Below are 94,329 nucleotides of genomic sequence, written 5' to 3' on the forward strand. Positions count from 1 at the left end.
ATGGGCCGGCCGTTGAAGTCGCGGCAGAGCCAGACGAGCCCGGTGCCCTCGGCGGCGATCGGCTTGCCGGCCGCGGCGTGGGCGGCGACCGCGGTGCGCAGCCGGCTGTTGAAGCCGAGCTCCTCCGCGTAGGACTCGGGGAGCGCCCCGCCGACGACCAGCCCGTCCACCCCGTCGGGCAGGAGCTCGTCGCGCAGCGGGTCGAACGGGACGACCTCGGCCCCGGCGGCGGTGAGCAGCTCGGCGGTCTCCGGGTAGGAGAAGGCGACCCCGATGATCGGGCGGCGGCCGATACGGGCGACGGCCGGCTCGGCCACGCGCGCGGCGGCGACCTCCTCCGCGGCGCTCCACGCGTCGGCGGTGAGCCTGGGCGCGGAACGCGCGAGGGCCATCGTCCGGTCGATGTCGACCGCGCCGGCGATCACCTCACCGAGCCGGCGGACCGCCCGGACGGCGTCGAGGTTGTGGTGCACGACCGGCGCGACCCCGTGGTGCCGCGACGGCAGCGGCGCGCCGGCGTCGCCGATGTCGGTGAGCGCGTGCCGGCGCAGCGCCCCGAGGACCGGCACGCCGATGTCGTCGAGCGCCTCGCGCAGCAGTTGCTCGTGCCGGGAGGAGGCGACCCGGTTGAGGATGACGCCACCGAGCCACAGCAGCTCGTCATAGGCCCGGAAGCCGTGCACGAGCGCGGCGACGGACTGCCCCATGGCGCCCACGTCGACGACCAGGACCACCGGCGCGCGCAGCAGCCCCGAGATCTGGGCGGTGGATTCGCTGTCGGTCCGCCCGGCGAGCCCGTCGAACAGTCCCATCGTCCCCTCGACGACGGCGATGTCCAGCGACCCCGCCCCGTGCGCGAACAACGGGCCGATCCGCTTCGCACCGACCATGCGCGGATCGAGGTTGCGCCCCGGCCGCCCGGCGGCCAGCCCGAGATACGCGGCGTCGACGTGGTCCGGACCGATCTTGAACCCGGCGGCCCGGTAACCCCGGGCCGACAGCGCGGACAACAGGCCTACGGAAACGGCAGTCTTGCCGTGACCGGAGGATGGCGCGCTGATCACCAGCCTCGGGATCGTGCTCATGATGCTCCTCTGGCGCTGGGGCAAACGTGTGTCCCGGACGATACCGGGTGGGCGCCACAGCGACTGTCCGGAACGCACCGGATACCGTGCTTGCTTGTGTACCGGTTTCTCGCCTCGCCCCGGTGGCTCGGCTACGCCGCGCTGACCCTCGCCGCGGCGACCGTGATGGTGCTCCTGGGCCTCTGGCAGCTGGACCGCTACCACCAGCGCGCGTCGATCAACGCCCGCATCACGGCGGGCACCTCGGCCACCCCCGTCCCCCTCACCGACGTCGCCCCCCGCCCGACCGGCGCCCCCGGCACCGTGGCCCCCGCCCCCGCCGACGACACCGACTGGCTCCGCGTCCAGGTCACCGGCCGGTTCGACCCCTCCCGCGAGATCCTCGTCCGCGGCCGTACCGTCGAGGGCCGCGTCGGCTTCGAGGTCCTGACCCCCCTGGTCCTCCCCGACGGCACCGCGGTCCTGGTCGACCGCGGCTGGGTCGCCCCCGCCGAGTCCGGCGCCCTCGCGATGCCCACGGTGCCCGCCGCCCCGCCCGGCGAGCAGACCATCCTCGGCCGCCTTCGCCCGTCGGAGAGCCGCGGCGGCCCCCCGGCCGCGGTCAACGGCCGCCTGGAGATCCGCCGCATCACCCCGTCAGCCATCGCCCCGGCCATGCCGTACGCGATCTATGACGCCTACGTCAGCACCGACCGACCCGCCCCGGGCCTGACCGCCGTCACCCCGGAGAAGCAGAACGCCCTCCAGAACGCCGGCTACGTCCTGCAGTGGTGGCTCCTGGCCGCCCTCACGCTCTACGGCTTCGCGTACCTGGCCCGCAAAGAGGCCCGCGGCCCCGAACCGGAAGACCTCCTCGACGAATTCCACGACACCCCCGCCTGACCCGCCCCGACCGCTCCCCGCCATGATCCGGAAGACTCTTCGTCGCCAGAGCAGCAAAAAGTCTTCCGGATCATTGGTGATGCGCTCTCGGCATGTTTTCCACGCGACGGCACAGAACGCGGACGAAACGCGCGACCCCCTGCCGGGGCACAAGGCCCCGCCGGGCACGAAGCCCCGCCGGGCACGAAGCGTCGTGCCAGCAGGCATGAAGCGCCATGCCGGCCGGCGCACGAAGCCACATCCGCACGAAGCCACATCAGCCGGGCACGACGCGTCATGCCAGTCGGCGCACGAAGCCACATCAGCCAGGCACGACGCGCCAAGCCGACCAGGCACGAGCGGCCGCGCGCGGCCGGGTGGACAGGAAGCCGGCCCCGGCGGGCGGAAAGTGGCGTGCGGCGGGGTGGAGGTGGCTCTGTCAGGCGTCGGGGGCCGGGGATGGGGTGTGGATGGCGCGGACGGCGTCGATCGTGTCGGCCTCCTCGGCGCGTTTGTCCTCGCGGTAGCGCAGGACGCGGGCGAAGCGCAGGGCCACTCCGCCCGGATAGCGGGGGGACTTCTGGACGCCGTCGAAGGCGATCTCCACCACCAGCTCGGGGCGGACCTTGACGACCCAGTCGGACTCCTCGACGGCGAGGGCTCGCAGGCGCTCGGTCTGCCAGCGGAGCATCTCGTCGGTCATGCCCTTGAAGGTCTTGCCGAGCATGACGAAGCCGCCGGTCTCCGGGTCGCGGGCGCCGAGGTGCAGGTTGGACAGGAAGCCCTTGCGGCGGCCGTGGCCCCACTCGACGGCGAGGACGACCAGGTCGAGGGTGTGGCGGGGCTTGACCTTGACCCAGGCGGAGCCGCGGCGGCCCACGTCATACGGCGCGGACGCGGACTTGATGACGAGCCCCTCGTGACCGGCGGCCACGGCGGCGGCGAAGACCCGCTCGGCCTGGGCAGGGGTGTCGAGCATGGTGCGCTCGACGCGCAGGCCGGCCGGCACGACGCGCTCCAGGGCCGCCCAGCGGGTCGACGCGGGCTCGTCGAGCAGGTCGGTGCCGTCGAGGTGCAGGATGTCGAAGAAGAACGGCTGGAGCACGGCGGTGCCGTCGCGGCGGGCGGCGCGGCTCGACGTCTCCTGGAAGGGCACGGCGCGGCCGGTGTCGTCGACGCCGGCGGCCTCGCCGTCCAGGACGATCGAGGTGACGTCGAGGGCGCGGACGGCCTCGACGACCACGGGGACGCGGGCGGTGAGGTCGTCGAGGCTGCGGCTGAACACCGAGATCCGGTCGGCGTCGCGGTGGACCTGGATGCGCACGCCGTCGATCTTCGTGTCGGCGGCGGCGGGGGTGCCGGTGTCGGCGAGGGCGTCGGTGGGGGTGGCGGCGCTCTGCGCGAGCATCGGGGCGAGCGGGCGGCCGACGGTGAGCGCATAGCCGCAGAGGGCGTCGGCGCCGCCGGAGAGGGCGTCGACGGCGACGAGCTTCAGGTCGCCGGCGAGCAGCAGCGCGCGGCGGATCTGGGCGATGGGGACGCCGGAGGCGCGGGCGACGGCGTCGACGAGGAGGCCGGCCTGGGCGCCCTGGCGCAGCTCGCCGCTGAGCAGGCCGATCAGGAAGTGGCGCTCGGCCTCGGTGGTGGCGGCGAAGAGGGTGGCGACCCGCTCCCGCCGGACGGCCTGGGAGCCCTTGCCGGACAGCTGGGACATGGCCGCGAAGGCCTCGTCGACGTCCGTCACCGACAGCGTGGGGGTCTCGGCGGGTGGGGGGAGGTCGCGCAGCGACGCATAGCCGACGCCGGTCTGGCGTTGGCGCAGCTCGCCGGACAGATACGAGGCGCCGGGCGAGCGTTCGGATGGCTCCAGCTTCCGCAGCGCCTCGGCGAGTAGGTCGATCTTGGCGTTGCGCCCCGAGGTCCGCGCGACTGCGGCGGAGACGGAGGCCAGCTCGACGAATCTCATACCCCGGATTCTCACCCAGAGGTACGACAAGAAAACCTCAGCCGGCGTACGCCAGCCGTACGGCGCCCAGGACCCAGCCCATCCGGTTGACGGCGGTGTCGGGGTGCTCGCCGAACTCGTGGGCGACCAGGGCAGCGCAGCCGCGCGGGCCGTGCCGCCGGACGCTGCGCATGACCGCGGTGCGGATGCGCTCTGGGCTCATCGGATCGGAGGACTGCACGTCGGAGACGAACAGCGCTTCGGCCCGGACGTGTTCCAGGAGCTGCGGTGTCATCTTGTACCCCCTTCGGCTACCTCCAATCACACGCTCCCGCGGGTGTACCGCCGTGTCCGCCGGGTTGCGGACAGGGTGACACCGCACAAACGGACAGGTCACGCGAACAGCGAGCCGGCGGGGACCGGCCGGGAGTACAGGTAGCCCTGCGCGTACTGGCACCCCAGAGACCGAAGAGCAGCGGCCTGCGCGGTCGTCTCGACCCCTTCGGCCACCGTCGCGAGCGACAGTCCCTCCGCCAGCTGCAGGATCACCCGCATCAGGGTGGAGTCCACGCCCGACGCCGTGAACGTCCGGTCGATCTTCAGAATGTCGACCGGGAGGTGCACGAGATACGCCAGCGACGAATATCCCGTGCCGAAGTCGTCGACGGCGATGCGGACGCCCCGCTCCCGTAGCCGGCCGAGACGGGCGGTGCGCTCGGCGTCGTCGACCAGCACCGATTCGGTGAGCTCCAGGACGAGGGCGGCGGGCGGCAGGCCGGTCTCCTCCAGCACGGCGAGGACCCGCTCCACGAAGTCCTGCTCGCGCAGCTGATGCCCGGACACGTTGACGGTGACGGCGACCCCGTCGCGCTCGAACCATTCCCGCGCGTCGGTGCAGGCCCGCCGCAGCACCCACCAGCCGAGCGGCACGATCAGGCCGGTGGCCTCGGCGACGGGGATGAAGGTGAGCGGCGGCACCCCGCCGGCCGGCCAGCGCAGCAGCGCCTCGACCGCGGTGACCCGCTCGTCGCCGAGGCGGACGACCGGCTGGTAGTGCAGCACGAACTCCGAGTCGGCGCAGACGAGGGCCCGGCGCAGGCCGGCGGCGAGCTCGTGGTGGCGGGCCGCGGCGGCGCGCAGGTCCGGCTCGAACCGCACGATCCTGTCCTTGCCGGCGGTTTTCGCCGCGTCGAGGGCCAGGTCGGCGTCGCGCAGCACGTCGGCGGAGCTGCGCTGGTCGCCGACCGCGACGAGCCCAGCACTGCCGGTGAGGTGCACCTGGCGCCCGGCGACCGGGTACGACGGCCGCAGGTGCGCGAAGACGTCCTCGAAGGAGTGGTCCGCGCCACGCCAGACGACCGCGAACTCGTCGTCGCCGAGCCTGGCGAGGACGTCGGCGTGCGGCAGCGCGGCCCGCAGCCGGTGCGACACCTGCTTGAGCAGTTCGTCGCCGGCGGCGTGGCCGAGCGTGTCGTTGACGTCCTTGAAGCCGTCGAGGTCGAGCAGCGCGACCGTCACGCCGGGCGGCGACGCGCCGGTGAGCACCGCGTCGAGGCGGGCGGTGAGCTGCCGCCGGTTGGCCAGCCCGGTCACCGGATCGCGGGTGGCGCGTTGCCGCAGCTCCCGCTCCAGCCCTTTGCTGCGCGCCGACGAGCTCGCGAGGGACTGCTCGAGCCGGCCGGACCGCTGCCTGACCAGCAGCACGGCGGCACCGGCGGCACCGAGCGCGACCAGCATCGCGAAGCCGGACAACGCCTGGTGCAGCATCGCCGGTACCGACGCGGAAAAGGCGATCAGGAAGACACCGGCGACGACGAGCAGCGTGGACGGCCGGCCCATCATGGGGGCGGGGCGTGGATATGGGCTCGGCTTGCGTCGCACGCCTCGATGCTAGCTATCACATATCCGAATTTTCGGCACCTAACGGACAACACGCGCGCAAGCAAAAGGCGGGCCCTCCCATAGGAGAACCCGCCTTCGGCGGAAGTCGTCAGCCGCGCCAGTCGAAGCCCGCCTCGACCACGATCTTGTCCGCCGTGGCGGCGATCCGGTCGGCGTACTTGTTGGTGTGGTGCCCGCAGAACGACAGGTCACCGGCGGCACCGAACGTCACGCGAGCCTTGGCGGCGGCACCGCAGCTGTCGCAGCGCTCCCCCGTCAGCTCGGGGACGACATGAACGGCCGGGCGCGAGATCAGCATCGGGGTCATCTCAGTCTCCTCGAGTCGAAACGGTCAGCTGCTGCTTGAAATGTGGCATTTCTGGGTGTTGCGCCTTACCTACCTAACAGTACGTTCGCCTGAATTGAGCGACTAGTTCGTAAGCGTTGGCATTTGGTCACAGGCAGGTTGCCGACTCTGTCCGTTCGTCCGATGCATCACCGATGGACGCCACATACCCCCTCCGCAACTTCTCGACACCAGCCCTCCGGCCAGCTGCCGTTGAGCGTGGTGCACGCTCCAAGTGTCCACTGTGGACGGATGCTTCGAAGGGGGCACACCCGAACGGCAACTTCCGGCGAACCAGGGGTGTAACCCGGGCCGCCCAATCTTGTGGAGGTCCGGATGACAACCGCCGGACGGCACAACCGCTGCACAGGATTCGTCATCCACGGAAGGACCCGCATAGATGATTCGCCGCCACACCCGCACATTGATGCCGCTCGCCGCCCTCACCATTGGTGCCGCCGCCAGCACCGTCTTCTTCGCCGGCAGCGCGGGCGCCGCGACCACCGACATCGTCCGGACCGGTGCGGGTGAGGACGGCTACAGCTCCAGCAGCCGCCCGTCGTTCAACTTCGGCGCCTCGGACACCCTCGTGGCCGGCCGTGCGGGCACCGACACGATGGTCACGTACCTGAAGTTCACGGTCGCGAACCCCGGCGCGGGTGTGACCGTCAAGAGCGCGGCGGTGACCCTGACCCACGCCGGCAAGACGCTGCCGAGCGCACTGTCGATCAGCAAGGTCGCCGACACGACGTGGACCGAGAAGGCGCTGTCGGCGAAGAACGACCCGGCGGTCGGCGCGGTCGTCAGCACCGTCAAGCCCAAGAGCACCGCGGCCGCCGTCACCTTCGACGTCAGCTCGGTCGTCAAGGGCGCCGGCACCTACACGTTCGCGGTGACCTCCCGGGTCGCGAACGTCCCGGCCCGCTTCAGGTCCGCCGAGGCCGCCACCGGCCGGCCCGCCCTGAACCTGACCGTTTCCCGCCCGGCCCCCGCGCCCACGAAGCCGGTCGCGACGCCCACGAAGCCGGTCGCCACCCCCACCAAGCCGGTCGCCACCCCCACGAAGCCCGCGCCGACCACCCCGGCGCCCGCGCCGGCCAAGGACTGCAAGGTCGACGCCAAGCTCGTCCCGTCGTGCGGCGTGCTGTGGGGCGCGGCCGCCGGCGGCTTCTCCGACGTGCCCCGCGACGAGGCGCTGAAGACCTTCGAGCAGAAGTCCGGCCGGACGTCGACGGTCTACCACACGTACCACAAGGGTGACGAGCTCTTCCCGACCAAGAACGAGATGGCCATGACCAGCGACCCGGCCAACCCGCGCACCCTGATGCTGAACTGGAAGGTCGCCTACGGCACCAAGTGGGCCAACGTCGCCGACGGCGAGCAGGACGCCCGCATCGACCGGCTCTCGACCTTCATCAAGACCAACTACGGCACCAGGAAGTTCTTCATGGTCCTGCACCACGAGCCGGAGAACGACGTCGTCGCCACCGCCGGCTCGGGCATGACCGCCAAGGACTACGCCGCGATGTTCCGCCACACCGTGCTGCGCATGAAGGCCAACGGGGTCACCAACGCCGTCTTCGTCGTCGCCTACATGAACTACGAGAAGTGGAACAACATGTCCTGGTGGGGCGACCTCTACCCCGGCGACGACGTCGTGGACTGGGTCGGCGTCGACACCTACAACAACGCGCAGCCCGGCGGCTTCCACACCGGCGACTTCAACTACATGATGAACCGCACCAACAACCCGGCGAAGTTCCCCGGCTGGTACACCTGGGCCACCACCAACCACCCGGCCAAGCCCATCATGGTCGCCGAGTGGGGCGTCTACGACTCGTCCCCGACGGTCGACGGCAGGAACAAGGCCGACGTGTACGCCACGGTGCTGCCGCAGCTGGCGAAGATGCCGCAGATCAAGGGCCTGGTCTACTTCGAGACCGCCAAGGACCAGAACGGGCACGACATCCGCATGGACGACACCCCGGAGGCCCTGGCCGGCTTCAAGAAGATCGCCGCCGACCCTCGCTTCAACGTCAAGCTCTGACCCGAACCGCTCGAAAGGCCCGCCCGGACCCCGTCCGGGCGGGCCTTTCCGCGTCTGCGGAAGCCGGCGTGACCAAGCAGTCAGCGGCCCTGAGCGCGGGTGTCGTGAGGACGCCCGGGAGGTCCGCCCGGGCGGGTGACGCGGGCCGGAGCAGGCAACTTCCCTGCTACTCGCGGGGTCCCGAGCGTGCCACCCACGGACCGCAATCTTATTTCTGCAAGGCGATGACCACTGAAACTTGAAAGCAAGGGATGTAGAAATATGCTGAACCGCCGCGTTCTCACCGCCCTGGCCATGACCGCCGCCGCTGCCGGCTCCTTCTCCTTCGCCTCCGCCGCCTCGGCGGCCCCCGCCCTCGGCACCGTCCGTGGCGCCGGCGCGGAAGGCGCGCTCCAGGACCGCTACATCGTGGTCCTGAAGGACGGCTCGACGACGACCTCCGACGCCCTCGCGGGCAAGGTCGGCGGCTCGGTGAACACGCGGTTCGACAGCACGGTCAAGGGCTTCTCCGGCAAGATGAGCGCGACCTCCGCGCGCCGCCTCGCCGCCGACCCGGCCGTCAAGTACGTCGAGCAGGACCGCGTCGTCAGCATCGAGGCGACCCAGACCTCCGCGACCTGGGGCCTGGACCGCATCGACCAGGCGGCGCTGCCGCTCAACGGCTCGTACACCTACGGCCCGGCGAGCAACGTCACCGCGTACATCATCGACACGGGCCTGCGGGCGACCCACACCGAGTTCGGCGGCCGCGCCCGCTCCGGCTACGACTTCGTCGACAAGGACTCGGACTCGACCGACTGCCAGGGCCACGGCACGCACGTCGCGGGCACCGTCGGCGGCGCGACCTACGGCGTCGCCAAGGACGTCAAGCTGGTCGGCGTCCGCGTGCTGGACTGCCAGGGCAGCGGCTCCTACTCGCAGATCATCGCCGGCGTCGACTGGGTGACCAAGAACGCCGTCAAGCCCGCCGTCGCGAACATGAGCCTCGGCGGCTCGGCCGGCAGCACCCTCGACGACGCGGTCAAGAAGTCGATCGCCTCGGGCGTCACCTACGTGGTCGCCGGCGGCAACGACTCGGCGAACGCCTGCACGAAGTCCCCCGCCCGCCTGCCGGAGGCGATCACCGTCGGCGCCACCGACAGCAAGGACGCCCGCGCCAGCTTCTCCAACTTCGGCTCCTGCCTCGACCTCTTCGCCCCGGGCGTGAGCATCCTGTCCAGCGCCAACAGCGGCAACAGCGGCACCACCAAGATGAGTGGCACCTCCATGGCCAGCCCGCACGTCGCCGGCGCGGCCGCGCTCTACCTGGCCGGTCACCCGACCGCCACGCCGGCGCAGGTCCGTGACGCGATCGTCAACGCCGCCGTCAGCAACGTCGTCACCGGCGCGGGCAGCGGCTCGCCGAACAAGCTGCTGAACGTCACCGGCCTGATCTCCGCCCCGGCCAACCCGACGACCCCGGCCACGCCGACCACGCCGACGACCCCGACCAACCCGACGACGCCGACCACGCCGACGACCCCGACCACCCCGGCCAACTGCGCCGCGGTCACCAACGGTGCCGACTACTTCATCGCCGACCGCGCCGTCGTCAACAGCAAGGTCACCGTCGCGAACTGCACCGGCACCGGCTCGAAGACCGCCACCGTCAAGGTCGCCGTCAAGCACACCGACCGTGGCGACCTGCGCCTGGACCTGATCGCGCCGGACGGCACCGCGTACAAGCTGAAGTCCTCCGTCTCCGGTGACGACGTGGCCAACCTGAACGCGACCTACACCGTCGACCTGTCCTCCGAGACCCGCAACGGCGTCTGGACCCTGCAGGTGCGCGACGTGTTCGCCGGCGACACCGGCATGCTGGACACCTGGACCCTGACCGTCTGAACCCACCTCCCCCGGTGACCGATGACCCCCGCACACATGCGGGGGTCATCGGCGTTTGCAGGACGCAAACCCACCAACGGGTGCTCTACGAGGCGCTGAGTCATCGGCGTTTCACCCGAAAAACCGCTGTCGTTGCAGAAACCGCGAATCCGTCTCAAGTAGGGCGTACCCGTCGGTACGGTGTTTGGCATCCGAGATCAAGGGGGACCGCCAATGAGCACCGCGCGAGAGTCCATCGAGGTGGCCGTCCCGGCCGGCGTCGCGTACGAGCAGCTCACCCACTTCGAGAACTACCCCCAGTTCATGTCCGGGGTGATGAGCATGGCGCCGATCGACTCCTCGACGGCCCACATGGTGCTGGACATCGGCGGCAACCGCGCGGAGTTCGACGCCCGGATCACCGAGACCAGGCCCGGCGAGTTCCTCTGCTGGGAGGCCATGGACGGTCCGCAGGTCAGCGAGGCGCTCCGGCTGGAGCCGATGGCGGACGGGATGACCAGGGTCATCGCCGAGCTGCAGATCGACGCCCGCGAGCTGATGCCGACCGAGCAGCACGCCGTCGAGGTCCTCAACCGGCGGCTCAAGGCAGACCTCAGGGGCTTCAAGCGCTTCTGCGAGGAGGCCGCGGCGAAGACCCCGGCCACCACCACCGTCCCCACGAACCGGCCGATCACCGCGACCCCGGCGACGATCGCCCGTGGCATCGCGTCCGCGTCCGGGACCACCCACGCCAGCAACGAGCGCCCCGCGCAGGGCCCGCCGGCGGCCGGGAACCTGGGACCGATGCAGCACATGCACGCCCGCGGGAAACAGACCCGGATCTGACCCGCACGACACGCAGGGCGCCGGCGGTTTGCCCGGCGCCCTGTTCGTTCCTCAGACATTCGCACTAAAAGCCACATATGATGAAATCTCACGGGTGAGAGGGGCGAGGCCCATGACCGCGATCCTGGTCGCCGACGACGACATGGACATCAGGGACCTCGTCGCCTTCAAGCTGGAGCAGGCGGGTTACGACGTCGTGGCGGTCGACAACGGGCTCGCCGCGCTGACCGAGGCGACCCAGAACCCTCCGGATCTCGTCGTGCTCGACGTCATGATGCCCGGCATGTCCGGCATCGACGTCTGCCGCCAGCTCCGGCAGGACGCCGGCACCAAGGCACTGCCGATCATCCTGCTGACCGCGCGCGCCCAGGAGGGCGACGTCGAGGTCGGCTTCGGCGCCGGTGCCGACGACTACATCGTCAAGCCCTTCAGCCCCCGGGAGCTGGTGAGCCGCGTCGAGGCCGTGCTGGCGCGGATGCGCACGTGACGCTCGCCGGCGCCGCCCTCGTGGCGCTGGCCGTCCTGCTCGTCGCGGCCCTGGTCTTCGGCGGCCTCATCGTCGGCGGCCGGACCGTGCGCCGCGCCCGCGAGGCCCGCCGCGCGAAGCTCGCCAAGCCCGCGCGCCAGTTGCTGCTCGCCATCGCCGCCGGGGACGACGACCCCGACCAGGTCGAGGCCCTCGTCCGGCTGTCCGACGAGGTCTGGCAGGCGGTGGAGCCCAACGCGATCGCCCTGCTGGGCAAGGTCCGCGGCGAGGCGCACACCACACTCGTCGACGTGTTCGAGCGCCGCGGCGCCGCCTGGCGCGCCCGCGCCCAGTTGCGCCGCCGCGACCCGGTGTCCCGCGCGCAGGCCGCCGAGGTGCTCGGCAACCTGGGCCGCAAGGACGCGCTGCTGCCCCTGTGCGACCTGCTCGGCGACCCCGACCCTGACGTCCGCGTCGTCGCCGCCCGCTCGCTCGGCCGTATCGGCGACTCCGGCGCGACCCAGCCGCTGCTGGCCACCCTCGCCAGCCGGCGCATGGTCCCGCAGCAGGTCGTGGCGACCGCGCTGACCCGGCTCGGCACCGCCGCGCAGGGCGCCCTGCTGTCCAGCCTCGACGATCCGCGGGCACCGATCCGGGCCACCGCCGCGGAGGTCCTGGGTCTCATCGGTGCCGCGGGTGCCACGGTACGGGTGGAGAGCGCCCTGCGGGCGGACCCGTCGATCGACGTGCGGGTCAGCGCGGCCAGGACACTCGGCCGGCTCGGCACCCGCACCGCGCTCGCGCCGCTGCTCGACTCGCTGGAGGCGGACCGGCCCGTGGTCCTGCGGGCGGAGGCCGCGAAGGCCCTCGGCGAGCTCGGCGCCGTCACCGCCGCGCCCGCGCTGACCGCGCTGCTGTCCGACATCGAATACGTCGTGGCGCACAACGCGGCCCGCTCGCTGCTGCGGCTCGGCAACGCCGGCCGGGCGGCCCTCACCGCGGCGGAGCACCGCGCCGAGACCGAGCCCGGCGACCAGCGCGTCCTGCTCGGCGCCGCGCACGCCCGCGAGGCCCTGGCCGCCGCCGAGCTCGACGACCACCGCAGGCAACTCGTGCCATGACCGGCCCGCAGCGAAGCGAGGAGCCGGTCATCAAGGGCGCAGCGGAGGTGGCGGCATGATCGCCGACTGGGTCCGGCAGCTGCTGACCGTCACGGACGTGTTCATCCTGACGTACTTCCTGCTGATCAACTCCAGCTACCTGGTGCTGATCGTGCTGGCCTCGGCCGAGTTCGTGCACCACATGCGGCGGGTGCCGTTCGCCGGGCACGAGGAGACCTACCGCAGCCCGCTCACCCAGCCGGTGTCGGTCCTGGTCCCCGCGCACAACGAGTCGGCCGGGATCGTGCAGTCGGTCATGGCGATGCTGGCCCTGCGGTACCCGGTCTTCGAGGTCATCGTCATCGACGACGGATCGACCGACGACACGTTCGAGCGCCTCCAGGAGGAGTTCGGCCTGGTCGAGGTGCCCCGTGTGGTGCCCGACGCGACACCCACCCGCGGGAGGATCCAGTCGGTGCACGTACCGAAGGACCGCCCCGACCCGCTCGTCGTGGTCCGCAAGCACAACGGCGGCAAGACCGACGCCGTCAACACGGGGATCAACGTCGCCCAGTACCCCCTGGTCTGCATGGTCGACGCCGACTCGGTGCTCGACCCGCAGGCGCTGCTGTCGGTGGCGAAACCCTTCACCGACGACCCCGTCCGCACCGTCGCGTCCGGTGGGGTCATCCGCGTCGCGAACGGCTGCACGGTCGTCGCCGGTCGTATCGTCGACGTGCGGATGCCCAAGGCCTGGCTGCCCAGGGTGCAGGTGGTGGAGTACCTGCGGGCGTTCCTGCTCGGCCGGACGGGCTGGTCGCGCATCGGCGGGCTGCTCATCATCTCCGGCGCGTTCGGCATCTTCCGCCGGGACCTGCTCATCGAGGTCGGCGGCCTGGACCACGACTGCATCGGTGAGGACGCCGAGCTGGTCGTCCGGCTGCACAGGCACCTGCGCCGGCAGAAGCGCGACTACCGGATCGTGTTCGTCGCCGAGCCGGTGTCGTGGAGCGAGGCACCCAGCTCGCTGAAGGTCCTCGGCAAGCAGCGCCGGCGATGGCACCGCGGCATCACCGAGATCCTCACCAAGCACCGGGGCATGATCCTGAACCCGAGGTACGGCCGGATCGGGATGGTCGCGATGCCGTACTACGTCCTGTTCGAGCTGCTGGCGCCGATCATCGAACTGGCCGGGGTGGTCCTCGTCCCGCTGGGCCTGTACGTGGGCGCGATCAACGCCAGGTTCGCGCTCGTGTTCGTCGCCGTCGCGTACGGCTACGCGCTGCTGCTCAACCTGATCGCGCTGACGGTCGAGGAGTACTCGTTCCACCGGTACCACCGCTGGACCGATCTCATCGCGTCGGTCCTCGCCTCCGTCCTGGAGAACTTCGGCTACCGGCAGCTGACCGCGATGTGGCGCACGATGGGCATGTGGGCCGCGATCAAGGGCGGCAAGCACGAGTGGGGGCAGATGACCCGCACCGGCTTCCAGACGGTGCTGACCCCTCCTTCGCCGGAGCCCGCCGGGGAGCCGGCCGGGCCCGCGGAGAAGAAGGTCACAGCCAAAGAGGACGTTCGCGTGGAATCCTGATCGTGAACGTGGTGCCGGCGCCGAGGACGCTCTGCACGGCGATCTCCCCGCCGTGCCCCTCGACGATCGTCTTCGTGATCGCCAGGCCGAGCCCGGCGCCCTGGACCGCCTCGCGGACGGCGAACGTGCCACGGTAGAAGCGGGTGAAGAGCTGCCCCTGCTCCGCCGGATCGATGCCGACGCCGGTGTCGCGGACCTTGATCACCACGTGGTCGTCGTCGAGGCTCGCGGTCATCTCGATGAGCCCGCCGTCAGGGGTGAAGTTGATCCCGTTGACCAGCAGGTTGACCAGGGCCCGTTCGAGCTGCTCGGGGTCGGCCTCCACGGCGCCGAGGTGCGGCGCGATGCGCAGCTCCAGGCGGTGGTCGCGGCGCCTGGCCCGCGGCTCGACGGCGGCGTGCGCGGCGACGAGCACGTCGGTGAGGTCCGTGACGCCCAGGTCCAGGTCGAACACCCCGGCCTCGATCCTGGAGATGGTGAGCAGGTCCTCGATGAGCGCCCGCAGCCGGTCGGAGTTGCGCCCGATGACGTTGAGCATCCGGGCCTGCGCCGGATTGAGCTCGCCGGCGTCGCCGGAGGTGAGGACCTCGAGATGGCCGATGACGTTGGTCAGCGGCGTGCGGAACTCGTGCGACACGGTCGCCACGAAGTCGCTCTTGACCACGTCGAGCTCGCGCAGCCGGGAGACCGCCTCGCGCTCGCGCTCGTAGGCGGCGCGCAGCGCCTCCTCGGCCCGCTTGCGGTTGGTGATGTCGTGCACGAACGCGTTGAAGCTCCAGCCCTGCATCGCGTCCTGCACGGCCCAGACGGCGAGCTCGACGGGGAACTCGTAGCCGTCGGCGTGCCAGGCGTCGATCTCGATGCGGTTGTCCAGCACGTGCCGCTCGCCGGTGGTGAGGAACCGGCCGACGCCGAGGTGGTGGGCCTCGCGGTGCCGCGGCGGCACGATCGTGTCGGCCAGCCGGCGGCCGACCGCCTCTTCCCGTGACAGGCCGAAGACCCGCTCGGCGGCGATGTTCCAGCCGGTGATCATGCCGCCCTCGTCCATCGCGACGAACGCCTCGATGCAGCTGTCGAGGATGCGCTCCATCCGCTCCGTGCCGAAGCGCAGCGCCTGGGTCGCGGCCATCCGGTCGGTGACCCGGCCGAGCTGCATGCCCACGTCGGACATGATCTCCATCAGCCGCGGGTCGGGATCCCCCGGCTCGCGCGTGAAGAACTCCAGCACCGCGGAGACCACGCCGCGGCCGGTGATCGGCAGGGCGATGGCGGCGCCGACGCCCGTGGTCGCGCCGGGGACGCGGGACCGGATGAAGGTCGCGTCCGTGGAGACGTCCGCGCTCCAGACGGGCCTGCCGGTGCGGGCCGCCATGCCGACGATGCCGCCGCCGTACGTGAAGCGGAACCCCTGGCTCGCGGCCCGCAGACCGTCGAACGATCCGGGGACGTCCTCGAACCAGATGTCGGTCGACACGAAGATCCGGCGGTCGCGCTCGTCCGGCAGGCACAGGTGGCCGGCGTTCCAGCCGGTGGCCGAGCAGACCGCCCTGATCACGGGCAGTCCGGCGTCGCCGATGTTGTCGACCTCGTTCGCGATCCTGGTCGCCTCCTGCAACAGGGAGACGAGGACGAGTTCGCGATCCTTCGACACATCTTCGATCCTAAAGTCGGACCCGCCGCGATCAGCCTGTTTCGGGCGGATAGCGGCGGGTCCGGGGCAGATCTTTGCCGGATGGAAACTGTTCAGGCCGCAGCCGGTGAGCGGTGCAATGCCGCGGCGATCTCGCGTACGTACCGGTAGTAGCCGACCTCACTGGCGCGGACGCCGTCGCTGACCGCGACCAGCCGCACGCCGCCCTCGGCGCAGGCCTGGGCGAAGCGCAGGCCGGGCAGCCGGTGCCGCTCGCTGATCTCGACGGCGGTGCCGTTGGCGCGGCACGCCTCGACCAGCTCGGCGATCGCCGAGTCCGGCACCGCGGCCTCGTCGATTCCGGCCCGCGCCAGGAAGTCCAGCGGCCGGGCGAGACGGGTCGGCGCGTAGCGGGAGACCCGTTCCACGGCGAGCCCGGTCACGGTGACGACCTGGTCGATCACGTCGAGGGCGCGCATCGTGCCGTTGTCGATGAGCCCGCGCACGGCGTCCGGGCTGAGCAGTCCGGCCGGCAGCGGCAGGCGGTTGAGCCCGACGGAGATGACCTCGAGACCGTTGAGGTCCGACGGGAACGCCAGCCAGCCGTCGATGCCGATCGCCTCGACCTCGACGCCGCGGCGCAGGACGATGTCGGTGCGCTGCTGGGCGCGCTGGATCGACGAGAGGTACGGCGGCAGCCAGCTCGTGTCGGGTCCCACCCGGTCGGCGAACGTCACCTCGGTCAGTCCCGCCTGCTCGGCGCTGGCGACGAGGACGCTGACGCTGTCCCGGCCGGACGAGAAGGCGGTGTGGACGTGGCCGTCGGCGGCAAGGTCGATCATGTGGGCTCTCTTCCCTGGGGCTGGCTGCTCTTTCCAGGTGTAAGACTGCCGGGCCCGGGTCCCCTGCCCCGGTCCCGGCCAGTTGCGCTTGGGTTATTCGCCCGCCCGGTCCAGCACGGGGCGCCGGTACCGGTACCCGAACCCGCGCACCGACTCGATCGGCGACGCGTCCGGGTCGGTCCAGCCGAGCTTGCGCCGCAGCCGGAGCACCGCGAACTTGACCCGCTCCGGGCCGATGCCGGTCGGGTCGTCCCACGCCTGCGCGAGCAGCTGGTTGGGCGACAGCACCGCGCCGGCGTGCCGGACGAGCACGTTGAGCAGCCGGAACTCGGTCGGCGTCAGGCGCACCTCGTCACCGGCGACGAACGTGCGCCGGGCCGCCGGGTCGATGCGCAGGACGCCGTCGTCGTACACCTCGTCGGCCCAGGACGCGGGCCCGGCACTGCGCCGCAGCAGCGCCTCGACCCTCGCCACGAGCTCGGCGTTGGTGAACGGCTTGGTCAGGTAGTCGTCGGCACCGCCGCGCAGTCCCCGCACCTTGTCCGACTCCTGCCCGTGCGCGGTCAGCAGCAGCACCGGGACGTCGCTGACGTCCCGCAACCGCTCCAGGACCTGCCATCCGTCCATGCCGGGCAGGCCGATGTCGAGGATGACGAGCTCCGGACGCTCCGTGTACGCGTCCCTGAGTCCGGTCCTGCCGTCCTTGGCGTGTGCGACCTGGTGTCCGGCCCGCGTCAGCAGCAGGCGCAGAGCCATGGCGATATCCGGATCGTCCTCGACGACGAGAAGTCGGCTCACGATCATCCCCCGTTTCGTGCTGGTCGCGAAGGCAACGACAGCGTGACCGTCGTGCCGACTCCTTCGGTGCTGGCGACGCTGATGCCGCCGCCGTGCAGTTCGACGATGGCCCGGCTCACCACGAGCCCGAGCCCGGTGCCGGGCATGACCTGCCGCCCGACCACCGCGGCCACATTGGAGCCGCGGAAGAATGCGCTGAAGAGCCGGGGCAGGTCGGCGGCGGGTATGCCGACACCCGAGTCCGCGACGGCGATCGTCCAGCCGTCATCACCGGGGCCGGCCCGGACGGTGACCCGCCCCCCGCTCGGCGTGAACTTGACCGCGTTGCTCACCAGGTTGTCCACGACCTGGTGGACCCGGGTGTCGTCGCAGATCATCTCGGGCCCTTCGGCGCACTCCAGGACGAGGTCGACCCCGGCCGCGAGCGCCGCCGGGGTCCGCTCGGCGACGGCGACCGCGAGCAGCTCGGACAGCCTGGTGGGCACCGGTTTCAGCTGGAGGGTGCGCGCCTCCAGCCTGGACAGCAGCAGGAGGTCCTCGATCAGCCGCAGCAGCCGGTTGGCGTTGCGGTCGATGACGTCGAGGTACGTGCGCTGGTCCTCCGACAGGTCGCCGATGGTGACGTCGCCGAGCAGATGGGCGAACGCGACGACCGACGACAGCGGGCCGCGCAGCTCGTGCGAGACGCTGGCGACGAACTCGTTGTTGAGCGCGGTCGCCTCGATCAGCGCCCGGTTGCGCTCTTCCAGCCCGCGGCTGCGCTCTTCCAGCCCGCGGCTGCGCTCTTCCAGCCCGCGGCTGCGCTCCTCGAGACCGCGGCGGACCGCGGCCCGGGCGGTGATGTCGCGGATGTGCACGAGCGTGCCGGAGTCGGACTCGCCGGGGCCGGCCACCGGGACCAGGTCGAGCTCCAGGACGCGCCCGTCGTCGAACGGGATCTCCTCGCCGACGATCGCGTGCCGCAAGCGCAGCGCCTCGCGCAGCCGCCCGACCCGGGTCGAGTCCGGGCCGAGCCGCTCGACCGTGCGGGTGATGACCCCGGCCCAGTCGAGCGGATCGTCACCGGTCAGCCGGCCGCGCACGGTGCCGGGGCCGGCCATGCCGGTGTCCAGGAGCCGGTGCGCGGCGAGGTTGGCCAGGCCGACCCGGCCCTGCTCGTCGAGCAGCAGGAGCCCGTCGTCCATCGTCTCCACGAGCCGGGCGAGGCGCTGCTGCTCGACGGCGACGGCCCGCTCGGTCTCGCGCTGGCGGGTGACGTCGATACCGAAGAAGACCACCGCGCCGACCTCGGCGTCGTCGACGAACGTGCGGGCGACGACCTCGACGGTGCGCCAGCGGCCGGTGGCGGTGCACAGCCGCAGGTCGACCGCGCCCGCCGGGTGCCGGCCGGTGCAGCAGGTGAGGAACATGGCGACGGCGGCCGGTCGGTCGTCGGGGTGGATCAGGTCGATGACGCGGTAGTCCGGGGGTCTGTGCCGGTCGTACCCGAGGACGGTGCCGAACGAGTCGGACAGCGCGCTCCACCCCCGGGCCGGGTCGACGGTCAGGATCATGGCCCGCGCGCCGGTGGTGATCGCCCAGGCGAGCGGCGAGCCGAGCATCGGCGGCGGCGGCACGGCACGGCACGGCTGGGCGAGGGCCCGGTCGGCGGCGGCGGCGATCTCCGCGGCGGCGGCGAGCAGCTCCGTGCGGGCGGGGGCGGCGCTGAACTCCACGCGCAGCTCCTGTCCCCACTGGGCGGGCCCGACCGGCAGCCGCTCGAGCAGGTCGAGCTCGCCGACGACGGGCGTCAGGGCGGAGACGATCTCGGCGCTGCGCACCCCCGAGAAGCCCCGCAACCGCGCGACGAGGCGCTGCGCGTCCACCACGGTGGTCGCGTTCGCGGCACGGACCGCCAGGTCGACCACGGCGCCCTCGATCAGGCCCGCGTCGACCAGACGGTCGGTCTCTCCACGCAAAGTTCTCCTCGGCCGGCAGCCCTTGCGACATTCGCCGCTTACTGTCGGTACACACATATACTACGCAATGTAATGACATGTCCTGTAACGTTTCCGGAGGACCGAGGGGGTGCGCATCGCTGAGGACACCGCCACTTCGCCCGACACCGCAGCGGCTGATGACGGCGCACGGGGCATGTCGGAGCTGCGGACCGAGTTCATCCGGGTGGCCGCCCACGAGCTGCGCACCCCATTGACGTCGATCATTACGTTCGCGAACATGCTCGACGCCGCCGAGGACATCCTCGAGCTCGATCCCAGCGACCGGCACTCGGCGCTCACCGCCATCCGGCGCAACGCGGAGCGCATGCAGCTCACCGTCGCCGACCTCATGCTCCTGGCCGAGCTGGAGGCCGCCGAGGCGCCGCTCGACGCGGTCCGGGTCGACCTGCGGCCGCTGCTCAACGAGGTCTCCGGCGGGCTCGCCGTCGCCCTGGACGTGCCGGACGCCGCGCACCTCTTCGGCGACGCGCCGCTGCTGCGTCAGCTGCTGCGCACCGCCGTCGACGTCGCCGGTGTGGTCAACGACGCCGACCGGCCGATCGCCGTCACCGTCACCCGCGACGCGGGCGTGTGGACGGTGCGGATCGCCGCCACCGTCGCCGGCCCGCTCAGCGCGGAACGCCTGCTGTCCATGCGGATCCCGCACCCGGACCACCCGGGCGAGCACCGCACCGGCGCACTCGCCCTCATGCTCGGCCGGGAGATCGCCGCCAGGCACCGTGGCGGCATGGTCACGTCCGTGGAGCAGCGCGGCGTCACCGTCACGATCACGCTTCCCCATTCCTGACGCGGATTGTCAGGTTCGTAGGACAGGCTTCCACGCATGGGAACCAAGGCAGCGGCACCGCCGAGATCGTGATCGCCGACGACGGCTCGCACACCCTGGTCCTGGAGTACGAACTGGGCTGACCAGCAACTTTCGCCGCATATCGTCGCCACCATGACCACCAAGACATTCCCGGTCCCGGCCGACGAGCAGGAACGGCTGCGGTCACTCGCGGACTACGGCATCCTCGACGCTCCCCCGCTGCCGGACCTGCCGTCGGTCGTCGAGCTCGCCGCGTACGTCTGCGGCGTGCCGAACGCGGTCGTCAACATCATCTCCTCGACCCACCAGCACCAGATGGCCGCCTACGGCTTCCAGGCCGGCGTCTGCGACCGCGAGGACTCGATGTGCGCGGTCAGCATCGTCGAGCCGGACACCGTCGTCGTCACCGACGCGACCCTCGACCCGCGCTTCGCCCGCAACCCGTTCGTCACCGGCGAGATCGACGACGTGCGCTTCTACGCCTCCGCTCAACTGCGCGACCGGGACGGCCACGTCCTGGGCAGCCTCTGCGTCTTCGACCAGCAGCCGCACGAGCTCACCCCGCAGCAGCGCGAGGGCCTGGACAAGCTGGCCCGCATGGTCATGGACGTGATGGACCTGCACCGGCACGGCCAGCTCCTCGAGCACGCCCTCGACAAGGTCCAGCGCACGACCCGCGAGCTGCAGCGCTCCAACGCCTCCCTGCAGCACTTCGCCGGCCAGGTCAGCCACGACCTGAAGAACCCGCTCACCGGCGTCCTCGGCTTCGTCGCCATGCTCGCCGACACCGACGCGGTCATGGCCGACCCCACCGCTAAACGCTGCATCGACCGGGCCCTGTCCTCCGCGACGCGCATGTGGCGCATGATCGAGGACGTCCTGTCGCACGCGTCGCTCGGCGGACGCCCGTCCTTCGCCCCGGTCGACCTCGGCGCCATCGTCCACCAGGTCGTCGACGACGTCGGCGCCGCGATCTCGGCCGTCGGGGCGACAGTGGACGTCGGTCCGCTGCCCATGGCGTACGGCGACGCCACCCAGCTCCGCGTCCTCGTGCAGAACATGGTCAGCAACTCGCTGAAGTTCCGCGACCGCGGGCGCGAGTGTCACATCGCCGTCACCGGCACGGAAACCCCCGACGGCTGGACGATCGCCATCACCGACAACGGCATCGGCATCGCCGCCGAGGACCGCCCGCGCGTGCTGGAGATGTTCACCAGGCTGCGCACCGACATCGAGGGCTCGGGCATCGGCCTCGCCACCTGCCAGCGCATCGTGGAGGCGCACGACGCGGGTCTCGTGATCGACGAGACCCCCGGGGGCGGCACCACCATGCGCATCACGCTGCCCCGTCCCGGCCTGCCCGCCCTGCCGCCTCCCTCACGCTGACCCCGGCCTTCGCCACGCGATGATTCCGGCCTCGGTCGCGCGTCGCCTCCGGCCTCGGTCGCGCGTCGCCTCCGGCCTCGGTCGCGCGTCGCCTCCGGCCTCGGCCACGTTGATTTCCGGCCGAAGAGCTGACGGTGTCCACCGGTGTCCGATTGTCCCGCGGTGCAGCACGGTTGCCGACGAGCGCAGGTCGATTGCAGCGTCTGGCCTCCCAACCATGCCGCCTGCGACGCTTACGAGGCAATGATCCACGCCGTAAACGTGCAGGCCACGGCACACTTTCCTTGAGGAGCCCAGATGACGATCCGACTGGTCGCCGTCGATGAACACGTCCTTCTCCGACTCGGCCTCAACCGTGTCGTGGCGACCGTCCCGGACATCACCCTGGTCGGCGAGGCCGGCAGCGCGGCGGAAGCCGAACGCGTCGTCGCCGAGACCCGCGCCAACGTCGTGACCATCGACGCCTCCCTCGCCGACAGCGACGGCATCGGCCTCGCCCGCCGCCTCCGCGCCGCCAGCCCCGACCTCGGCGTCGTGCTGCTCAGCGCGGTCAGCGACGACAACCTCCTCTACCGCGCCCTCGACGCCGGCCTGTCCGCCTACGTCACCAAGGCCGCCCCCATCCCGTCGGTCCTCGCCGCCATCCGCCACGCGGCCGTCGCCCCGCACTCCTTCACCGCGCCCGGCCTGTCCTCCGCCCTCTCCCGCCGCCGCGGCCAGACCGGCCTGCTCAGCCAGCGCGAGCAGGAGGTCCTCTCCCTCATGCGCGACGGCCTCAGCCTGCCGACCATCGCCCAGCGCCTCGCCGTCTCCGAAGCCACCGTCAAGACCTACGTGTCCCGCCTGTACAGCAAGCTCCGCGTCAACAACCGCTCCCAGGCCCTCATGGCCGCCGTCAACCAGGGCCTCCTCGTCTCCGCGGACGCCGCCTGACCCTGCTGCTCTCAAGAACGCGGACCGGCCCCTTCGGCCGGTCCGCGTTCTCGTCGTTCCCGCGCCGGTGCAAGGGTGTGGGGCATGTTCGCATTGGTTGTACGGTTCGACCTGAAGGACGCACCCAGCGCCGCGGCGTTCGACGCCCTCGTGGCCCTCACCGGCGAAGGCATCAGGACCACGGAACCCGGCACCCTTGTCTACGCGACCCACACCGTCCACGACGAGCCACTGGCGCGGGTCTTCTACGAGCTGTACCGCGACCGTGAGGCGTTCGAGGAACACGAACGCCGGCCCCACGTCAGACACTTCCTCGAGCAGCGCGACCAGTACGTCGCCTCCACCCGCGTCGAGTTCCTGAATCCCGCCCCCAGCAAGGGAATCGACTGACCGCCACTGCGTTCTGACGCCGCGTTGTCAACCGCCGGCGATGATGTCGCCGGATGCTGCGACCGCGGCGATGAAGCGGTGGAAGACGGGCCGCGGGATCGTCCACATGCCGTACATCGTGAGCGTGACCTGGTCGCTGCCGGCCGAATCCGGGATCCTGACGTCGACGTAGTCGATCGACCATGGCACCACGCCGCCCCCGGCCCGGACGAACGCGCGCTCCGCCGGCACCGGCGTGAACGGGCCGTCGGGAGTCGCGTCGGGAATGACGACCTCGAGCCACGGTCCGGTGCCGGGCGCCCCGCTCAGCCCCGTCACCTCGTACACCCACGCGTCGTCAGGGCCACTGTGCGTCGACACGACCTCGTACAACCTCCCGCCGAAATCCCAGACCGCCACCGCGTGATGATCGCAGCCGACGCAAAAGGCGGCGGTCATGTCCGGGGTGAGCCGGGCATGACCGCCGCGCGAATGCCGTATGAGATCTGTACCGGCGGAGTCGCCGGGTCGTTCCGCTGCCGGTCCGGAGGACCAACCTGTCACCAGGTGGAGGTGTCGCCGCCGATCAGGGTCGTGGCGGCGACCGCGGTGATGCCGACGAGGACGGCCACGAGGCCGACGTCGAGGGTGGCGGCGCCGCGGTCGTCGCGCACGAGACGGGCGTGCAGCCTGGCGATCAGGTTCGTCATCCTCAACTCCTTCTCGGCGGTTTCCGGTGATCCAATGATGACCGGGTGTCATGGTGCGGCGATGTTCTCCACGGGTGCGATGCGGGTGGGATGAACACCCGGCGAGGGATGCCCGGGTAGGTGTCGGCGGGCCGCCGCAGGGAATCCACCGGGCCATGTCGGCATCCTGTTTACGGAAAGTCACCCCTTCGGGGTGGCGCGCGGCTCAGAATGAGTTTGTGCCAAAGATCGACATTGGTCTGGCAAAGCTGCTCGCGCTGGTCCTCGTGGCCGGTTCGCTGACCGTTCCGACGGTGACGGTGAACGTGTCACGCTCCGCGGTCGCGCGTGGCTGGTTGCCGGTCATCCCGGGTCCACCCGTCGGCGAGCCCGCCGGGGCCGCTGACAGTGGCGGCAGGTGTGCGGACCCGGCCGGGACATGGCTCGGCATGCACTGGCGCAGCGAGTTGCGCTGGCGCGTCAACGAGCAGACGATTCCGGCGTACCTCGGCGACCGCGCGACCGTCGTCGCATCGTTGCGCAGCGCGGCGACCACCGTGGACACGGGGCGCAACGACTGCGGACTGCCGGCCAATCTCGGCATTCAGGAGTCGTACGCCGGCCGCACCGATCACAAGGCGGGCGTGACCGCCGCCGGTGGCTGCGGCGAGCGCGACGGCCACAACGCCGTCTCCTTCGGCCGGCTGGACCAGGGGCTGCTCGCGGTCACCTGCATCTGGTGGTTCGGCGGCAAGGAGAACGGGCGCAGCGTCGAGACGGACATCCTCATCGACGACACCGAGGGGCTGTTCTTCACCACCACGCCGGCGGACTGTTCCTCGCGGTGGGACCTGGAGGGCACGGTCACGCACGAGTTCGGGCACGCGTTCGGGCTCGGGCACGTGGCGTTCGCCGAGCACGGCGCGCTGACGATGACCGACGGCCTGCCCGACTGTTCCACGGCGTACCGGGGACTCGGCCTCGGCGACTATCTGACGCTCAAGCAGCAGTACGGCACGAACTGAAGCAACGTTCCGGCAACCCGGCACGTACCCGGGCGCACAACCTGATCTCGCGATCTTTGAGGGGACCACCCACCCCTCATGGGAGATCAATACATGCTGCGCAACCTCAAGAAGTTCGTCCTCGTCCCCGCGCTCACGCTCGCCGCCACGGCGACGACGCTCGTCGTGGCCACCGCCCCGGCCGACGCGGCCGTCATCTCCGTCCGCGTCAACGGCAGCCTTGCCGCCCGCAACGGCGCCGCCAACTGGTTCACCCAGACCCGGAAGATCAAGAACAAGGCGAAGGTCACGGTCACCTGCAAGGTCACCGGCCAGTACCTGCGCGGCAACGTCCGGCGCACCGCCCAGTGGGACCGCACCGCGATCGGTGACTTCATCTCCCACGCGTACGTCTCCGGCAACCCCAAGCTGCCGGCCTGCGTCGTCACCCCGCCCGCCCCGGCGCCGACCCCGGCCGTGGTCGCGACGCCCGTCGCGGCGGTCCCCATGGGCCCGACCGGCACGATGACGAACGCGGAGTTCCTGGCCGCGTCCATCCCCGCCGCTCAGCAGAGCCAGCGCGACACCCGCGTGCCGACCTCCGTCACCCTCGCCCAGGCGATCCTCGAGTCCGGCTGGGGCCGCAGCTCGCTGTCCGCGAACGACCGCAACTTCTTCGGCATGAAGTGCTTCAACAACGTGCCCGGCTCCTACGCTGCCGGCTGCCACTCGTACAGCACCCAGGAATGCACCGCCGCCGGCGTCTGCAGCACGACGGTCGCCACCTTCCGCACGTACGCCACGTCCGCGGCCTCCTTCACCGACCACGGCATGGCGATCAAGAACCTGGCCCGCTACGCGGCCGCCTTCAACTACACGAACGACCCGAACCAGTTCATCGCCGAGGTCCACAAGGGCGGCTACGCCACCGACCCGCTGTACACGACGAAGCTGGTCGCCCTGATGGCGAAGTACAACCTGTACCAGTACGACCTGGCCCTGTAGGTCCTCCAGACCAGCGGTACAGATCGGTGCGGTGGTCATGTCCGGGTCACTCCGGACGTGGCCACCTGCCGTCTTTCCAGGCCCGGACGACCGGGCTTCCGGCCCGTTGCGGGCGGGACTCACCATGGGCGGGTGGAAGCTGTCTTCGGCGTGATCGGTGCGTTCATCGGCGGGACGCTCGTCCTGCTGGCCGACGTGCTCCGGCGCCGGGCCGAGCGGCGGCAGGCGGCGGTGGACAGGATCGCCGAGGCCGCGACCGAGCTCGCCGTCCGGTACGGACGCTTCGTGGGGCAGCTGCGGGACGCGCACGAGCGAGGGCTTCCCGCCGGCGACGCGTTCGCCGTCCGGCCTGACCGGTACGAGGCCAACGCGCGGTTCTTCATGACGCCCGGTTCGGTGGAGCTCCGGCCGGCGGCGATCGAGCTCATCCAGGCCTATCAGGAGCTGGCGAGGGTTCCGTCGCGGCGGTCGCCGGCGGACGGGGCGTACGTCCGGTACCTCAACGCCGAGATCAAGCTGGCGAGCGCCGTGAACACCATCGTCGTCCGCGGCACCATTCGCAGGCACCAGGGTCCGCCGCCGGCGCTGCCGGACAGGGACCCTCCCGAGGGTGGCGGCTGAGCCGGGGCTCAGGAGGCGGAGCGGGCGGGGACCGGGGCGTCGTGGAGCGGGAGGAGGCAGGTGACGACCGTGCCCTGGTCCGGGGCGGGGTGGGCCCAGATGCGTCCGCCGTGGCGTTCGACGATGGTCTTGGTGATGGCGAGGCCGAGGCCCGTGCCCTGGCTCTGGCGTTCCTGGGAGCGGCTGGAGCGGAAGAACTGCTCGAAGATGTGGTCGATCTCGTCGGGTGGGATGCCCATCCCGGTGTCGGCGACGGTGAGGCGGATCTGCGCGCCGTCGACGTCGGCGGTGAGCCGGGCGTTGCCGCCGGGTGGGGTGAACTTCAGGGCGTTGTCGAGGATGTTGATGACGACGCGTTCGAGCTGTTCGCGGTCGCCGTGCACGACGACCGGGGCTTCGGGCAGCTCGACGCGGAGGTGGACGCCGCGCTGGAGGCGGACCGCCTGCAGGGCCTCCAGGGCGCCGGAGACGACGGTGCGCAGCTGGACCGGGGCGGCGTTGATCTTCACCTGGCCGGCCTCGATGCGCGACAGCATCAGCAGGTCCTCGATGAGGGCGAGGAGGCGGCGGGCGTTGCGTTCGACGGCGGACAGGAGCCGGGCCTGCGGGCGTTGCAAGGGGCCGGCGTCGCCGTCGACGATGACCTCCACGTTGCCGAGGATGCTGGTGAGCGGGGTCCGCAGCTCGTGGGAGACGGTGGCGACCAGGTCGGCGCGGACCTTGTCGAGCTCGCGGAGGCGGGCGGTGGCGGCGCGCTCGCGGTCCAGCGCGTAGCGCATCGCCTCGACGGTGCGGCGCTCGGTGTGGCGCTGCTCGGTGACGTCGAGGCCGGTGCCGATGACGTGGGTCAGCCTGCCGTGCTCGTCGGTGAGGGCGGTGTTGCTCCAGACGATGCGGTGGCGGGTGCCGTCGGCGGCGAGCCAGTCGTTTTCGAAGGTGTTGGGGAACGCGTCGGCGGTGAGGTGGGCGAAGGCGTCGTCGCCGCGGCCGGTGTCGTCGATGGACAGCCCGGCGCTCCAGAAGGGGTGACCGACGACGTCCTCGGCGGTGAAGCCGGTGACCTCCTCGCAGCGGCGGTTGAAGGCGGTGATCCGGCCGTCGGTGTCCAGCACCATGACGAGGAAGCCGGCGCTGTCCAGGATGGCGCGGTTGAAGTCCCGCTCCCGGCCGGCCTCGCGGGTCCGCGCGTCGAGCTCGGCGGCGCCGGCGCGGCTGCGGCGGACCCAGGCCTGCGCCACGGAGGCCATGAGTGCGCCGAGCGCGAAGACGAGCAGGCTGCGGCGCCATTCCTGGCGCAGGACGTCGTCGCTGCGCAGCATCGGCGCGATGGAGACGAGGGCCAGGGCGGCGACGCCGACGGCGGTGGCGAGGCGGCCGTGATACAGGGCGAGCCAGATGACGGGCAGCAGGACGAGGACGCCGTAACCGGCCGGCGCGTCACCGGTCTCGGGGATGTCGAGCAGCGCGACGACGCCGAAGAAGCCCAGCGGCCGCACGGCCTCGTAGATGACCGGCAGGCGGTCCCACGGCACGGTGACGGTCAGGGCGAGCAGCAGGACGAGCACGACGAGGGCCGAGAGGAGCGCGACCTGGTCGACCAGCGGCGGGAGCAGGGCCGTTGCGAAGGCGAGGACCGCCACGGTGAGGAACGGCGCGATACGCCGCCAACGGTCCGGGGCGCTCAGCGTCCGCAGGTCGGCGTCGCTGTGGAGCATGGATCAATTTTCGGCCGCGCGAAGCGGTGACGTCTGCTGATTCGTCAGAAACGGAAGCGGGCGACGAGGGCGTTCATGTCGTCGGCCATGCGAGCCAGCTGGCGGGCCGCGGTGAGCGACGTGTCGGCCTCGGCGGTGTTGCGGCCGGCCACGTCGGCGATGTCCGCGATCGTCGCCGCGATCTCGCCGGCCCGGGTGGCGACGTCGGTGACGGTGCGGCTGCTCTCCTGCGTGGAGGCCGTCTGCTCCTCCACGGCGCTCGCGATGGTGACCTGGAAGTCGTTGATGCGGGCGATGATCGACCCGATCTCGCTGATCGCCTCGATGGCCCGGTCGGCGTCGGCCTGGATCTGCTCGACGCGACGGCTGATGTCGTCGGTGGCGCGGGCGGTCTCCTGGGCGAGCTCCTTGACCTCCCCGGCGACGACGGCGAAGCCCTTGCCCGCGTCGCCGGCGCGGGCGGCCTCGATGGTGGCGTTGAGGGCCAGGAGGTTGGTCTGCCCGGCGATCGACGTGATCACCTTGACCACGTTGCCGATCTCCACCGAGGACGCGCCGAGGCGGGACATCATCGTGTTGGTCTGGTCGGCCATGGTGACCGCGTCGCGCGCGACGCGCAGGGCGTCGTTGGCGTTGCGGGAGATCTCGGCGATCGAGGCACCCATCTCCTCGCTGGCGGAGGCGAGGGTGTCGACGTTCAGCGAGACCGCGCCGGCGGCGAGGTTGGCGGCACCGGACCGCGCACCGGCGAGCTCGGCGGCGGAGTAGATCCGCTGCGACGAGCCGGACAGCTGGTCGGCGGACGTGGCGACGGTGCGCGCCGAGGTGGACAGCGACTGGACGGTGCCGCGGACGCTGCCGATGGCCCGGTTGAGGTCGAGGGCCATCCGGCCGACCTCGTCGGTGGAGTCGACCTTCGAGGTGTGCGTGAGGTCGCCCTCCGCCATGCCGTTGAGCACGACGGACACGTCGCGCAGCGGCACGATGATGCCGCGCATGACGAGCCAGCTGATCGCGACGATGACCAGCAGGCCGATGCCACCGGCGGTGGACAGCAGGTACACGGCCCTGTCGCGTTCGTCGCCGACGGACCGCGACGCGGCGGCGGCGACCCGTTCGAGGGCGTCGCTGACCGCCGGGAGCTTCTGCTCGACCTCGGAGAAGGCGGTCTGGAAGCCGGCGTAGGAGGCCGGGGCGCGCTCGCCGCCGATCGCGGCGGTGACGGTCTGCCCGGCGAGGTCGATGTAGTTCGCGATCGCCGGGGCGACGACCTGGGCGGGAGCACGGACGGAGGCGTCGATGCCGGCGGCGGTGAAGGTCGTCACGACGCCGCCGAGGATCGCGCTGTGGCCGGCGAGATCGGCCTTGACCTCGGCTGCCTCGGCGCTGACGTCGCCGCCGCGGGAGACCGCCAGGAGCATGCGCAGGACGTCGCCGCGGATCGCGTCGTGGGCCATGTCCGCCTCGAGGGTCTGCCTGGTCAGCTGGCCGATCCGCTCCAGCTGCCGGGCACGGTCCTCGCCGTCGGCGAGGGTCCGGACGCCGACGGCGACCAGCGCGACGACGGTGAGCAGGGACACGAAGAAGATCGCGCCCAGCTTGACGACGATCGGCCGGTTTCGTAGCCATCCGCGCAGTGCGGCCATGGACGTGCCCTTCTCGAGGCGTTACCCACCCGGCCTATCGGCATCGGCGGTGGCGTCCTGAGAAGTCGGGTTTCCCCCGGTTACTGCTGCTCGACGTCGGCGCGGAGCATGCGGCTCAGGGCGCGCACGGCGACGTCGCTGGGCGACGCGGCCTCGCGGTTGACCTTCTGGAGCTCGCGGTAGACCTCTTCGCGGTGCACCTGGATGCTGCGCGGCGCCTTGATGCCCAGTCGCACCACGTCGCCGCGCACGTCGAGCACGGTGACGACGACGTCGTCACCGACCATCACGCTTTCCCCGGGACGTCGGGTCAGGACGAGCACAAGCCGCTCCTTCGCTGGGCGATACGCGAACAGTACCCGATATGCCGGTTCTGCGGGCTGGAAGACCCGATCAGGCGACGGCCACGAGCCTCTGCCGGACCGACAGGCCGCTGCGGGTCAGGACCAGCTGCACCGCGCGGCGGCTCTGCTGGTCGAGCACGATCGGCGCCATCAGGTTGACGGTGGCGTCCTCGACCCCGTCGCCGGCGGTGACGACGAGCAGGACCAGCAGGCCCGCCCCGTCGCTGACGCCGAGCGCGGCGAGGGCGTCGTCGTCGACCTCCGGCGCGTAGTCGGGGAAGAACTGCGCCGGCGGCACCACGAGGAACCGTAGGCCCGCCGAGTCGACCGAGGTCAGCGCGTACAGCGCGCCGGTGTCCTCGAGACGGACGAGCACGAACCGGCGGTCGTCCGGGAAGCCCGGCATCGGCGCTACGAAGTCGATCACCGGCAAGGTGGTGGTCTCTGGGTGTCCCACAGTCGCGACGCTCATGGATTCCTCACGGTGTGTGCTTGCTGCGCGGCCTACCGCAGGAAGTCGACCAGCGACGGCTGGATCACCTTCGCGGTGGCGGCGAGCGCGGCCTGGTAGGCGGTCTGCTGCAGAGCGAGTTCGGTGATCGTCTTCGGCAGGTCGATGTCTTCGACGTCGGAGAGCTGCGCCCGGAGATCGAGCACCCTGTTCTGGGCGGTTTGTTGCATTTCGGACACTTGATTGTATCTGGAACCGACCCCGGAGAGGCCCGCCTGGATACGTTTCTGCGCCGTGTCGACCTCCGAGAGGTCGGCCTGCAGGCCCACCGGGTCGTTGCGCAGGTCGTCGGCGATCTTCCCCAGGAGGTGGAAGACGTTGGTGTTGCCGGAGCCGAAGACGTCCTCGGCGCCGGTGTCGACGCGGACGGTGGCGTTGCCGCTGATCGTGCGGTTGATCTTCCCGTCGTCGCCCTGGTAGACGCCGTTCTTGTCGAAGGCGATGGCGCCGGGTGTACTGCCGCCGAAGATCGGCCGGTCGAGATAGGTGGTGTTCGACAGGTTGATCATCGAGTCGCGGATGTTCTCGACCTCCAGGGCGATCGCCTCGCGGGCCTCCGGGCTGCCGGCCGAGCCGCTCGAAAGGCCGGAGAGCACCAGCTCACGGGCCCGGTTCAGCTGCGTCGAGGCGCTCGAGAGCGACGTGTCGGCCATGTTCAGCCAGCCGATGCCGTCGTCGGCGTTGCGCGAGTACTGGTTGAGCGTCGCCATGTCCGCGCGGTGCTGCATCGCGATCACCGCGCCGCCGGGCGAGTCCGACGCCTTGGTGATGAGCTTGCCGCTGGACAGCTGATTCTGCAGCTGCTGGTTGCGGGCCAGGTTGACCTGCAGGTTCGCCAGCGTGTTGCTGGCCATGGACCGTTCCGTGACGCGGAAGCCGGGCATCCGTACCCCTACCGTTTCATGTTGATCAGCGAGTCGAGGGTGCTGTCGACCACCGAGATGACCTTCGCCGCCGCCTCGTACGCCCGCTGGAACTGCAGCATGTTGGTCATCTCCTCATCCAGGCTGACCCCGGACTCGGCCTGCTCGGCCGCGGTCACGTCGTCGGCGATGACCTGCTGCGCGTCGGCGCGCCGGTTGACCGTCTGCGCCGAGATGCCGATGTCCACCACGAAGTTGCGGTACTGGACGTCGGCGCCCGCCGGGTCCTTCGCCAGGTTCGCCAGCAGGGTCGCGTTGTCGCCCTGGAACGGGTTGGTGGCCGTGCTGGACGCCGCGACCTTCGTCGGGTCGGCGATCGCCACGCCGATGTCGGCGGCGTCCGTGCCCGAGAAGAAGTCCCCGCCCTGCACCGGTGTCGGCGTCGTGGCCGGCGGGACGACGGTGATGTCCCAGCCCTGGGCGTGCTGGGCGTTCACGCTCGTGATGAGCTGGCCCGCGACGTCGTCGAGGCCCTGCACGGCGTCCGGGACGGTCGTGTTGAGTGCCTCCAGCCGCGACGCGATCCGGCCCGAGGCGATGGCGGCGACCCCGCCGCTGTCGGCGAACTGCACCTGCGGCGGCGCGATCGTGCGCCCGTCGACCGTGGTCGAGCCGACCGCCTGCAGCGCGCGCACCGTGTCGCCCTGCACCAGCACGGCACCGGCGAGCAGCACGTCGGTGCTGCCGTCCTTCTTGGGCCGGGCGGTCGCGCCGGTCAGCTCCGACAGCCGCAGGATCAGCGTGTCGCGCTTGTCGGACAGCTCGTTGGTCGGCATGTCGGCGACCTTCGCCAGGGCGATGCGGGTGTTGAGGTCGGCGATGCCCGCGGTGGTCTGGTTGACCACGTCGACATCGGCGGTCAGCTGCTCGCGGGTCGCGGTGTACAGCTCACCGAGGTTGGCCCGGGTGGTGCGCATCGTCCCGGCGACCGTGTTGGCCCGGGAGAGCAGCTGCGTGCGGGCCGAGGCGTCGCCGGGCCGGTTCGCGACGTCCGACCAGGCGTTCCAGTAGTCCGAAAACTGCGCCTGCAGGCCGTTGTCGCTGGGCTCGGCGAGCGCCTGCTCGACGTTGGCGTACACGGTCTTCTGCGCCTGCAGGTATTCGTTGAGCCCGTGCTCGGAGCGGGTGCGGTTGGTCATGAACTCGTTGTGCAGCCGCGTGACGCCGGTGATCCTGACGCCGTCGCCGACGCCGGCGCTCAGCGAGTACCGCGCGGGCTCGGTCACGTTCTCGACCGGGGACAGCTCGACCCGCTGCCGCGAATAGCCCTCGGTGTTGACATTGGCGATGTTCTGGCCGGTGACGTCCAGCGCCCGGCGCTGCGCGTAGAGCGCGGACAGTGCGGTGTTCAGGCCGGAGAAGGTGCTCATCTACATCGCCTCGTCAACTAGCCGGTTGCGGGGGGCGGACCCGACGGTCTGCCCCCGCCGCCCGTAGGTCTCCACCGATCCCGCGACGGCCAGCATCGTCTCGCGGGCGGCCCGCGCACCGGTGGTGAGGATGTCGCGGTTGGCCTCGGCGAGCGCGCTGACCTCGGCCGTCAGCGTCAGGAACGCCATGCGGTGCTGGTTGAGCAGGTCCGACCACGGCGCAGGGGACGCCTCGGCGAGCTGGGTGAGGCTCGGGTTGGGCCCGAGCCCGAGGGAGGCGCCGATCGCCTCGACCTCGGCGGCGCGGACGACCTCGGTGCGCCGGATCTCCTCCAGCACGACCTCGACCTCGCGGGTGGCGTGCGCGAGCCAGCGGGTGCGCCCGCCCGCGAGGACCAGCTGCTCCTCCTCGAGCTTGAACAGCAGCAGCTCCAGCATCTCGCGTTCGCGCCACAGGATGCTCGCGAGATCCGCCAGCCCCATGCGTGTGCCGCCCTTCACCGCGTCATCGATCGCTTCACCCACATAGGTCGGCAGGTCGATACGAGGGTTGAGTACAACCTCCCCGCAACTTTGTGTGACGCGGATCTGCACCCACGGCTACCGAGGCTGGTTCTCGACCAACTCCTGCCACGAAGAGGTTGCCGTGACCGTCACCACCGAAGCCCAGACCGCCCGGACCTTCCTGAGCCCCGCCGAGCTGGACGCCGCCGTGCGCAGCCACCTGCCGCTCGTCGGGCACCTGGTCCGCGAGATGCTCGGCCGGCTGCCCGCGCACGTCTCCCGCGAGGACCTCGTCTCCGCCGGCATGGCCGCCCTCGCCCACGCCGCCAAAGGCTTCGACCCCAGCCGGGGCATCCCCTTCGGCAGCTTCGCCACCACCCGCATCCGCGGCGCCCTCCTCGACGAACTCCGCGGCCTCGACTGGGCCAGCCGCTCCGTGCGCACCCGCGCCCGCAAGGTCGAAACCACCCAGCAGGAACTCACCGCCACACTCGGCCGCACCCCCACCCAGGCCGAGCTGGCCGAGGCGCTCGGGGTGGCGCCCGAGGAGCTGAAGGCGATCGGCGATGACGTGCAGCGCGCGGTCGTGCTGTCGTTGCAGGGCTTCACCGCGGGGACCGCCGAGGACCTGGTGCCGGAGCGCACCCCGGGCCCGGAGGACCTGATCCTGCACCGGGAGAAGATCGGCTACCTGCACCACGCCGTCAACGCGCTGCCCGAGCGGCTGCGGCACGTCGTCACCGCGTACTTCTTCCAGGAGCGGCCGATGACGGACATCGCCGCCGAGCTCGGCGTCACCGAGTCGCGGATCAGCCAGCTGCGCTCCGAGGCGCTCGTGCTGCTGCGCGACGGCCTCAACAACCACCTCGACCCGCAGATGGTCGCCGCGCCGGAGCGAGGCAACGGCTGCGTCGCGCGCCGGCGGGCGGCGTACTACAGCCAGATCGCGCGCCAGGGCGACCTGAGCGCACGGCTCGCGCACACGACGGCACTGGGCATGCCGACCTCGGAACTGCAGGACGTGAAGGACCTCAAGGACGCTGCCTGAGGACAACAACCTGTTCGCAACCAAGTGCGACCGTTTGTGTACCCAAAGTGACAGAGGCTGGATCTTGCCGGGAGGTTCTCCCGGCCCACGAAGACCCACTCCTGCCACGAAGAGGTTGCCGTGACCAGCACCGCCACCCACGCTCGACCCAGCAGCACCGCTACCACCACCAGCGCGCGCGAGCGGGACGATCTCGTCCGCGCCCACCTGCCGCTCGTCGGGCATCTCGTCCGCGAGATGCTCGGCCGGCTGCCCGCGCACGTCTCCCGCGAAGACCTCGTCTCCGCCGGCATGGCCGCCCTCGCCCACGCCGCCAAAGGCTTCGACCCCAGCCGGGGCATCCCCTTCGGCAGCTTCGCCACCACCCGCATCCGCGGCGCCCTCCTCGACGAACTCCGCGGCCTCGACTGGGCCAGCCGCTCCGTGCGCACCCGCGCCCGCAAGGTCGAGACCACCCAGCAGGAACTCACCGCCACACTCGGCCGCACCCCCACCCAGACGGAGCTGGCCGAGGCGCTGGGCATCGCCCCGGACGAGCTCAAGACGATCGACGACGACGTGCAGCGCGCCGTGGTGCTGTCGCTGCAGGGCTTCACCGCAGGGACCGCCGAGGACCTCGTCCCCGAGCGCACCCCGGGCCCGGAGGACCTCATCCTGCACCGGGAGAAGATCGGCTACCTGCACCACGCGATCGGCGCGCTGCCCGAGCGGCTGCGCACGGTCATCACGTCGTACTTCTTCGACGAGCGGCCGATGCACGACATCGCCCGGGAGCTGGGCGTGACCGAGAGCCGGGTCAGCCAGCTGCGGGCCGAGGCCCTGGTTCTGCTGCGCGACGGCCTCAACAACCACCTCGACCCGCAGCTGCTCGCCGCGCGGGAACGCGCCGGCGGCTGCATCGCCCGCCGCCGGGAGGCGTATTACAGCCAGATCGCGGACCAGGGCAACCTCAACGCCCGGCTGGCGCTCACGAACACCCTGGGCATGCCGACCGGCATCCCGCGGAGCCTCTGACGAAAGACCCGGTGCGTTGCGGACCGGGTCTTTCGTCGTTGTAGTTGCGTTGCGGAAAATTTCCCAAGCAGATTCCTCATGCCCCTGGCGATGCCGCCGATGTGTTGAGCGAACGGGCCAAGGACGGCCCGTGCAGCACCGGCCCGCATCAAGGAGGAATCACCATGGGTCTTCGTATCAACAACAACATCGCCGCTCAGAACGCCTACCGGAACCTGTCGGTGACGGACAGCCAGATGAGCAAGTCGCTGGAGAGGCTCTCCTCGGGGTACCGGATCAACCGCGCCGCGGACGACGCGGCCGGCCTGTCCATCAGCGAGGGTCTTCGGTCCCAGATCGGCGGCCTGAAGGTCGCGGTGCGCAACGCACAGGACGGCATCTCGGTCGTGCAGACCGCTGAGGGTGCGCTCACCGAGACCCACTCGATCCTCCAGCGCATGCGTGACCTGTCCGTGCAGGCGTCGTCCACCGGCTCCCAGGACACCGACGCCCGCACGGCCGCGCAGACCGAGTTCACCCAGCTCAACTCCGAGCTGGACCGGATCGCGTCCACGACCAGCTTCGGCGGGCAGAAGCTGCTCGACCGGGGTGGCGTGTACACGGGCACGTTCCAGGTCGGTGCCAACACCTCCAGCGCCGACCAGATCGCGGTCAACCTCGGCACCGCCGCCTTCGGCAGCGTCACCGGCGTGACCGGCTTCGACTCGACCGGCCTCGGGACCGACGCGCTCGATCTCGTGGGCGGCGCCTCCGCGGCCATCACCGCGATCGACACGGCCATCAAGGGCATCTCGACCGCCCGGGCGACGCTCGGTGCGTACCAGAACCGCTTCGAGCACACCATCAACAACCTCAACACCACGGTGGAGAACCTGTCCGCGTCCGAGTCGCGCATCCGTGACACGGACATGGCCCAGGAGATGGTCTCCTTCACCAGATCGCAGATCCTGACCCAGGCCGGCACCAGCATGCTGGCCCAGGCCAACCAGGCACCGCAGAACGTGCTGTCCCTGCTGCGCTAGCACCACACGCACCACCCTCCTCAGTTGATGACACGACCGCGGCGCCTCCACCCACGGAGGCGCCGCGGTTGTCTCCGGCCGAGGATTTTTTCGCAGAACCCTTATGCCGCAAGGCGAAGCGCCGATGTTGAGTACGAGCGGGCCACGGATGGCCCGGTCTGTGACCCGATTCAAGGAGGAACTTCATGGGTCTTCGCATCAACAACAACATCGCTGCTCAGAACGCCTACCGTAACCTGTCGGTCACGGACAGCCAGATGAGCAAGTCGCTGGAGAAGCTGTCGTCGGGCTTCCGGATCAACCGGGCCGCCGACGACGCGGCAGGCCTCTCCATCAGCGAGGGTCTTCGGTCCCAGATCGGCGGCCTGAAGGTCGCGGTGCGCAACGCTCAGGACGGCATCTCGGTCGTGCAGACCGCTGAAGGTGCTCTCACCGAGACGCACTCCATCCTGCAGCGTATGCGTGACCTGTCCGTTCAGGCGTCGAGCACGGGTTCGCAGGACACCGATGCGCGCACGGCCGCGCAGACCGAGTTCACTCAGCTGAACGCTGAGCTGGACCGGATCGCGACCACCACGTCGTTCGGCGGGCAGAAGTTGCTCGACCCTTCGGCGTCCTACAACGGCACGTTCCAGGTCGGCGCCAACACGGCGTCCGCCGACCAGATCGCTGTGAACCTCGGCACCGCGGCCTTCGGCAGCGTTGCTGTGACCGGCTTCGACTCGACCGGCCTCGGGACCGACGCGCTCGATCTCGTGGGCGGCGCGTCCGCGGCCATCACCGCGATCGACACCGCGATCAAGGGTGTTTCGACCGCTCGGGCCACGCTCGGTGCATACCAGAACCGGTTCGAGCACACCATCAACAACCTGAACACGGCTGTGGAGAACCTGTCCGCCTCGGAGTCGCGCATCCGGGACACGGACATGGCCTCCGAGATGGTGTCGTTCACCCGCTCCCAGATCCTGACCCAGGCCGGCACGAGCATGCTGGCCCAGGCCAACCAGGCGCCGCAGAACGTCCTCTCTCTGCTGCGCTGACGGAGCTGGAGTCTGATGACCTGACGAGGGCATGACAGGGCACGGCACCCACCCAGGGCGCCGTGCCCTGCCAGTTCTTCTCAACTCCCTGACGGCCCGGCCGATCTGCACCGTGAACAGGCCACGGACGGCCGGACCGAGCTCAAGGAGGAACTGACATGGGTCTCAGGATCAACAACAACATCGCCGCTCAGAACTCCTACCGGAACCTGTCGGTGACCGACAGCCAGATGAGCAAGTCGCTGGAGAAACTGTCCTCGGGCTTCCGGATCAACCGGGCCGCCGACGACGCCGCCGGCCTCTCCATCAGTGAGGGCCTGCGCTCGCAGATCGGCGGACTGAAGGTCGCGGTGCGCAACGCGCAGGACGGCATCTCGGTCGTGCAGACGGCTGAAGGCGCGCTCACCGAGACGCACTCCATCCTCCAGCGCATGCGTGACCTCTCCGTGCAGGCGGCCTCGACCGGTTCGCAGGACGCCGACGCACGGACCGCCGCGCAGACCGAGTTCTCCCAGCTCAACCAGGAGCTGGACCGGATCGCGACCACCACGTCCTTCGGCGGGCAGAAGCTGCTCGACCCTTCGGCGTCCTACACCGGCACCTTCCAGGTCGGCGCCAACACCGCGACCGCGGATCAGATCACGGTCAGCCTCGGCACCGCCGCCTTCGGCAGCGTCACCGGCGTGACCGGCTTCGACTCGACCGGCCTCGGCACCAGCGCGCTCGACCTGGTGACCGACGCGAGCACCGCGATCACCGCGATCGACACGGCGATCAAGGGTGTCTCGACCGCCCGGGCCACGCTCGGTGCGTACCAGAACCGCTTCGAGCACACGATCAACAACCTGAACGTCGCCGTGGAGAACCTGTCCGCGTCGGAGTCCCGCATCAGGGACACGGACATGGCCCAGGAGATGGTCTCCTTCACCAGATCGCAGATCCTGACCCAGGCCGGCACGAGCATGCTGGCCCAGGCCAACCAGGCACCGCAGAACGTGCTGTCGCTGTTGCGCTGACAGCGCTCGTAGCGCGGGGAGGGGACCCAGGTTTCCTCCCCGCACGCTTTGTCTCACGGAGGTACCAGCATGGGTAGCGTCGACGGCCTCATCTCGGGCATGAGCACCTCGTCGGTCATCAGCGGGCTGATGCAGGTCGAGGCCGCCCCACAGAACGCCCTCAAGACCAAGGTCGCCACGCAGCAGAAGGTCGTCACCGCGTACCAGGGCATCAACGCGAAGATGAAGGCCCTGATGACCGCGTCGAAGGCCCTGGTGGACCCGACCGCCTGGAGGGGCGGCGTCGCCACGTCGAGCTCGGACGCGGCCACCGCCTCCACGACGGCGACGAGCAGTTCGCAGAGCGGCTCGCTCTCCTTCCGGGTCAGCAAGCTGGCCTCCGCGCACGCCATGGTCTTCTCCAGTACGGTCGCGGCGACCACCGACCCGATCATGGCGCCCGGTTCGTTCAACATCAACGTCAACGGCACCCCGAAGCCGGTCACCGTCACCGACGGCTCGCTCAAGGGCGTCGTCGACGCGATCAACAAGACCGCCGACCTCGGCGTGAAGGCCACCGCGTTCCAGGTCTCCCCCGGCCAGTACACGATGCAGCTGACCTCGACCACGACCGGCGCGCAGTCGACGTTCGACCTCGGCGGGGCGAACCCCTTCAGCCTCGGCGCCGAGCAGCTCGTGTCGACGGGCGCTGACGCGGAGCTGCTCGTCGGCGACCCGCTCACCCCGCTCAAGGTGACGTCGTCGACGAACACGTTCAAGGACCTGATGAGCGGCCTCACCGTCACCGCCGCGAAGGTGCAGGCCCCCACCGACCCGCCGGTCACGGTCACCGTCGCCAGTGACACCGAGGGCGTCGCCGCGAAGGTCCAGGCGATGATCGACGCGGCGAACTCGGCACTGTCGGAGATCGGCACCCAGACCAGGAACAAGAGCGGCGCGGTCCCCGGCGGCCCGCTCTCCGGCAACGGCATCATGTCGTCGGTCGCCAGCTCCGTGCTCAACACGGTCTCCGGCGGCACCGCCGCGGGCGGCAGCTACAAGGAGGTCGGCATCGAGCTGACCCGCGACGGGCAGCTCACGTTCGACAAGGCGAAGTTCAAGGCGGCGCTCGAGGCCGACCCGGCGAAGGTCGAGGCGCTCTTCATCGACACCGCGCAGACCGACGTCAGCCTCAAGACCGGCCTCGCCGACAAGCTGTCCGCCTCGGCGGACAAGGCGACCCAGACCAACACCGGCACGCTGTCGCGGCTGATCACCAGTGGCAACGACGCGATCACGGACCTCAACCACCGCGTCGACGACTGGGACGTCCGGTTGCAGGCCCGGCAGGCGACGCTGCAGAAGCAGTTCGGCGCGATGGAGACCGCGCTGGGCAAGCTGAAGAACCAGGGCAACTGGCTGTCGGGCCAGCTCGCCTCGCTCGGCTAGCCCGACGCCGATTCCCCTTTGGCCCTGGAGAACGCATGACCACACAAGCACTGCGCAACCGCTACGTCAGTGACAGCGTCGCGACCGCTCCCCCGTCCCGGCTGCTCGTCATGCTGTACGACCGGCTCGTGCTGGACCTGATGATCGCGGGCCAGTCCCTGGAGCAGGGCGATCGGCAGACGGCGTCGGGGCGCATGCAGCACGCCCAGGAGATCATCATGGAGCTCCGGGCGACGCTGGACACCACCGCGTGGAGCGGCGGGCCCGGCCTCTCGTCGCTGTACAGCTACCTGATCACCGAGCTGATGCAGGCCAACGTGACCGGCGACCGGGACAAGGTCGAGCACGTGCAGAGTTTCGCCGAGCAGTTGCGCGACGCGTGGCGGGAGGCCGCCGCGCAGGTGATCGGGTCCGGCCCGTGACCTCGCCCTCAGGCGAGGCGGGCCAATGGGACACCGCGTGGGCGACGGCGCTCGACGCGATGGAGCTCGAGGCCGACGAGGTCGAGCAGATGCTGCGCCACCGTGACGTGCTGGAGTCCGCGCCGGTGACGCCGGTGACCTTCACGCCGCCGGAAGGGCTCGGGCCGCTGCCGATCGCCCTGCAGGACCGGGCCCGGCGGCTCGTGCAGCGGCAGCTGGACCTCGCGCGGGAGCTGACGATCGCGATGGCCGGCAACCGTCAGCAGGCGCGGCTGGTCAACCGGCTGCACCGCGAGACGGTCGACACGGTCCCGGTGTACGTCGACAACCGCACCTGAAAAGCACTCCGATTGCGCCCGAAACGGCCGATGTGGTCGGCATGACCCATATCCCGGTGTCCGTGATCGTCGCCGCGGGTGGCAGCCCCGACGACTTCCACGCCTGCCTGCTGTCGCTGCGGTCCACCCTCGGCCTGCGCGACGAGGTGGTCTGCGTCCTGCCGCCGGAGCGTCCCGACCTGCGCGCCGAACTGCGCGGCGAGACCTGGCTGAAGGTGATCGAGCCGCCCCCGGGATCCGGCACCGCCGAGCGCTGGGCGGCCGGCGTCGACGCCACCCGCCACCCGATCATCGTGATGGTCGACGGCGACGTCGTCCTGTCCGCGCACTGGCTCGACCCGGTCCTGGAGCCCTTCCACGACCCGTCCGTGGTCGCCACCGGCCCGCGCTGCCACCTCAGCTTCGGTCCCCAGGACGCCGGCCTGCCCGAGGAGGCGAAGGGCAGCGCCGCGGCGTTCAAGTCCTATGCCCGGCAGTGGCGGCAGGACCATCGGGGCGAGTTCAGCGACGTGGACCGGCTCGGACCGGTGTGCGTGGCGATCCGCCGCGACGCCCTCGCGATCGCCGGCGGGCCGACCGCGGACCTGCCCTGGGACGGGCTCGCCGCGCAGGGCCGGATCACCATCGCGCACGCGGCGCTGGTCGCGCACGTCGCGTCGCCGGCGTGCGGGCTGCGGGCCGAGTTCGTGGAGCCGGCCGACGCGCCGCTGATCAGCGCGTCGTTCATCGTCAAGGACGAGGCCGATGTGCTGGGCCGGTCCCTGGAGGCGATCCGCGACCTGGTCGACGAGATCGTGGTCTACGACACCGGCTCGACCGACGACACGGTCGCGGTCGCCCGTGCCCACGGCGCCAGGGTCATCGAGGGTTTCTGGAACGACCACTTCGGCGACGCCCGCAACCGCTGCCTGGAGCACTGCCGCGGGCGCTGGGCGCTGTGGGTCGACGCGGACGAGATCTTCACCGGCAACGTCCGGGCCGTCCGGGAGGCCGTCACGGCCAGCGACGCCGACGCCTTCTTCGTGACCATCGACAACCAGGAGGGGCACGAGGGTGGCTCCGGCATCAGCACCATCTACTTCCCGCGGCTCTTCCGCAGGGCACCGTCGCGCCTGTACGGGCGGCTGCACGAACAGGTCGTCGACCGGATCACCGGATACGCCCAGGTCGGCGGTCAGCTACCGGCGCTGGTGCTCAACCACACCGGGTACACCGAACTGCGCAAGACGGTGAAGGGCAAGGCGGAACGCAACCTGCGCCTCGCCGAGCTCGCCGCCGAGGACGTCAGCGGGATCACCGCCATCGGCAACCTCGCCCGCGCCCAGATCGGCTCCGGGCACGTCGAGGAGGCGATCGTCACCTCCCGCCGCGGGCTGGCCCAGGCGAAGGAGAACAGCCACCACGTGCTGTTCCTGAAGATCCTCGCCGACGCGTACCTGGCGCTGAACCGGCTCGCCGAGGCGAACGAGACGATCGAGGAGCTGCGCCGCATCGCCAGCAAGGGCTTCACCGTCGACGAGCACGAGGTCAAGCTGCGCTTCGCCGAGGGTGACTACGAGCGCGCCCTGGAGATCGTCACCAGCCTGCCGGAATCGGGCGTGAACGACCTGCTGTACGGCGTCGGCAGGGGCCGCTTCGCCGGGCTGGAGATCGACGCGCTCAGCCGGCTGGACCGGCACCAGGAGGCGGCGCTGCGGCTGCGCGAGTCGCTGCGGGAGGGCCGGGTGCCGGTGCCGGTGTCGCGGATGGCGCAGGTGCTCGGCGCCGCCGACGGCAGCCTCGCCGAGGTCGCCGAGGTGCTGCCCCGCGAAGGGCTGCGCGGGCTGCTGTTCGGCATCGCGGAGGCACCGCCGGAGGCCGCCGACGAGCTGCTGGAGGCGTTGTGGCGCCGGTACCCCGGTGAGCCGACGGTGCTGACCGTGGCCGCACGGGTCGGCCGGCTGGTCCCGCTGATCCGGGCGATGGAGTGGTCGGCCCGGCTGCGCCAGCACGGCTTCGCCGAGCGTTGCACGCTGCTCGCGCTGTCCGAGGACCCGCGGCGCACCCCGCGGGAGCGGACCCTGGCCGCGGCGATCGCGCTGGAGATGTTCCACGACGAGGCGGCGCTGCCGCTGCTCGACGACGCGCTGTCGGCGGTGCCGGACGACCAGAGCGCCCCTGTGCTGGAAGAGATGCGGATCCTCGCGCCGCGGGTGTCGGACTCGATCGAGCTCGCCGACGCCTGAGAACGACCTACCGCCGCCGGTGCCCGATCAGCACCGGCGGCGGGGTCGTGTCACGGTCGGCTCCGCCTCAGGAAAGGGTGCCGGCCGGGTTCGGTCCGGGTCAGCGGCGCCCGGCGCCGACGAGCTCGCCCTCGATCACCGGGGCGGGCGGCGGCACCTCGCGGCGGCGCATGAAGCGCGGCGCCCACCAGTTGGCGTTGCCGAGCATCGTCATCAGGGCGGGCAGGACGACCGCGCGGATGACGGTCGCGTCGAGCAGGATCGCGGCGGCGAGTCCGACGCCGAGCTGCTTCATGTCGATGGTGCTCAGCGTCGCGAAGATCGAGAACACCGCCACCATCACGATCGCCGCGCTGGTGACCACGCCGGCGGAGCCGGTGATGCCGTGCGCCACCGCCTCGCGGGTCGGCATGCCCTGCCTGACCGCCTCGCGGATGCGGCTGACGACGAAGACGTGGTAGTCCATCGACAGGCCGAACAGCACCACGAAGAGGAACAGTGGCAGCCACGACACGACCGCGTCCATGGACTTGAAGCCCAGGATGCCCTCGGCCCAGGTGCCCTGGAAGATCAGGACGACGAGGCCGTAGGAGGCGCCGGCGGAGAGCAGGTTGAGCCCGATCGAGGTGACCGCGACGACCACCGAGCGGAACGTGAACGCCATCACCAGGAACGTCAGGATCAGCACGAACCCGACGACGAGCGGCAGCTTCCGCTTGACGTGCCCGGCGTAGTCGACGTCCGCGCCGACGAACCCACCGACGGCCGCGTCCGATCCGAGTGTCAGGCCCGGGACCTTGCCGACGGTCTGGGGCACCATGACCTGCCGCAACCGGTCGAGGGACTCCTTCGCCTGTTCGGAGCGGCCGGCGTACGGGGTGGCGACGTCGAGCAGCGCGACGCTGCCGTCGGCGGAGACCTGGATGTCCGGTGCCTCATCCAGCGGCGCGAAGAGCGGGTCCGCGGCGGCGGCCCTCGCGAGTTCGGCCAGTGCCGTCTTCGTGGCGTCGAGCTGACCGGCCGGGACGCGGACGGCGACGGTGTGCACGGTGCCGTTGCTCGGGTACGCCTCGACGAGGCGGTCGTAGGCCTGCATGGCCGGTGTGGTGCGCGGCAGGTCCTCCATGCCGGGGAAGCTCAGCCGCATCGTCAGGGCCGGCGCGGCGAGCGCCAGCAGGGCCAGGACCGAGACGGCCAGGGTGATCGCCGGCCTGCGCAGGGCGGGCCGCAGGATGAAGCTCCAGACCTTCGACTGGCCCTCACCCTCGGCGCGGGGCCGGGTGAGCCGCCACAGGACCGGCACGCGGGGCCGGTCGATCCAGCGGCCGAGCTTCGACAGCAGCGCCGGCAGGACGGTCAGCGAGCCGATCACGGACACGAGCACGACCAGGATCGAGCCGACGGCGAGGGACGAGAAGACCACGTCACCGGCGAGGAACAGCCCGGCCATCGCGATGGTGACGGCGATGCCGGAGACGACGACGGCGTGGCCGGAGGTCTCGGCGGCGATCTCGACAGCGTCGAGGTGCCTGCGGCCCTTGGCCCGCTCCTCCCGCTCGCGGCGCAGGTAGAACAGCGAGTAGTCGACGCCGACGGCCATGCCGATGAGCAGGATGACACTGGCGGTGGTGTCGGTCGACGGGACCAGGTGCGACGCGAGCGTCGACAGGCCCAGCGCGGCCGCGACCGACATCAGCGCGAGGATCACGGGCACGCCGGCGGCGATGAGCGCGCCGAACGCGACGATGAGGATCGCGAACGTCACCGGCAGGCTGAGGAACTCGGCCCGCTGGAAGTCCTTGCCGAGCGTCTCGTCCATGGCCTGGCCGATGGACTCGCCACCGGTCTGCTCGACCCGCAGCTCCGGGTGCGCCTGCTGCACGGTGGCCGTGGCTTCGCGCAGCTTGCCGACGCGGTCCTGGGCGGTGTCCGCCTCGCCGCTCATGGTGACCCGGACGAGCAGCGCGCCGCCGTCGTGGGAGGGCAGCGGGTCGCTCACGGACGCGACCTCGGGCAGCGCCCGCATCGCGGTCGCGACGTCGGCGGCGGCCTTGTCCGCGGCCGCCTTGTCCAGCGTGCCGGACAGCGGGGTGATCAGGACGCTCTCGGTCGCCGGGTTGTCGAACTTCCCGTCGTTGACGATGACGCCGGCCCGGCCGGACTCGCCGATCGCCTGGTCGGAGTTGCTGGCCTCGACGGTGCCCGCCATGGTGCCGCCGATGAAGCAGACAGCGACGAACACGACCCACAGTGCGATTGCGCGCCACGGGTGTTCCGCGCTCCAGCGCGCCACCCGTACGGTAACTGGTCTCTTCTCCACGTACAGAGACGCTATGGATCCGCGGTGCCGCGGACATCCGGGCTGCACCCGACCCGCACCCGGATTCGCGCTGTGGGGGTTTTCCCCGAGAGGTATTCCTCAACCCCGGGTGGGTGACGCCGATAGCTCCAACGAGCAAGGATCGCTCATAGCAGCAGCCAGGGACCGGCGACACACCGCAAGCGGAACCGTTTTTCGCCTGGACGGGAGCATCCCTGCCGTGTTCGAGGACGTCACGTCGGTCACCCTGCACAGCGCCCTGACGGGCCTGGCGAAGCGGCAGCGGGTGATCGCCGACAACATCGCCAACATCGAGACGCCCGGCTTCCTCGCCGGGAAGGTGTCGTTCGAGGACTCGCTGCTCGGCGCGGTCGAGGCCGGCCGGCCCCAGGACGCGTCGATCGCCGTGGCCCGCTCGATGGAGCCGACCCGCGAGGACGGCAACAACGTCAACCTCGACCACGAGGTGCTCTCCAACGTCGACACCGGGCTGCGGTACCAGACGATGCTGCGCGGCGTCGACGACAAGTTCATCCTGCTGCGTACCGCGATCAGGGGCTGACGACGATGACCATCTTCAGCGCGATCGGCATCGCCGGCACTGGCGTGACCGTCTACCGCAAGTGGCTCGACGCGATCGCCGACAACGTCGCCAACATGAACGACGCCCAGTCGACGTCGGGCCAGGTGTTCCGCGCCCGCTACGTGCAGGCCCGCGCCGTGGACTACGGCACCGGGGAGGGCGGCGTGGTCGTCGCCGGCACCGCGCTCGGCGACCCGAAGGGCCGGCTCGTGTTCGAGCCCGAGAATCCCCTGGCCGACCGGGAGGGCTACGTCAGGTACCCCGACGTGGACCTGGGCTCGCAGATGACGCAGATGATCATGGCGCAGCGCGGATACCAGGCGAACCTCACCGTGGTCGACCGGGCGAAGGACGCCTACCAGGCCGCGATCCAGATCGGGAAGGGCTAGTCATGACTGATCCGAAGCGTGGCGGAGGAGCCAGTCATCGGCGGCTCGGTATCGGGTCAGGCCGGCGCCGGAGCGCGGCGGAGGTGACGGCGTGACCGGCCAGCGGAGCGGCTCGGGCCGGTCATCAGGGGGTCAGGCTGTGGTCAGGCGCCCGGAACGGAGTGAGGACGCATGACCGTTTCCGCCATCCAGGCCACGGGCGCCATTCCCGCGATCGCTCCGATCACCGCGTCCGACCCGGCCGGGCCGTCGACGTCCGGCGCCGACTTCGGCGCCATGGTGGCGCAGGGCCTGCAGAAGCTCCAGCAGGTCCAGCACACCGCCGACGACCTCGCCGTGCAGGCCGCCACCGGCCGCCTCACCGACGTGCACGACTACATGATCGCCGCGACCGAGGCGAGCCTCGCGACCAGCCTCACCGTCGCGGTGCGCAACAAGGCCCTCGAGTCCTTCAACGAGATCATGAGGATGCAGGCCTGATGCGCGACCGGCTCACCGCTCTGCTGCAGCGGGGCAAGGACGGCTGGGCCGCGTTCACCCCCGGGCAGCGCGCGGTCACGATCTTCGCCGTGCTCGCCCTCGCGATCGGCGGCTACTTCTTCGCGACGTGGGCCGGCAAGCCGACCATGGCGCCGCTGTTCTCCAACCTGGCCGCCGCCGACGCGAGCGCGATCGTCGACAAGCTCAACGCCGACGGCGTCACCTACACGCTGTCCGACGGCGGCGGCACCATCAACGTACCGAGCGACCAGGTGTACAGCCTGCGGATCTCGATGAGCGGTGCCGGGCTGCCCGCGTCCGGCGACGCCGGCTATGCGCTGCTGGACAAGCAGGGCATCATGACCAGCGAGTTCATGCAGCAGGTCACGTACCGGCGGGCCCTGGAGGGCGAGCTCGGCAAGACCATCGAGGCGATCAACGGCGTCAACACGGCGACCGTGCACCTGGCGATCCCGCAGAAGGACGTGTTCACCGACGACCAGCTCGCGCCGACCGCGTCGGTGCTCGTCGACACCGGCACGAAGCCCCTGACCGGCGGCGCCGTCACCTCGATCGTGCACCTGGTGTCCTCCAGCGTCGAAGGGCTCGAGCCGACCGCGGTGACCGTCGTCGGCGCCAACGGCAAGGTCCTGTCCGGATCCGACGGCGCCGGGTCATCGCCGGACGGGCAGTCCGGGCAGACGTCGGCCTACGAGGCGCGGCTCAACAACGCGCTGCAGAACATGCTCGACACCGTCGTCGGGCCGGGGCACTCCGTCGTGCAGGTGACCGCCGACCTCGACTTCGACGCCACCGAGACCAAGACGCAGAAGTACATCGCCGACCCGGCGGTCCCGCCGCTGTCGGAGTCGAAGACGTCGGAGCAGTACACCGGCGGCAACGGCACCCCGGTCGGCGGTGTCCTCGGCCCGGACAACATCCAGGTGCCCAACGGCACGGGCGCCGGCGGCGACGGCACCTACCAGCAGTCCACCGAGACCCGCAACAACGCCGTCGGCATGGTCACCGAGACGAAGAAGTCGGCGCCGGGCGCGGTGCGGAAGCTCGCCGTCGCCGTCATCGTCGACAGCTCGAAGGCGAAGGTCGACGAGGCGCAGCTGCAGCAGCTGGTCTCCTCCGCCGTCGGCCTCGACGCGACCCGTGGCGACCAGATCGCGGTCAGCTCGATGGCCTTCGACACCAGCAAGGCCGAGGCGGAGGCGAGCGCCGAGGCGGACGCCACGAAGGCCGAGCAGGGCGAGCTGCAGCAGAAGTACATCCAGATGGGCCTGATCATCCTGGCCCTGCTGATCCTGCTGATCGTCGCCGCGCTCTCCGGCCGCCGCCGGCGCAAGGCCGACAAGGTCAAGCTCAGCGACCAGCAGAACGCGGCCCTGGAGGAGATGCAGGCGGCCATCGAGGCGGCCCGGGCCAAGCTGGCCCTGGAGGGCCAGGGCGGGATCGGCGGCGCCCACGAGCTCGAAGGCGCCGGCGGCCCCGGCGAGGAGTTCGACCGCGACGGCCGCTTCCGCGACATCACCCAGATGGTCGAGAAGCAGCCCGACGAGGTCGCCCAGCTGCTGCGCGGCTGGCTCGCCGACCGGCGCGGCTGACCATGGCGGGAGCACGCATCGATGACCACGGGTGAGCTGACGGGCCTGCGCAAGGCCGCCATCCTGCTCGTGCAGATGGGCAAGGAGGACGCGGCGAAGATCATGTCGCATCTTCGCGAGTCCGAGGTCGAGGAGCTCACCGCCGAGATCATGCGGCTCGGGCAGGTCGAGGGCGACGTCGCCGACGTGGTGCTCGAGGAGTTCCACGACATGGCGACCGGTCACCGGTACGTGGGACAGGGCGGCCTCGACTTCGCCCGGGACCTGCTGGAGGCGTCGCTGGGCCGGGAGCGGGCCGGTGAGATCGTCGGCCGGCTCAACACCGTCTTCATGGACGTGCCGTTCGGCTTCCTCGGGCAGGCCGACCCGCGGCAGCTGCTGTCGTTCCTGCAGGACGAGCACCCGCAGACGATCGCCCTGGTCCTGGCGCACATGACGGCCACGCAGGCGTCGCAGATCCTCGGCGGGCTCGCCCCGGAGCTGCAGGCCGACGTCGCGCACCGGATCGCCGTCATGGACCGCACCTCGCCCGACATCATCCGCAAGGTCGAGTCGACCCTGGAGCGCAAGATGTCCTCGGTGCTGCAGCCGAGCGACCTGTCGGCCGTCGGTGGCCTCGAACCGCTCGTCGAGATCATCAACCGGACCGACCGCGCGACGGAGCGGCTGATCCTCGAGGGGCTCGCGGGCCGCAACCCGGAGCTCGCCGAGGAGATCCGCTCGAAGATGTTCATGTTCGAGGACATCGTGTCCCTCGACGACCGCTCCATCCAGCTCGTCCTGCGGCAGGTCGAGACCAACGACCTCGCCACCGCGCTCAAGGGTGTGCGCGAGGAGGTCCGCCAGAAGGTCATGCGGAACCTGTCGGAGCGCGCCGCGGAGAACCTCGCCGACGAGATCGAGATGCTCGGCCCGGTCCGCCTGCGCACCGTCGAGGAGTCGCAGGCGAAGATCGTCCAGGCGATCCGCACCCTGGAGGAGTCGGGCCAGATCACGATCCGCCGAGGAGATGACGATGAGTTCGTGGGCTGAGAACCGCGCAGATCACGATCCGCCGAGGGGACGACGATGAGTTCGTGGGCTGAGAACCGCGCAGATCACGATCCGCCGAGGGGACGACGATGAGTTCGTCGGCCGACCACCCCCTGGCCTTCCCGCCGCCGAAGCCGAAGAAGGCGGGCACGCCCAGGCCGGCGTTCCCGCCCCCTCCCCCGCCACCGCCGACCCCGGCGACCAGAGCGTTCCCGCCGCCGCAGATCCCGGCGACGCTCGGGTACGGCGAGAGCGTCCTCACCGACGACCGGGCGGGCGCCGCGCCGCAGGCCCGCTTCGACGTCGACCTCCGCGAGCGGGAGACCTACCCGCCGGAGCTGGTCGCGAAGGTCCGCGCCGACGCGGAGGCCGCCGGCTACGCCGCCGGATGGGCGCAGGGCGTGCAGGAGGCGCGGATCGGGGCGGAGGCACAGGCCGCCCACGTCGCCGCCGATGCCGCGGAGGCCGCCGAGACGCACCGGCACCGGATCGCCACGACCCTGCGGGCGATCGGCGCCGCCGCCGACGGCCTGGAGCGCCGGGTGGTGCCGGCCGCGCAGGACATCGAGGACCAGATCGTCGCGACGGCGTTCGCGCTCGCCGAGGCGGTCCTCGGCCGGGAGCTGCGCACCGCCACCGAACCCGGCCGGGAGGCCCTGGCCAGGGCCCTCGCGCTGGTGCCGGGGACAAGTCCCGTGACGGTCCGGCTCAACCCGGCGGACCGGCTGACGATAGGACAGACGGAACTGGTCATGGACGGCCGCACGGTGTCCCTCGTGGACGACCCGGGCCTCGGACCGGGTGACGCTCTCGCACTGTGCGACGCCACGAAGGTCGACGCCCGGCTCGGGCCGGCCCTCGACCGGGTGCGGGAGGTGCTCGAACAGTGACGTCGTCGCTCCAGCAGCGCATCGCCGCCGCCCGCCGGGCCGCCGGCCCGCGGGTCACCGGCCGGGTCGTCTCGATCGTCGGGCTGTCCGTCACGGTCGCCGGCGTCGACGGGTGCGTCGGAGACCTCGTCGAGATCGGGGAGCCCGGGGAACACAGCGCGACGGTCCCCGCCGAGGTCGTCTCCATCGACGGCGACCGGCTCGCGTGCCTGCCCCTCGGCGCGCTCACCGGCATCGGCACCGGCAGCCCCGTGCGCGGCACCGGATCGCCGCTGCAGATCGCCGTGGGCCCGCAGCTGCGCGGCCGCATCCTCGACGGGCTCGGCCGCCCCATGGACGGCGGGCCGCCGCTGACCGGCCTGGAACGCGTCACCGTCGAGAACGACGCCCCCGACGCCCTGGCCCGCGGCCGGGTCCAGGAGCCGCTGTCGCTCGGCGTCCGCGCCCTCGACACGCTCGTGCCGTGCGGCCGCGGGCAGCGCATCGGCATCTTCGCCGGCTCCGGCGTCGGCAAGAGCAGCCTGATGTCGATGATCACCCGCGGGACCGACGCGGAGATCTCCGTCATCGGGCTGGTCGGCGAGCGGGGGCGCGAGGTCCGCGAGTTCATCGAGAACGACCTCGGACCCGAGGGCCTGGCCCGGTCCGTCGTGGTGATCGCGACCTCCGACCAGCCGCCGCTGGTGCGGTTGCGCGCCGGGTTCGTCGCCACCCGGATCGCCGAGTACTTCCGCGACGGCGCCCAGGACGTCCTGCTGCTCATGGACAGCCTCACCCGCACCGCCATGGCGCAGCGCGAGGTCGGCCTGTCCGCCGGCGAGCCGCCCGCGACCCGCGGCTACCCGCCGAGCGTGTTCGCGCTGCTGCCGCGCCTGCTGGAGCGGGCCGGGCCGGCGCCCGCCGGCTCGATCACCGGCCTGTACACGGTCCTCGTCGAGGGCGACGACCACAACGAGCCGATCGCCGACACCGCCCGCTCGATCCTCGACGGGCACATCACCCTCGACCGGCGCCTCGCCACGGCCGGGCACTTCCCCAGCATCGACGTGCTGGAGTCGATCTCCCGGGTGGCGGGCGCGGTCACCACCCGGGAGCAGCGCACCGACGCCACCGCCCTGCGCCGGATGCTGGCCGCCCACCGCGACGTGCGCGAGCTCGTCGAGATCGGCGCGTACGTCAGCGGCACCAACCCCGACGCCGACCGGGCCCGGGCACTGTGGCCGCAGATCAACGACTTCCTGCGGCAGGACATGGACGACACCACCCCGGCCCCGCTGGCGTGGTCGATGCTGGATGCGCTGGTGAGATCCTGATGGCGAAGAACGGTTTCCGGCTGGGCGCCGTCCTGCGGGCCCGCAAGGCGCAGGAGGACGCGGCGAAGGCGGCCGTCGTCCGGGCCCGCGGCGAGGCGGCGTCGGCGCACGCCACCGTCCACGCCCGCGAACGCGACCTCGACGGCCGGCGGGTCCCCGACGGCGCGTCGTCCGCGGCGTTCGCCGCCACCCTCATGGCCCGGCAGGCGACGGCGACCGCGCTGTCGGCCGCGATCGGCGCCGCGTCCCTCGCCGACGAGACCATCAAGGAACGCCTCGACGACCTCACCGACGCGGCCGTGCAGCGCCGCACGATCGAGAAGCTCCAGGAGCGGCACGACCTGACGCGCAAGCAGACGGCCGCCGCGACCGAGGCGAAGGCGGTCGACGACCTCACCACCGCCGCCGCCTTCAACCGCCGGGAGGACACATGACCGGGCCGCGGCGCAGCGCGGGAGCCGGGCATCAGCGGATCGGCACCGGGCCGGGCCGGCGCCGGAGCACAGTGGAGGCGGCGGCATGACGGTGTACGAGGCGCAGGCCCGCATAGCGGAGATCCGCAGCCGGATCGGGCTCGGCGCGCCCATGACGACCGGCGGCGGGGACGCGTTCGCCGCCACCCTGCAGTCCACATTGGACAGCTCCCGGTCCGTCACGGGCACCGCGGTCGTGGACGCGGCGAAACGGTACCTGGGCACGCCGTACGTCTTCGGCGGCACGAACCCGGAGAGCGGCCTGGACTGCTCGGGCCTCGTCCAGCGGGTCTACGCCGACCTGGGCGTCAAGCTGCCCCGCGTCGCCGAGGACCAGGCCCGCGAGGGCACCGCGGTGCCGGACATGGCCCACGCCCGCTCCGGTGACCTGCTCGCCTTCGGCAACCCGGTCGACCACATCGGCATCTACGCCGGCGGCGACAAGATGATCGTCGCCCCGCACACCGGCGACGTGGTGAAGATCCAGCAGGTGTACGAGACGCCGTCCGCCATCCGCCGGATCGTGCCCACGACGTCCCTCGACCCGTCCTTGCCGGGTGGCTTGCCGGGTGGCTCGCCCGGTGGGCTGTCTGGTGCCTTGTCCGCGGCGGCCCTGACCGGCGCGCTGTCGGGCGGCCTGGCCGGCGGGTCCGCCGGTCCGGGCGGTGCCCTTGGCGGCGGGTCGGGTTCTCTGGCCGGGGCCCTGGGCGGCGGGTCAGGCTCCCTGGCAGGGATGCTGGGCGGCGCATCGGGCTCGTTGGCCGGGGCGCTGGGCGGTGGGTCGGGCACGCTGGGCGGTGGGTCGGCCGCGGCTCTGGCGATGTCGGCGGCCGGGGCGCGGGCCGGGTCGGCGCCTGCCGCGTCGATGGCTGCGTCAGCGACGATGCGGCCCGCGGCGCTGACCGGCGTGCCGTACGCGGACCTGTTCCAGCGGGCGGGCGCGAAGTACGGCCTGTCACCCGCCCTCCTCGCCGCGGTCGCCAAGGTCGAGTCCGGCTACAACCCCGCCGCCGTCAGCAGCGCCGGCGCGCAGGGCCTCATGCAGATCATGCCGGCCACGGCGCGCGGCCTCGGCGTCAACGCCCTCGACCCGGCACAGGCCGTCGACGGCGCGGCCCGGATGCTGTCGGCCAACCTCGAACGCTTCGGCTCGATCGACCTGGCCCTCGCCGCCTACAACGCGGGCGGCGGCGCGGTCAGCCGGTACGGCGGCATCCCACCCTTCGCACAGACCCAGGCCTACGTCCCGAAGGTGAAGGCCGCCATGGAGCAGCTCGCGGGAAGGGGCTTCGCGTGACCGCCCCGCTCGACGCGACCCGCCCGCCGGGCACCGCCAGGTCCGCCGATCCGGCGCCCGCGACCGGCCCGTCGGACGCGTTCACCGCCGCCCTGGCCGCCGCCGTCACCCGCGGCCGCTCCTCCAAGGCCGCCCGCGACCGTCACCCAGACACCACCCACGACAGGCCCCACGACAGGCCCTACGACAGGGACCGCGGCTGGGACCGGACGCAGGACCGGGTGCAGGACCGGGTTAACGACCGCGTGCAGGACCGCGTGCAGGACCGCGTGCAGGACCGCGTGCAGGACCGCGTGCAGGACCGCGTGCAGGACCGGGTTAACGACCGGAGGCAGGACCGGGTGCAGGACCGGCGCCCTGCGGTCCGGGACCGGCGCGTCCAGGACGAGCGGGACCGCGCCCCCGAGTCGGACACCCTCGCCTCCACCGTCGCGGCCCAGCAGCGCCGCGATGCCGTGGTGCGACACCCGGACCAGGACCGCCCGCGGGAGCCGCACGACGCCACCGCCGCGCCGGTCCGGGGCGCGGCTCCGGGCACGGACAGCGAACCCGCTCCGGCGAAGCGACCGGCCACCGGCCAGCGGACCGATGTGCCCACCGCCGGGGCTCTCGTCCAACGGCCCCTGGAAGCGATGCTCAGGACCGCCGCCGCCCGGGCCACCACGACCGAGGTGACCGTGCCGCTCGTCGCGGCCGAGGTGCCCCCGCCGGTGATCCCCCAGCTCGCGCCACGGTCCGCGACGCTGTCCCAACCGCAGCCCGCCTCCCAGGCCGCACTCCAGGCCTTGCTCCGGGCCGCTTCCCAGACCGCGCCCCAGCCCGTATCCCAGCCCGTATCCCAGCCCGTATCCCAGCCCGTATCCCAGCCCGTATCCCAGGCAGCGCCCCAGGTCGTGGACCAGGTCGCGGTCCAGCCCGTATCCCAGCCCATGTCCCAGGCCGCGCCTCAGCCCGTTTCCCAGGCCGTATCCCAGGCAGCGGTCCAGGCCGCGCCCCAGGCGGTCCAGGCGGCGCAGGCGGTCCAGGCGGTCCAGGCGGCGCAGGCCGGGCAGGCGGCGCAGGCCGGGCAGGCGGCGCAGGCCGGGCCCTCGGCGGTCACGGTGGCGGTGGTGCGGCCCGGCACGGCGCCCGAGGTGCGGGCCGACGCCCGGACCGCGCCGGCGGTGCCCGCGGAGGTCCGGCCGGAGCTGGGTGCGTGGACCAGCGACCCGCTCCCGGGCGCAGGGCTCGCCACCCCGGAGCCGGTGACCGCTGCCGCCGCCACTGCGGTCCAGACCACGACGGCTCAGACCGTCGCGGGCCGGACCGCCACGGACCAGACACCTGAGCTGCGGAGCACCGCGGTCCGGAGCACGGCACCGCGGACCGGCCCGGAGCCGGCCGAGGTCCCGCGGGCCGTCGTGCCCGCGGCGGCGCCGGCCACCGCGCCGGCCACCGCTCGGCCGGCCGTCCCGTCGCCGGCCGCGGTCACCGCGCAACCGGCCGATGCGAGTCCGCCCGCCGCGGTTCCGGTGCCGGCGGTGGTCACCACACCGCCGTCGTCCGCGCCGTCCCCGCAGCAGCAGGGCGACCAGGTTCCGCAGCTCGCCCAGGCCGCTGGTCAGGGGCCGCAGGTCAGCCAGGCCGCCTACGGGTCGCAGGGCAGCCCGCACACCCATGCCGTGGGCCAGGCCGCGCCGGCCACCGGCCAGGTGGACGGCCAGAGCAGCCCGAACGCCGCGCCGGTCGCCGCGGATGCGGGCCGGGTCGTGGCCGGTGGCGAGGTCCGGACGGGCGGCCGGCACCCGGCCGGGTCCGGCACCCAGGTGGACCCGCGGCAGCCGCTGCCCCAGTCCGCCGCGGTGCCGCTCGGCGCGGCGATCGCCACCGCGCAGCCCACCGCGGCAGTGCCCGAGCCCGCCACCGGTGCCGCCGAGCAGCCGACGGCCGGGACGGGTGGCGTGCCGCAGGTCGTGGCGCAGCAGGCCGCGCAGAGTGCCCAGAGCACCCTCGCGGGCGACGGGCAGGGGCGTGGACAGAGCGGCACGGACGGCAGGAGCGGCCACACCCGGCAGCCGGCACCGGTCGAGGACGCTGCGGGCGGGCCGGTGGTGACGGTACCGACGCCGCTGCCGCAAACGGCTCAGCCTGTCCTGGCCCCGTCGGCTCCGGCGCAGGCACAGGCCCCGACGCAGGCGCCCCTGGGAGTGCAAGTGGCGCAGGTGGCGATGGTGCTGACGCCGCTGCGGAAGGGGCCCGACGGGGTCCACCGGATGACGATCCAGCTGAGCCCCGGGGACCTGGGGCAGGTCAGCATCGTCGCGGAGGTGCGTGACGGCACGATCGCCGTGCAGCTGGCGGCGGGCAGTGACGCGGCGCGGGCGGCGTTGCAGGCGGCGCTGCCGGACCTGCGGCAGGACCTGCGCGACGCCGGGTTCTCCCAGTGCTCGCTGGATCTGCACCAGGACGCGAACCGGCCGGGCAACCAGTCGCAACAGTTCTCAGGTTGGCAGTCGCAGCGTCGATCTCAACAGCAGGCACCCGAGCCGCAACCGGTCGAACCGGTCAGCGACCCGGACGGCCTGGACAGCACTGTCGACGTGCGCATCTAGGAGGGGGTTCCGCCATCACCACCCCGACGACGCCCGTCAGCGGCACCGTCGGCGACTACGTCCCGAAGCCGGTCCCTGGCAACGTCAGTGACTACGTGCCGAAGACGAACGCGCCGGGCGATGTCGCGAAAACCGGCGGCACGAAGAAGGACGAGCCCGCGAAGCCCGGCGGTGACCTGGGCAAGGACGCGTTCCTGAAGCTGCTCGTGGCGCAGCTGAAGTATCAGGACCCGATGAAGCCGATGGACAACTCGGAGTTCCTGGCGCAGACGGCGCAGTTCACCACGGTCGAGAAGCTGTCCGATCTGGCGACGATGGAGCAGAGCCTGCTCACCGCCCAGCTCCAGCTCGGCGCGAGCAACCTGATCGGCAAGACCGTCGCGTACACCGACAAGGACGGCAAGGCGCAGTCCGGTGTGGTGACCGCGGCGGCGTTCTCGGGCAACAGCCCCACCCTGCGGGTCGGCGACACGGATGTCGCACTCGGTGCGGTCAAGGAAGTCCGCAACCCGGCATCCTGAAAGGACCCCTCCCTCATGCTCCGCTCACTCTTCTCCGGCATCAGCGGTCTGCGGGCACATCAGCAGATGATGGATGTCACCAGCAACAACATCGCCAACGTCAACACCGTGGGGTTCAAGTCGTCGCAGGTGGTGTTCGAGGACACGCTGAGCCAGATGATGCGGGCCGCGGGCGCGCCGCAGCAGGGGCAGGGCGGCACGAACCCGGCGCAGGTCGGCCTGGGTGTCCGGCTCGGCGCGATCAACACCAGCTTCGTGCAGGGGTCGGCGCAGACGAGCGGCCGGGCGACCGACGTGATGATCTCCGGTGACGGGTTCTTCATCGTCAACTCCGTCGACGAGATGCTCTACACGCGGGCCGGGGCGTTCAACTTCGACGCCGAGGGCAAGCTGGTCACGCCGACCGGCGCCGCGGTGCAGGGCTGGCCGGCGGTGAACGGCTCGGTCAACACCAACGCGCCGATCGGTGACATCCGGCTCCCGATGGGCACGCTGATCGCGCCGAACGCCACGCGCAACATGGTCCTCGCCGGTAACCTGCCGGCCGACGCGCCGGTGAACACCTCGATCCCGCGTTCGATCAAGACGTACGACGTGCAGGGCAACGTGGTCATGCTGACGTCGACGTTCACGCTGACCGCCGGCGGGTGGGAGGTGGTCGTCAGCGACGGCACCACACCCTCGGCGCCCGCCAGCCTGACGTTCCTGCCGAACGGGCAGATCAACGCGCCGACGTACACGGACTCCAACGGCAACACGAAGATCGGTCTGCTGTACGACCCGGACAGCGACGGCATCGGCGTCGAGGTCGACCTGGCGGGCCTGACGGAGTACACCGGCAACACGACGGTGAGCCCGCTGAGCCAGAACGGCTCGCCGGCGGCGACCCTGCAGTCGTTCAGCATCAACCCCGACGGTCAGCTGGTCGGCGTGTTCTCCAACGGCAACAAGCAGACGGTCGCGCAGCTCGCCCTCGCGAACTTCAACAACCCGCCCGGCCTGGAGAAGGTCGGCGACTCGCTGTACCGCTTCACGGTGAACTCGGGTCTGGCGCAGGTGGGCGTCGCCGGGACGGTGGGTCTCGGCACGTTGCAGAGCGGTCAGGTGGAGATGTCCAACGTCGACCTGGCGCAGGAGTTCACCAACCTGATCGTGGCCCAGCGCGGCTTCCAGGCGAACTCCAAGGTGATCAGCACGTCCGACGAGGTGCTGCAGGAGCTGGTGAACCTCAAGCGGTAACCGGACATCCAGCTCGCAAAGGCCCGCCATTCGTGGCGGGCCTTTGTTTTAGCACCTCCACGGCAACCGTCAACTCCTCACCTGTCGGCCGAACGGTCCGATGTGAAATCCGAAGGCACCACGGAGGGGCCTGGCCCATTACCACCAAGGACGGGAGCGCGTCGATGATCCTGCTGACCAGACTCAACGGCCCGGTGTTCGCCCTCAACCCCGACCTGGTCGAGCGGGCCGACTGCACCCCTGACACCGTCGTGACCCTGGTCGACGGCACGAAGTACCTGATCGCCGAGTCGTTGCCGGAGCTGGTGGCGCTGATCCGCCAGTACCGCGCGCAGGTGGTCGTCGACGCGCAGGAGCTCGTCGGGCAGACCTCGGCGGAACGTGCCGAGGACGCCCGCGAGCGCGTCAAGGAGACCAACGTCGTCCATCTCCACCGTCGGGAGCGCTGACACATGGATCCGGCAACCATCGTCGGGATCGTGCTCGCCTTCATCGCGATCTTCGTCTCGATGATCCTCGAAGGCGGCAGCCCCGGCTCCATCTTCCTGTTGCCCCCGCTGATCCTGGTCTTCTTCGGCACCCTCGGCGCGGCGATGGCCGGCGGCATGCTGAAGGACACGATCGCCCTCGCGGACTCGTTCAAGCGGGTGCTGCTGGGCAGCGTCGGGACCGCCGACGCGCTCGTCGACGACATCGTGAAGCTCGCCGAGAAGGCCCGCCGCGAGGGTCTGCTGGCCCTGGAGGACGCGATGAAGGAGGTGCAGGATCCGTTCCTCAAGAAGGGCCTGCAGCTCGCCATCGACGGCACGGACTCCGAGGAGCTCGCGGCGATCCTCGAGGCCGAGGTCGACGCGAAACGCAAGGCCGACAAGCAGGCCGCGTCGTTCTTCACCGCCATGGGTGGCTACGCGCCGACGGTCGGCATCATCGGCACGGTCATCGGCCTGATCCACGTACTGGAGAACCTGAGCCAGCCGGACAAGCTCGGTCACCTCATCGCCGGCGCCTTCGTGGCGACGCTCTGGGGAGTTCTCTCAGCCAACGTCATGTGGCTGCCGATGGGAGCCAAGTTGAAACGGCTGTCCGAGCTCGAATGCGCACAGATGGAGCTCGTGATCGCCGGCATCATCAATATCCAGGCCGGGGCCAACCCCCGCCTGGTCGCACAGAAACTTCGGAGCCTGCTGCCGCCCGGCAGCGTCACTGACAAGAAGGAGGCCGCCTGATGAGTGAGCGGAGCGAACGAATCATGTCACAGCGCGCCTCGGAGCCTCGTGGCGCCGGCGAGCGTAGCGAGGTGGCGGCATGAGCGGAGGTGCACACGCTGCCAAGGGCGGCAAGCAGGGGATGCACGCCAAGGGCAAGAAGCACGCGGCGCACGACGAGGAGCACGAGAACCACGAGCGCTGGCTGGTCAGCTACGCCGACATGATGACGCTGCTGATGGTGCTCTTCATCGTGCTGTTCGCCATCAGCCAGGTCGACCAGAAGAAGTTCGCCGAGCTCAAGAACGGCCTGGCGGTCGGCTTCGGGTCCCCGTCGGTGGCGTTCGACGGCGGCGAGGCTTCGCTCATGGAGTCCTCCGACAGCGACTCCCCGATGGACATGTCATCGGGCATCGGCGGCACCACCAGCGACGCGACGGCGGTCCAGGAGGCCGTGGCGGCCAAGGAGCGGGCGTCGGCGTCGGCCAAGCAGAAGGCCGCGCAGCAGGAGGTCGCGAACTTCGAGAAGATCAAGTCGCAGATCGAGGAGAGCCTGAAGAAGGACGGCCTCAGCGACGCGGTGAAGTTCACGGTCGACGAGCGCGGCCTGGTCGTCACGGTCGTCACCAGCGCGGTCGTGTTCGACGGCGGTGAGGCGCAGCTGCTGTCCGCCGGCCAGGAGATCATGAAGGGCATCGGCCCGGCCATCGCCGGCCTGCCGAACAAGATCGAGGTCGACGGCCACACCAACCAGCTGGCCGCGACGACCGGCGCCTACCCGAGCGGCTGGGAGCTGTCCAGCGCCCGCGCCTCGACCGTGGTCCGCTACCTGCACAGCAACGCCGGCATCGCCGAGAACCGCCTGCTGGCGGCGGGCTACGCCGACACCAAGCCGCTGTACCCGGCGAACGACCCGCGAGCGGCGTCGCTCAACCGGCGGGTGGAGATCATCGTCCTGTCGTCGCTTCCCGCCGACACCCGGGCGCTGCTGCCCTCGGCTTCCGAGAACAGCTGAGGAGCCCCTGGATGGCGAGCGAAGAGAAGCCGGCGGAGACCGAGGAAGCCCCCAGGAAGAGCAAGAAGAAGCTGATCATGATCATCGCGATCGTGTTGGTACTGCTCGGCGGCGGTGGCGGCGGATACTTCATGTTCAAGCCGTCCACCGCCACGGCGGAGCCGGAGCCCGAGCCGGGCGTGGTGGTGCCGCTGGACGCGATCACGATCAACCTGGCCGACGGGCACTTCCTGAAGCTGCGGCTGTCCCTGCAGGCCACCACGGCGGTCGCCGAGGCACCGGACGGCAGTAAGGCCCTGGACATCGCGATCGACCTGTACAGCAACATGGACATGGCCGAGCTGATGTCCAACGCGGAGCGGGAGCGCCTGAAGAAGGAGCTCAAGGACAAGATCGAGAAGGCGTACACGGTCGACAAGGAGAAAGAGATCATGGACGTGTACTTCACGTCGTTCGTGATCCAGTAGGCCCGAACCGGCGGATCTGGGGGTTTTCAAGGAAACCTCCAGGTCCGTTTCGGCCGTTTCACGTCAAGCTGCCCCCAAAAGGACCGATGGTAAGAGAGTGACGCAGTCAACGTCGGCGACCGGTAGCGGCCGCACGCCCGGCAAGATGAGCCGGCGCGGCGGCAAAAGCTCCGGTCCCGAGCCGTATGACTTCCGGCGTCCGACCAAGCTCAGCCGCGAACACATCCGGACACTCCAGATCTCCTACGAGACCTTCGCCCGCCAGTACGCGACACTGCTCACCACCAGCCTTCGGGCGGTGTCGCAGGTCAGCCTCATCTCGATCGAGCAGCTGACCTACGACGAGTACATCAGCGGCCTGTCCAGCCCGACCGTGGTCGCCATGTTCAGCATCGATCCCCTACCCGGCACAGCCATTCTGGAGTTCTCCCTGAGCACCGCCATGGCCTGCATCGACCACATGCTCGGCGGCCCGGGCGGTCCGCAGCCTCAACGACCACTGAGCGACATCGAGATGCCGTTGCTGCACGGCCTCATCGAGCGGACGCTCGGCGAGCTGCGCTACGCCTTCGAGGGCATCGTGGCGCTGCGGCCGGAGATGACCACGATCGAGTACAACCCGCAGTTCGCCCAGGCGGGCGCGACGTCCGACGCGGTCATCGTCGCGTCGTTCGAGATGCGGGTCGGCACCGAGGAGTGCGTGGCCAGCATCTGCCTGCCGTTCGGGTCGATCTTCCCGAAGCTGCAGGGCGAGCAGGGCAGCGCGGTGCTCACCGAGGCCCAGCGGCTGGCCCGGGAGGTCGCCTACCGCAACGTGGTGGCCGGCCTGGAGGGCGCGCCGATCGAGGTCGCGGTGCGCTTCCAGCCGGTCCGCATGCATCCCGCCGACCTGATCGGGCTGCGCCCGGGCGACGTGGTGCCGCTCGCCCACACCACCTCGACGCCCCTGGCGGTGACCACGGCGGACATCACGTTCGCCTACGCCGTCCCCGGCGCGCAGGGCAACCGTCTGGCCTGTCTCGTGGTGCCGAGCCCGCAGCCAGGTCAACGACCGACACACCGGCCCGCCGGACAGCCGGCCGGACAGCTCGGCCAGAACCGCGCTGAGGAGACCCGCCGATGACCATCGCCACCAACGAGGCCCTGCTGGCCCGCGCCGAGGCTGCCGCTCAGGCCGCCGTGGCGCTGCTGCCCGCCAGCTCCCCGCTCTCGGTCGGTGTGCCCACTACCAACGTCGACGAGCTCGCGATCGACGGCCAGGCGATCCGCGCCAGGTTCGCCGGCACCGCGCAGGGCGAGGTCGCCATCGTCGTCACCCAGGACCTGGTCGAGGCCCTCGCGAACTCCCCCATGGGCGCCCTGGACCTGAGCCAGGCCGTCCGGCCCGCCCTGGAGGCCGCCGCGACCACCGTCGGCCCGGTCGTGGTCGACCCGGGCGAGGTGCTCCAGCCCGCCGACGCCATGGGACAGCTGATCGCCGCCGGCGGGGTCCTGGTGCCGCTCAGCACCGACGAGGGCACTGTCCACGCCGTCGTCGCGCTCGCCGTGGCGGTCGAGGTCACCGGCCCGGGCGGCGGCCGGGGCGAGGACGCGCGCGACGGCCGGGGCGACCGTGGCGGGCGGCCCGCCTTCGACCTCCTCCACGACGTCGAGATGGAGGTCACCGCCGAGCTCGGGCGCACCCGCATGAGCGTGCGGGAGCTGCTGTCCCTGGCGCCGGGCGCGGTGATCGAGCTCGACCGGGCCGCCGGTGGCCCGGCCGACCTGCTGGTCAACGGCCGGCTCATCGCCCGCGGCGAGGTGGTCGTGATCGACGAGAACTTCGGCATCCGGATCACCGAGATCGTCGGCCCGACGGATCGGGCCTAGGTACCCCTGACCATGTTCGAGCTGGCAATGCGCGTCCTGTGCTCACTCACAGTGGTTTTCGTACTACTCTGGGCGCTCGCGCGGCTGGCCCGGCGCGGGGTCGCCGGCCGCGGCGCCGGGCTGCTCACCGTGATCGCCCGCCAGCAGCTCAGCCGGGGCTCGTCGGTGGCGGTGGTCAAGGTCGCCGACCGGGCTCTGGTCCTCGGTGTCACCGACGCGGGCGTGTCCCTGCTCGCCGAGGCCGACGCGGAGCTGTTCGCCGAACCCCCGCAGCCGCAGACCCTTGCCGGATCGCCGCTGGCCGGGTCCCTGTTCTCGGCCGAGACATGGCGCTTCCTGCGGGGCCGGCGATGAGGCTCCTGCTGCCGGCCGCCTTCTTCACCGTCCTGCTGCTGCCGGGCAGTGCCCTGGCCGCGCCGACGCCGAAGCCGCCGGTGTCGCCGAGCCCGCCGGACGGCACGGTCAACATCGACGTCGGCGGCGTGCAGCCCAGCCAGTCGATCACCATCATCATCCTGCTGACGCTGCTGTCGATCGCGCCGTCACTGCTGCTGATGACGACGAGCTTCACGAAGGTCTTCGTGGTGCTGTCGATCACCCGCAACGCGCTGGGCCTGAGCAACGTGCCGCCCAACCAGGTGATCGCCGGCATGGCGCTGTTCGTCAGCCTCTTCATCATGTCGCCGATCATCGGCGAGGTGAACGACGTCGGGCTGCAGCCCTACCTGAAGGGAGAGAAGACCCAGGCGGTGGCGTTCAAGGACGGCGTCCAGCCGCTCGAGGCGTTCATGCTCAAGCAGACCCGCAAGGACGAGATCGCGCTCTTCACCAAGATCGCCGACCGGCCGCTGCCGAAGAACAAGGACGACGTGCCGCTGTCCACGCTGGTGCCGGCGTTCGTGCTGTCGGAGCTGCGGGCCGCGTTCATCATCGGCTTCGTCATCTACATCCCGTTCCTGGTCATCGACATGGTCGTCTCGGCCGCGCTGATGTCGCTGGGCATGATGATGCTGCCGCCGGTCACCATCGCGCTGCCGTTCAAGCTCCTCCTGTTCGTCCTGGTCAACGGGTGGGGGCTGATCCTCACCGCCCTCGTGGCCAGCTACCACTGAACGAGGTGTACCAGCATGACCGACACCAAGATCATCGAACTCAGCATGCAGGCGATGACGATCGCGGCGAAGCTCGGCGCGCCGATCCTGCTCACGGCGCTCATCGTCGGCTTCGCCATCTCGCTCTTCCAGTCCGTCACGCAGATCCAGGAGTCGACGCTGTCGTTCGTGCCGAAGGCCGCGGCGATCGGGCTCGCGCTGCTGTTCGCCGGCAACTGGATGCTGCACGAGATGATCACCTACACCGAGCAGCTGTACGCCCAGATCCCCGATCTGATCAAGGGTGCCTGACACCTACACCGTGCCGCTGAGCACGGTCCTGGCGATCCTGCTCGGCTCGATCCGGGCCGGGGTGTGGCTGATGCTGTGCCCACCGTTCAACAACCGGGGCGCGCCGTCGACGGTGAAGGTGCTGCTGTCGCTGGCGATCGCGCTGCCGCTCGCGCCGAAGCTCGCCCCGCAGGTGCCGGCCGACATGTCAGCCCCGCTGCTGCTCGCCAACGCCGCGGAGCAGGCGGTCGTCGGCGCCTCGCTGGCGTTCATCACGGCGCTGCTCTTCGCCGCGGTCCAGGTCGCCGGCAACCTCGTCGACCTGGTCGGCGGTTTCAGCCTGGCGTTCTCGATGGACCCGTTCTCGTTGCAGGGCAACGCCGTCTTCGGCCGCTTCTACAACCTGATCGGCATGGCGCTGATGTTCGCCACGGACTCTCACCAGCTGATCCTGCGGGGGTTCGCCCGGTCGTACACGGCGATCCCGTTGAACGACGCGTTGTCGCTGAAGACGTTCACCGAGATCATCAGCAACGGCCTGGGCGAGATGTTCCTGGCGGGGCTGCAGATCGCGGCGCCGCTGATCGCGATCATGCTCGCCGTCGACGTCGCGCTGGGCCTGCTGACCCGCGCCGCGCCGGCGCTCAACCCGTTCTCGTTCGGCTTCCCCGCGAAGGTGCTGCTGACCTTGACGGTGGCGGGCACCGCGATGATGCTCCTGCCCAACGCGGTGGCCAACCTGACCGACCGCTCGATCACCCTGGTCCTGCGCCTGCTGGCCGCCTGACCCACCCGCGCCGCGCGTCCCACGCCGCGCCACCGCTCCCGTTTCCCGCGCTGCGCCACCGCTCCCGCGCTGTGGCCTCCGCGCCGCGCCACGCCACCGCTCCCGCGCCGCGCCACCGCTCCCGCGCCGCGCTGCCGTTCCGGGCCGCGCCGCTGCCTTCCGCGCCGGGTGGCCGCTCCGGCCACCGCCCGGCGCCGCGCGCGTGAAGTCTGCCGCCCGCGCGGCCTCAGGTGGCGTCTTCCGAGCGGCGCTGGGGGAAGGGTTCGCCTGCGACGGCTTCGGCCCGCAGTGGTTCGTCGCCGCTGGCGGGGTCCGTGTCCGTGGCCTGTTTCCTGCGGTCGTCGGGTTTGCCGTAGCCGCGGGTCACGAGCCGGAACACGGCGAGCATCACGGCGGCGACCGGCACGGCGATCAGCAACCGCAGCAGCCCGGTCTCCACGTCGAGCGCGTGGGTGACGAAGGTGGCGTACAGGGCGGGCGACGAGATCAGCAACGCGAGGGACAGCGTGGAGAACCGCGCCATGCCGAGCATGTCAGCCGCCCACCAGGCTCAGCCGTTCGCAGAGCATCGCGGCCCACTGGAACGGTGTGGAGGGCCGGCCGTCGAGCAGCGCGACGGGCAGCCGCAGTGACAGCGGGCTCGCCGGGTCGCCGCTGGACATGGTGCCGCGCAGGCAGATCGCGTCGACGCGGCGCAGGCCCTGCAGGTGGTGCGCGACGTCGGAGGTCTTGCGGCTGGCGTCGACGACGACCCAGACGGCGACGGGCCGGACCGCTTCGACGATCGCGGCGGCCCAGGCGGATTCGTCCAGGGCGGCTTCGACGGCGACGACGCTGGGCGCGTCGGACTTGCGCAGCTTCTTCGCCCAGAGGCGGGCGTCGTGGGCGCCGGTGATGCGGCGTTTCCCGTCGATGCCCGCGGCGGCGGCGTTGCGGCCGGCGAACAGGATGTGGCCGGTGTCGAGGCGCTGGGCTTCGGCGACCCACCGGGCGACCTCGACGGCGTGGGTCGACTCGCCGACGACGATGAGCGTCTCGCCGGGGCCGTCGGGTGCGGGTTCCGCGACGGGCAGCGCGGCGAACGCGTCGACGACCGCGGTGTACGTGTCGGCGGCGTTGGCCCGGAACGCGATGTCGGTGGGCACGCCCAGCGACTGGAGCCGGCGGCCGAGCGCGGCCTGCCGTTCCGGTTTCTCCGCGGTGGTGCGTTCCCGCTCGGGTGCACGCTCGGCGGTGCGTTCGGCGTTGCGTTCCGCCGGCGCGGGCCGCTCCGGTGCGCGGTCCGCCGGCGCGGGCCGCTCGGGTGCGCGTTCGGCCGGCGCGGGCCGCTCGGGTGCGCGTTCGGCCGGCGCGGGCCGTTCGGGCGCGGCCGTCGCCTGCGCCGCCGCGGCCTGGGCCGCGGGGTGCGCGTTGTAGGCGCCGGCCAGCCGTTCGCTCGCGTCCGGTGTCCGCGGCTTCTCCACGGTGGCGGTGGCTTCAACAGGCATTGGGGACTCCTGCCAGAATTCGGTTTCAGGGTCGGACAGTGGGCGGGGCGGGTTCGGACGCGCGGGTGCGCGCCGTCGCGGGTCCATCCGCGTCTGTTCGGGCCAGATCCCCCCGTCGCCCGGGGCCGCGGGTGGCATGCTCCGGGGGTCGGCGGGCGGCGGCTGATACCGCTGCGGTTGCGGCAGATCGGGGCGCTGGTCGAAGCGCGGATCGGCGTTGACCTGCCGGACGCCGAGTTTGGCGATCGGCTGGTTGGCCGCCGGCCGGAACGGCCGCACCGACGGCGCCCCGGCGGGTGCCTCGGCCGGGGCGTCGGCGAGGAGCCGGTTGAGCGCGTCGGCGGCCGTCGGCGGCCGCGGCGGCCCGCTCTCCACTCCCCGGCCGGGGGCGGCGGGACCGCCCGCGCCACCGGGAAGCGGACCGGGGGCGCCGGGCACCAGCGGAACGCCGTCGCGGGCGTCGGCCAGGACATCGGCGAACGTCGGATTCCGGCCCTGCGATTCCGCGGCGTCCGCCAGCGCGGCCAGATCCTCGATACTCAGCGAGCGTTTCGGCGTGTCGGCTTTGCGGGGTGCCGGACCGGGTGGTTGAGTTGTCGCAACGGCATCGGGGACCTCGACCGTCAGCTCATATTTCTGAGTGCCGAAAAGGCCACCGACGCCGCCGGTGCGCACTTTTTCGGCCGAGACGATGACAGCGTCAGGCCCATGCTCGGCGCGGACCTGCGCGAGCAGTTCTTCGAGGTCACGACCCTCAAGCAGCAACCGGGTAGGCACCATTCACCACCCCAATGGTCTCAATCCGCAGCGTACTCCCGGCGATCTCTGAGTAAGACAGAACCGGCAAACGCGGTAGCGCCATCTGCACCAGTTTTCGCAGTGCGTTGCGCAGTTGCGGTGAGCACACGAGGACGGGGTTGACGCCGCGTTCCTCGCCGAGTTCGGTGATTCTGTTCAGGTCGGCGAGCATCGACTCGGCGCGCGCGGTGTCGATCAGCAGCTGCAGCCCGCTGTCGGTGGGCCGCAGCGATTCGAGCAGCTGCTGTTCGAGGCGCGGTTCGAGGGTGATCGCGGTGAGGGTGCCGTCCTGGGCGTGCCGGGCGGCGATCGCCGGGCCGAGCGACGCCCGCGCCGCCTCGACGAGCGAGTCGGGGTCGCTTCCCTGCTTCGCCTGCAGCGACAGCGACTCGAAGATGCGCACCAGGTCCCGGATCGGCACGCCCTCGTCGAGCATCGTCTGCAGGACGCGCTGGACCTGCCCGAGGCTGAGCGCCGACGGGGTCAGCTCCTCCACGACGACGGGGTGGGTGCGCTTGACGATCTCGGTGAGGGCACGGACGTCCTCGCGGCCGAGGAGGCGGCTGGCGTGCACCCGGACGATCTCCGCCAGGTGCGTGATGATGACCGACGCCCGGTCCACGACCGTGGCGCCGGTGAGGTCGGCCTGGTGGCGCAGCTCCGCGGGGACCCACTTGCCGGCGAGGCCGAAGACCGGCTCGACGCCGGCCCGGCCGGGCAGGAAGTCCAGGCCGTCGCCGATGGCCAGGACGGTGCCGGGCGGCGCCTGACCGCGGCCGACCTCGACGCCGCTGATGCGCACGGCGTACGTCGACAGCGGCAGCTCCAGGTCGTCGCGGGTCCGCACGGGCGGCATGACGATGCCGAGCTCCAGGGCGACCTTGCGGCGCAGGGCCCGGACGCGCTCCAGGAGGTCGCCGCCGCTGGCGTCGACGAGGTCGACGAGGTCCGGGGCGAGCGCAAGCTCGAGCGGGTCGACGCGCATCTCACCGAGCAGCGTCTCGGTCGGGTCCGGTGGTGGCGGCTCCGCCTCGGCGGCTGCGGCGGCCTCCTCCTCCGCCTCGGTGACCTGTTTCGGCAGGCGCTGGGCGATGATCAGCACCGCCGCGCCGACGAGCAGGAACGGCAGCTTCGGCAGCCCCGGGATGGCGCACAGGGCCAGGGCCGCGCCGCCGCCGATCTGCAGCGCGCGCTTGTTCTGGCCGAGCTGCTTGCTGACCGTGGCGCCCATGTCACCGTCGTTGGCGGACCGGGTCACGATGAGGCCCGTCGCCACCGACAGCAGCAGCGCCGGGATCTGCGAGACGAGACCGTCGCCGACGGACAGCAGCGAGTAGGTGGCGATCGCGTCGCTGGCCGACATGCCACGCTGCAGCATGCCGATCGCGAAGCCGCCGATGAGGTTGACCAGGGTGATGATGATGGCGGCGATCGCGTCGCCCTTGACGAACTTCGACGCGCCGTCCATGGCGCCGTAGAAGCTGGCCTCCGACGTGATCTCGGTGCGCCGTTTGCGGGCCGTCGCCTCGTCGATGAGGCCGGCGTTGAGGTCGGCGTCGATCGCCATCTGCTTGCCGGGCATGGCGTCGAGGGTGAAGCGCGCGCCGACCTCCGCGACGCGTTCCGCACCCTTGGTCACGACCATGAACTGGACGATGAACAGGATGAGGAAGATGACGAGGCCGACGATGAGCGAGCCGCCGACGACGAAGTGGCCGAACGCCTCGATAACGGCGCCGGCGAAGCCGTCGGTGAGCACGAGCCTGGTCGCGCTGATGTTGAGCGCCAGACGGAACAGGGTCGCGATCAGCAGCAGCGACGGAAACGAGGAGAACTCCAGGGGCCGCTTCACGTACATGCTGACCAGCACGATCACGAGGGCCAGGGTGATGTTCGCGGCGATGAGCGTGTCCAGCAGGAAGGCCGGCAGCGGCACGACCATCATGAGGATGATCAACACGATGCCGATGGGCACGACGTACTGCGACAGGCGTTTGGACACGCTCTCCTCGTCTTTCCGATGTGACGCGATCCCCTGATCGGTGCTGTACGGGTAGTTCTGAGGGTTTTCCTTTGGTTGCAGCGCCGGGTGCCGATCGTTGGAGCGTGCAGCCCGCAACGACCTCGACCCCAGACTCGACGCAGCTCGTCCACATCGGGCGGCAGCCGCTGTACGACTGGGCCGGCCACGTCGTCGGATACGAGCTGCTGTTCCGGGGCGCGGCAGACGAGGTCGAGGCGTCCCGGCGCAGCGCGTACGCGACGAGCCAGGTCATCGTCAACGCGTTCACCGAGTTCGGGCTGGAGCAGCTCGTCGGCGGCCGCAAGTGCTTCATCAACCTGACCCGCGACTTCCTCGTCGGCGACCTGCCGCTGCCGTTCGACCCGGACCACGCGATCCTGGAGATCCTGGAGACCGTCGAGATCGACGACGCGGTGCTCGCCGGGACCGCGCGGCTGGTGCAGCAGGGATACGAGATCGCCCTCGACGACTTCGTGTTCGGGCTCGGCCACGAGCGGCTGCTGGGCCTCGCCTCCTACGTGAAGCTCGACCTGCTGATCCGCGAGCCGGACGAGCTCGCCGAGGTCGTCGCCCGGTGCCGCCGCTTCCCCGGCATCAAGCTGGTCGCGGAGCGGGTGGAGATCGAGGAGCACATCCTGCTGGCGCAGCGGCTCGGTTTCGATCTGCTGCAGGGGTACGCCGTGGGCCGCCCCCAGGTGCTGACGGCGGTCGCCCTGTCGCCGTCGCGGTTGCGCCGGCTCGAGCTGCTCGGTGCGGTGACCGCGGAGGACGCCGACATCGCGAAGGTGTCGGCGATCGTGCAGAGCGACCCGGCGCTGTCCTACCGGGTGCTGCGGGCGACGAACTCGGCCGCGTCGGGGCTGCCGCGCAAGGTCGCGTCGGTCCGGGACGCGGTGGTGCTGCTCGGTTCGGCGAAGATCCGGCAGTGGGCGGCGCTGATGCTCGTCAGTGACGTGGCGGAGTCCGCGAGCGAGGACCAGCTGTCCACGACGATGGCCCGGGCGCGGCTGTGCCAGACCGTGGCGGAGCGGCTCGGGCTGCCGGGCGAGGCGGCGTTCACCGTCGGGCTGCTCGCCGGCGTCGCCGAGCTCATCTCGGAGCCGATCGCGGAGCTGGTCACCCGGCTGCCGCTGACGGTGGAGGTGGCCGACGCCCTCGTCGACGGGCACGGCCGGCTCGGCCAGGTGCTGTCGATCGTGCGGGCGTACGAGGTCGCCGACAGCGACGCCCTGGCGGCCGCCCCGGTGTCCTCGGCGGACCTGGCGAAGGCCTACCTGGCGGCGGTCGGCTGGTCGATGCGGACCATCGAGGGAGCCCTCGGCCGCTAGTGGCTGGCGAGAAGACCGAGCAGCCTACCGAGCAGAAGAAACGGCAGGCGCGGCGTGAGGGCAACCGGGCCCGCACGCCGGACCTCGGCGCGTGGGGCGGGGTGCTGCTGGCCAGCATGCTGCTGCCGTGGACGGCGCGCAACATCATGTCCCGGACGCAGGAGCTGTTCACGCGCAGCACGCAGGCGATGGTCGACCCGGAGCCGGCGGTGGCCCTCGGGCTGCTGAAGGACGGCGTGATGGACATCGCGATCCTGGCCGGGCCGATCACGGTGAGCCTGTTCCTGTTCGCGATCCTCGGCACCGCCGCCCAGGGCGGGCTGCGTCCGGCGACGAAGCAGCTCAAGCCCGACTTCAAGAAGCTCAACCCGCTCAAGGGCCTGAAGCGGACCTTCGGCGGGCAGGCCGCGTGGGAGAGCGTCAAGTCCCTCGCGAAGGTCCTCATCCTCGGGCTGGTCGTCTACAACACGATGCAGACGCTGATCCCGACGCTGCTCGGCGCGACGGCGATGCCGCTGCAGACCATCATCGGCCTGGTCGCCGACACCGTGCTCCAGGTCGTCCGGGTGGCCGCGGTGACCGGGCTCGTGCTCGCCTTCGCCGACTACTTCGTGGCGAAGCGGCGGGTCAACAAGCAGCTGAAGATGTCGAAGGAAGAGGTCAAGGAGGAGCACAAGAAGTCCGAGGGCGACCCGCACGTCAAGGGCCACATCCGCCAGCGGCAGCACGAGATGGCCCGCAGCCGCATGATGGCCGACGTGCCGAAGGCCGACGTCGTGGTCGTCAACCCCACCCATGTCTCGGTCGCGCTGCGGTACGACCCGACGAAGGGCGCGCCGCGCGTGGTGGCGAAGGGCCTGGGCGTGGTCGCGTTGAAGATCCGCGAGGTGGCCGGCGAGCACCGCGTGCCGATGGTCGAGGACGTGCCGCTCGCCCGGGCGCTGCACGGCGCCTGCGAGATCGGCGACGAGATCCCGGCCGAGTTCTTCGGCGCGGTCGCCCGGGTCCTCGCGTTCATCATGATGCTCAAGTCGAAGGGTTCCGCCGCGGGCGTGCACACCGTCCCGGAGCAACGCTAGCTTTGCTGGCATGGACGACTTCGACGTCGTGGTGGTCGGCGCCGGTCCCGCGGGTGCGGCGGCGGCGCTCGCCGCGCGGCGGGCCGGGGCGAGCGTGCTGCTGCTGGACAAGGCCGACTTCCCGCGGGACAAGCCCTGCGGCGACGGGGTCGCGCCGCACGCCCTCGACGTGCTCGCCGGGCTCGGGGTGACCGGCGTGGAGGACGGCTTCGCGCCGGTGCCGTCGCTGCGGCTCGTCGGGCCGGCGGGCGGGGCCGTCGCCAGGAGGCACGCCCGCCCGGCGTACACCATCCCGAGGCTGACCCTCGACCAGCGGATCACGGACGCGGCGGTGGCGGCGGGGGCGGTGCTGCGCCGGCACACCGTGCGCTCGCTCGAGGAGCGCGACTCCCGCGTCATCGTCGACGGGGTGGTGTCGGGCCGGGCGGTCATCGGCGCCGACGGCGCGTATTCGCTGGTGCGCAAGGCGCTCGGGCAGCCACCGAACGGCCCCGGCCACCTGGCGCTCGCCATCCGCGGCTACGCGCCCGTCCCGGAGGGGCCCGTCGAGCAGCGGATCGTGACCGCGTCGCAGCGGTGGCCGGCGTACGCGTGGGCCTTCCCCATCGGGGACGGCACCGCCAACATCGGCTACGGGGAGGTGCTGCGCGGCCGGTCGATCTCCCGGGCGCACCTGCTGGACCGGCTCGCCGCGCTGCTGCCCGACGTGGACACCGGCGCGGCGACCGGGCTGCGCGCGCACCATCTGCCGCTGTCGACGCGGCGCCCGGTGCCGGCCCGGGGACGGCTGCTGCTCGCCGGCGACGCGCTGTCGCTGATCAACCCCTTCACCGGCGAGGGCATCTTCTACGCGGTGCTGTCCGGCGCCCTGGCGGGTGCGGCCGCGGCGGCGCCCGGGCCCTCGCCGGACCGCCGCTACATCGCCGCGCTGCGCGCCCGGCTCGGCCGGCACCTTCGGCACTCGCGGGCGGCGGCGCTGCTCGGCGGCCGGCAATGGATCGTCAACGCCGCGGTGCGGGCCGCCGACGCACGGCAGGCGGTCTTCGACGACCTGATCGAGCTGGGCCTCGGCGACGGCACGCTGACCCCGCGCACGATCGGCGCGATCGCCCGGTCCACCGTCACGCGGCGGTGAGGTCGCCGGCCATCCGGGCGAGGGTGCGGACGGTGGTGAGGTAGTCCTCCTCCGGGACGCCACCGGCGGACCTTGCGGCGGATCGCGGCGATCGCCGCTCTGGCCCGCACTCCGGCGGCGGTGAGCGTGCCGTCCGGCGCGGCCCGGCCCCGGTCGGCGACGTCGACCCGGCGTCTTCGACGTCGTCGAAGGTCTCGCCGACCGCGCGACGGTGATGTCCGTCGCCGCCACCCTGGACGTGGCGCGACCCCGGGCGAGCAAGCTGGTCGCCGCCGCGGTCGAGGCCGGCTGGCTGCGCCGCGAGGCGCACCAGGACGACGGCCGCCCGGTCACTGCTGGTGCGCACCGCGGACGGGGTGGCGCTGTCCGAGCGGGTGCACGCCGCCCGGCGGGCCCGCTTCGCCGCCGCGACCTCGGACTGGTCCCCCGCCGACGTCGAGACGTTCGCCCAGCTCCTGACCCGCTTCGTCGCGGGGCTCACCGAAACGGCCGGACAACGGCACTGAGCGTCGATTCTTCAACGCTCCGTCGCACGGTAATCTTCGCGCCAGGGGTGATGCGGTTGACCGGCACCGACGGCCAGGACGATGTGCTCATCGAGCCTGCGCTGTCCGACCTCGCCCAGCGGTGGGTCACCGCCGTGCGCCGCACCAGCTTCCTCGACGTCGGCGCCGACGTGCTCCGCGAGCGCTTCGAAGGGCTCGTCGCCCGGCTCGCCGCCGTCCTGCGCGCCGAGCCGTTCGACCCCGCACCCGCGGCCGAGGCCGGCACGGCGCTCATCGACGTCGGGCTGTCCAGCCCGGAGGCGCTGCAGCGCTCCATCGCGGTCCTCGCCGCCCTGCCCGCCGCCGCGGACTTCAAGGCCGACGACGACCGGATCGGCGCGCTGCTCGGCGCGGTCGCGGCCGGCTTCACCCAGGCCGGCCGGCGGCGCATCCTCGCCGACCAGGAGCGCATCCGCCGCGCCTGGGCCAGGGCGCTCACCGACGCCGAGCACAGCCTCCAGCTCGAGCTGCACCACCAGGCGCACCACGACCCGCTGACCGGCCTGCCCAACCGGGTCCTGCTCTACCGGCACCTCACCGACACGATCGCCGAGGCCGGCGACCGCGACCGGATCGGGGTCTGCTTCCTCGACCTCGACGAGTTCAAGACCATCAACGACACGCTCGGCCACGGCTCCGGCGACCGGCTCCTCGTCGCCCTCGCCGACCGGCTGCGGGCCTGCGTCAACGGCGCCGGGCACTTCGTGGCCCGCGTCGGCGGCGACGAGTTCGTGGTCGTCGTGCGCGACTGCGGCGGCCCCGGCCAGCTGACCGAGCTGGCCGAGGCGATGCTCGCCGAGCTCAGCAAGCCGGTCCGCCTCGACGGCCACGAGCTGTCCGTGTCGGCGAGCATCGGCATCGTCGAGCAGCCGTGCCGGGGCGCCGAGCCCGAGGAGCTGCTGCGCGCCGCCGATGCCACCCTCTACCTGGCGAAGGAGGAGGGCCGCGCGCGGTATGCGCTCTTCGACGTCAAACGCAACGCGCAGCAGGTCCTGCGCTACGGCCTGACCGGCCGGCTCGCGGGCGCCCTCGACCGTGGCGAGTTCGAGCTGGTCTACCAGCCCCTCGTGGCACTGTCCGACAACCGGCTGCGCGGCGCCGAGGCGCTCCTGCGCTGGCGGCACCCCGACCTCGGCACCGTCTCACCCAACACGTTCATCCCCGTCGCCGAGCAGTCCGGCATGATCCACCCGCTGGGCCGCTGGGTGCTGCGCGAGTCGTGCCGGGTCGCCGCCGACTGGCAGCGCACCCACCCGGACACGCCGCTGCTCATCAGCGTCAACGTCTCGCCCCGCCAGTGCACCGATCCGCGCCTGCTCGACGACGTCCGGCACGCCCTGGCCGACACCGGCCTCGACCCGGCCAACCTGCAGCTGGAGCTGACCGAGACGGTGCTCATGCAGTCGACCGGCCAGCCGATCCAGACCCTGCGCACGATCGCCGACCTCGGGGTGCGCATCGTCATCGACGACTTCGGCATCGGCTACTCCAACCTCGCCTACCTGCGCCACCTCCCGGTGCACGGCCTCAAGCTGGCCGGCGCCTTCATGGCCGGCATCCGCTCCCTGGCCAGCGACCACGTCGACGAGCAGATCGTGGAGACGGTCATCCGCCTCGCGCACACCCTGCAGATGACCGTCACCGCCGAGGGCATCGAGACCGCCGATCAGGCTGCCCGCCTCGCCGCCCTCGGCTGCGACCTGGGCCAGGGCTGGCACTTCGGCCGCCCGGTGACCGCCGCGTCGATCCCGGGCCGCTAGGTGGTGTCTCGTGGATCAGCGCGGCCGGCGTCGCGGCCGGGCGTCGGCCCGCACTGATCCAGAGACACCCCGAGCGCCGAGAGTCGTTGCGTAGCATCACCTTCCGTGTGGTGGCGGGCGGCTTCGGCAGGTGTGGTCCTGGGTGGCCTCGCCTACGCCGCCGACTTCTGCCAGGGCCTGCTCGCCGTCGTGATGCTGCTGGTGTCGAGCAGCACGTTCGCCTGGGGCGCAGCCAGCTTGGCCTTCGGCTTCGCGGCCCGGGACCGCCGCGGCGCGATCGGCGCCGCGGTCACCGTCCTCGCCGTCGCCACGCTGGTCTACTACGGCATCATCCTCGCCGACGGCCACCGCTGGCGGGATGCCGTCGCCGACGGCGACGCCTTCCCCGGTGCGTCGAGCTTGGTGTCGGTGCTGACAGCGACCGCCTTCTGGACCGCCGCCTCGGTCGCCGGTGGGACGATGCTGGGCCTCCTCGGCCGGGCCATCCGCCGGGCCCGCCCCACTGTCGCGGCGCTCGCCGCGGGCTGCTCGTTCGCCCTGCTGGCCGGACAGGGCGCGGTCGCCGCCACGCGCGTCCACGCTCTCGGCGCCGGCTGGACCTGGCTCGTCGAGGGGGTCGCCGAGATCCTGCTCGCCGCCGCGCTGACCGCCACCCTGCTCGGCCGCGGCCCCGGACCGCACCGTTGGTGGACGTTCGCCGGCGCGGCCGTCGCGCTGCTGGCGGCGAGCCACGCCGTCTGGGTCCAGCTCGACACCATCCGCACCACCGGCGCCCTTTGGTGAGGTACCAGGCCGCGCTGACCCACGAGACACGCCCCGGCCCCGTCGCGCCTCCCGGCCGGCCCGGCGCGGGTGAGCCCGCACGGACCCGGCCGTCCCAGGCCCCAGCCCCGGTGCGGACCCTGCCGCCCCGGCCTCCAGCCCTGCGCGGACCCCGCGTCCCAGCCACTGCGCTGACCCGGCCGCCCCAGCCTCGCCCAGGCCCAGCCGCTCCAGCCCCGCGCGGACCCCGCTGTCCCAGCCCCGCGCGGGACCGGCCGTCCCAGCCCCGCGCGGGACCGGATGCGTCAGTCCTGTGCGGGACCGGCGAGGACCTCGCGCAGGCGTGGTGCGAACGTGACGGGGTCCTCGACGAAAGCGATGTGCCCACCCGGGAACGGGACCGGCTCCGTGCCCAGCAACGCCGCCAGGGCCGCCGAGGTGCGGTCGCAGATCTGACCGGCGGACGCCTCCCCCACCCCGACCACGATCCGTGCGCCGCCGCCGGTCAGCGCCCCGGCGTCCGGCCGCCACAGCGTGGTGCCGCGCATCTCGTGCAGGAACCAGAAGCGCTCGTCGGCCATCTGCTGCGCGTCCGGGGCGGGCGGCGGCGGGGCGTCCGGGTCCATCGGGATGGCGGCGTTGCTCAGGAACCTCATCCACGCCCCGGGGACGTCGCCGGCCGCGTACGTGGCGATGATGTCCTCCACCGCGGCACGCCGCGCCGCGGCGTCGGGCAGGAGCTCGGTCACCGGTGGCTCGTGGGCGACGACGGTGTGCACCCGGCCCGGGTGCTCCTGCGCCAGCGCCAACGCGGTGACGGCGCCGCCGCTCGTACCGAAGACGGCCGCCGGACCCATGTCCAGGTGCAACACGAGCGCGGCCACGTCGGCGGCGCGCAGCGCGGGGGTCGAGTCGGCGTCCGGGTCGTCGGGCACGCTGGCGCCGATCCCCCGTGGGTCGGTGGTGAGGACGGTATGGTCGGCGGCGAGCAGGTCGGCCAGCGGCGCGAGGAATCTGGTGCCCATCGGGGCTCCGACGAGCACGAGCAGCGGGCCCTGGCCGCGCACCTCGTAGTGCAGCGCGGCTCCGGGCACCCGTAGTGACCCGGCGGTGACAGTGGTGTGGTTCACGAACCCCTCCAGAAACGGCGGTGGCGATGTCGGTCGGAAGTGGGACTGCCGCGGGGGCGCGGAATCGTCGCGATCCCGAGGTCGAACTTGCCCTGGAGGGTGACGAGGACGCGTTCGCCCGGCTGGTCCTGCCGCTGCGCGGTCAGCTGCACGCGCACTGCTACCGGATGCTGGGCTCGGTCCACGACGCCGACGACGCCCTGCAGGACGCGCTGCTGCGGGCGTGGCAAGGGCTGCGCGGCCTCACCGGGCACGGCTCGCTGCGGGCCTGGCTGTACACCGTGGCCACCCGCACCTGTCTCGACCTCGCGGCGGCCCGCGGGCGCCGGGCACTGCCGATGGACCTCGGCCCGGGAAGCGACCGCGCGGTGCTCGCCAGCGCCCCGCTGACCGAGGTCGCGTGGCTGGAGCCCTACCCCGAGACCGTGTACGAGCGGCGCGAGACCGTCGAGCTCGCCTTCGTCGCGGCCCTGCAGCACCTGCCCGGCAACCAGCGCGCGGCGCTGCTGCTCTTCGACGTGCTGGGCTTCTCCGCCGCCGAGATCGCCGCGATGATGCGCACCACGCCGACCTCCGTGAACTCCGCCCTCGCGCGGGCCCGCCGGCTGGTCGCCGAGCGCGTCCCGGAGCCGTCCCAGCAGCAGACCCTCCGCGACGTCGGCGACGCGCGGGTCCGCGACCTCGCCACCCGCTACGCGGCGGCGCTGGAGGGCGGCGACACGGCCGGTCTCGTCGCGCTGCTCACCGAGGACGTGACCTGGTCGATGCCGCCGCTGCCGCACTGGTACCACGGGATCGCCGCCGCGGTCGGCTTCGCCGAGGAGGTGCCGTTCAAGCGGTGCGGCTCGTGGCGACACCTGCCGGCCACGGCGAACGCCCAGCCCGCCGTGGCCTCCTACCGCTGGGACGCCGCCGCGGGCGTGCACCGCGCCTGGTCGCTCGACGTCCTGACCCTGCGCGGCGCGCGGCTCAGCGCCGTCACCGCGTTCATCGACGAGGCGCACTTCACCCGGCTGGGCCTGCCCCTGACAAGGCCCTGACAAGGCCCTGACAAGGCCCTGACAAGGCCCTGACAAGGCCCTGACGCGCCGTCAGGTGTTGCTGCGGCGCAGGCGGATCCAGCGGTACCCGTAGCCGGACAGCTGGAGCTTCGTGAAGTCGCCGACCGGTTCGTACTCCTGGTTGGCGAAGACGTCGTTGGGCAGGTGCGTGTCCGCGGCGAGGTCGCCCAGGTCCACGACGGCGTCCTGAGTGCCGAGGTTGTGCAGGAACAGCATCGAGCCGGTCGGGCCGTCCGCGCGGTGCACCAGGACCCCCGGCGGGAGCGGCTGGTCGACGCACGTGCACGAGCCGCCGCCGATCTCGGGGATCTCCCGCAGCGTCCGGATCATCCGCTCGAACCAGGCGAGCAGCGACCGGTCGTCGTGCCGCTGGGCGGTGACGTTGACGCGTTCGTAGCCGTGTTCGCCCTTGCTGATCACCGGGCGGATCGGCTCCGCGGCGCTGAAGCCGCCGTTGGTGGCGAACGACCACTGCATCGGCGTGCGGATCGCGTAGCGGCCGGTCTGGGTCAGGTCCTCGCCCATGCCGATCTCCTCGCCGTACCGCAGCACCGGGGTGCCCCGCAGCGAGAACTGCAGTGAGTAGGCCAGCTCCAGGCGGTTGCGGTCGTTGCCGAGCATGGGCCCGAGCCGGCGGCGGATGCCCCGGCCGTACAGGCGCATGTCCTCATCGGGTCCGAACTGCTGGAACACGTCCTCGCGCTGCTCGGCGGTCAGCCGCGAGAGGTCGATCTCGTCGTGGTTGCGCAGGAACGTCGCCCACTGCCCGCCCGGCGGCAGCTTCGGCGTGGTCTTCAGCCAGTCGATGACCGGCTCCGGGTTCTGCCGCGCCAGGGCGAGGATCAGCCGGCCGTTGAGCATGAAGTCGAACAGCATGTGGATGCGGTTGCCCGAGCCGCCCGCGTCGCCGAAGTACTCCGGCAGCTTCTCCGGCTCGACGTTGGCCTCGGCGAGCAGCACCGCGTCGCCGCGCCGCCACTGGATGTGCTGGCGCAGCTCGGTGAGGTAGTCGAAGTCCATCGGGCATTCCGGGCGCCCGGGCTCGGTCAGCTCGATGATGAACGGCACCGCGTCCATCCGGAACCCGGCGACGCCGAGCTGGATCCAGAAGGCGAGGATCTTCTTCACCTCGGCGCGCACCAGCGGATTGGCGAAGTTCAGGTCCGGCTGGAAGTCGTAGAAGCGGTGGTAGTACCAGGCACGGGCCTTGCGGTGGTAGGTCCACGTCTCGGACTGCTCGCCCGGGAACACCATCCCCTGGTGACGGTCCGACGGCTCCTTGTCCGCCCAGATGAACCAGTCCCGGTAGGGCGAGTCCTTCGACGAGATCGCCGACTGGAACCACGGGTGCTCGTCCGAGGTGTGATTCACCACCAGGTCGATGATGACCTTGATCCCACGGTTCGCCGCCTCGTGCAGCAGTTCGGCGAAGTCGCCCAGCGTGCCCAGCCGCGGATCGACGTTGTAGAAGTCGGTGGCGTCGTAGCCGTCGTCCTTGCCAGGTGTCGGATGGATGGGATGCAGCCAGAGGCAGTTGATCCCGAGCCTGGTCAGGTAGTCGAGACGACTGATGAGACCTTGAAAGTCGCCGATGCCATCCCCGTTGGAGTCCTGGAACGTGTCGACGTCCAGGCAATAGATGACACTCTCGGTGTACCAGCGCTCGCCCATGGGTTCCGGGTTACCGAATCGGCAATTACGCAAACGCCCGCTTGCGTGCGCCCCGCCCCGACCGCAAGGATGGCACCCGGGGGGCTGATGGTCGACTTCGCCGGCGCGCTACGCGACGCCATCCAGGCACGGGGCCTGGGACTGGAACGCATCCAGGAGCGGCTTCGTGCCGAGGGCTTCTCGGTGAGTCTCGCCACATTGAGTTACTGGCAGACCGGGCGCAGCCGCCCGGAGCGCCGTGAGTCCCTGGCCGCCCTCGCCGAGCTCGAGAAGATCCTGGAGGTCGAGCCGGGGTCCCTGGCCGCCCTCGTCGGGCCTCCCCGCCCGCGCGGCCGGCACCTGCACAAGAGCCAGGAAGCGCCGGCGCTGGGCGCGTTCTGGTCGGAGCAGGATCTCATCACCGACCTCGCGCAGGGCGTGGACACCCGCTGGGACGAGCGGCTGACCCGGCTGAGCCAGCACGACCGGGTCAACGTGGGGCCGGAGCGCGGCGAGGTCTCATTCCTCGTCCGGCAGGTCTTACGGGCCGAGGCGGACGGGCCCGACCGCTACGTGGTCATCGTGCGCCTCGACGAGCAGGAGCACCCGCTGCCGCTGATGACCGCGGTCCGCAACTGCCGGCTGGGCCGGGTGGTCGAGCACCTGGAAAGCGGGCTACTGCTGGCCGAACTGCTCTTCGACCGCCCGCTCGCCAAGGGTGAAACCGTCATCACCGAACATGCGCTGCACAATTATCCGCCGTTTCCGACAGCGACCAATTATGAGCGCAAGTTTCGGCTTCCGGTGCGTGAATACGTACTCGAGGTGTGTTTCGACCCGGCAGCGCTGCCGCGGGCCGTCTATCAGTTCCAGCAGATGGACGGCCAGACCGAACAGGTGACCCCTTACGAGGTCGACGTGGGCAATTCAGTCCACGCGATCGCACTGGACTACGGCCCGGGTCGTTACGGATTCCGATGGGACTGGGACTGAAGGTGGGACTGGGACTGAAGGTTCCGGCTGCTCAGATGGTCTTGGGCAGTTGAGAACAACGGGGCGCCGGTGTGACCAGCGCCCCGCCTCTGTTCCCGGACACTACCGGCGTCACCATCTGAACGGCTGGGATGTCGCCGCGACGGTAAGGGTGGAACGCATGTGCCGCCTCCACAAGGAAGTTCGTTTTCCTTGCCGATGACGTTATGGGGGCACCCGATCGACCGGAAGATCTCCGCCCGGCTTAACAGTTAACGCTCGACCCCTTTCCACCCCTTAACAGTTAAGTGTGGGAAATCGACCGTTCACACAACCCCAGATCGGCAACCTGCCACCCCGCCTCGAGGCGGTGGGGTGGCAGGCACGGTGCGGAAATACGGACCGGGCGGTCGCACCCGCCAACTTGTGCGACCGCCCGGCGTTCAGGGGGCCGTCCGGTCCGGCTGGCGCTGGGCCCGGTGGCGGCCGGACCCAGCGCCAGGTTCCAGACAGCGCCTGCGTGGTGCTGTGTGGGTCAGGAGAGCCGGAGCCAGGCGGAGGCGTCCGGGGGAAGGGTGCCGTCGTCGTTGAGCGGCACGCTGCTGACGAGCACCTCGCGGTGCGGCGGCAGCGTGGCCGGCGCCGTGCCGAGGTTGGTGACGTTCGCGAACGTGTCGTCGCGGGCGAAGGCGAGGACGTCCGGGGCCGAGTCGAGCCAGCGCATCGGGCCGTCGCCGAGGGAGGGTTCGGCGCCACGGACGCTCAGGGCCCGGCGGTACAGCTCGAGGAACGAACCCTCGACACCCTCCTGCGCGGCGACCGTCTTGCCGGCCCAGGTGGCGGGCTGCGGCAGCCACGGGTTGCCGGTGGCGTCGGCGGAGCTGAAGCCGAAGGGGGCCCCGTCGCCGGACCAGGGCAGCGGGACGCGGCAGCCGTCGCGGCCGGGGTTGGTGCCGCCGGAGCGGTGGTACATCGGGTCTTCGCGGAGGTCGTCGTCGAGGTCCTCGACCTCTTCCAGGCCGAGCTCCTCGCCCTGGTACAGGTAGACCGCACCGGGCAGCGACATGATGAGCAGCGCGGCGGCGCGGGCGCGGCGGGTGCCCAGCGCCAGGTCGGAGGGCACGTTGTACCGCTTCTCGGCGAAGGAGAAGTTGGTCGACTCGCGGCCGAAGCGGGTGACCTCGCGGGTGACGTCGTGGTTGGACAGGACCCAGGTGGCGGGCGCGGAGACCGGCGCGTGCACCTCGAGGGTCATGTCGATCTCGTAGCGCAGCCGCGCGGCTTCCCACGGCGCGTTGAGGAACGCGAAGTTGAAGGCCGTGTGCAGCTCGTTCGGGGCCAGGTACCGGGCGAAGGCCTCGTGGTCGGGCAGCCACACCTCGCCGATGAGGGCGCGCGGCGGCGTGTACGTGTCGGAGATGCGCCGCCAGCTCTGGTAGACGTCGTGGATGCCCTCGTTGTCCTCGTAGTCGTCGCTGACGAGGGGGTCCTTGATGAGGACGGCGGCGGAGTCGATGCGGATGCCGTCGATGCCGCGGTCGAGCCAGAAGCGGACGATGTCCTCGAACTCGTCGCGGACGGCGGGGTGGTCCCAGTTGAAGTCGGGCTGCTCGGAGGCGAAGAGGTGCAGGTACCACTCGCCGTCGGGGACGCGGGTCCAGGCGGGGCCGCCGAAGATGGACTGCAGGTCGGTCGGCGGCTGGTCGCCTTCGGGGCCGCGGCCCTTGCGGAACCAGAACAGGTCACGCTCGGGTGAGCCGGGCGCCGACGCCAGCGCCTTCTGGAACCAGGCGTGCTGGTCGGAGCAGTGGTTGGGGACGATGTCGCAGATGACCCGGATGCCGGCGTCGTGCGCCTCCTCGATCAGCTTCTCGGCCTCCGCGAGGGTGCCGAAGATCGGGTCGATGGCACGGAAGTCGGCGACGTCGTAGCCGCCGTCGGCGAGCGGGGACGGGTACCACGGCACGATCCAGATCGCGTCGACACCGAGGCCGGCCAGGTAGGGCAGTCTGGAACGCAGGCCCGCCAGGTCGCCGACGCCGTCGCCGTTGCCGTCGGCGAAGCTACGCAGATAGACCTGGTAGATAGCGGCGCTGCGCCACCAAGCTTGGTGGTGTTGGTCGGCCACGTGGAACCTGCTTTCTCACACTCGAATTGCCTACTACACACGACAGGTGGATCGGGATCTGACGAGGGTCGTGAACTAGCCCTTCACGGCCCCTCCCAATCCTGCGCCCGAGAGGAAGAGTCGCTGGAAGGCGATGAAGAAGACGATCGGGATGAGCGTCGAGATCGCGAGGGCGGCGAGGAACACGCCCAGGTCTGTCTGTGAGGCGATCGCCGGCAGGCGCACCGACAGCGGCTGCATCCCGGGGTCCTTGAGCACGAGCATCGGCCAGAGGAAGTCCTTCCAGCTCGCGATCGTCGCGAACACCGACACCACGCCGAGGATGGGCTTGGACATCGGCAGGACCACCGACCAGAAGAGCCGGAAGTTGCTGGCGCCGTCGACCCTGGCCGCCTCGAACACCTCGCGTGGGAGGCCGTCGAAGAACCGGGTCATGAGCACGACGTTGAAGGCGCTGGCGCCCGACGGCAGCCACACCGCCAGGAAGTTGTTGATCAGCGACTGGCCGACGACCGGCGGGTCGAGGATCGTGAGGTACAGCGGCACGAGGAGCACGACGCTGGGCACGAACAGGGTCGCGATCACCAGGCCGTTGACGACCTTGCCCCAGGCGGGACGCAGGACCGACAGCACGTAGCCGCCGGTGGTGGCGACGAGCATCTGCACGAACCACGAGCCGGCGGCGAGCCAGATCGTGTTGAGGAAGTACTTGCTGATCTGGACGTCGTTCCAGGCCTCGGAGATGTTCTCCAGGCGTACGCCGTTCGGGAAGATCGCCAGCGGCGTGCGGATGATGTCCTGCGTGGGCGTGATGGCGTACTTCGCCAGGAGCAGGATCGGCCCGATGCCGACGAGGAGCAGCAGCCCGAGCAGGACCGCGTGCAGGGTGGTCATGGTCGCCCTGATGCGCGGGTTGCGCCAGTCCTTCTCGGACACGTAGCCGCGGCCGCCCTCGAACTGGGACTTCTTGCGCTTGCGGGCCGTCCGCGCGACCCTGGCCGCACCGGCCGGGGCCCCGGCGCCGGACGGCCGCCGCCGGGCACCCGCGACGACGGGCCCGGTGTCCCGCCGCCCGGTGGGATCGGTGACGGTCATGGTGGTCCTCTTCCCCTCAGAACTGTGTTGCCCGGTCATGACTTGCTCCAGCCTGACGTGAGCTTGAAGTACAGCAGTGACAGGATCGCGAGGAACGTCGCGAGCAGGACGGACAGTGCCGTCGCCGCGCCGTAGTTGCCGCCGAGGGACCTGCCGAACGCGTAGTCGTAGATCATGAGCAGCACCGTGAGCGTGGCGTTCGCCGGGCCACCGCCGGTGAACAGGTACGGCTCCAGGAAGACCTGGACGGTGCCGATGATCTGCAGGATGAACGTGATGAGCAGCACACCGCGCAGCTGCGGCATGCTGACGTGCCAGACCCGGCGCCAGATGCCGGCACCGTCGACCTCGGCGGCGTCGTACAGCTCGTCGGGGACGCTCAGCAGCGCGGCCAGGTAGATGATGACGGTCCCGCCGGCCGCGGCCCAGGTCGCCTCGAGCACGAGGGACGGCATGGCCAGGGAGGGGCTCGACAGCCAGGCGTACGGGCCGAGCCCGACGTAGCTCAGGATCGTGTTGAACACGCCGTCGGCGGCGCCGTCGTAGAAGAACTTCCACAGCAGCACGGCGACGACCGGCGGCACCACGACCGGGAGGTAGGCGAGCACCGAGAACAGGCCCTTGCGGCGCCGGACCGAGCTCATCAGCACCGCCGTGACGAGCGGGATCGGGTAGCCGAACACCAGGGCGAGCAGCGCGAAGTACAGGGTGTTGAGGATCGCCGTGGGCAGGTCGGGGTCGGTGAGCACGAACTCGAAGTTCTTCCAGCCCACCCAGGTCGGGTCCGCGACGAGGTTGGTCTTCTGGAAGCTCATGACGACCGACCGCACGATCGGCCACCACGAGAAGACCCCGAAGATGATCAGGAGCGGCAGCGCGAACAGGAGCGAGCTGAGCCCTCCGCGCTGGACCCAGGTCACCGGGTCGCGCCGGCGGACCCGGCGCGTGGGCCCGTCCGAGCCCGGGTCGTGGTTGCCCCCGCCGGCGGAGCCGCCGGTCTGCCGCAGGGCTCCCGATGCACTCACGACGTCACTCCTCGTCCTGGTTTTCGAAGGGCAGAACCCCCCGGTGTGGGCCGCCGGTCTCCCCGCGGCCCACACCTGGTGGTTGTCAGTGGTTGGAGAGGATCAGCCGGCCGAGTCGATGGCGCGCTGCGCCTTCGTGTTGGCGTCGGTGAGGAGCTGGTCGATGTTGGCGTTCTTGTCGGTCAGCACGGCCTGGACGACCGAGTCGAGCGACTTGTAGACGTCCTGGGTGGCGATGGCCGGCTCGTTGACGACCTTGGCCTGGAAGACCTTGCCGGTGAACGTGGTCATCTGGTCCAGCGGCACGTTGACGAGGGGCTTGATCCAGCCCTGGTACGTCTCGTACTGCTGCTGCGAGAAGATCGGCAGCTCAGGGGTACCGACGGGCTGCTTGCTCGCGATCTGGATCTCGGCGTTCTTCTTCGCGGCGTCCTGGTTGGTGTACTTGCGCAGGTAGTGGTAGTCGATCCACTTGATCGCCGCGGCCTTCTCGTTGGCGCTGGCCTTGGTGGAGACGCCGGCCATGGTGCCACCGCCGAGGACACCGGCGTCGCTACCGGTGAGCGGGATCATCGTGAGGCCGTACGTCTTCGGGTCGATGTTGTTGGTCTGCACGAGGCTCGTGTAGACGTCCTGACCCGAGGTGTACATGCCGATCTTGCCGGCGGCGAACGCCTGGTTGATGCCGGTCCAGTCGTAGTCGAAGTTGGCGCCCATGGAATTGTCGGTCCAGCGCAGGTCCTTCAGGAACTGCAGCGAGGCCTTGGTGGCGTCGTTGGTGAGGGTGGCCTTCTTGCCGTCCTCGAGGCGACCGCCGCGGGCGTAGGTGTCGACCGTCAGCTGCCAGCCGCCGGTGCCGTCCTTGGCCATCTGCGCGAAGCCGGCCTGCTGGGTCTTCTCCGCGATCGCCTTGGCGGCGGTGCGGACCTCGTCCCACGTCGTCGGCGGCTTGGCCGGGTCGAGGCCGGCCTTGGTGAACAGGTCACGGTTGTAGTGCAGGCCGACCGCGTAGACGCTCTTGGCGGGGATGGCGTAGGTGTGACCGTCCGGGCCCTGGCCGTACTGCAGGACGTTCGGGTTGAAGTTCTTCGCGTACGACAGCGTGTCCAGGTTGGACTGCATGTCGGCGATCTGCCCGTTGGCGATCAGCGTCTTCGCGTCGGTGAAGGGGATCTCGAACACCACCGGCAGGGTGCCGCCGGCGAGGTCGGCCGCGAAGGTGGTGGCCTTCCACTCGTAGTCCTTGGTGACGACCGTGATGTTCGGGTTTTCCTTCTGGAAGTCCGCCACCTCGGCCGCGAGGGCCTGCTGCGCCTCGGGCTTCGCGCCGGGGAGCAGACCCACGACGTTCAGCGTGACCTTGGCGTTCGAGTCGGCCTTGGTGTCCTCGTCGCTTCCGCACGCGACGAGCGTGCTGGTGAGCGCCAGCGCACCGGCGATGGCCAGAGCCATCCTGGTACGTGAGTACTTCATCGTCGCTCCTTGTTGGGGTGTGGAGACATCCAGCCCTGCGTGGACCCGGATGGGGGAGTTCGGTTGGGGCGGAGACCGTGCGCAGCCTTGCGTGGGCTGCCGGGGTATTCGCAAGAGCTACAGGCGCGTTGCTCGTCGGTTTCCATCGCATCGCGTCAGGGTTTCGGCCTGGCGTAGGCAAGAGATTAGGCTCACTCGCCACAAGAAGTCCATGGTCCGTTGCAAAATTTTAATGATCCATTGGCAGTTGCTTGCATGGACCCGCTCCCACGGCCCGAGGACTTGCACGAAAGCGGCCGAAATCGCGCAGCGAGGGCCGGAAGTCCTTGACTGGACGCGGTCGGGTGCTTGCGGTCCGCAGCGGGCACCTGCTTGCGGACGCAACGAAAGAGCGCCACGACTCCGTGCAGGAGTCGTGGCGCTCTACAGAAAACTGCGGTTGCTACGCCGCGGATGCCGCCTTTGTCGCCTTCGGCGCGGAGACCTTCAGGGCGCCCGTCGAACCCCGCACGACGAGCTCCGGCTCGAAGAGCATCTCCTCGGTCGGCACCAGCGTGCCGGCCACCTGGCTGACGAGGAGGGTCACGGCGGCCTGGCCCATCGCCTGGATGGGCTGGCGCACGGTGGTCAGCGGCGGATCCGTGCAGTTCATGAACAGCGAGTCGTCGAAGCCGACCACGGAGATGTCGTCGGGGACCTCGCGGCCCAGCCGGCGGGCCGCCCGGATCGCGCCCAGGGCCTGCACGTCGCTGGCGCAGATGATGCCGGTGACGCCGTGCTTGATGAGCCGCGTGGCGCCGGCCCGGCCACCCTCCATGGAGAAGATGACCCGCTCGACGTCCTCGTCGTTGACGGTGTCGTTGAACTGCGCGGCCGCCTCGAAAGCGGTCAGCTTCCGGTTGGACGGCGCGTGGTCCGCCGGGCCGAGGATGAGCCCGATCCGCTTGTGTCCCAACGAGACCAGGTGGTTGAACGCCTGGTCCACCGCGTGGCCGTCGTCGACCGACACCCGCGGGAAGCCCAGGTCGTCGATCGCGGCGTTGACCAGCACGGCGGGCAGGCCGCGCTCGTGCAGACGGTGGTAGTGCTCGTGCTCCGCGGCCGCCTGGTGATAGAGCCCGCCGCAGAAGATGATGCCGGACACGTGCTGGTCCAGCAGCATCTCGACGTAGTCGGCCTCCGAGACGCCGTCCGCGGTCCGGGTGCACAGCACCGGGGTGAAGCCGCGCTTGGACAGCGCGCCGGCGACCACCTCGGCGAACGCCGGGAAGATCGGGTTCTGCAGCTCCGGCAGCACGAGGCCGACGAGGCGGGCGCGCTCGCCGCGCAGCTTCGTCGGTCGTTCGTAGCCAAGGACGTCGAGCGCGGTGAGCACAGCGGTGCGGGTAGCGTCGGAGATGCCGGGCTTGCCGTTGAGCACCCGACTCACGGTCGCCTCGCTCACGCCGGCGTACTTCGCCACCTCAGCGAGTCGTCGAGTCATGTCCGCAAGCGTAGTGCATGACTACGCAATTTTTTGCACGATGTCGCCCACCCAACCGCCCCGGCGCTGATCATGCGGCTGCGGCCACCGGAAAACCGGTACAAAAGGCCGCAGCCGCAACGATCAGCCGCCAGCGCCGGCGAGGGCGATCGAGATCTTCCCGGCGCCGTAGCCGGACACGTCGACGATCAGGTCGAGCCGGCGACCCAGCGCCATCAGCCAGTTCACGGCGTCGGTCGGCGCGGTCTCGCCGGGCAGGAACGTCTGGTACAGCTTCAGGCGCGGGACGCCTTCCTTGTTCAGCAGACCGGCGAGGATGTTGCACACCTCGATGGCGTTCTCGCCGATCATCTTGGAGATCTCGTTGTCCTCGATGCAGGCCTCGGCGCCCCCCGGCGGGATCAGGCCGATCGCGGCGCCCGTGTAGGCGGTGAGCCCGAAGTCCATCCCGATCACGGCGAGCAGTTGCGTGCGTTCGTCGGTGTAGAGGGCGACCAGGGTCTTGGGGACGTCGGCGGCTCGGAGGGGTTCGGCCGGGTTGACCGTGACCGACCGGCCGAGAAGGTCGTCAAAGAGGTCCTTGACGGCCTTAGGAACGGGCAGAACATGCGACATGGCTCAAATCATCCCAAAATTGGGTCGAGTGCGTCCTTGAATGTGTCCGCTGTGAACGGCTTGGTGACCAGAAAGAGCGCCCCCGCATCCTCGGCCGCCTGTCGCATCTCCGGCGTGCCCTCGGACGTCACGAAGCCGAACGGCACCTGGTCGCCGTTGGCCCGCAGCATCCGCAGGACCTCGACACCGCTCAGGTGCGGCATGTTCCAGTCCGACAGCACCAGGTCCGGTTTCTCCGCCACGGCCTTGTCGAAGGCCTCCTGCCCGTCACACGCCTCGACCAGATCGTGCCCCTCGTAGCCGGCCTGCCGGAGGGTCCGGGTCACGATCTGCCGCATGACCCGGCTGTCGTCGGCGATCAGAATCTTCATGCCATTGCTCCAGCGAGATCGGTGGTGCTCTCCAGAACGGTCACGGTGACCGACTCGTCCATCCAGGTACCTTCGAGGTGGCACACCTCGGTGACCGCCGGGTAGCGCCCCTGCGTCCCCTCGACGTGCACGTGCGGCAGCGACAGCGCGCTGGGCTCCGGCAGCAGGCTCTTCACGTTGCCGCCGATGATGTTGGCGAGCTCGCCCAGGGCGTCGGCGACGTCCTCCTCCGCCACGTCGTCGAACTCGATGCCCAGCAGCGCGGCCGCGACGTTCCTCGATGCCGCGTCGGAGCAGCTGACCAGGACGTGCCCGCGCCAGGCACCGGTGACGGAGACCGAGGCCGTGACGTCGGCCTGATGCTTGTCCGCGGGGATCGGCACCAGCGGGCTCGCGCCGTCGAGGTCGAGGTAGGAGGACCAGACCTGTTCAGCGATGACCTTGAGGTCTTCCTCGGTTGGGTTCGTCATGCTGCGACTCCGTTCGGGACGAGGCCGAGCAGCGCCAGCTTGTCGATGATCGCGTCCGGTGTGAACGGCTTGATCACGTACTCGTGGGCGCCCGATGCGAGGGCCCGCACGATCTGGCTCTGTTCGCTCTCCGTCGTGACCATCATCAACGTCATCCCGCGCAGGCGGGGTTCGGCACGGACCGCGATCACGAACTCCAGCCCGTTCATCTCGGGCATGTTCCAGTCGACCAGCGCCAGGCCGGGGATCTCGCCGTCACCGTCGAGAACATTGGCCGTGAGATAGTCCATCGCCTCTTGGCCGTTGCCCGCCTCGACCACTTCGAAGCCGAGCTGTGCCACGATCCGCTTCAAAATGAGCCGCATCGCACGCGAATCGTCGATCACCATGGTGAGCATCTGGCGTCACCCCTTTCCTACAGCGCTCACGGAAGCGGCGGTCTTCGGTGCGGTCCGCAGCTTGTAGGCGGACGTCCTGCCGGCGACCACCCGTTCGAATCTGTCGTCGATGCCGATCGTCGTCTCGGCGGAGCCGAGGAAGAGCCAGCCGTCGGGTCGTAAGGTGCCGGCGACCCGTTGCAGCACCGTCCGCTTCGTCTGTACATCGAAATAGATCAGCACGTTGCGGATGAACACGATGTCGAACGGCCCCATGGAGGGAAACGGCGCGGCGAGGTTGAGCCGGCGGAACGAGGTGTGCTTGCGCAGCGCCTGGGCGACCTGCCAGTGCGCGCCGTTGCGCTCGAAGTGCTTCACCAGCAGCGGCGCCGGCAGCCCGCGGTTGACCTCCAGCTGCGTGTACTGGCCGGCCTCGGCCCGGGTGAGCATCTCGGTGGAGATGTCGGTGCCGATGATGTCGAAGGACCAGCCCGGCGGCAGGTTGTCCTGCAGCACCATCGCGATCGTGTACGGCTCCTGCCCGCTGGAGCTCGCCGCCGACCAGACCTTGATCGAGCGGGTGGTCGCCCGCCGTACGAGCAGATCCGGCAGCACCGTGTCGACGAGCTGCTTGAAGGGCTCGCCGTCGCGGAAGAACGACGTCTCGTTGGTCGTGAGCGCGTCCACGATCTTGCGGTGGATCTCGGGCTCGGGGCGCTGCTGGGCACGGGCGACGAACTCGGACACGCTCGGCAGGCCGGACTGCCGGGCCAGCGGCAGCAGGCGCGCCTCCACCAGGTATTCCTTGCCCGCCTCGAGCACGATTGCCGCGTCGCGCCGAACGAGGCCGCTGATGAAGGCGAATTCCTGGGCAGTCAATGTCATCGGGTCACCTCCATGGATTTCGCACCCCGGCCCCCGGCCGTACGGCTGATGAGATGGTGGGCGATTTCGCCAAGCGGCAGGACGGCGTGCGCGATCCCGGCCGTCGCCACCGCACCGGGCATCCCCCAGACGACGGAGGTCGCCTCGTCCTGCGCGACGATCTCGGCGCCCGCGCCGCGCAACTGCTCGGCGCCGCGCTTGCCGTCCTGCCCCATCCCGGTGAGGACGATCGCGAGGGTGGCACCGCCGTAGGTCTTGGCCACCGAGCGGAACAGCACGTCCACGGCGGGCCGGCAGAAGTTCTCCGGAGGGCCGGTGTTGAGCTTGGTGATCACCTCTGTCCCGCGGCGGTGCACCTCCAGGTGGTAGTCGCCGGGCGCGATGTAGACGGTGCCGGGGCGCACGGGCATGTCGCCGGCCGCCTCCACGACCGTCAGCGCGGCGGTCCGGTCGAGCCGGTCGGCGAACATCTTGGTGAAGACCGGCGGCATGTGCTGCACCACGACCACCGGCACCGGCAGGTTCGCCGGCAGGGCCCGCACGACGGTGGTCAGCGCGTCGGGGCCACCGGTGGAGCAGCCGATGGTGACGACCTCGACCCGGTCGCCGCGCGGCGAGGTGCGGGCCGGCGCGGTCGTGGGCGGGGCGGTCACCGGCGGGCGGACCGAGCCCGGCAGCGGGTTGCCGCCCGGGCGCGCGACGGCATGACTGGTGCCGAACGTCCGGGTGTTGGGGCCGATGTTGGGGCCGATGCCGATCGGCGGCCGGGTCAGGGTGGACCGGCGGCCGCCGCACAGGGCGTGGATCCGCGGGATGATCTGCTCGCGGACCGACCGGATGCTCTCCGCGACGCTGCCGACGTTGGCGGGTTTGGTGACGTAGTCGCTGGCGCCGGCGGACAGCGCGTCCAGGGTCGCGGTCGCACCCGCCGCGGTGAGCGTGCTGAACATGATGACCGGGAGCCGCGCGTACAGGCCGCGGATCGCCCGCAGCGTCTCGAGGCCGTCCATGATCGGCATCTCGATGTCCAGGGTCACCAGGTCCGGGCGCAGCTGCTCGATCTTCGTCAGCGCGACCTTGCCGTTGGGAGCGGTGCCGACGACGCGGATCTCCGGGTCGTCGCTGAGCGCGTCGGTGATCAGACGCCGGACGACGACCGAGTCGTCCACCACCAGAACCGAGATCACGCGCCCTTGCCTCCAGCACCGGGGGCCTCATCGCAAATGCGAGGCCCGTCACGTTCCAGCGGGCTAATCGGCGGTGCTCCGGGGACGATGAGGGAAATTCCAAAAGAACCGCCCCTGCCCGGAGCAAACCGGACAGGGGCGGTGTTCGGGGCGCAGACCCGGGAGCGGGCCCGTCGCGATGAGGGCTCAGACGGCGAGCGGGCCCATCGCGGTGAAGTACGGGTCGAGCAGGCGCTTCGCCGTCGTGGAGTCCAGCAGGTCGCGGACCATGAGGGCCTGGACGGCGCCGCTGAGCAGGTTCCACACCCCGCCGGCCCGGTCGCCGACCGGCACGCCGGAGCGGTCGAGGGCCTGCACGAGCAGCAGCTGCGCGGCGGCACCGGCGCGGACCCGGCCGGACAGGAAGACGGCCCAGGACGCGGAGTGCACGGCCGGCGCCCAGTCGGTCAGCCCGGGGCGGGAGGTGTCGGTGACCTTGTTGAGCTGCCGCATCTCCGCCGGCGACAGCGAGCCGACCCGGCTCAGCATCTGGCGCAGCTCGTCGCCCTGCGGGCCGAGGTCGTGCTCCGGCTCGGGCAGCGCGCGCAGTGCCACGGTGTAGGGGGCGCTCAGCCTGCGCCGCGACTCGTCGGTCAGCAGCTCCCGCAGGTAGGCGGCCGCGGCGGCGTCGGACAGCACGCCGGTGGCCTTGCTCGCGACCTCGCTCTGCCGCTGCCGCGGGGCGCGCACCTGCGGCGTCGGCATGGTCGCCTGCGCCGGGCGGTTGCCCCAGGTCCAGTCGAGGATGTCGTACCGCAGGCAGTGCAGCAGCCCGTCGAGGGTGCCGAGCGGCGCGCGCTCGACCACCGCGAGGGCGCCGGCGTCGGCGTTGACCGCGCGACGCTCCTGGGCGGCGGCGTCGACGTCCCGCCACAGATCGACACGGTCCCAGTCGTCGTCGGCGCGCGCCGACGCGACCGCGTCAAGGTCACTCTGAGTGAGCGAAAGTCCGCGGAGCAGTACATCGGCGGCGGCCGATCCACCCTGGAGGCGGGAGAGGTCGAAGCCGAGAACGGGGGCGCTAACCAGGCTGTACATAGCAACTAGTCTGCAACGCACCTGCACCCCGGTCTGTCAGCCAAAAGGGTCGCGGGCGGGGCCCTGCGAGCGTACCCCGCCCGGCCAGGGTCAGATCTTGAACCGTGCGACGAGCGCGCGCATCTCGCTCGACATCCGGGACAGATCCGAAGCCGCGCGTTGCGCCTCGGCTACGTTGAGTGACGTGCTCTGGGTTGCGGCGGCGACGGTGGAGACGTTCGTGGCGATCTCGACGGAGCCGGTCGCGGCCTCGCTGACGCTGCGGTTCATCTCGTTGGTCGTCGCCGTCTGCTCCTCGACCGCCGAGGCGATGGTGAGCTGGTAGTCGTTGATCCGCGAGATGATCTGGCTGATCTCGCCGATCGCCGCGACCGCGCCGGTGGTGTCGGCCTGGATCGCCTCGACCCGCCGGGAGATGTCCTCGGTCGCCCGGGCGGTCTCCTGCGCCAGGTCCTTGACCTCGTTGGCGACGACGGCGAAGCCCTTGCCCGCCTCGCCCGCGCGGGCCGCCTCGATGGTGGCGTTCAGCGCGAGCAGGTTGGTCTGCTCGGCGATCGAGGTGATGACCTTGACGACGTTGCCGATCTCCGTGGACGACGCGCCGAGCCGGGCGACGGCCTGGTTCGTCGACTCCGCCGCCATCACGGCCTGCGACGCGACCTGCGCCGCCTCGCTGGCGTTCTGCGCGATCTCGCGGATCGACAGGCCCATCTCGTCGGCCCCGGCGGCGACGGTCTGCACGTTGCGGGAGACCTGCTCGGCCGCGGCGGCGACGAGGTTGGCCTGGTCGCTGGCCTCGCCGGTGCCGCTGGCGATCCGGGCGCTGACCCCGGTGAGCTCGCCGGCGGACGCGGCGAGCGACGAGGCGGTGTGGTCCATCGTCTGCACGGTCGTGCGCATGCTCTCGGTGGCCTTGTTGAGTGCCCCGGCCATGACGCCGACCTCGTCGGCGGAGGTGATCTCGACCCGGTGGCTCAGGTCGCCGGCGGCGACGGCGCCGAGCACGTCGGAGACCCGGCGCAGCGGCCGCACGACCAGCGAGGTGACCCACAGGCCGACGCCGAACGCGGCGAGCAGCCCGAGCACGGCCGCACCGATCATCATCATCCGGCTGGACTCGTAGTTGTCCTGCGCGGCGGCGCGCCACTGCTCGGCCTCGGCGAACTCCGCCGCCTGGAGCTCGTCGACGGTGTCCTGCGCCTTGACGATCTGCGGGGTGCCCTTGGCCGCGGCGATCTGCACGTACAGGTCGACCCGGCCGGCGTTGGCGGCGGGGAGCATCTCGGCGTCGCGCACCGTCTGGTAGGCCTTCATCGCCGTCGCGACGGTCTCGGCCTTGGCGGCGTGGGCGGGCGCGGCGCCGGCGCGGTACCGCTCGATCGCCGCCATCACGCGCTTGTCGGCGGCGAGGCGCTTGTCGTCGGAGAGCGCGCTGAGCGTGTCGGTGATGCCGTCGCGGATGTCGGACAGCGCGGCGAACTGGGCACTCTTCGCGGTGACCTTGCGCGTCGTGTCGTTGGCGTCGTTGAGTCCCTGGAGCGCGCCGACCGTCATGGCGATCATGGCGATGCCGGCGACGACGATGGCGCTGAGCACCTTCGTGCGGATCCCGCGGTTGGTGAACCAGTTCATGGGACCTATTCCTCGCGGTTGCCGGTGCCCGGCTGGCTGGTGTTGACGGCCTTCGTGGTGTCCAGCGCGAGCAGCAGCCGGCCGTCGAGCTTGAACGCGCCGGTGATGAGGTGCCGGCTCGGCCCGTGCAGGGTGTCCGGCGGCGGCTCGAACGTGTCGTCCTGCAGCGTGACGACCTCGCCGATCCGGTCGACCAGCAGGGAGACGGACTCCTCGTCGGTCTTCACGATGACGTTCATGGCCGGTTCGGCGCTCTTCGTGCGGGGCGGCAGCCCGAGCTGCACCCGCAGGTCGACGGCGGCGATGACCTGGCCGCGGAGGTTGAACAGCCCGCCGACGGACTCCGGGGCGAGCGGCACGGGCGTGTACTGGTCGAAGGAGAGGACCTCCTGCACCTTGGCGACGTCGAGCCCGAAGAGCTGATCGGCGACCTCGAAGGTGGCGTACTGGCGGCTGGCCATGGTCAGGCTCCGGCGTGCTGGTAGGTGTAGTCGGCGTTGGCGTCCGACTGGTACGGGTCGTACGGGTCGACGGTGTCGTCGATCTTCGTGTGGAAGAGGGGGTCGGCGGCGAGGATGGCGCGGCGGACGTCGAGGAGTTCGGTGACGCGTTGCTGGATGACGGCGGAGCCGA

Annotated in this window: 92 protein-coding genes (1 of these 92 only partly in view); 53 read left to right on the top strand and 39 right to left on the bottom strand. The window is 71.1% G+C overall.

Annotated elements, in window-relative coordinates; genetic code table 11:
• Positions 1-1,085 carry the start of a cobyrinate a,c-diamide synthase gene (locus ABZS58_RS16370; RefSeq protein ID WP_354782067.1) on the bottom strand. 1,741 nt of this gene lie to the left of the window's left edge, so the window shows 1,085 of its 2,826 coding nt (coding positions 1-1,085); it begins with the start codon at positions 1,083-1,085; the stop codon falls past the left edge of the window.
• 96 nt (positions 1,086-1,181) lie between these two features.
• Between ABZS58_RS16370 and ABZS58_RS16375 the strand changes: the two genes are divergently transcribed.
• A complete protein-coding gene (locus ABZS58_RS16375) occupies positions 1,182-1,967 on the top strand; it encodes an SURF1 family protein (RefSeq protein WP_354782069.1) in 786 nt (261 codons plus the stop codon).
• A gap of 418 nt (positions 1,968-2,385) precedes the next feature.
• Here the strand turns inward: ABZS58_RS16375 and ABZS58_RS16380 are convergent, their stop codons facing one another.
• The 4 genes from ABZS58_RS16380 to ABZS58_RS16395 form a co-directional block, all read right to left on the bottom strand.
• Positions 2,386-3,912 carry an ATP-dependent DNA ligase gene (locus ABZS58_RS16380; protein WP_354782071.1) on the bottom strand — a complete coding sequence of 509 codons (1,527 nt, stop codon included), beginning with the start codon at positions 3,910-3,912 and terminating at the stop codon, positions 2,386-2,388.
• A gap of 37 nt (positions 3,913-3,949) precedes the next feature.
• Positions 3,950-4,186 (bottom strand): hypothetical protein, encoded by a 237-nt coding sequence (locus tag ABZS58_RS16385; protein ID WP_354782072.1) that lies wholly within the window; start codon positions 4,184-4,186, stop codon positions 3,950-3,952.
• 98 nt (positions 4,187-4,284) lie between these two features.
• Complete coding sequence (locus tag ABZS58_RS16390) at positions 4,285-5,772, bottom strand: bifunctional diguanylate cyclase/phosphodiesterase (protein WP_354782074.1); 1,488 nt, start codon at positions 5,770-5,772, stop codon at positions 4,285-4,287.
• 109 nt (positions 5,773-5,881) lie between these two features.
• Entirely contained in the window at positions 5,882-6,100 is a 219-nt protein-coding gene (locus ABZS58_RS16395; protein WP_327008736.1) for a hypothetical protein, read from the bottom strand.
• A gap of 418 nt (positions 6,101-6,518) precedes the next feature.
• Between ABZS58_RS16395 and ABZS58_RS16400 the strand changes: the two genes are divergently transcribed.
• From ABZS58_RS16400 to ABZS58_RS16425, 6 genes are all read left to right on the top strand, one after another.
• Entirely contained in the window at positions 6,519-8,165 is a 1,647-nt protein-coding gene (locus ABZS58_RS16400) for a DNRLRE domain-containing protein (RefSeq protein ID WP_354782076.1), read from the top strand.
• A gap of 294 nt (positions 8,166-8,459) precedes the next feature.
• Positions 8,460-10,049, top strand: coding sequence for a S8 family serine peptidase (locus ABZS58_RS16405; protein ID WP_354782250.1), 1,590 nt, complete (start codon positions 8,460-8,462; stop codon positions 10,047-10,049).
• A gap of 213 nt (positions 10,050-10,262) precedes the next feature.
• Positions 10,263-10,874 carry an SRPBCC family protein gene (locus ABZS58_RS16410; RefSeq protein WP_354782078.1) on the top strand — a complete coding sequence of 204 codons (612 nt, stop codon included), beginning with the start codon at positions 10,263-10,265 and terminating at the stop codon, positions 10,872-10,874.
• A 112-nt stretch (positions 10,875-10,986) separates the two neighbouring features.
• Positions 10,987-11,361 (top strand): response regulator, encoded by a 375-nt coding sequence (locus ABZS58_RS16415; protein WP_203847576.1) that lies wholly within the window; start codon positions 10,987-10,989, stop codon positions 11,359-11,361.
• Positions 11,358-12,461: a HEAT repeat domain-containing protein gene (locus ABZS58_RS16420; protein ID WP_354782080.1), complete on the top strand. Its 1,104-nt coding sequence runs from the start codon at positions 11,358-11,360 to the stop codon at positions 12,459-12,461. Before ABZS58_RS16415 ends, ABZS58_RS16420 begins: the two co-directional genes overlap by 4 nt.
• Before the next feature lie 55 nt (positions 12,462-12,516).
• Positions 12,517-14,031 (top strand): glycosyltransferase, encoded by a 1,515-nt coding sequence (locus ABZS58_RS16425; protein WP_354782082.1) that lies wholly within the window; start codon positions 12,517-12,519, stop codon positions 14,029-14,031.
• Here the strand turns inward: ABZS58_RS16425 and ABZS58_RS16430 are convergent.
• The 4 genes from ABZS58_RS16430 to ABZS58_RS16445 form a co-directional block, all read right to left on the bottom strand.
• On the bottom strand, positions 13,997-15,682 hold the full coding sequence (locus tag ABZS58_RS16430; RefSeq protein WP_354782084.1) for an ATP-binding protein: 1,686 nt from the start codon (positions 15,680-15,682) through the stop codon (positions 13,997-13,999). The genes ABZS58_RS16425 and ABZS58_RS16430 overlap by 35 nt on opposite strands.
• A gap of 92 nt (positions 15,683-15,774) precedes the next feature.
• Positions 15,775-16,503, bottom strand: coding sequence for a hydrolase (locus ABZS58_RS16435; protein WP_354782086.1), 729 nt, complete (start codon positions 16,501-16,503; stop codon positions 15,775-15,777).
• Positions 16,504-16,596: 93 nt separating this feature from the next.
• Positions 16,597-17,307 carry a response regulator transcription factor gene (locus ABZS58_RS16440; RefSeq protein ID WP_344512041.1) on the bottom strand — a complete coding sequence of 237 codons (711 nt, stop codon included), beginning with the start codon at positions 17,305-17,307 and terminating at the stop codon, positions 16,597-16,599.
• Positions 17,304-19,259 carry an ATP-binding protein gene (locus tag ABZS58_RS16445; protein ID WP_354782088.1) on the bottom strand — a complete coding sequence of 652 codons (1,956 nt, stop codon included), beginning with the start codon at positions 19,257-19,259 and terminating at the stop codon, positions 17,304-17,306. The genes ABZS58_RS16440 and ABZS58_RS16445 overlap by 4 nt, the downstream gene beginning before the upstream one ends.
• A 109-nt stretch (positions 19,260-19,368) precedes the next feature.
• Here ABZS58_RS16445 and ABZS58_RS16450 point away from each other — a divergent pair, with 109 nt between their 5' ends.
• The 4 genes from ABZS58_RS16450 to ABZS58_RS16465 all read left to right on the top strand — a co-directional run bounded on the left by ABZS58_RS16450 (position 19,369) and on the right by ABZS58_RS16465 (position 22,818).
• On the top strand, positions 19,369-20,088 hold the full coding sequence (locus tag ABZS58_RS16450; RefSeq protein WP_354782090.1) for a HAMP domain-containing sensor histidine kinase: 720 nt from the start codon (positions 19,369-19,371) through the stop codon (positions 20,086-20,088).
• Between the two features lie 153 nt (positions 20,089-20,241).
• Positions 20,242-21,495, top strand: coding sequence for an ATP-binding protein (locus tag ABZS58_RS16455; RefSeq protein ID WP_354782092.1), 1,254 nt, complete (start codon positions 20,242-20,244; stop codon positions 21,493-21,495).
• 297 nt (positions 21,496-21,792) lie between these two features.
• Positions 21,793-22,428, top strand: a complete 636-nt coding sequence (locus ABZS58_RS16460) for a response regulator transcription factor (RefSeq protein ID WP_354782094.1) — start codon at positions 21,793-21,795, stop codon at positions 22,426-22,428.
• Between the two features lie 84 nt (positions 22,429-22,512).
• Positions 22,513-22,818: an antibiotic biosynthesis monooxygenase gene (locus ABZS58_RS16465; protein WP_354782096.1), complete on the top strand. Its 306-nt coding sequence runs from the start codon at positions 22,513-22,515 to the stop codon at positions 22,816-22,818.
• A gap of 27 nt (positions 22,819-22,845) precedes the next feature.
• Here ABZS58_RS16465 and ABZS58_RS16470 read toward each other — a convergent pair whose 3' ends face one another.
• Both ABZS58_RS16470 and ABZS58_RS16475 read right to left on the bottom strand, forming a co-directional pair.
• Positions 22,846-23,217, bottom strand: coding sequence for a hypothetical protein (locus ABZS58_RS16470; protein WP_354782098.1), 372 nt, complete (start codon positions 23,215-23,217; stop codon positions 22,846-22,848).
• Positions 23,218-23,357: 140 nt separating this feature from the next.
• Complete coding sequence (locus ABZS58_RS16475; protein ID WP_354782100.1) at positions 23,358-23,507, bottom strand: hypothetical protein; 150 nt, start codon at positions 23,505-23,507, stop codon at positions 23,358-23,360.
• A gap of 218 nt (positions 23,508-23,725) precedes the next feature.
• Between ABZS58_RS16475 and ABZS58_RS16480 the strand changes: the two genes are divergently transcribed.
• The 3 genes from ABZS58_RS16480 (at position 23,726) to ABZS58_RS16490 (ending at position 26,116) form a co-directional block, all read left to right on the top strand.
• Positions 23,726-24,511, top strand: a complete 786-nt coding sequence (locus ABZS58_RS16480; RefSeq protein WP_354782102.1) for a hypothetical protein — start codon at positions 23,726-23,728, stop codon at positions 24,509-24,511.
• A gap of 78 nt (positions 24,512-24,589) precedes the next feature.
• Positions 24,590-25,495, top strand: coding sequence for a sporangiospore maturation cell wall hydrolase GsmA (gene gsmA, locus ABZS58_RS16485; RefSeq protein ID WP_354782104.1), 906 nt, complete (start codon positions 24,590-24,592; stop codon positions 25,493-25,495).
• Positions 25,496-25,627: 132 nt separating this feature from the next.
• Positions 25,628-26,116, top strand: coding sequence for a hypothetical protein (locus ABZS58_RS16490; RefSeq protein ID WP_354782105.1), 489 nt, complete (start codon positions 25,628-25,630; stop codon positions 26,114-26,116).
• 8 nt (positions 26,117-26,124) lie between these two features.
• Here the strand turns inward: ABZS58_RS16490 and ABZS58_RS16495 are convergent, their stop codons facing one another.
• The 7 genes from ABZS58_RS16495 to flgN all read right to left on the bottom strand — a co-directional run bounded on the left by ABZS58_RS16495 (position 26,125) and on the right by flgN (position 33,108).
• A complete protein-coding gene (locus tag ABZS58_RS16495; protein ID WP_354782107.1) occupies positions 26,125-27,831 on the bottom strand; it encodes an ATP-binding protein in 1,707 nt (568 codons plus the stop codon).
• A gap of 44 nt (positions 27,832-27,875) precedes the next feature.
• Positions 27,876-29,477: a methyl-accepting chemotaxis protein gene (locus ABZS58_RS16500; RefSeq protein WP_354782109.1), complete on the bottom strand. Its 1,602-nt coding sequence runs from the start codon at positions 29,475-29,477 to the stop codon at positions 27,876-27,878.
• A gap of 80 nt (positions 29,478-29,557) precedes the next feature.
• Positions 29,558-29,800: a carbon storage regulator CsrA gene (gene csrA, locus ABZS58_RS16505; RefSeq protein ID WP_203847552.1), complete on the bottom strand. Its 243-nt coding sequence runs from the start codon at positions 29,798-29,800 to the stop codon at positions 29,558-29,560.
• A gap of 70 nt (positions 29,801-29,870) precedes the next feature.
• Positions 29,871-30,248, bottom strand: a complete 378-nt coding sequence (locus ABZS58_RS16510) for a flagellar assembly protein FliW (RefSeq protein WP_354782111.1) — start codon at positions 30,246-30,248, stop codon at positions 29,871-29,873.
• Between the two features lie 77 nt (positions 30,249-30,325).
• On the bottom strand, positions 30,326-31,216 hold the full coding sequence (flgL, locus tag ABZS58_RS16515) for a flagellar hook-associated protein FlgL (protein WP_354782113.1): 891 nt from the start codon (positions 31,214-31,216) through the stop codon (positions 30,326-30,328).
• Positions 31,217-31,224: 8 nt separating this feature from the next.
• Positions 31,225-32,625, bottom strand: coding sequence for a flagellar hook-associated protein FlgK (gene flgK / locus ABZS58_RS16520; protein ID WP_354782115.1), 1,401 nt, complete (start codon positions 32,623-32,625; stop codon positions 31,225-31,227).
• A complete protein-coding gene (gene flgN, locus ABZS58_RS16525) occupies positions 32,626-33,108 on the bottom strand; it encodes a flagellar export chaperone FlgN (RefSeq protein ID WP_354782117.1) in 483 nt (160 codons plus the stop codon).
• A 163-nt stretch (positions 33,109-33,271) separates the two neighbouring features.
• Between flgN and ABZS58_RS16530 the strand changes: the two genes are divergently transcribed.
• From ABZS58_RS16530 to ABZS58_RS16570, 9 genes are all read left to right on the top strand, one after another.
• Positions 33,272-34,177 (top strand): FliA/WhiG family RNA polymerase sigma factor, encoded by a 906-nt coding sequence (locus tag ABZS58_RS16530; protein WP_354782119.1) that lies wholly within the window; start codon positions 33,272-33,274, stop codon positions 34,175-34,177.
• Between the two features lie 120 nt (positions 34,178-34,297).
• Positions 34,298-35,191: a FliA/WhiG family RNA polymerase sigma factor gene (locus ABZS58_RS16535; protein WP_354782121.1), complete on the top strand. Its 894-nt coding sequence runs from the start codon at positions 34,298-34,300 to the stop codon at positions 35,189-35,191.
• 164 nt (positions 35,192-35,355) lie between these two features.
• Positions 35,356-36,213, top strand: a complete 858-nt coding sequence (locus ABZS58_RS16540) for a flagellin (protein WP_354782123.1) — start codon at positions 35,356-35,358, stop codon at positions 36,211-36,213.
• A 185-nt stretch (positions 36,214-36,398) separates the two neighbouring features.
• Positions 36,399-37,253: a flagellin gene (locus tag ABZS58_RS16545; RefSeq protein ID WP_354782124.1), complete on the top strand. Its 855-nt coding sequence runs from the start codon at positions 36,399-36,401 to the stop codon at positions 37,251-37,253.
• Positions 37,254-37,411: 158 nt separating this feature from the next.
• The gene (locus ABZS58_RS16550; protein ID WP_354782126.1) at positions 37,412-38,269 is read left to right on the top strand and encodes a flagellin; all 858 of its coding nucleotides are present in this window, start codon (positions 37,412-37,414) and stop codon (positions 38,267-38,269) included.
• Between the two features lie 69 nt (positions 38,270-38,338).
• Positions 38,339-39,697 carry a flagellar filament capping protein FliD gene (gene fliD, locus ABZS58_RS16555; RefSeq protein WP_354782127.1) on the top strand — a complete coding sequence of 453 codons (1,359 nt, stop codon included), beginning with the start codon at positions 38,339-38,341 and terminating at the stop codon, positions 39,695-39,697.
• A 35-nt stretch (positions 39,698-39,732) separates the two neighbouring features.
• Positions 39,733-40,119, top strand: a complete 387-nt coding sequence (fliS, locus tag ABZS58_RS16560; protein WP_354782128.1) for a flagellar export chaperone FliS — start codon at positions 39,733-39,735, stop codon at positions 40,117-40,119.
• Positions 40,116-40,457: a hypothetical protein gene (locus ABZS58_RS16565; protein ID WP_354782130.1), complete on the top strand. Its 342-nt coding sequence runs from the start codon at positions 40,116-40,118 to the stop codon at positions 40,455-40,457. The genes fliS and ABZS58_RS16565 overlap by 4 nt, the downstream gene beginning before the upstream one ends.
• A gap of 41 nt (positions 40,458-40,498) precedes the next feature.
• Complete coding sequence (locus ABZS58_RS16570) at positions 40,499-42,682, top strand: glycosyltransferase (protein ID WP_354782131.1); 2,184 nt, start codon at positions 40,499-40,501, stop codon at positions 42,680-42,682.
• 100 nt (positions 42,683-42,782) lie between these two features.
• On the opposite strand, the gene ABZS58_RS16575 is transcribed toward ABZS58_RS16570, so the two are convergent.
• Positions 42,783-44,924: an MMPL family transporter gene (locus tag ABZS58_RS16575; protein ID WP_354782133.1), complete on the bottom strand. Its 2,142-nt coding sequence runs from the start codon at positions 44,922-44,924 to the stop codon at positions 42,783-42,785.
• Between the two features lie 298 nt (positions 44,925-45,222).
• Between ABZS58_RS16575 and ABZS58_RS16580 the strand changes: the two genes are divergently transcribed.
• The 22 genes from ABZS58_RS16580 (at position 45,223) to ABZS58_RS16685 (ending at position 64,148) form a co-directional block, all read left to right on the top strand.
• Positions 45,223-45,564 carry a flagellar basal body protein gene (locus ABZS58_RS16580; RefSeq protein WP_354782135.1) on the top strand — a complete coding sequence of 114 codons (342 nt, stop codon included), beginning with the start codon at positions 45,223-45,225 and terminating at the stop codon, positions 45,562-45,564.
• A 5-nt stretch (positions 45,565-45,569) separates the two neighbouring features.
• Positions 45,570-45,974 carry a flagellar basal body rod C-terminal domain-containing protein gene (locus ABZS58_RS16585; protein WP_354782137.1) on the top strand — a complete coding sequence of 135 codons (405 nt, stop codon included), beginning with the start codon at positions 45,570-45,572 and terminating at the stop codon, positions 45,972-45,974.
• Between the two features lie 171 nt (positions 45,975-46,145).
• On the top strand, positions 46,146-46,454 hold the full coding sequence (gene fliE / locus ABZS58_RS16590) for a flagellar hook-basal body complex protein FliE (RefSeq protein WP_354782139.1): 309 nt from the start codon (positions 46,146-46,148) through the stop codon (positions 46,452-46,454).
• Positions 46,454-48,067 (top strand): flagellar basal-body MS-ring/collar protein FliF, encoded by a 1,614-nt coding sequence (gene fliF / locus ABZS58_RS16595; RefSeq protein ID WP_354782141.1) that lies wholly within the window; start codon positions 46,454-46,456, stop codon positions 48,065-48,067. The genes fliE and fliF overlap by 1 nt, the downstream gene beginning before the upstream one ends.
• Before the next feature lie 21 nt (positions 48,068-48,088).
• Entirely contained in the window at positions 48,089-49,099 is a 1,011-nt protein-coding gene (gene fliG, locus ABZS58_RS16600; protein ID WP_354782143.1) for a flagellar motor switch protein FliG, read from the top strand.
• Positions 49,100-49,188: 89 nt separating this feature from the next.
• A complete protein-coding gene (locus tag ABZS58_RS16605; protein WP_354782145.1) occupies positions 49,189-49,989 on the top strand; it encodes a FliH/SctL family protein in 801 nt (266 codons plus the stop codon).
• The gene (locus ABZS58_RS16610) at positions 49,986-51,302 is read left to right on the top strand and encodes a FliI/YscN family ATPase (RefSeq protein ID WP_354782147.1); all 1,317 of its coding nucleotides are present in this window, start codon (positions 49,986-49,988) and stop codon (positions 51,300-51,302) included. The genes ABZS58_RS16605 and ABZS58_RS16610 overlap by 4 nt, the downstream gene beginning before the upstream one ends.
• A complete protein-coding gene (locus ABZS58_RS16615; protein ID WP_354782149.1) occupies positions 51,302-51,736 on the top strand; it encodes a cell envelope biogenesis protein TolA in 435 nt (144 codons plus the stop codon). Before ABZS58_RS16610 ends, ABZS58_RS16615 begins: the two co-directional genes overlap by 1 nt.
• 85 nt (positions 51,737-51,821) lie before the next feature.
• On the top strand, positions 51,822-53,072 hold the full coding sequence (locus ABZS58_RS16620; protein WP_354782151.1) for a transglycosylase SLT domain-containing protein: 1,251 nt from the start codon (positions 51,822-51,824) through the stop codon (positions 53,070-53,072).
• The gene (locus ABZS58_RS16625; RefSeq protein ID WP_354782153.1) at positions 53,069-55,663 is read left to right on the top strand and encodes a flagellar hook-length control protein FliK; all 2,595 of its coding nucleotides are present in this window, start codon (positions 53,069-53,071) and stop codon (positions 55,661-55,663) included. The genes ABZS58_RS16620 and ABZS58_RS16625 overlap by 4 nt, the downstream gene beginning before the upstream one ends.
• 95 nt (positions 55,664-55,758) lie before the next feature.
• Complete coding sequence (locus ABZS58_RS16630) at positions 55,759-56,184, top strand: flagellar hook capping FlgD N-terminal domain-containing protein (RefSeq protein WP_354782155.1); 426 nt, start codon at positions 55,759-55,761, stop codon at positions 56,182-56,184.
• Positions 56,185-56,199: 15 nt separating this feature from the next.
• Entirely contained in the window at positions 56,200-57,423 is a 1,224-nt protein-coding gene (locus ABZS58_RS16635; RefSeq protein WP_354782157.1) for a flagellar hook protein FlgE, read from the top strand.
• 164 nt (positions 57,424-57,587) lie between these two features.
• Positions 57,588-57,872, top strand: coding sequence for a flagellar FlbD family protein (locus tag ABZS58_RS16640; protein ID WP_354782159.1), 285 nt, complete (start codon positions 57,588-57,590; stop codon positions 57,870-57,872).
• Between the two features lie 3 nt (positions 57,873-57,875).
• Entirely contained in the window at positions 57,876-58,649 is a 774-nt protein-coding gene (locus ABZS58_RS16645; protein WP_354782161.1) for a flagellar motor protein, read from the top strand.
• Positions 58,650-58,728: 79 nt separating this feature from the next.
• A complete protein-coding gene (locus tag ABZS58_RS16650; protein ID WP_354782163.1) occupies positions 58,729-59,643 on the top strand; it encodes a flagellar motor protein MotB in 915 nt (304 codons plus the stop codon).
• A gap of 11 nt (positions 59,644-59,654) precedes the next feature.
• The gene (locus ABZS58_RS16655; protein ID WP_354782165.1) at positions 59,655-60,110 is read left to right on the top strand and encodes a flagellar basal body-associated FliL family protein; all 456 of its coding nucleotides are present in this window, start codon (positions 59,655-59,657) and stop codon (positions 60,108-60,110) included.
• 97 nt (positions 60,111-60,207) lie between these two features.
• Entirely contained in the window at positions 60,208-61,233 is a 1,026-nt protein-coding gene (locus tag ABZS58_RS16660; protein WP_354782167.1) for a flagellar motor switch protein FliM, read from the top strand.
• Positions 61,230-61,979, top strand: a complete 750-nt coding sequence (gene fliN / locus ABZS58_RS16665) for a flagellar motor switch protein FliN (RefSeq protein WP_354782169.1) — start codon at positions 61,230-61,232, stop codon at positions 61,977-61,979. Before ABZS58_RS16660 ends, fliN begins: the two co-directional genes overlap by 4 nt.
• A gap of 51 nt (positions 61,980-62,030) precedes the next feature.
• Positions 62,031-62,333 carry a flagellar biosynthetic protein FliO gene (locus ABZS58_RS16670; protein ID WP_354782171.1) on the top strand — a complete coding sequence of 101 codons (303 nt, stop codon included), beginning with the start codon at positions 62,031-62,033 and terminating at the stop codon, positions 62,331-62,333.
• Complete coding sequence (gene fliP, locus ABZS58_RS16675; protein ID WP_354782173.1) at positions 62,330-63,091, top strand: flagellar type III secretion system pore protein FliP; 762 nt, start codon at positions 62,330-62,332, stop codon at positions 63,089-63,091. The genes ABZS58_RS16670 and fliP overlap by 4 nt, the downstream gene beginning before the upstream one ends.
• A gap of 15 nt (positions 63,092-63,106) precedes the next feature.
• Positions 63,107-63,382, top strand: a complete 276-nt coding sequence (gene fliQ / locus ABZS58_RS16680) for a flagellar biosynthesis protein FliQ (protein WP_354782175.1) — start codon at positions 63,107-63,109, stop codon at positions 63,380-63,382.
• The gene (locus ABZS58_RS16685; protein WP_354782177.1) at positions 63,375-64,148 is read left to right on the top strand and encodes a flagellar biosynthetic protein FliR; all 774 of its coding nucleotides are present in this window, start codon (positions 63,375-63,377) and stop codon (positions 64,146-64,148) included. The genes fliQ and ABZS58_RS16685 overlap by 8 nt, the downstream gene beginning before the upstream one ends.
• 226 nt (positions 64,149-64,374) lie before the next feature.
• On the opposite strand, the gene ABZS58_RS16690 is transcribed toward ABZS58_RS16685, so the two are convergent.
• From ABZS58_RS16690 to flhA, 3 genes are read right to left on the bottom strand one after another with little or no spacing between them, the layout of a single operon-like run.
• On the bottom strand, positions 64,375-64,671 hold the full coding sequence (locus tag ABZS58_RS16690; RefSeq protein ID WP_354782179.1) for a hypothetical protein: 297 nt from the start codon (positions 64,669-64,671) through the stop codon (positions 64,375-64,377).
• A gap of 10 nt (positions 64,672-64,681) precedes the next feature.
• The gene (locus tag ABZS58_RS16695; protein ID WP_354782181.1) at positions 64,682-66,400 is read right to left on the bottom strand and encodes a hypothetical protein; all 1,719 of its coding nucleotides are present in this window, start codon (positions 66,398-66,400) and stop codon (positions 64,682-64,684) included.
• Complete coding sequence (gene flhA / locus ABZS58_RS16700) at positions 66,390-68,435, bottom strand: flagellar biosynthesis protein FlhA (protein WP_354782183.1); 2,046 nt, start codon at positions 68,433-68,435, stop codon at positions 66,390-66,392. The genes ABZS58_RS16695 and flhA overlap by 11 nt, the downstream gene beginning before the upstream one ends.
• Positions 68,436-68,539: 104 nt before the next feature.
• Here flhA and ABZS58_RS16705 point away from each other — a divergent pair, with 104 nt between their 5' ends.
• From ABZS58_RS16705 to ABZS58_RS16715, 3 genes are read left to right on the top strand one after another with little or no spacing between them, the layout of a single operon-like run.
• Complete coding sequence (locus ABZS58_RS16705) at positions 68,540-69,784, top strand: HDOD domain-containing protein (protein WP_354782185.1); 1,245 nt, start codon at positions 68,540-68,542, stop codon at positions 69,782-69,784.
• Positions 69,784-70,863: an EscU/YscU/HrcU family type III secretion system export apparatus switch protein gene (locus ABZS58_RS16710; RefSeq protein ID WP_354782187.1), complete on the top strand. Its 1,080-nt coding sequence runs from the start codon at positions 69,784-69,786 to the stop codon at positions 70,861-70,863. Before ABZS58_RS16705 ends, ABZS58_RS16710 begins: the two co-directional genes overlap by 1 nt.
• 10 nt (positions 70,864-70,873) lie before the next feature.
• Positions 70,874-71,998 carry a geranylgeranyl reductase family protein gene (locus tag ABZS58_RS16715; RefSeq protein ID WP_354782189.1) on the top strand — a complete coding sequence of 375 codons (1,125 nt, stop codon included), beginning with the start codon at positions 70,874-70,876 and terminating at the stop codon, positions 71,996-71,998.
• Here ABZS58_RS16715 and ABZS58_RS16720 read toward each other — a convergent pair.
• A complete protein-coding gene (locus ABZS58_RS16720; protein ID WP_354782191.1) occupies positions 71,985-72,344 on the bottom strand; it encodes a hypothetical protein in 360 nt (119 codons plus the stop codon). The two genes, ABZS58_RS16715 and ABZS58_RS16720, sit on opposite strands and share 14 nt — an antisense overlap.
• Here ABZS58_RS16720 and ABZS58_RS16725 point away from each other — a divergent pair.
• The 3 genes from ABZS58_RS16725 (at position 72,337) to ABZS58_RS16735 (ending at position 75,086) form a co-directional block, all read left to right on the top strand.
• Positions 72,337-72,504 carry a hypothetical protein gene (locus tag ABZS58_RS16725; protein WP_354782193.1) on the top strand — a complete coding sequence of 56 codons (168 nt, stop codon included), beginning with the start codon at positions 72,337-72,339 and terminating at the stop codon, positions 72,502-72,504. The two genes, ABZS58_RS16720 and ABZS58_RS16725, sit on opposite strands and share 8 nt — an antisense overlap.
• Positions 72,505-72,560: 56 nt before the next feature.
• Entirely contained in the window at positions 72,561-74,303 is a 1,743-nt protein-coding gene (locus ABZS58_RS16730) for a bifunctional diguanylate cyclase/phosphodiesterase (protein WP_354782195.1), read from the top strand.
• Between the two features lie 105 nt (positions 74,304-74,408).
• Positions 74,409-75,086: a hypothetical protein gene (locus tag ABZS58_RS16735; protein ID WP_354782197.1), complete on the top strand. Its 678-nt coding sequence runs from the start codon at positions 74,409-74,411 to the stop codon at positions 75,084-75,086.
• A gap of 284 nt (positions 75,087-75,370) precedes the next feature.
• On the opposite strand, the gene ABZS58_RS16740 is transcribed toward ABZS58_RS16735, so the two are convergent.
• The gene (locus ABZS58_RS16740; protein ID WP_354782199.1) at positions 75,371-76,195 is read right to left on the bottom strand and encodes an alpha/beta hydrolase; all 825 of its coding nucleotides are present in this window, start codon (positions 76,193-76,195) and stop codon (positions 75,371-75,373) included.
• A 26-nt stretch (positions 76,196-76,221) separates the two neighbouring features.
• Between ABZS58_RS16740 and ABZS58_RS16745 the strand changes: the two genes are divergently transcribed.
• On the top strand, positions 76,222-77,235 hold the full coding sequence (locus ABZS58_RS16745) for a sigma-70 family RNA polymerase sigma factor (RefSeq protein WP_354782201.1): 1,014 nt from the start codon (positions 76,222-76,224) through the stop codon (positions 77,233-77,235).
• Between the two features lie 51 nt (positions 77,236-77,286).
• Here the strand turns inward: ABZS58_RS16745 and ABZS58_RS16750 are convergent, their stop codons facing one another.
• Positions 77,287-78,927, bottom strand: coding sequence for an alpha-amylase family protein (locus ABZS58_RS16750; RefSeq protein WP_354782203.1), 1,641 nt, complete (start codon positions 78,925-78,927; stop codon positions 77,287-77,289).
• Between the two features lie 87 nt (positions 78,928-79,014).
• Here ABZS58_RS16750 and ABZS58_RS16755 point away from each other — a divergent pair, with 87 nt between their 5' ends.
• A complete protein-coding gene (locus ABZS58_RS16755; RefSeq protein WP_354782205.1) occupies positions 79,015-79,899 on the top strand; it encodes a hypothetical protein in 885 nt (294 codons plus the stop codon).
• A gap of 514 nt (positions 79,900-80,413) precedes the next feature.
• Here the strand turns inward: ABZS58_RS16755 and ABZS58_RS16760 are convergent.
• From ABZS58_RS16760 to ABZS58_RS16825, 14 genes are all read right to left on the bottom strand, one after another.
• The gene (locus tag ABZS58_RS16760) at positions 80,414-82,006 is read right to left on the bottom strand and encodes a glycoside hydrolase family 13 protein (RefSeq protein ID WP_354782207.1); all 1,593 of its coding nucleotides are present in this window, start codon (positions 82,004-82,006) and stop codon (positions 80,414-80,416) included.
• 75 nt (positions 82,007-82,081) lie between these two features.
• Entirely contained in the window at positions 82,082-83,101 is a 1,020-nt protein-coding gene (locus ABZS58_RS16765) for a carbohydrate ABC transporter permease (RefSeq protein WP_354782209.1), read from the bottom strand.
• A 35-nt stretch (positions 83,102-83,136) separates the two neighbouring features.
• Entirely contained in the window at positions 83,137-84,126 is a 990-nt protein-coding gene (locus ABZS58_RS16770) for a sugar ABC transporter permease (RefSeq protein WP_354782210.1), read from the bottom strand.
• A 102-nt stretch (positions 84,127-84,228) separates the two neighbouring features.
• Positions 84,229-85,599, bottom strand: a complete 1,371-nt coding sequence (locus ABZS58_RS16775; protein WP_354782212.1) for an extracellular solute-binding protein — start codon at positions 85,597-85,599, stop codon at positions 84,229-84,231.
• 442 nt (positions 85,600-86,041) lie between these two features.
• Positions 86,042-87,082, bottom strand: coding sequence for a LacI family DNA-binding transcriptional regulator (locus tag ABZS58_RS16780; protein WP_354782214.1), 1,041 nt, complete (start codon positions 87,080-87,082; stop codon positions 86,042-86,044).
• A gap of 123 nt (positions 87,083-87,205) precedes the next feature.
• A complete protein-coding gene (locus tag ABZS58_RS16785; RefSeq protein WP_354782216.1) occupies positions 87,206-87,697 on the bottom strand; it encodes a hypothetical protein in 492 nt (163 codons plus the stop codon).
• An 8-nt stretch (positions 87,698-87,705) separates the two neighbouring features.
• Positions 87,706-88,068 carry a response regulator gene (locus tag ABZS58_RS16790; RefSeq protein WP_354782218.1) on the bottom strand — a complete coding sequence of 121 codons (363 nt, stop codon included), beginning with the start codon at positions 88,066-88,068 and terminating at the stop codon, positions 87,706-87,708.
• Entirely contained in the window at positions 88,065-88,538 is a 474-nt protein-coding gene (locus tag ABZS58_RS16795; RefSeq protein ID WP_354782220.1) for a chemotaxis protein CheX, read from the bottom strand. Before ABZS58_RS16795 ends, ABZS58_RS16790 begins: the two co-directional genes overlap by 4 nt.
• Entirely contained in the window at positions 88,535-88,936 is a 402-nt protein-coding gene (locus tag ABZS58_RS16800; RefSeq protein WP_354782222.1) for a response regulator, read from the bottom strand. The genes ABZS58_RS16795 and ABZS58_RS16800 overlap by 4 nt, the downstream gene beginning before the upstream one ends.
• A gap of 6 nt (positions 88,937-88,942) precedes the next feature.
• Complete coding sequence (locus tag ABZS58_RS16805) at positions 88,943-89,800, bottom strand: CheR family methyltransferase (protein ID WP_354782224.1); 858 nt, start codon at positions 89,798-89,800, stop codon at positions 88,943-88,945.
• Positions 89,797-90,987: a chemotaxis response regulator protein-glutamate methylesterase gene (locus tag ABZS58_RS16810; RefSeq protein WP_354782226.1), complete on the bottom strand. Its 1,191-nt coding sequence runs from the start codon at positions 90,985-90,987 to the stop codon at positions 89,797-89,799. Before ABZS58_RS16810 ends, ABZS58_RS16805 begins: the two co-directional genes overlap by 4 nt.
• Positions 90,988-91,173: 186 nt before the next feature.
• Positions 91,174-92,064: a hypothetical protein gene (locus ABZS58_RS16815; RefSeq protein ID WP_354782228.1), complete on the bottom strand. Its 891-nt coding sequence runs from the start codon at positions 92,062-92,064 to the stop codon at positions 91,174-91,176.
• A 90-nt stretch (positions 92,065-92,154) separates the two neighbouring features.
• A complete protein-coding gene (locus tag ABZS58_RS16820; protein WP_354782230.1) occupies positions 92,155-93,696 on the bottom strand; it encodes a methyl-accepting chemotaxis protein in 1,542 nt (513 codons plus the stop codon).
• 5 nt (positions 93,697-93,701) lie between these two features.
• Positions 93,702-94,157, bottom strand: coding sequence for a chemotaxis protein CheW (locus ABZS58_RS16825; protein WP_327008652.1), 456 nt, complete (start codon positions 94,155-94,157; stop codon positions 93,702-93,704).
• Between the last annotated feature and the right edge of the window lie 172 nt (positions 94,158-94,329).

The organism is Dactylosporangium sp. NPDC005555 (assembly GCF_040605635.1).
GTDB lineage: Bacteria > Actinomycetota > Actinomycetes > Mycobacteriales > Micromonosporaceae > Dactylosporangium.

Coding starts and splice junctions, on each gene's coding strand:
- flgL (WP_354782113.1), bottom strand. CDS start 31,216: ATGCCCGGCTTCCGCGTCACGGAACGGTCCATGGCCAGCAACACGCTG.
- ABZS58_RS16715 (WP_354782189.1), top strand. CDS start 70,874: ATGGACGACTTCGACGTCGTGGTGGTCGGCGCCGGTCCCGCGGGTGCG.
- ABZS58_RS16500 (WP_354782109.1), bottom strand. CDS start 29,477: ATGGCCGCACTGCGCGGATGGCTACGAAACCGGCCGATCGTCGTCAAG.
- ABZS58_RS16620 (WP_354782151.1), top strand. CDS start 51,822: ATGACGGTGTACGAGGCGCAGGCCCGCATAGCGGAGATCCGCAGCCGG.
- ABZS58_RS16550 (WP_354782126.1), top strand. CDS start 37,412: ATGGGTCTCAGGATCAACAACAACATCGCCGCTCAGAACTCCTACCGG.
- flgK (WP_354782115.1), bottom strand. CDS start 32,625: ATGAGCACCTTCTCCGGCCTGAACACCGCACTGTCCGCGCTCTACGCG.
- ABZS58_RS16400 (WP_354782076.1), top strand. CDS start 6,519: ATGATTCGCCGCCACACCCGCACATTGATGCCGCTCGCCGCCCTCACC.
- ABZS58_RS16460 (WP_354782094.1), top strand. CDS start 21,793: ATGACGATCCGACTGGTCGCCGTCGATGAACACGTCCTTCTCCGACTC.
- ABZS58_RS16455 (WP_354782092.1), top strand. CDS start 20,242: ATGACCACCAAGACATTCCCGGTCCCGGCCGACGAGCAGGAACGGCTG.
- fliG (WP_354782143.1), top strand. CDS start 48,089: ATGACCACGGGTGAGCTGACGGGCCTGCGCAAGGCCGCCATCCTGCTC.
- ABZS58_RS16825 (WP_327008652.1), bottom strand. CDS start 94,157: ATGGCCAGCCGCCAGTACGCCACCTTCGAGGTCGCCGATCAGCTCTTC.
- ABZS58_RS16755 (WP_354782205.1), top strand. CDS start 79,015: ATGGTCGACTTCGCCGGCGCGCTACGCGACGCCATCCAGGCACGGGGC.
- gsmA (WP_354782104.1), top strand. CDS start 24,590: ATGGGAGATCAATACATGCTGCGCAACCTCAAGAAGTTCGTCCTCGTC.
- ABZS58_RS16745 (WP_354782201.1), top strand. CDS start 76,222: ATGTCGGTCGGAAGTGGGACTGCCGCGGGGGCGCGGAATCGTCGCGAT.
- ABZS58_RS16795 (WP_354782220.1), bottom strand. CDS start 88,538: ATGACGAACCCAACCGAGGAAGACCTCAAGGTCATCGCTGAACAGGTC.
- ABZS58_RS16605 (WP_354782145.1), top strand. CDS start 49,189: ATGAGTTCGTCGGCCGACCACCCCCTGGCCTTCCCGCCGCCGAAGCCG.
- fliS (WP_354782128.1), top strand. CDS start 39,733: ATGACCACACAAGCACTGCGCAACCGCTACGTCAGTGACAGCGTCGCG.
- ABZS58_RS16775 (WP_354782212.1), bottom strand. CDS start 85,599: ATGAAGTACTCACGTACCAGGATGGCTCTGGCCATCGCCGGTGCGCTG.
- fliF (WP_354782141.1), top strand. CDS start 46,454: ATGCGCGACCGGCTCACCGCTCTGCTGCAGCGGGGCAAGGACGGCTGG.
- ABZS58_RS16495 (WP_354782107.1), bottom strand. CDS start 27,831: ATGCTCCACAGCGACGCCGACCTGCGGACGCTGAGCGCCCCGGACCGT.
- ABZS58_RS16655 (WP_354782165.1), top strand. CDS start 59,655: ATGGCGAGCGAAGAGAAGCCGGCGGAGACCGAGGAAGCCCCCAGGAAG.
- ABZS58_RS16635 (WP_354782157.1), top strand. CDS start 56,200: ATGCTCCGCTCACTCTTCTCCGGCATCAGCGGTCTGCGGGCACATCAG.
- ABZS58_RS16805 (WP_354782224.1), bottom strand. CDS start 89,800: ATGACATTGACTGCCCAGGAATTCGCCTTCATCAGCGGCCTCGTTCGG.
- ABZS58_RS16780 (WP_354782214.1), bottom strand. CDS start 87,082: ATGACTCGACGACTCGCTGAGGTGGCGAAGTACGCCGGCGTGAGCGAG.
- ABZS58_RS16405 (WP_354782250.1), top strand. CDS start 8,460: ATGACCGCCGCCGCTGCCGGCTCCTTCTCCTTCGCCTCCGCCGCCTCG.
- ABZS58_RS16570 (WP_354782131.1), top strand. CDS start 40,499: ATGACCCATATCCCGGTGTCCGTGATCGTCGCCGCGGGTGGCAGCCCC.
- ABZS58_RS16815 (WP_354782228.1), bottom strand. CDS start 92,064: ATGTACAGCCTGGTTAGCGCCCCCGTTCTCGGCTTCGACCTCTCCCGC.
- fliD (WP_354782127.1), top strand. CDS start 38,339: ATGGGTAGCGTCGACGGCCTCATCTCGGGCATGAGCACCTCGTCGGTC.
- fliP (WP_354782173.1), top strand. CDS start 62,330: ATGAGGCTCCTGCTGCCGGCCGCCTTCTTCACCGTCCTGCTGCTGCCG.
- fliN (WP_354782169.1), top strand. CDS start 61,230: ATGACCATCGCCACCAACGAGGCCCTGCTGGCCCGCGCCGAGGCTGCC.
- ABZS58_RS16650 (WP_354782163.1), top strand. CDS start 58,729: ATGAGCGGAGGTGCACACGCTGCCAAGGGCGGCAAGCAGGGGATGCAC.
- ABZS58_RS16800 (WP_354782222.1), bottom strand. CDS start 88,936: ATGCTCACCATGGTGATCGACGATTCGCGTGCGATGCGGCTCATTTTG.
- ABZS58_RS16690 (WP_354782179.1), bottom strand. CDS start 64,671: ATGGCGCGGTTCTCCACGCTGTCCCTCGCGTTGCTGATCTCGTCGCCC.
- ABZS58_RS16540 (WP_354782123.1), top strand. CDS start 35,356: ATGGGTCTTCGTATCAACAACAACATCGCCGCTCAGAACGCCTACCGG.
- ABZS58_RS16435 (WP_354782086.1), bottom strand. CDS start 16,503: ATGATCGACCTTGCCGCCGACGGCCACGTCCACACCGCCTTCTCGTCC.
- ABZS58_RS16820 (WP_354782230.1), bottom strand. CDS start 93,696: ATGAACTGGTTCACCAACCGCGGGATCCGCACGAAGGTGCTCAGCGCC.
- fliE (WP_354782139.1), top strand. CDS start 46,146: ATGACCGTTTCCGCCATCCAGGCCACGGGCGCCATTCCCGCGATCGCT.
- flgN (WP_354782117.1), bottom strand. CDS start 33,108: ATGGGGCTGGCGGATCTCGCGAGCATCCTGTGGCGCGAACGCGAGATG.
- ABZS58_RS16790 (WP_354782218.1), bottom strand. CDS start 88,068: ATGAAGATTCTGATCGCCGACGACAGCCGGGTCATGCGGCAGATCGTG.
- ABZS58_RS16440 (WP_344512041.1), bottom strand. CDS start 17,307: ATGATCGTGAGCCGACTTCTCGTCGTCGAGGACGATCCGGATATCGCC.
- ABZS58_RS16615 (WP_354782149.1), top strand. CDS start 51,302: ATGGCGAAGAACGGTTTCCGGCTGGGCGCCGTCCTGCGGGCCCGCAAG.
- ABZS58_RS16415 (WP_203847576.1), top strand. CDS start 10,987: ATGACCGCGATCCTGGTCGCCGACGACGACATGGACATCAGGGACCTC.
- ABZS58_RS16750 (WP_354782203.1), bottom strand. CDS start 78,927: ATGGGCGAGCGCTGGTACACCGAGAGTGTCATCTATTGCCTGGACGTC.
- ABZS58_RS16380 (WP_354782071.1), bottom strand. CDS start 3,912: ATGAGATTCGTCGAGCTGGCCTCCGTCTCCGCCGCAGTCGCGCGGACC.
- fliQ (WP_354782175.1), top strand. CDS start 63,107: ATGACCGACACCAAGATCATCGAACTCAGCATGCAGGCGATGACGATC.
- ABZS58_RS16640 (WP_354782159.1), top strand. CDS start 57,588: ATGATCCTGCTGACCAGACTCAACGGCCCGGTGTTCGCCCTCAACCCC.
- ABZS58_RS16765 (WP_354782209.1), bottom strand. CDS start 83,101: ATGACCGTCACCGATCCCACCGGGCGGCGGGACACCGGGCCCGTCGTC.
- ABZS58_RS16465 (WP_354782096.1), top strand. CDS start 22,513: ATGTTCGCATTGGTTGTACGGTTCGACCTGAAGGACGCACCCAGCGCC.
- ABZS58_RS16785 (WP_354782216.1), bottom strand. CDS start 87,697: ATGTCGCATGTTCTGCCCGTTCCTAAGGCCGTCAAGGACCTCTTTGAC.
- ABZS58_RS16395 (WP_327008736.1), bottom strand. CDS start 6,100: ATGACCCCGATGCTGATCTCGCGCCCGGCCGTTCATGTCGTCCCCGAG.
- ABZS58_RS16425 (WP_354782082.1), top strand. CDS start 12,517: ATGATCGCCGACTGGGTCCGGCAGCTGCTGACCGTCACGGACGTGTTC.
- ABZS58_RS16545 (WP_354782124.1), top strand. CDS start 36,399: ATGGGTCTTCGCATCAACAACAACATCGCTGCTCAGAACGCCTACCGT.
- ABZS58_RS16385 (WP_354782072.1), bottom strand. CDS start 4,186: ATGACACCGCAGCTCCTGGAACACGTCCGGGCCGAAGCGCTGTTCGTC.
- ABZS58_RS16410 (WP_354782078.1), top strand. CDS start 10,263: ATGAGCACCGCGCGAGAGTCCATCGAGGTGGCCGTCCCGGCCGGCGTC.
- ABZS58_RS16585 (WP_354782137.1), top strand. CDS start 45,570: ATGACCATCTTCAGCGCGATCGGCATCGCCGGCACTGGCGTGACCGTC.
- ABZS58_RS16475 (WP_354782100.1), bottom strand. CDS start 23,507: ATGACGAACCTGATCGCCAGGCTGCACGCCCGTCTCGTGCGCGACGAC.
- ABZS58_RS16645 (WP_354782161.1), top strand. CDS start 57,876: ATGGATCCGGCAACCATCGTCGGGATCGTGCTCGCCTTCATCGCGATC.